The organism is Deltaproteobacteria bacterium HGW-Deltaproteobacteria-2, assembly GCA_002840505.1.
In the GTDB taxonomy this organism is placed as follows: Bacteria; Desulfobacterota; Syntrophia; order Syntrophales; family Smithellaceae; genus Smithella.
On record PHBC01000001.1, the window covers coordinates 606,585 to 721,927 of the forward strand.

113 protein-coding genes and 4 tRNA genes (2 of these 117 cut by a window edge) are annotated in these 115,343 nt (G+C 42.5%); 35 read left to right on the forward strand and 82 right to left on the reverse strand.

Annotated elements, in window-relative coordinates:
- On the reverse strand, nt 1-6 hold the beginning of the coding sequence (acs, locus tag CVU62_02760) for an acetate--CoA ligase (protein PKN39138.1). Its footprint begins 1,968 nt before the window's first position; the window shows 6 of its 1,974 coding nt (coding positions 1-6); the start codon lies at nt 4-6; the stop codon falls past the left edge of the window.
- A gap of 503 nt (nt 7-509) precedes the next feature.
- Here acs and CVU62_02765 point away from each other — a divergent pair.
- The 3 genes from CVU62_02765 (at nt 510) to CVU62_02775 (ending at nt 6,125) form a co-directional block, all read left to right on the forward strand.
- Nucleotides 510-1,904 (forward strand): hypothetical protein, encoded by a 1,395-nt coding sequence (locus tag CVU62_02765; GenBank protein PKN39139.1) that lies wholly within the window; start codon nt 510-512, stop codon nt 1,902-1,904.
- A 556-nt stretch (nt 1,905-2,460) separates the two neighbouring features.
- On the forward strand, nt 2,461-3,852 hold the full coding sequence (locus tag CVU62_02770) for a hypothetical protein (GenBank protein ID PKN39140.1): 1,392 nt from the start codon (nt 2,461-2,463) through the stop codon (nt 3,850-3,852).
- A gap of 698 nt (nt 3,853-4,550) precedes the next feature.
- Nucleotides 4,551-6,125, forward strand: a complete 1,575-nt coding sequence (locus tag CVU62_02775; protein ID PKN39141.1) for a hypothetical protein — start codon at nt 4,551-4,553, stop codon at nt 6,123-6,125.
- Between the two features lie 322 nt (nt 6,126-6,447).
- On the opposite strand, the gene CVU62_02780 is transcribed toward CVU62_02775, so the two are convergent.
- Entirely contained in the window at nt 6,448-6,672 is a 225-nt protein-coding gene (locus CVU62_02780) for a hypothetical protein (protein PKN39142.1), read from the reverse strand.
- A gap of 135 nt (nt 6,673-6,807) precedes the next feature.
- On the opposite strand from CVU62_02780, the gene CVU62_02785 reads away from it, so the two are divergent.
- The 8 genes from CVU62_02785 (at nt 6,808) to CVU62_02820 (ending at nt 16,222) form a co-directional block, all read left to right on the forward strand.
- On the forward strand, nt 6,808-8,181 hold the full coding sequence (locus CVU62_02785; GenBank protein PKN39143.1) for a hypothetical protein: 1,374 nt from the start codon (nt 6,808-6,810) through the stop codon (nt 8,179-8,181).
- A gap of 146 nt (nt 8,182-8,327) precedes the next feature.
- Complete coding sequence (locus tag CVU62_02790; protein ID PKN39144.1) at nt 8,328-9,671, forward strand: hypothetical protein; 1,344 nt, start codon at nt 8,328-8,330, stop codon at nt 9,669-9,671.
- Nucleotides 9,672-9,805: 134 nt separating this feature from the next.
- On the forward strand, nt 9,806-11,176 hold the full coding sequence (locus CVU62_02795; protein ID PKN39145.1) for a hypothetical protein: 1,371 nt from the start codon (nt 9,806-9,808) through the stop codon (nt 11,174-11,176).
- 164 nt (nt 11,177-11,340) lie between these two features.
- The gene (gene hflX / locus CVU62_02800) at nt 11,341-12,984 is read left to right on the forward strand and encodes a GTPase HflX (GenBank protein ID PKN39146.1); all 1,644 of its coding nucleotides are present in this window, start codon (nt 11,341-11,343) and stop codon (nt 12,982-12,984) included.
- Nucleotides 12,985-13,026: 42 nt separating this feature from the next.
- Nucleotides 13,027-13,587, forward strand: coding sequence for a ketoisovalerate oxidoreductase (locus CVU62_02805; GenBank protein PKN39147.1), 561 nt, complete (start codon nt 13,027-13,029; stop codon nt 13,585-13,587).
- Nucleotides 13,588-13,589: 2 nt separating this feature from the next.
- Entirely contained in the window at nt 13,590-13,898 is a 309-nt protein-coding gene (locus CVU62_02810) for a pyruvate ferredoxin oxidoreductase (GenBank protein PKN39148.1), read from the forward strand.
- Nucleotides 13,899-13,903: 5 nt separating this feature from the next.
- Nucleotides 13,904-15,103 carry a pyruvate ferredoxin oxidoreductase gene (locus CVU62_02815; protein PKN39149.1) on the forward strand — a complete coding sequence of 400 codons (1,200 nt, stop codon included), beginning with the start codon at nt 13,904-13,906 and terminating at the stop codon, nt 15,101-15,103.
- Between the two features lie 216 nt (nt 15,104-15,319).
- Nucleotides 15,320-16,222 (forward strand): 2-ketoisovalerate ferredoxin oxidoreductase, encoded by a 903-nt coding sequence (locus CVU62_02820; protein ID PKN39450.1) that lies wholly within the window; start codon nt 15,320-15,322, stop codon nt 16,220-16,222.
- Nucleotides 16,223-16,403: 181 nt separating this feature from the next.
- Here the strand turns inward: CVU62_02820 and CVU62_02825 are convergent, their stop codons facing one another.
- From CVU62_02825 to CVU62_02840, 4 genes are all read right to left on the reverse strand, one after another.
- On the reverse strand, nt 16,404-17,399 hold the full coding sequence (locus CVU62_02825; GenBank protein PKN39150.1) for a 3-dehydroquinate synthase II: 996 nt from the start codon (nt 17,397-17,399) through the stop codon (nt 16,404-16,406).
- On the reverse strand, nt 17,399-18,202 hold the full coding sequence (locus tag CVU62_02830; GenBank protein ID PKN39151.1) for a fructose-bisphosphate aldolase: 804 nt from the start codon (nt 18,200-18,202) through the stop codon (nt 17,399-17,401). Before CVU62_02830 ends, CVU62_02825 begins: the two co-directional genes overlap by 1 nt.
- Before the next feature lie 146 nt (nt 18,203-18,348).
- Nucleotides 18,349-19,305 carry a threonine ammonia-lyase gene (locus CVU62_02835; GenBank protein ID PKN39451.1) on the reverse strand — a complete coding sequence of 319 codons (957 nt, stop codon included), beginning with the start codon at nt 19,303-19,305 and terminating at the stop codon, nt 18,349-18,351.
- Nucleotides 19,306-19,399: 94 nt separating this feature from the next.
- Nucleotides 19,400-20,863 carry a hypothetical protein gene (locus CVU62_02840; protein PKN39152.1) on the reverse strand — a complete coding sequence of 488 codons (1,464 nt, stop codon included), beginning with the start codon at nt 20,861-20,863 and terminating at the stop codon, nt 19,400-19,402.
- 177 nt (nt 20,864-21,040) lie between these two features.
- Between CVU62_02840 and CVU62_02845 the strand changes: the two genes are divergently transcribed.
- A complete protein-coding gene (locus CVU62_02845) occupies nt 21,041-21,709 on the forward strand; it encodes a ribulose-phosphate 3-epimerase (protein PKN39153.1) in 669 nt (222 codons plus the stop codon).
- Between the two features lie 427 nt (nt 21,710-22,136).
- Nucleotides 22,137-22,328, forward strand: coding sequence for a hypothetical protein (locus CVU62_02850; GenBank protein PKN39452.1), 192 nt, complete (start codon nt 22,137-22,139; stop codon nt 22,326-22,328).
- 212 nt (nt 22,329-22,540) lie between these two features.
- Here the strand turns inward: CVU62_02850 and CVU62_02855 are convergent, their stop codons facing one another.
- Genes CVU62_02855 through CVU62_02865 form a run of 3 tightly spaced genes read right to left on the reverse strand, consistent with a single transcriptional unit; the run spans nt 22,541 to nt 25,227 of the window.
- The gene (locus CVU62_02855) at nt 22,541-23,293 is read right to left on the reverse strand and encodes a glycosyl transferase family 2 (protein ID PKN39154.1); all 753 of its coding nucleotides are present in this window, start codon (nt 23,291-23,293) and stop codon (nt 22,541-22,543) included.
- Between the two features lie 21 nt (nt 23,294-23,314).
- Nucleotides 23,315-24,352, reverse strand: coding sequence for an enoyl-ACP reductase (locus CVU62_02860; GenBank protein PKN39155.1), 1,038 nt, complete (start codon nt 24,350-24,352; stop codon nt 23,315-23,317).
- A 17-nt stretch (nt 24,353-24,369) separates the two neighbouring features.
- The gene (locus tag CVU62_02865; GenBank protein ID PKN39156.1) at nt 24,370-25,227 is read right to left on the reverse strand and encodes a 3-hydroxybutyryl-CoA dehydrogenase; all 858 of its coding nucleotides are present in this window, start codon (nt 25,225-25,227) and stop codon (nt 24,370-24,372) included.
- Between the two features lie 366 nt (nt 25,228-25,593).
- Between CVU62_02865 and CVU62_02870 the strand changes: the two genes are divergently transcribed.
- Both CVU62_02870 and CVU62_02875 read left to right on the forward strand, forming a co-directional pair.
- Entirely contained in the window at nt 25,594-26,112 is a 519-nt protein-coding gene (locus CVU62_02870; GenBank protein PKN39157.1) for a hypothetical protein, read from the forward strand.
- Between the two features lie 132 nt (nt 26,113-26,244).
- The gene (locus tag CVU62_02875; protein PKN39158.1) at nt 26,245-28,182 is read left to right on the forward strand and encodes a hypothetical protein; all 1,938 of its coding nucleotides are present in this window, start codon (nt 26,245-26,247) and stop codon (nt 28,180-28,182) included.
- A gap of 205 nt (nt 28,183-28,387) precedes the next feature.
- Here the strand turns inward: CVU62_02875 and holA are convergent, their stop codons facing one another.
- From holA to CVU62_03025, 30 genes are all read right to left on the reverse strand, one after another.
- Nucleotides 28,388-29,731: a DNA polymerase III subunit delta gene (holA, locus tag CVU62_02880; GenBank protein PKN39159.1), complete on the reverse strand. Its 1,344-nt coding sequence runs from the start codon at nt 29,729-29,731 to the stop codon at nt 28,388-28,390.
- 27 nt (nt 29,732-29,758) lie between these two features.
- Nucleotides 29,759-30,412, reverse strand: a complete 654-nt coding sequence (locus tag CVU62_02885) for a TIGR00730 family Rossman fold protein (protein PKN39160.1) — start codon at nt 30,410-30,412, stop codon at nt 29,759-29,761.
- Nucleotides 30,413-30,479: 67 nt separating this feature from the next.
- Nucleotides 30,480-30,671: a 30S ribosomal protein S21 gene (gene rpsU / locus CVU62_02890; protein PKN39161.1), complete on the reverse strand. Its 192-nt coding sequence runs from the start codon at nt 30,669-30,671 to the stop codon at nt 30,480-30,482.
- A 220-nt stretch (nt 30,672-30,891) separates the two neighbouring features.
- A complete protein-coding gene (gene hisC / locus CVU62_02895; GenBank protein PKN39162.1) occupies nt 30,892-31,971 on the reverse strand; it encodes a histidinol-phosphate transaminase in 1,080 nt (359 codons plus the stop codon).
- A gap of 6 nt (nt 31,972-31,977) precedes the next feature.
- Nucleotides 31,978-32,796, reverse strand: a complete 819-nt coding sequence (locus tag CVU62_02900; protein PKN39163.1) for a hypothetical protein — start codon at nt 32,794-32,796, stop codon at nt 31,978-31,980.
- Nucleotides 32,797-32,805: 9 nt separating this feature from the next.
- Nucleotides 32,806-33,201 (reverse strand): glycine cleavage system protein H, encoded by a 396-nt coding sequence (gcvH, locus tag CVU62_02905; protein ID PKN39164.1) that lies wholly within the window; start codon nt 33,199-33,201, stop codon nt 32,806-32,808.
- Nucleotides 33,202-33,220: 19 nt separating this feature from the next.
- Entirely contained in the window at nt 33,221-34,306 is a 1,086-nt protein-coding gene (locus CVU62_02910; protein ID PKN39165.1) for an integrase, read from the reverse strand.
- Nucleotides 34,290-34,976 (reverse strand): hypothetical protein, encoded by a 687-nt coding sequence (locus tag CVU62_02915; protein ID PKN39166.1) that lies wholly within the window; start codon nt 34,974-34,976, stop codon nt 34,290-34,292. Before CVU62_02915 ends, CVU62_02910 begins: the two co-directional genes overlap by 17 nt.
- Nucleotides 34,977-35,076: 100 nt before the next feature.
- Nucleotides 35,077-35,859, reverse strand: coding sequence for a hypothetical protein (locus tag CVU62_02920; protein ID PKN39167.1), 783 nt, complete (start codon nt 35,857-35,859; stop codon nt 35,077-35,079).
- Between the two features lie 75 nt (nt 35,860-35,934).
- Complete coding sequence (locus CVU62_02925) at nt 35,935-37,719, reverse strand: hypothetical protein (protein ID PKN39168.1); 1,785 nt, start codon at nt 37,717-37,719, stop codon at nt 35,935-35,937.
- A gap of 14 nt (nt 37,720-37,733) precedes the next feature.
- Complete coding sequence (locus CVU62_02930; protein PKN39169.1) at nt 37,734-38,318, reverse strand: hypothetical protein; 585 nt, start codon at nt 38,316-38,318, stop codon at nt 37,734-37,736.
- A complete protein-coding gene (locus CVU62_02935; protein PKN39170.1) occupies nt 38,315-39,049 on the reverse strand; it encodes a hypothetical protein in 735 nt (244 codons plus the stop codon). Before CVU62_02935 ends, CVU62_02930 begins: the two co-directional genes overlap by 4 nt.
- 3 nt (nt 39,050-39,052) lie before the next feature.
- The gene (locus CVU62_02940; protein PKN39171.1) at nt 39,053-39,598 is read right to left on the reverse strand and encodes a hypothetical protein; all 546 of its coding nucleotides are present in this window, start codon (nt 39,596-39,598) and stop codon (nt 39,053-39,055) included.
- Nucleotides 39,595-40,677: a pilus assembly protein PilM gene (locus CVU62_02945; GenBank protein ID PKN39172.1), complete on the reverse strand. Its 1,083-nt coding sequence runs from the start codon at nt 40,675-40,677 to the stop codon at nt 39,595-39,597. The genes CVU62_02940 and CVU62_02945 overlap by 4 nt, the downstream gene beginning before the upstream one ends.
- 43 nt (nt 40,678-40,720) lie before the next feature.
- A complete protein-coding gene (locus CVU62_02950) occupies nt 40,721-40,987 on the reverse strand; it encodes a cell division protein FtsB (protein ID PKN39173.1) in 267 nt (88 codons plus the stop codon).
- Between the two features lie 61 nt (nt 40,988-41,048).
- Nucleotides 41,049-41,246, reverse strand: coding sequence for an XRE family transcriptional regulator (locus CVU62_02955; GenBank protein PKN39174.1), 198 nt, complete (start codon nt 41,244-41,246; stop codon nt 41,049-41,051).
- Nucleotides 41,247-41,462: 216 nt separating this feature from the next.
- A complete protein-coding gene (locus CVU62_02960) occupies nt 41,463-42,632 on the reverse strand; it encodes a hypothetical protein (GenBank protein ID PKN39175.1) in 1,170 nt (389 codons plus the stop codon).
- 331 nt (nt 42,633-42,963) lie between these two features.
- A complete protein-coding gene (locus CVU62_02965; GenBank protein ID PKN39176.1) occupies nt 42,964-43,407 on the reverse strand; it encodes a dUTP diphosphatase in 444 nt (147 codons plus the stop codon).
- Nucleotides 43,395-43,652 carry a hypothetical protein gene (locus tag CVU62_02970; protein PKN39177.1) on the reverse strand — a complete coding sequence of 86 codons (258 nt, stop codon included), beginning with the start codon at nt 43,650-43,652 and terminating at the stop codon, nt 43,395-43,397. The genes CVU62_02965 and CVU62_02970 overlap by 13 nt, the downstream gene beginning before the upstream one ends.
- Nucleotides 43,653-43,656: 4 nt before the next feature.
- Nucleotides 43,657-45,777, reverse strand: coding sequence for a polyribonucleotide nucleotidyltransferase (locus tag CVU62_02975; GenBank protein PKN39178.1), 2,121 nt, complete (start codon nt 45,775-45,777; stop codon nt 43,657-43,659).
- A gap of 135 nt (nt 45,778-45,912) precedes the next feature.
- Nucleotides 45,913-46,179 (reverse strand): 30S ribosomal protein S15, encoded by a 267-nt coding sequence (locus tag CVU62_02980; protein ID PKN39453.1) that lies wholly within the window; start codon nt 46,177-46,179, stop codon nt 45,913-45,915.
- Nucleotides 46,180-46,228: 49 nt separating this feature from the next.
- A complete protein-coding gene (gene truB, locus CVU62_02985; GenBank protein ID PKN39179.1) occupies nt 46,229-47,176 on the reverse strand; it encodes a tRNA pseudouridine(55) synthase TruB in 948 nt (315 codons plus the stop codon).
- Nucleotides 47,177-47,181: 5 nt separating this feature from the next.
- Nucleotides 47,182-48,132, reverse strand: coding sequence for a hypothetical protein (locus CVU62_02990; GenBank protein ID PKN39180.1), 951 nt, complete (start codon nt 48,130-48,132; stop codon nt 47,182-47,184).
- Nucleotides 48,125-48,484, reverse strand: a complete 360-nt coding sequence (locus CVU62_02995) for a ribosome-binding factor A (GenBank protein PKN39181.1) — start codon at nt 48,482-48,484, stop codon at nt 48,125-48,127. The genes CVU62_02990 and CVU62_02995 overlap by 8 nt, the downstream gene beginning before the upstream one ends.
- On the reverse strand, nt 48,474-48,812 hold the full coding sequence (locus tag CVU62_03000; GenBank protein PKN39182.1) for a DUF503 domain-containing protein: 339 nt from the start codon (nt 48,810-48,812) through the stop codon (nt 48,474-48,476). Before CVU62_03000 ends, CVU62_02995 begins: the two co-directional genes overlap by 11 nt.
- 82 nt (nt 48,813-48,894) lie before the next feature.
- Nucleotides 48,895-51,558: a translation initiation factor IF-2 gene (locus tag CVU62_03005; protein PKN39183.1), complete on the reverse strand. Its 2,664-nt coding sequence runs from the start codon at nt 51,556-51,558 to the stop codon at nt 48,895-48,897.
- 36 nt (nt 51,559-51,594) lie between these two features.
- The gene (locus CVU62_03010; GenBank protein ID PKN39184.1) at nt 51,595-52,872 is read right to left on the reverse strand and encodes a transcription termination/antitermination protein NusA; all 1,278 of its coding nucleotides are present in this window, start codon (nt 52,870-52,872) and stop codon (nt 51,595-51,597) included.
- A gap of 75 nt (nt 52,873-52,947) precedes the next feature.
- On the reverse strand, nt 52,948-53,424 hold the full coding sequence (locus CVU62_03015) for a ribosome maturation factor RimP (protein ID PKN39185.1): 477 nt from the start codon (nt 53,422-53,424) through the stop codon (nt 52,948-52,950).
- 265 nt (nt 53,425-53,689) lie between these two features.
- Nucleotides 53,690-53,764 (reverse strand) — tRNA-Gly (locus tag CVU62_03020).
- Nucleotides 53,765-54,144: 380 nt separating this feature from the next.
- Entirely contained in the window at nt 54,145-55,740 is a 1,596-nt protein-coding gene (locus CVU62_03025; GenBank protein PKN39186.1) for an AAA family ATPase, read from the reverse strand.
- Nucleotides 55,741-55,917: 177 nt separating this feature from the next.
- Here CVU62_03025 and CVU62_03030 point away from each other — a divergent pair, with 177 nt between their 5' ends.
- The 7 genes from CVU62_03030 (at nt 55,918) to CVU62_03060 (ending at nt 60,317) form a co-directional block, all read left to right on the forward strand.
- Nucleotides 55,918-56,532: a hypothetical protein gene (locus tag CVU62_03030; GenBank protein PKN39187.1), complete on the forward strand. Its 615-nt coding sequence runs from the start codon at nt 55,918-55,920 to the stop codon at nt 56,530-56,532.
- A 69-nt stretch (nt 56,533-56,601) separates the two neighbouring features.
- Nucleotides 56,602-57,144: a flavin reductase gene (locus CVU62_03035; GenBank protein ID PKN39188.1), complete on the forward strand. Its 543-nt coding sequence runs from the start codon at nt 56,602-56,604 to the stop codon at nt 57,142-57,144.
- Between the two features lie 148 nt (nt 57,145-57,292).
- Nucleotides 57,293-57,709 (forward strand): hypothetical protein, encoded by a 417-nt coding sequence (locus CVU62_03040; protein PKN39189.1) that lies wholly within the window; start codon nt 57,293-57,295, stop codon nt 57,707-57,709.
- 95 nt (nt 57,710-57,804) lie between these two features.
- On the forward strand, nt 57,805-58,692 hold the full coding sequence (locus CVU62_03045; GenBank protein ID PKN39190.1) for an alpha/beta hydrolase: 888 nt from the start codon (nt 57,805-57,807) through the stop codon (nt 58,690-58,692).
- Between the two features lie 29 nt (nt 58,693-58,721).
- Nucleotides 58,722-59,171, forward strand: a complete 450-nt coding sequence (locus CVU62_03050; GenBank protein ID PKN39191.1) for a YhcH/YjgK/YiaL family protein — start codon at nt 58,722-58,724, stop codon at nt 59,169-59,171.
- A gap of 3 nt (nt 59,172-59,174) precedes the next feature.
- A complete protein-coding gene (locus CVU62_03055; protein ID PKN39192.1) occupies nt 59,175-59,666 on the forward strand; it encodes a GNAT family N-acetyltransferase in 492 nt (163 codons plus the stop codon).
- 204 nt (nt 59,667-59,870) lie between these two features.
- Nucleotides 59,871-60,317 carry a hypothetical protein gene (locus CVU62_03060; GenBank protein ID PKN39193.1) on the forward strand — a complete coding sequence of 149 codons (447 nt, stop codon included), beginning with the start codon at nt 59,871-59,873 and terminating at the stop codon, nt 60,315-60,317.
- Between the two features lie 35 nt (nt 60,318-60,352).
- On the opposite strand, the gene CVU62_03065 is transcribed toward CVU62_03060, so the two are convergent.
- The 4 genes from CVU62_03065 to prmC form a co-directional block, all read right to left on the reverse strand.
- Nucleotides 60,353-61,126 (reverse strand): hypothetical protein, encoded by a 774-nt coding sequence (locus tag CVU62_03065; GenBank protein PKN39194.1) that lies wholly within the window; start codon nt 61,124-61,126, stop codon nt 60,353-60,355.
- An 81-nt stretch (nt 61,127-61,207) separates the two neighbouring features.
- Nucleotides 61,208-62,494 (reverse strand): histidinol dehydrogenase, encoded by a 1,287-nt coding sequence (gene hisD / locus CVU62_03070; GenBank protein ID PKN39195.1) that lies wholly within the window; start codon nt 62,492-62,494, stop codon nt 61,208-61,210.
- On the reverse strand, nt 62,495-63,742 hold the full coding sequence (gene murA, locus CVU62_03075; GenBank protein ID PKN39196.1) for a UDP-N-acetylglucosamine 1-carboxyvinyltransferase: 1,248 nt from the start codon (nt 63,740-63,742) through the stop codon (nt 62,495-62,497).
- Complete coding sequence (gene prmC / locus CVU62_03080) at nt 63,743-64,594, reverse strand: peptide chain release factor N(5)-glutamine methyltransferase (GenBank protein PKN39197.1); 852 nt, start codon at nt 64,592-64,594, stop codon at nt 63,743-63,745. It lies immediately after the preceding gene.
- Between the two features lie 163 nt (nt 64,595-64,757).
- Here prmC and CVU62_03085 point away from each other — a divergent pair, with 163 nt between their 5' ends.
- Nucleotides 64,758-65,276 (forward strand): hypothetical protein, encoded by a 519-nt coding sequence (locus tag CVU62_03085; protein ID PKN39198.1) that lies wholly within the window; start codon nt 64,758-64,760, stop codon nt 65,274-65,276.
- 163 nt (nt 65,277-65,439) lie between these two features.
- Here CVU62_03085 and CVU62_03090 read toward each other — a convergent pair whose 3' ends face one another.
- The 19 genes from CVU62_03090 to lysS form a co-directional block, all read right to left on the reverse strand.
- A complete protein-coding gene (locus tag CVU62_03090) occupies nt 65,440-66,495 on the reverse strand; it encodes a peptide chain release factor 1 (GenBank protein ID PKN39454.1) in 1,056 nt (351 codons plus the stop codon).
- Between the two features lie 156 nt (nt 66,496-66,651).
- Nucleotides 66,652-66,927 carry a 50S ribosomal protein L31 gene (locus CVU62_03095; protein PKN39199.1) on the reverse strand — a complete coding sequence of 92 codons (276 nt, stop codon included), beginning with the start codon at nt 66,925-66,927 and terminating at the stop codon, nt 66,652-66,654.
- A 317-nt stretch (nt 66,928-67,244) separates the two neighbouring features.
- Nucleotides 67,245-68,492, reverse strand: coding sequence for a transcription termination factor Rho (rho, locus tag CVU62_03100; GenBank protein PKN39200.1), 1,248 nt, complete (start codon nt 68,490-68,492; stop codon nt 67,245-67,247).
- Nucleotides 68,493-68,809: 317 nt separating this feature from the next.
- The gene (locus CVU62_03105) at nt 68,810-68,980 is read right to left on the reverse strand and encodes a hypothetical protein (protein ID PKN39201.1); all 171 of its coding nucleotides are present in this window, start codon (nt 68,978-68,980) and stop codon (nt 68,810-68,812) included.
- A gap of 3 nt (nt 68,981-68,983) precedes the next feature.
- Nucleotides 68,984-70,012 carry a lipopolysaccharide heptosyltransferase II gene (gene waaF, locus CVU62_03110; GenBank protein ID PKN39455.1) on the reverse strand — a complete coding sequence of 343 codons (1,029 nt, stop codon included), beginning with the start codon at nt 70,010-70,012 and terminating at the stop codon, nt 68,984-68,986.
- Between the two features lie 134 nt (nt 70,013-70,146).
- Entirely contained in the window at nt 70,147-70,743 is a 597-nt protein-coding gene (locus CVU62_03115) for a D,D-heptose 1,7-bisphosphate phosphatase (protein PKN39202.1), read from the reverse strand.
- Entirely contained in the window at nt 70,740-71,810 is a 1,071-nt protein-coding gene (waaF, locus tag CVU62_03120) for a lipopolysaccharide heptosyltransferase II (GenBank protein PKN39203.1), read from the reverse strand. Before waaF (CVU62_03120) ends, CVU62_03115 begins: the two co-directional genes overlap by 4 nt.
- A gap of 10 nt (nt 71,811-71,820) precedes the next feature.
- Nucleotides 71,821-72,945 (reverse strand): tetraacyldisaccharide 4'-kinase, encoded by a 1,125-nt coding sequence (gene lpxK, locus CVU62_03125; GenBank protein ID PKN39204.1) that lies wholly within the window; start codon nt 72,943-72,945, stop codon nt 71,821-71,823.
- Nucleotides 72,896-74,659 carry a lipid A export permease/ATP-binding protein MsbA gene (gene msbA / locus CVU62_03130; protein PKN39205.1) on the reverse strand — a complete coding sequence of 588 codons (1,764 nt, stop codon included), beginning with the start codon at nt 74,657-74,659 and terminating at the stop codon, nt 72,896-72,898. The genes lpxK and msbA overlap by 50 nt, the downstream gene beginning before the upstream one ends.
- Before the next feature lie 8 nt (nt 74,660-74,667).
- The gene (locus tag CVU62_03135; GenBank protein PKN39456.1) at nt 74,668-75,816 is read right to left on the reverse strand and encodes a lipid-A-disaccharide synthase; all 1,149 of its coding nucleotides are present in this window, start codon (nt 75,814-75,816) and stop codon (nt 74,668-74,670) included.
- A 22-nt stretch (nt 75,817-75,838) separates the two neighbouring features.
- Nucleotides 75,839-76,933 carry a hypothetical protein gene (locus tag CVU62_03140; protein ID PKN39206.1) on the reverse strand — a complete coding sequence of 365 codons (1,095 nt, stop codon included), beginning with the start codon at nt 76,931-76,933 and terminating at the stop codon, nt 75,839-75,841.
- Complete coding sequence (locus CVU62_03145; GenBank protein PKN39207.1) at nt 76,930-77,886, reverse strand: UDP-N-acetyl-D-glucosamine dehydrogenase; 957 nt, start codon at nt 77,884-77,886, stop codon at nt 76,930-76,932. The genes CVU62_03140 and CVU62_03145 overlap by 4 nt, the downstream gene beginning before the upstream one ends.
- Before the next feature lie 9 nt (nt 77,887-77,895).
- Entirely contained in the window at nt 77,896-78,669 is a 774-nt protein-coding gene (locus tag CVU62_03150) for an acyl-[acyl-carrier-protein]--UDP-N-acetylglucosamine O-acyltransferase (GenBank protein ID PKN39208.1), read from the reverse strand.
- A 24-nt stretch (nt 78,670-78,693) separates the two neighbouring features.
- Complete coding sequence (gene lpxD / locus CVU62_03155) at nt 78,694-79,716, reverse strand: UDP-3-O-(3-hydroxymyristoyl)glucosamine N-acyltransferase (GenBank protein PKN39209.1); 1,023 nt, start codon at nt 79,714-79,716, stop codon at nt 78,694-78,696.
- A gap of 18 nt (nt 79,717-79,734) precedes the next feature.
- Entirely contained in the window at nt 79,735-80,253 is a 519-nt protein-coding gene (locus CVU62_03160) for a hypothetical protein (protein ID PKN39210.1), read from the reverse strand.
- 88 nt (nt 80,254-80,341) lie between these two features.
- On the reverse strand, nt 80,342-83,002 hold the full coding sequence (bamA, locus tag CVU62_03165) for an outer membrane protein assembly factor BamA (GenBank protein ID PKN39211.1): 2,661 nt from the start codon (nt 83,000-83,002) through the stop codon (nt 80,342-80,344).
- Nucleotides 82,977-83,648 carry a lipoprotein-releasing system ATP-binding protein LolD gene (locus CVU62_03170; protein ID PKN39212.1) on the reverse strand — a complete coding sequence of 224 codons (672 nt, stop codon included), beginning with the start codon at nt 83,646-83,648 and terminating at the stop codon, nt 82,977-82,979. The genes bamA and CVU62_03170 overlap by 26 nt, the downstream gene beginning before the upstream one ends.
- 23 nt (nt 83,649-83,671) lie before the next feature.
- Complete coding sequence (locus CVU62_03175) at nt 83,672-84,955, reverse strand: lipoprotein-releasing system transmembrane subunit LolC (GenBank protein ID PKN39457.1); 1,284 nt, start codon at nt 84,953-84,955, stop codon at nt 83,672-83,674.
- A 66-nt stretch (nt 84,956-85,021) separates the two neighbouring features.
- Nucleotides 85,022-86,503, reverse strand: a complete 1,482-nt coding sequence (gene lysS / locus CVU62_03180) for a lysine--tRNA ligase (protein ID PKN39213.1) — start codon at nt 86,501-86,503, stop codon at nt 85,022-85,024.
- A gap of 182 nt (nt 86,504-86,685) precedes the next feature.
- On the opposite strand from lysS, the gene CVU62_03185 reads away from it, so the two are divergent.
- Nucleotides 86,686-87,099: a single-stranded DNA-binding protein gene (locus CVU62_03185; GenBank protein ID PKN39214.1), complete on the forward strand. Its 414-nt coding sequence runs from the start codon at nt 86,686-86,688 to the stop codon at nt 87,097-87,099.
- Nucleotides 87,100-87,238: 139 nt separating this feature from the next.
- On the opposite strand, the gene CVU62_03190 is transcribed toward CVU62_03185, so the two are convergent.
- Together CVU62_03190 and CVU62_03195 are read right to left on the reverse strand one after the other, a co-directional pair.
- The gene (locus tag CVU62_03190) at nt 87,239-87,424 is read right to left on the reverse strand and encodes a twin-arginine translocase TatA/TatE family subunit (GenBank protein ID PKN39215.1); all 186 of its coding nucleotides are present in this window, start codon (nt 87,422-87,424) and stop codon (nt 87,239-87,241) included.
- A 33-nt stretch (nt 87,425-87,457) separates the two neighbouring features.
- Nucleotides 87,458-88,360: a hypothetical protein gene (locus tag CVU62_03195; protein ID PKN39216.1), complete on the reverse strand. Its 903-nt coding sequence runs from the start codon at nt 88,358-88,360 to the stop codon at nt 87,458-87,460.
- A gap of 160 nt (nt 88,361-88,520) precedes the next feature.
- Here CVU62_03195 and CVU62_03200 point away from each other — a divergent pair, with 160 nt between their 5' ends.
- Nucleotides 88,521-89,297, forward strand: a complete 777-nt coding sequence (locus CVU62_03200) for an inositol monophosphatase (protein PKN39217.1) — start codon at nt 88,521-88,523, stop codon at nt 89,295-89,297.
- 75 nt (nt 89,298-89,372) lie between these two features.
- Here CVU62_03200 and CVU62_03205 read toward each other — a convergent pair whose 3' ends face one another.
- Genes CVU62_03205 through CVU62_03225 form a run of 5 tightly spaced genes read right to left on the reverse strand, consistent with a single transcriptional unit; the run spans nt 89,373 to nt 93,481 of the window.
- Nucleotides 89,373-89,768 carry a hypothetical protein gene (locus CVU62_03205; GenBank protein ID PKN39218.1) on the reverse strand — a complete coding sequence of 132 codons (396 nt, stop codon included), beginning with the start codon at nt 89,766-89,768 and terminating at the stop codon, nt 89,373-89,375.
- Complete coding sequence (locus CVU62_03210) at nt 89,765-90,448, reverse strand: hypothetical protein (protein ID PKN39219.1); 684 nt, start codon at nt 90,446-90,448, stop codon at nt 89,765-89,767. The genes CVU62_03205 and CVU62_03210 overlap by 4 nt, the downstream gene beginning before the upstream one ends.
- A gap of 15 nt (nt 90,449-90,463) precedes the next feature.
- Entirely contained in the window at nt 90,464-91,411 is a 948-nt protein-coding gene (locus CVU62_03215; protein ID PKN39220.1) for a hypothetical protein, read from the reverse strand.
- Nucleotides 91,386-92,174, reverse strand: a complete 789-nt coding sequence (locus tag CVU62_03220; protein ID PKN39458.1) for a polyamine ABC transporter ATP-binding protein — start codon at nt 92,172-92,174, stop codon at nt 91,386-91,388. The genes CVU62_03215 and CVU62_03220 overlap by 26 nt, the downstream gene beginning before the upstream one ends.
- 29 nt (nt 92,175-92,203) lie before the next feature.
- Nucleotides 92,204-93,481, reverse strand: a complete 1,278-nt coding sequence (locus tag CVU62_03225) for a hypothetical protein (protein ID PKN39221.1) — start codon at nt 93,479-93,481, stop codon at nt 92,204-92,206.
- Nucleotides 93,482-93,818: 337 nt separating this feature from the next.
- Between CVU62_03225 and CVU62_03230 the strand changes: the two genes are divergently transcribed.
- Nucleotides 93,819-94,094, forward strand: coding sequence for a hypothetical protein (locus CVU62_03230; protein PKN39222.1), 276 nt, complete (start codon nt 93,819-93,821; stop codon nt 94,092-94,094).
- Between the two features lie 41 nt (nt 94,095-94,135).
- Nucleotides 94,136-94,375, forward strand: a complete 240-nt coding sequence (locus CVU62_03235; protein PKN39223.1) for a hypothetical protein — start codon at nt 94,136-94,138, stop codon at nt 94,373-94,375.
- 15 nt (nt 94,376-94,390) lie between these two features.
- On the opposite strand, the gene CVU62_03240 is transcribed toward CVU62_03235, so the two are convergent.
- A complete protein-coding gene (locus CVU62_03240; GenBank protein ID PKN39224.1) occupies nt 94,391-94,624 on the reverse strand; it encodes a hypothetical protein in 234 nt (77 codons plus the stop codon).
- Between the two features lie 152 nt (nt 94,625-94,776).
- Between CVU62_03240 and CVU62_03245 the strand changes: the two genes are divergently transcribed.
- Nucleotides 94,777-95,127, forward strand: coding sequence for a hypothetical protein (locus CVU62_03245; protein ID PKN39225.1), 351 nt, complete (start codon nt 94,777-94,779; stop codon nt 95,125-95,127).
- 218 nt (nt 95,128-95,345) lie between these two features.
- Here CVU62_03245 and CVU62_03250 read toward each other — a convergent pair.
- The 8 genes from CVU62_03250 to CVU62_03285 all read right to left on the reverse strand — a co-directional run bounded on the left by CVU62_03250 (nt 95,346) and on the right by CVU62_03285 (nt 100,210).
- Nucleotides 95,346-95,422 (reverse strand) — tRNA-Arg (locus CVU62_03250).
- A 70-nt stretch (nt 95,423-95,492) separates the two neighbouring features.
- Nucleotides 95,493-95,587, reverse strand: a tRNA-Ser gene (locus tag CVU62_03255).
- A 21-nt stretch (nt 95,588-95,608) separates the two neighbouring features.
- Nucleotides 95,609-95,694 (reverse strand) — tRNA-Ser (locus tag CVU62_03260).
- A 23-nt stretch (nt 95,695-95,717) separates the two neighbouring features.
- A complete protein-coding gene (locus tag CVU62_03265) occupies nt 95,718-96,992 on the reverse strand; it encodes a serine--tRNA ligase (GenBank protein ID PKN39459.1) in 1,275 nt (424 codons plus the stop codon).
- Between the two features lie 100 nt (nt 96,993-97,092).
- On the reverse strand, nt 97,093-98,676 hold the full coding sequence (gene mviN / locus CVU62_03270) for a murein biosynthesis integral membrane protein MurJ (GenBank protein ID PKN39226.1): 1,584 nt from the start codon (nt 98,674-98,676) through the stop codon (nt 97,093-97,095).
- A 67-nt stretch (nt 98,677-98,743) separates the two neighbouring features.
- Nucleotides 98,744-99,061 (reverse strand): YggU family protein, encoded by a 318-nt coding sequence (locus tag CVU62_03275; GenBank protein ID PKN39227.1) that lies wholly within the window; start codon nt 99,059-99,061, stop codon nt 98,744-98,746.
- A 17-nt stretch (nt 99,062-99,078) separates the two neighbouring features.
- On the reverse strand, nt 99,079-99,375 hold the full coding sequence (locus CVU62_03280) for a hypothetical protein (protein ID PKN39228.1): 297 nt from the start codon (nt 99,373-99,375) through the stop codon (nt 99,079-99,081).
- Nucleotides 99,376-99,400: 25 nt separating this feature from the next.
- Entirely contained in the window at nt 99,401-100,210 is an 810-nt protein-coding gene (locus CVU62_03285; GenBank protein PKN39229.1) for a hypothetical protein, read from the reverse strand.
- Between the two features lie 518 nt (nt 100,211-100,728).
- Between CVU62_03285 and CVU62_03290 the strand changes: the two genes are divergently transcribed.
- Both CVU62_03290 and proC read left to right on the forward strand, forming a co-directional pair.
- Nucleotides 100,729-102,246, forward strand: coding sequence for a hypothetical protein (locus CVU62_03290; GenBank protein PKN39230.1), 1,518 nt, complete (start codon nt 100,729-100,731; stop codon nt 102,244-102,246).
- 276 nt (nt 102,247-102,522) lie between these two features.
- Entirely contained in the window at nt 102,523-103,341 is an 819-nt protein-coding gene (gene proC, locus CVU62_03295; GenBank protein ID PKN39231.1) for a pyrroline-5-carboxylate reductase, read from the forward strand.
- Between the two features lie 15 nt (nt 103,342-103,356).
- On the opposite strand, the gene CVU62_03300 is transcribed toward proC, so the two are convergent.
- The 3 genes from CVU62_03300 to CVU62_03310 all read right to left on the reverse strand — a co-directional run bounded on the left by CVU62_03300 (nt 103,357) and on the right by CVU62_03310 (nt 107,767).
- A complete protein-coding gene (locus tag CVU62_03300; GenBank protein ID PKN39232.1) occupies nt 103,357-105,204 on the reverse strand; it encodes a ribonuclease in 1,848 nt (615 codons plus the stop codon).
- Nucleotides 105,205-105,301: 97 nt separating this feature from the next.
- Nucleotides 105,302-105,910, reverse strand: coding sequence for a threonylcarbamoyl-AMP synthase (locus CVU62_03305; protein ID PKN39233.1), 609 nt, complete (start codon nt 105,908-105,910; stop codon nt 105,302-105,304).
- Nucleotides 105,911-106,183: 273 nt separating this feature from the next.
- Nucleotides 106,184-107,767, reverse strand: a complete 1,584-nt coding sequence (locus tag CVU62_03310) for a citramalate synthase (GenBank protein PKN39234.1) — start codon at nt 107,765-107,767, stop codon at nt 106,184-106,186.
- A 541-nt stretch (nt 107,768-108,308) separates the two neighbouring features.
- Here CVU62_03310 and CVU62_03315 point away from each other — a divergent pair.
- From CVU62_03315 to CVU62_03335, 5 genes are all read left to right on the forward strand, one after another.
- On the forward strand, nt 108,309-109,985 hold the full coding sequence (locus CVU62_03315) for a hypothetical protein (protein ID PKN39235.1): 1,677 nt from the start codon (nt 108,309-108,311) through the stop codon (nt 109,983-109,985).
- A gap of 100 nt (nt 109,986-110,085) precedes the next feature.
- A complete protein-coding gene (locus CVU62_03320) occupies nt 110,086-111,018 on the forward strand; it encodes a cation transporter (GenBank protein ID PKN39236.1) in 933 nt (310 codons plus the stop codon).
- A 241-nt stretch (nt 111,019-111,259) separates the two neighbouring features.
- Nucleotides 111,260-111,727 (forward strand): hypothetical protein, encoded by a 468-nt coding sequence (locus tag CVU62_03325; protein PKN39237.1) that lies wholly within the window; start codon nt 111,260-111,262, stop codon nt 111,725-111,727.
- Nucleotides 111,728-111,783: 56 nt separating this feature from the next.
- Nucleotides 111,784-112,386, forward strand: a complete 603-nt coding sequence (locus tag CVU62_03330; GenBank protein ID PKN39238.1) for an OmpA family protein — start codon at nt 111,784-111,786, stop codon at nt 112,384-112,386.
- Between the two features lie 28 nt (nt 112,387-112,414).
- The gene (locus CVU62_03335; GenBank protein ID PKN39239.1) at nt 112,415-114,523 is read left to right on the forward strand and encodes a hypothetical protein; all 2,109 of its coding nucleotides are present in this window, start codon (nt 112,415-112,417) and stop codon (nt 114,521-114,523) included.
- 48 nt (nt 114,524-114,571) lie between these two features.
- Here the strand turns inward: CVU62_03335 and CVU62_03340 are convergent, their stop codons facing one another.
- Nucleotides 114,572-115,343, reverse strand: partial view of a hypothetical protein gene (locus CVU62_03340; protein PKN39240.1) — the 3' portion only. It continues 221 nt past the right edge of the window; 772 of the gene's 993 nt are visible here — the last part of the coding sequence; its start codon lies beyond the right edge, outside the window; it ends in the stop codon at nt 114,572-114,574.

Here is a 115,343-nt window from a genome sequence, read left to right on the forward strand (position 1 = left end):
AGCCATGATATTTCTTCCTCCCTATTTTTTTATGATTTTAACGTCTTTAGTAACGCCTTGATACCGGCAACGCAATTACTCTAACTACTTATATTGTATGACATTTTATGAACAGAGGTCATAATTTGACTGCAAGTCATGTCTGCCTTGGGATTTTCCCTACCTTAAGATCGCTTTGATGTCAAGAAATATTTAAGAGCACGATGCGCTATTTAAAAGCACAACATGAGGCCATCTATCTCGGGAAGTCTCATGATGAGTATTACAATTAGTGAGAGAGACAGATATTACTGAAATTTCTAGTCATTACGGCGAAAAACCAGTCTAAATATTTCTTGACAACTTTTATTATTTTGTGTTACGCACAACAAATTTATCTTGCGCTTGGCGTTGAGAAACAATCTCTATATTCAGTAAAAGCGCAGGATATCAGAGAAGTTGGAGTCGCTTCGGGAAATGCCCGTTTCCGGGAGCGGTAAATTTGATCTTTTCCAATTAAGGAGGAAAGAATGAAGAAATTTTGGTTAGTTTTGTTGTCACTGGGGTTGATCATGGCCTTCAGTGTGTCAGCCTTCGCGGTTGACGTTAAAGTCAGCGGCGAATATTATGCCGCTGGTTTGTATTTAAATAGAATTAATACAACTGGTGGTCACGGAGATGGAACTGACATAGCTGATTATAATGTTGGGAGCACAGCCTTTTATTTTCAGAGACTGCGCGTGGGCACGGACTTTATCGTATCTCCCTGCCTGAAACTGGTCACCCGTTTTGACGCTATGGAAAGAATCTGGGGCGGCGCAAGATCATATCCTGGATATGGTGGAGCCTCACCACATGAGAATTCCGGCCTTGATTCTACATCCGCAGGTACCAGAGCAGAAAACGAAAATATCGCTTTCGACCTGGTTTACATTGATTATACAGCACCCGTTGGCCAGTTCCGCGTTGGTTATCAGAAAGAATCTACATGGGGAACAATTTTCGGCAATAACGGCGAAGCAACTCCCACCGGTCAGATCAGATATGATGGAACCTTCGGAGCATTTTCTGTTGTAGCCATGATCGCTAAAATGACTGATTTCAGTTATAGCGCTGTTACCTATGAAGATCAGACCGACCATGATTACGACTCTTACAGAGTTGGCGGTATTTACAAATTCAAGAATGACAAAGTCAACGGCGAAGCCGGCGTTCTCTTGATTTACGGCCGCGATGCAACACACAAGCATGAAGGGTCTTCTTCCTATATGACCAGAGCTTACACCGTGAACCCCTATTTTAAAACCGCGATTGGACCGGTAGCTCTGCAGGGTGAAGGTTTTTATACCTTTGGTGATTCTAAGGATTATGATGCCGAAGGCAATACTTATACTGACGTAAAAATTGATGCATGGAGACTTTTCCTCGATGGCGCTGTTAAGGTTGGCATTGTCAACGCGGGACTCTCTGTTGCATGGCTTTCCGGTGACGATACAAGTACCAGCGATAGAGCTGAAGGTTACAGCAACGCTGGTATAGATTGGAATCCCTGCTTGATTATGTTCAACAACGATATTATTAACTACTGGGTAGGCGGCCTTGCTAGCGGTCATGACGGCAACATCGGCGGTCCTATGAGCAATGCCTGGTTCTTCCAGGGCAGAGTTGGTGTCAACCCGACACCTCAGTTGAATGTTCTGCTGTCAGTTTCTCACGCTTTTGCAGACAAGAAACCATCCGGATTCGCCAACGGTACCTATGGTACGGAAATTGATCTTACCGGTACCTACAAAATCACCAATAACCTGTCCTATATGCTGGGCGCAGGCTATCTCTTCACTGGTAATTACTATGGTGATACTTGCATAGATCCAATTGTTGATAATGATTTCATCCTTATTAACAAACTTACTCTTACTTTCTAAGAGTAAAAGCTTTATCGTTTAATCTCTGAACTAGACCCCGGGAGGGCGGGTAACCTCCCGGGGTTTTTTAATGAGCCTTGATTTTTCGAAACGTAGTGCACGAAAAATCTTAGAGCGAATTATCCCAGGAGCGAAGCGACGCGGGAAGTGAAACGCACTGGAACTTGATGGTCGAACTATCCCAGGAGTCCACGACATGTCGGGAAGACGCGGGATAATGATTTCCTATCTTCAGTAACGAAGCGCACCAGAACTTGCTGGATAAACTATCCCGCCTATACAAGACAGCAAGAAAAATCAGAAGTAAATACTCAGGATGAATTCATAATAATAAAATTTATAAAAAAACAAAATAATGTCTTTCTTTCAATGACTTAAAATCATCTTGACTATCATTTTGTTTTATGCTAGCGAATAAACAATAATATTTTGCACATAACTTGAAAAGTACTTCCGTTAAGGTGCATCATATTAATGATGTTGGAGTTGCTTTAGGGGGAATACCCGTTTCCCCAAAAGCGTTAATTCTACTCTTTTCTATTTTAAGGAGGAAAGAATGAAGAAATTATGGTTAGTTTTGTTGTCACTGGGGCTTATCATGGCCTTCAGTGTGTCAGCCTTCGCGGTTGACGTTAAAGTCAGCGCCGAATATTTCGCCGGCGGATTGTATTTAAACAAGACTCAAGTATTTACAAACCCTGATGGTGCAGATGCTGATACCAGCACAGCCTTCTTTTATCAGAGACTGCGCATGGGTACAGACTTTATCGTATCTCCCTGCCTGAAACTGGTCACTCGTTTTGACGCCATGGAAAGAATCTGGGGCGGCGCAAGATCAAATCCGGGATCTGGTGGAGATTATTACGGCTATTCCTATGGAGGTGGAACGCGGGCGGAAGGTGAAAATATTTCCATCGATCTCGTCTACATTGACTATACATCACCCATTGGACAGTTCAAAGTCGGTTATCAGCAGGATTGGGTTTGGGGAACAGTTTTTGATAACTGGGGCGAAGGAGCCACTGTAGGCCAAATCCAGTATTGGAAAAATTTTGGCCCGCTCACTCTTTTAGGCATATATGCCAAGGAAACAGACAACAGCTTTAGCGCTATTACAAGTTCCTCAACAACCGATCTGGATTACGATTCCTACCGTATGGGCGCCATTTATAACTTCAAGGGCAATAACGTAGCAGGCGAAACCGGTATTCTCCTTTCCTATGATCGCGATGCAACTAATAGAGCAAATTTCAAGCCTACTCATAAGTCCAACATTTACATGATAGCACCGTATGTTAAAACCAAGATTGGACCAGTCACCCTTCAGGCGGAATTAGAGTATGCATGGGGCGACGCGATGAAACTGGAAGATGGAAACACTGACCCCAATGTTAGCTTAAGCGAATTGGGTGTCTTTCTTGATGCCTCTGCCAATTTCGGTATTTTTAACGTAGGCGGTTCCGCTGCTTACATCTCCGGCGATGATCCCGGCACACAGGATAAAGTAGAAGGTGGCTATTATGTTACTGGTGGTTTGGATTGGAATCCCTGCTTAATTCTGTTCAATAATGATTTAAGATTCTGGGCAGGTTGGATCCCCGGTCACGTAGACTCATACGTCAACGACATAATGTACAATGCCTGGTTCTTCCAAGGCAGAGTCGGCGTGAAACCCACTCCCCAGTTGGATGTACTGCTTTCAGCATCTTACGCATTTGCCGATAAGAAACCAGATACTCTTAATACTGGTTACAGCTTTGCTAACGGAACTTACGGAACGGAAATTGACCTTGTCGGAAACTACAAGATTACCAATAACCTGTCCTATATGCTGGGCGTAGGTTATTTGTTCACTGGCGATCTGTTCAAGGGATATGACGATTTACCGTGGGAAATGAGTATCCAGGATAATTTCATTCTCATCAATAAACTGACACTCACGTTCTAAAGAGTGGCTCGCCCCGGCGGATGCTGGGTTTAAACTTTTGACTAAACCCCGGAAGGATGTAAATCCTCCCGGGGTTTAAATTTTGAAGTGCTGGTATCGTGTCCCGTAAATAAATTGTCATATCGACCGAGAGCGAAAATGTCGTTCCATATCCTCCGCTGGCGGAGGTATCCCGATGCGAAATCGGGACGGCGGTGGATAAAGAACTTATTTGTAAATTGAACGAAGATTCTGGCTATATTAACACATCAACACCCTTAATCCCCCGCCAGCGGGGGACACACAAGTACATTATGACAGAAAAGTTAATTGTGAAACAGTCTCTTTGGCCGTTACGACAAGGTCTTATTGAAACGTCACACTAGACGAATTATCTCAGGAGTCCACGACATGTCGGGACGACGTGGGATAATGATTCCCCATCTTAAGAAGCGTAGCGTACTGAAGCTTGCTGGACAAATTCCTAATTCAAGAAATTTCTTGACCGGACATCCGGGCATATTGATACATATTACAATAGTTTAAATCACCTTGACTTTCCTATTATCTTATGTTAGTTTCAACATCAACAATGTTTTGCACTTTTTACGAAAAGTACGTCTCGTAAAAATGCAGAATATTGAAGATGCAGTGGCTTGGAGAAATACCCGTTTCCCCAAAGCAGGTTTTATCCACTCTTTAATTATAAGGAGGAAAGAATGAAGAAATTTTGGTTAGTTTTGTTGTCGCTGGGGCTAGTCATGGCCTTCAGTGTGTCAGCCTTCGCGGTTGACGTCAAGGTCAGCGGCGAATATTATGCCGCTGGAATGTATCTGGACAATACAACATTAAGAAAAACAGCAGAAAATTATTATTATTATGTGCCATCTGGACAAAGCTTAGCACTTGTTGACGGCGGCGGTCCTGCCGGCTACTCCACTGCCTTCTTTTATCAGAGGCTGCGCGTGGGTATGGACTTTATCGTATCCCCCTGCCTGAAACTGGTCACCCGTTTTGATGCCATGGAAAGAATCTGGGGCGGGGCAAGATCAACCCCCGGTTCTTCTGGCAACTTGGGAGGTTTGAGTCAACTCGGGACGTACTCGGATTATGACATGGGCTCAGCAGGAACCACAGCGGAAAATCAAAACATCGCCTTTGACTATGCCTATATTGATTACACTTCTCCCATCGGTCTTTTCAGGGTCGGATATCAGGAGGATGAAGTTTGGGGAACCGTGTTTGCGAATAGCTCGAAACCACTCGGCCGAATTACATACGCTGTGAAAGTCGGTCCATGGACAGGGGTGGCTTATATCGGAAAATTTAAAGACATTAGCTATTCAGCAGTAAACACCAGCGGCATGGGCTCCAACAGAACCGACTCTGATGTGGATCAGTATGTCGTAGCCGGCAACTATTCTTTTAAGGATGGTGCGGTTGGTCTGTTGATAAAACACGTCCGTTCCGCATATGGCAGAGACCTAAGCTCAGTTAGCCCATATGCACCCGGGGTTAAACAACAAATCACTATATTAGACCCCTACGTTAAAGCACAATTCGGTCCGGTCAAAATTCAGGCTGAGGTTCTTTATGGCTTCGGTGATTATATTAAATGGGAAGAAAATCCTGCTGGATCTCCTTTCCCCGATTTTTTATACGAAAATGTGAGACTGGACAATTGGGCCGGCTGGGTTGATGCGACGGCTGATTTAGGTAAGGTTTATGTTGGCGGTAGCGTTGCTTTTGTTTCCGGTGATGACGGGGCAACCAAAGGTGCAAAAGAAGGTGGTATAATAACAGGAGGAACCGATTGGAATCCCTGTTTGATTCTGTTTAACTTTGATCGTTATTACTGGGCTGGATCGCTGCCTGGTTACACAGGAACCCAAAATCCAAACCTGAAAGATTTTACTTTAAAAACAGATGACTCAGGAATGACCAATGCCTGGTTACTCCAGGGCAGAATTGGTGTGAAACCGACACCACAGTGGGATATTGTGGCTTCACTTTCTCACGCGTTCGTTGATAAGAAACCTGTTTTCAACAACGGTTATTACCCTCCTGCAAGCGTGCCTCCTACTACTGTAGGTTTAGGTGGTAATCCTACCCAAGCTACCAACGGCACTTACGGTACGGAAATTGATATTACCGCTACTTACAAAATCACCAATAACCTGACCTACATGCTGGGCGCAGGTTATCTCTTCACCGGTGATTATTTTAAAGGTACCACAAACAACGATGTTACAGATGACTACATGCTACTCAACAAACTTACTCTTAGCTTCTAAGAGAGCTTTAGTTTAACCTTTAAACCAACCCCCGGAAGGATGCAAATCCTCCCGGGGGTTTTTTAATGAGCCTTGATTTTTCGAAACGTAGTGAACGAAAAATCTTAGAGCGAATTATCCCAGGAGCGTAGCGACGCGGGATAATGAAATCCCCAAGCATCAGAAGCGCAGCGCACTGAGGCTTGCTGGACGAATTATTCCAGGAGTCCACGACATGTCGGAACGACGTGGGGAGTGAAACTCTAATTCAGAAAGTGAAACATATCGGAATTGGATAGTCGAGCTATCCCCGAAGCGCGGCGTAGCGGGATAAAGAGAATCTTCAGAAACGAAGTGCGCTGAAGATTGATGATCGAACTATCCCAGGAGCAAAGCGTATTGAATTTTTTTGTACGAACTGTCCATTGTGCAAAGCAAAGAGATATACTCCCCACGGATAGACTGTACTATCCTGCGTAAGCAAAGATAGTAACCTTTCCTTCTCGTTGATATCATACTGTGTCATGTTTGATACAATATTTCCTTGACACGCAGAATTGTTTTTCATATACTCCCCCCGCAAAAGAATTTGTTATTAATCTTTTCATAGAAATAAGATATTTAGAAGTCAGAGTCGCTTTTAGAAAATACCCGTTTTTTAAAAGCATAAATTGTTAACTCTTTTTTTATTAAGGAGAAAAGAATGAAGAAATTTTGGTTGGTTTTGTTGTCACTGGGGCTGGTCATGGCCTTCAGTGTGTCAGCCTTAGCGGTTGACGTCAAGGTTAGCGGTGAATATTATGCCGCCGGATTGTATTTAAATAAAACTAGTGTAATGGATGAATGGGTTAATTCTAGCGGTGTGACAATCTATAACTACTCTCCCAGCACAGCTTTCTTTTACCAGAGATTGCGCGTGGGTACGGATTTTGTCGTATCTCCCTGCCTGAAATTGGTCACCCGTTTTGATGCTATGGAAAGAATCTGGGGCGGTGCCAGAAGCAGTACAGGAACAACTCTGGCTGTGGATTCAGCGGGAACCCGTGCAGAAAATGAAAACATCGCGGTTGACTGGACCTATATTAATTACGTAGCGCCTGTCGGTACTTTTGACGTCGGTTATATGAATTCCGGAGCCACGGGAACAATATTCGGCAACAGTGCTGTCCCCGCAGGAAGAATAAAATATTATTCTCCCCTTATCAAAGATGCCATAAACATTAATGCCGATATTACAAAAACAACTGACAAGAGCGCCTCGGCCGTTACTTCTGCAAGCGCCACGGATTTAGATAAAGATGCGTATGCAATTGAAGGTGTTTACAACTTCAAAAACGATAAGGCATCGGGCAAGGCGGCCTTTAAAATCGTTTACACTCGTGATGCTACAAAAAGAGTTTCAGACGAATATAAACAAACTTATTTCACGTTTACACCATGGGCCATTGCCAAAATCGGACCTGTGGCTTTACAGGCGGAAATCAACTGGGCAACGGGCAACTACAGCGAATTTGATACTACCGCATCGGATGTTAAACTGGATAATTTGAGCGCTTTCGTTGACGCCACAGCCACTTTCGCTCCCATCTATGTTGGCGGCACGTTTGCTTATGTATCCGGCGACGATCCGGGAACTACGGATAAAAAAGAAGGCGGCTCCCTTAAAGGCGGCTACGACTGGAATCCCTGTTTGATCATGTTTAATTACTACGATACGGCCAACTGGGTTGGCACTATTTACGGCTACGAAAGCTCCGCAGTCAATGGCGGGATGAACAATGCCTGGTTCTTCCAGGGCAGAGTTGGTGTAAAACCCACTCCTCAGTTGGATGCCATGCTTTCAATTTCTTACGCAACAGCCGACAAGAAACCGTCAGGTTACGCCCATAGCACTTACGGTACGGAAGTTGACCTTACCGGCACTTACAAGATCACCAATAACCTGTCCTATATGCTGGGAATCGGTTATCTCTTTACCGGTGATTATTTCAAAGGTTTCGATACAAATGCAAACATTGCTTCAACATCAATTAGCAATGATTTCATTCTCATCAACAAACTTACTCTTACTTTCTAGGAGAGTAGTTGTTTAATTTTCATATTGCCCCCGGGGGAAAAGACGTTCTCCCGGGGGTAATTTTTTCATTACCCCTCCAAAAATGTAATTGACAAAACATTCTCCGTCATATTATCGATTCTGAAAGAAGTATAAAGGAGGAAAGAATGAAGAAATCTTGGTTAGTTTTGTTGTCACTGGGGCTGATCATGGCCTTCAGCGTGTCGGCTTTCGCGGTTGACGTCAAGGTTAGCGGTGAATATTATGCCGCTGGGATGTATTTGAATAAAACCAGTTTAAATGATACCATTAATCAGGATGATGGTTATCCGGGATTGAGCACAGCCTTCTATTTTCAGAGACTGCGCGTCGGAACAGATTTCGTAGTATCTCCCTGTCTGAAACTGGTCACTCGTTTTGACGCTTTGGAAAGAATCTGGGGCGGAGCGAGAAGTTCAACCGACACAACTGCGGATATAGATTCGGCAGGCACCCGTGCGGAAAATGAAAACATCGCCGCTGACTGGGCTTATATTAACTATGTATCGGCCATTGGCGCTTTTGATGTTGGTTATATGAATTATGGAACCACGGGAACAATCTTCGGCAACAGTTCTGTACCCGCTGCGCGGATAAAATATTATTCCAACCCCATTATGAATTCCATAAAAGTTAACGCTGATTTTACAAAAGTAGGCGATAAGAGCTATTCGGCCGTTAATTCATCAGCAACATGGACGGATGCGGATAAAGATGCGTATGCCATTGAAGGAGTTTATTCATGGAAAGACGGCAAGGCGGCTGTGAAAATTATTTACTACCGTTATGCCGATACAAAACCAAGTACTAACTATATAAAAAATTATTTTCTTTTCACGCCTTATGTCATTGCTAAAGTCGGTCCTGTAAATATACAGGCGGAACTTAACTACGCCACCGGCGATGACAGTAACTATGACAACATAGCTGCTGGCGATGATGTTAAACTCGAACAAATCAGCGGATGGGTTGATGCGACCGCTAATTTCGGTATGTTCAATGCTGGCGGCACCGTTGCTTATGTATCCGGCGATGATCCCAATACAACAGATAAGAAAGAAGGTGGTACTCTCACCGGCGGTGTTGATTGGAATCCCTGTCTGATTCTATTCAACAATGACATTAACTACTGGGTAGGCAGACTCTCCGGTTATGATGGTTCAGTTGCTAGCGGCAAAATGACCAATGCCTGGTTCTTTCAGGGCAGAGTTGGTGTAAAACCAACCCCTCAGTTGAGTGCTATGCTTTCAGTTGCTCATGCAATGGCCGATAAGAAACTGGCGAGTTACGCTAATGGCACCTACGGTACGGAAATTGATCTTGCCGGCACTTATAAAATCACTGACAACCTGTCCTATATGCTGGGCATTGGTTATTTATTTACCGGTGATTACTTCAAGGGTTCTGATAACCCGAGCTACGAACTTGTTGATGATTACATTCTTGTCAACAAACTTACTCTTACTTTCTAGGAGAGTAGTTGTTTAATTTTCATATTACCCCCGGGAAAAAAGACGTTCTCCCGGGGGTAATTTTTTCATTACCCCTCCAAAAATGTAATTGACAAAACATTCTCCGTCATATTATCAAAACAAAGGAGGAAAGAATGAAGAAACTTTGGTTAGTTTTGTTGTCGCTGGGGTTGATCATGGCCTTCGGTGTGTCAGCCTTCGCGGTTGACGTTAAGGTTAGCGGTGAATATTATGCCGCCGGAATGTATTTAAACAAAGTCGGGGTTGACGAGCATCCCGGTGACGAGCAAATAAGCACAGCGTTCTTTTTTCAGAGACTGCGCGTCGGAACCGATTTTGTCGTATCTCCCTCACTAAAGCTGGTTACCCGTTTTGATGCCATGGAAAGAATCTGGGGCGGCGCCAGATCAAATCCTCAAGATTATGATATGTGGCAATCTGCAGGGACTTATGCGGAAAACGAAAACATTGCTTTCGACATTGTTTATATTGATTACAATTCTCTCATAGGCCGATTTCAGATTGGTTATATGCCGGATTATGTCTGGGGAACCGTTTTCAACAATTGGTCCACTCATCCCACCGGACAAATTAAATACTCAGTACCAGTCGGGCCATTTACTCTTATCGCCATTTACGCAAAAGAATGGGATAACAGCTACAGCGCTCTGAATTCTTCATACACTGAGGATACTGATGTGGATGCGGATTCCTACCGGATTGGCGGAATATACAAATTCAACACCGATAAGGTCAAGGGTGAAACCGGTATTCTTTTCGGATACGACCGCGACGCGACAGACAAAACCGACGGCTATCCCGACGCCTATCTGAGACGCGGATATTATATTCAGCCTTATTTCAAGGTCAAGGTCGGACCGGTTGATCTTCAGGGTGAAGTCGGTTATGAATTCGGAGATTACAAATGGGAAGATAACTCACCTAATACCAATGTGAACATCAGTGCACTTAGTGTCTTTCTTGATGCCACCGCCAATTTAGGCATGTTTTATGCGGGAGGATCCTTTGCTTATGTCTCCGGTGATGATCCCGGCACAGCAGATAAACTGGAAGGTACTTATGGAGCCGGTTTGGATTGGAATCCCTGCCTGATTCTTTTTAACAATGATGTTCTTGGTTACTGGTTAGGCGGTGTTTACGGACACACCAGTACACAAGTCAGCGGCCCGATGAACAATGCCTGGTTCTTCCAGGGCAGAATCGGTATGAAGCCCACTCCGCAGTGGGATCTCATGCTGGCAGTATCCTATGCGACAGCTGATAAAAAAGTGTCTGGCTTCGGAATTGATATTAACGAAGTTGCCAACGGCACCTACGGTACGGAAATTGACCTTGTCGGTACTTATAAAATTACCAATAACCTGTCCTATATGCTGGGCGTGGGTTATCTCTTTACCGGTGATTACTATAAAGGTGTGGACCGGCCAGTTGACAACATTGTTGACGACTACATGCTCATCAATAAGCTTGTCCTTAGTTTCTAAGAGAAAAGTTTCTTAAATTTCAAATTACCCTCGGGAGGACGAACCTTCCGGGGGTAATTTTTTTGACTAATCCTCATAAAATGTGATAAACAAATCACCACAGTGATTTATATAATACATTGTTGGAAGTACTAAGATAAAGATTTAATAAAGGAAGTCCCCCCATCAACAAGATTTACGGAAATACAACAGGTTTACGCGCCGCGCAAATAAAACAGATTGAACGCCTCGGCCACAAAGGCATCCCGCCGGAAAATATCATAACTAACGATCTGGCCCGGCAATTATCTTCTATCTCCCGTGAAATCAACCGGCAAATCGGCTTGCTCATCAGCCGCAAGGGCGAAATCAGTTCCGTTATCGTCGGCGATCATAAAAGTATTTTAATTCCTAATCTGGACGGATTTCGTTCTTCCTCTCTGCGCTTTAAAGGATTGCGGCTGATTCACACGCATTTAAACGGCGAAGAACTTTCGGACGAGGATTTAACAGACTTGTCCCATCTGCGGCTGGATCTTATCGGCGCGCTGGAAGTCAAGCAGGAAGGCTCTCCCGGCGTGATACACTGGGCGCATCTCATCGCAGAAAATCCAGATGGAGACTACTGGCTGATTATGAAGCCCGAAGAACCGCACCGGCTGCAGATAAATTTTCTTTCCTTCATTCAGGCACTGGAAGATGAGTTTGCAAGGAAACAGAAAGCACGGAAAATTGACGCGGTGGAAAAAGCCATTCTTCTGCGTGTGGAGAAGAATCCGCTCGCCGGAGCTGAAACATCGCTTGCGGAACTGGCCCAACTGGCGCGCACATGCGGCGTCGAAGTTTTTGATTCCATCGTGCAGTATCGTCCTCAACCCGACCCTAAATTCATGGTCGGACGGGGAAAGCTATCCGCCATCGATCTGAGGGCTTCGCAAATCGGCGCCAACATGCTCATCTTCGACCACGAGCTGACGCCGGCACAGGCGCGTTCCATCAGCAATTTTACCGGCTTGAAAATAATTGACCGTACTCAGGTCATTCTGGATATCTTCGCGCGGCGCGCGCACAGCCGCGAAGGAAAAATTCAGGTGGAACTGGCGCAGCTCAGATACCGCCTGCCGCGCCTGACTCATGTGGATACTTCCCTTTCCCGTCTGGCCGGCGGCATCGGTGGCATTGGTCCGGGCGAAACAAAACTGGAAATTGACCGCCGCCGCATCCGCGAGCGTATTCACCGCCTGGAAAAGGATTTAAAAGCGATAACAAAATCGCGGCGGCAACGCTCCAGCAGAAGAGAAAAAACAGGACTGCCCATTATTTCCATCGTCGGCTACACCAACGCCGGCAAGTCCACACTGCTCAACACCCTGACCCAAAGCTCGGTTTTAGTTGAAGATAAACTCTTCGCTACGCTGGACACAAAAAGCGCCCGCCTGCGTTTTCCTCAGGACACGGAAGCGATTATCACCGACACGGTCGGTTTTATCCGCAGTCTGCCGGAGGAATTATTCACCGCTTTCCGGGCAACGCTGGACGAGCTGCTCGATGCCGACATTCTCCTGCATGTTATCGATGCAAGCAGCAGCCAGTTTGAAGAGCAAATCGCCGCCGTGGAAAAAATTCTGGAAGATCTGGAAATTAACGGCAAGCCAACTATCCGGGTGCTCAATAAATCCGATCGCGTTGCCGACAAAGAAATGCTTCAAAATCTCTGTCGTCGTCTGGATGCTGTCGCTGTTTCGGCGCTGGATAAACGAACTCTTTTCGTATTGATGGAAAAAATAGAATCGCAGTTATCCGTTAACCACCCCTTTTCAGCCCGCTAATTTTATGCTAAGGAGAAGATATAAAGATATGGTTAGTTATTCATGAACAAGGAATTTGTTGAAATCCGCTGGCATGGCCGCGGCGGCCAGGGCGCCATAACGGCGGCAAAGATTGTTGCCGGAGCTGCCTTTATTTCCGGTTATTCAGGAGTTGTTATGGCCCCAACTTTCGGCACGGAGCGCCGTGGAGCGCCGGTTACGACATCTCTGAAAATATCCAAAGAAAAAATTTACGATTTATCACCCATCGAAGAGCCGGATATTGTTGTTGTTCTTGACCACCTGCTGCTTTCCGAAGGGGATGTAACCTGCGGCCTCAAACCCGGTGGAATCATCGTTTTGAACACACCAAAAGCTTTTGAAACATACAGTTTCAAAAATTACAGGCTGGCAACAGCAGATATAACGGCTATATCGGTAGAGGCTGGCCTTCCTCATGGTATAATCAATACGGGAATTATCGGTTCATTTGCGAAAGCCACAAATCTCCTGAATTTTGATACTCTGACTAAAGGCATTGAAGAGGAATTCAGGACAAGAAATCCCCAAAAGAACTCATTAGCCGCCAAAATAGCCTTTGAAAAAACTGTGACGCGAGATTGAAAATGGGTACCAGAAACTACAGAAGAAAAACGTCCCACAGCGAACCCGGGCCGGGTGACGGCGGAAGAACCGGTTCATGGAGGGTGGAGCGGCCGGTATTAAATACGAGCCTCTGTATCCCCTGCAAGAGGAAAACAGAGGCCTGTTTTATGTGCTGGCTTTTCTGCCCGGAGATTGTCATCTCCCGGACTATACCGCCGAAAATCGATCTGGAATACTGCAAAGGATGTGGTATCTGCGCTGAAGAATGCCCGACCAAAGCCATCACGATGGTTGACGAAGCGGCATTCTCAAAAGAGGAAAAGGATTAGGTGCAATGCATATTATAGAAAACGGAAATGTTGCCGCAGCGTTGGGCGTCCTGCTTTGCCGTGCCAATGTTATTGCCGCCTATCCCATTACTCCTCAGACTCCCCTGACAGAAAAACTCTCCGAGTATGTGGAATCAGGTAAAATGAAAGCCGAATACATTCCGGTTGAAAGCGAACATTCGGCTCTGGCCGTGTGCATTGCCGCATCATCAGCCGGAGGAAGATCCTTTACCGCCACCAGCGCCAACGGGCTGCTCTATATGCACGAACAGGTTCAGTGGGCGGCAGGCGCCAGACTTCCCATTGTAATGTGCGTTGTTAACCGCGCGGTAGGCGCTCCATGGAATGTCTGGAATGATCAGCAGGACTCGATTTCACAGCGAGACACCGGTTGGATGCAGATATATTGCGCTGACCATCAACAAATTATTGACTCGGTTATCAAAGCCTATTGGCTCGCGGAGAAGGTAAGCATCCCGATTATGGTCTGCTATGACGGCTATATTCTATCTCATACATACATGCCCTTTGATGTGCCGGATCAGGAAAAGGTTGATGCCTTTCTGCCGCCGTTTAAACCGGATTACGCTCTGAATCCCGATGAGCCTGCCAATCTCAATACAGTAACTCTTCCTGACGTCCGGCTTGATGTCCGTGGTGAGCTCGCTCACGGATATATGGAAATCAGATATCTGCTTCATGAAGAAATGCGAAAAGCACTTACCGTGGCCGCGGAAGCGGAAAAAAGATTTGCCGGTATATTTGGCCGGGGCGGCAACCCTTATATAGAACCTTATCTTTGTGATGACGCAGAATATATTGCTGTGGGATTGGGTTCTCTGACCTATCAGTTGCGTGTTTGCGTGGATGCCTTGAGAAAAGAAGGCATCAAAGTCGGCGTTATGGGCGTTCGTTTTTACCGGCCATTCCCGGATGTTGCTCTGGCCAACGCTCTGAAAGGAAAAAAAGGCGTAATCGTTTTTGAAAAGGCGTTGAGCTATGGTTATGAAGGAGCACTTTTCTCAGATTTAAAATCTGCACTTTATGAACATCTCTCGGGCACAGACGCATTGCCGGTTGTTCAGAATTTTATTTTGGGAATAGGCAACCGCGAAATTCGGACAGAAGATTTAACACAACACCTTCGGGCAGCGACAAAAGGCAGGGTTGCTCAGGAACCCGTTTGGATAGGGCTCAAACTTTAGGAGAATTTCACCAGTTTTCAAACTGGTTATTCATGAAAGAAACTGAACAAAATTGGCACAGTTTCTTCTTCCCCCTTTTTAAAAGGGGGATTGAGGGGGATTTTTAATCGGTGCAATCCCGTAAAAATCTCCCCTAACCCCTCTTTACAAAAGAGGAGAATTCAATACATGCCACCAACGAAACCCTTGCTGGCATTAAAGTTTCTTGGAGAATCAATGCAGGCGAAGACTACAATTTTAAGTTTACCGACAGAAGAATTTGTCCATCCGGGAACAAGAGCATGTACCGGCTGCGCCCTGGCCATCGCCTACAGGATAGGCCTCAAGGCTCTGGGGAAAGACACGATCCTTGTTGTGCCGCCGAGTTGTCTTACGGTCCTTCAGGGGCTCTTTCCGATTGCCTCGACAAAGCTTCCCTGCCTGAATGTAACCTTTGCCTCCACAGCCGCTGCAGCCACAGGAGTTTTGGCCACACTGAAGGTACAGGGCAAGGATAAGATTAAGGTAGCCGCATGGGCAGGCGATGGCGGAACGAGCGACATCGGTTTGCAGGCTTTATCGGGCGCGGCAGAACGTGGCGATAACTTTATCTACCTTTGCTACGATAATGAAGGGTATATGAACACCGGTGTTCAACGTTCAGGCACAACCCCTATCGGCGCCATAACCGCAAACACGCCTTTTCAGGGGAAGCTGCAACAGAAAAAGGATGTACCGGCAATCATGGCAGCACATAACTTAAGCTATGTTGCCACTTGCTCTGCCGCCTACCCCCTGGACCTTTTCGACAAGATAAGAAAATGCGTTGATATGCCGGGCACCAAATACATTCACATCCATATTCCCTGCCCGCCGGGATGGGGATATGACCCTCGATATGGAGTCAAGATCGGCCGGCTTGCCGTGGAAACCGGATATTATGATCTCTATGAAATAGTCCATGGTGAGTTCAAACTGACTGCAGCGTCCGAAAAGCTGGTGGAAAAACGCAAGCTGATACCGGTGCGTGAATATTTCCGCACACAATCACGTTTTAAAATTATTACAGATGCACAAATCGCCGACATCCAGAAGCAGATCGAAGCGAAATGGGCTAATTACTATAAACAAGACGAGTGATGCCATCTCTAAATCAAAGCGCTATCTTTGTTGACTGCATCGCCGGCGTCCTCAACGTATGATACAATACGCCTCGTCGCCTCCTCCTTGTTGCCTCGATATCATCTTTGATTTGGCGGTGACACAATTACTTCTGGCAATTGAATTTGATTGACTATCCTATATTAAAATTATTCGAACTTTATTTCTCGTTGATGGATTCCTTAATCTTGAAACCGAAATGCCGTCCGCCTTCTTCGGTATAACCTAAAACTTTATCTCCCTTGGCTAATTTCACAACCGACACCGGTTCTCCGGAAGGTTGCGTCAACCTGATTGTTTCCGCGTTTTGAAGAATAATAGAAACTTCTTTGTCGCCTGCTTTCGCCACAATATTGAGCATGGGTCTTTTTTCTATTTTAAGCCTGCCTACGGTGGAAACAATGCTTTCACCTTTTTGGTTGACGATCAGGATTTCATCTCCTGTTTTGAGTTCATCAAGATACTTAGTTTTTCCGTTGGGCATCATGACATAGGCATGAACAGCACCGGCGTTGACGCGAAAAGGTCTTGGCTCGACATAGGGATTTTCGACACTTTCCGAGTGTACCAGAAAAAAAGCGTTGCTGTAATTTCCAATCAGCATACCTTCGCCCAACTTCATATCCGTAATTGTATCGATACAGACCCTGTCGCCCATGGAAACCTTTTGCACCTCCCTGATGATAAACTCTTGCAGCACAAGTTGCGAACCAATGCCCTTGGCGAAGGCTACAATCTCTTTGATCACCGCCGGATTATCCGTACGAATGAGAACACCCCAAACACCTTTTTCGAGGATAGTTAAGGCAACTTTTGCATCCGCCATAGACGTTACAGGGAAAACGACTTTGGCACCCTGTGCAATGATATTCTCCAACGGAATAATGGTCCAGTCCTGACTCTCTACAATAGCCGTCTGGTCTTTCAAAGAAGCTATTCTCTCTTCATCTTTTTTATTTTTGATGGTGATTTCAAGGACATCTTTTCCCAATCGCAAATCGCTTTTTTGATCATCGGCGATTACACAAATCAGTCCCAGGGCTTTTACTTTTTCGACATCATCGCTATTCACCAAAACGGCATCGACACCGCTTTCAATGGCTGTCGTCACGAGATCTTTTTTCCAGTTGCGGCAATCGAGCCATACCTTTTTCATTATTTACCCTTTCCCTCAAGAATCGCCGTTGCGGCTTTCACGCTGGCATCCTCGTGAAGAATCGCCTTGATGGCTTTGATCATACGGGAAGGATCTTTATGCTGAAAAACATTCCGGCCAATAGAAACTCCTCCACCGCTGGCAAGGATGGCATTTTTGATATTATTTAAAACATCTATATCGCTTTTCGCCTTTTCGCCGCCTGCTATCAAAACCGGAACGCCGCAACCTTCTACAACAGAACGGAAGCTGTCGACATCACCCGTGTAACTTACCTTGACTAAATCTGCACCAAGCTCTGCCGCAACCCGGGCTGAATGTTTAACAACAGCGACATCGCTTTCCGTCTTTATCTTCTTGCCCCGAGTATACATCATCGCCAGAAGCGGCATACCCCAGGCCTGGCATTGTTTGGAAACTTCACCAAAATCTCTAAGCATTTCCTTTTCATCGTCGGCACCGATATTGACGTGAATGGAAACGCCATCCGCACCCAATTTGATGGCTTCTTCCACGGAACAAACCAGAACTTTCGAATTGGGATCGGGACTCAGCGACGTGCTGGCGGAAAGGTGAACTATCAGGCCGACATCGTGGCCGTGCCCGCGATGACCTGACCGAACTACACCTTTGTGAATCACGATAGCGTTGGCACCACCATCAACCACCTTGCCAATAGTAGTCTTCATATCTACAAGACCGGATATGGGACCTGCCGTTACGCCATGATCCATAGGAACAATCAGCGTCCGGCCATTTTCACGGTTCATGATACGTTCCATCCTAATCTGTTTGCCGATCATATGTTGCCTCCTGTGATTTTTATAATTAAGAAAATAAGATTTGATACTGCGTTTATTGTCAAAGACAAAACACAATGTCAAGATTATTTTAAACAATCGCGGAATAAACCAAGTAAATTCTTCTAATTAGACCCTTTCAGATATTGTTAGCATCGAAGTGCTGTCTTCATGATTTCCATATTCAGATTGCCACCGGACATGATCATAACCACTTTTTTTCCTGCAAGACTTTCCCTGATTTTGTAAGCCGCTATCAGGGAGACGGCGCCCGCGGCCTCTGCCAGATTATGCGTAGTTGTCAGCGCCATTCTAATTCCTTCAAGTATCTCGTCTTCGGTCAGAAGTACGACATCACTGATGTTGTCCTTGAGGATGGTATAGGGCAGATGGAATACAGCTCTTGCGGCCAGTCCATCGGCAACCGTATGGGCTTCATCAAGAGTTACAATTTCTCCCTTCTTCCATGAATTATAAAAGGATGCGGCATTCTGAGCTTCTACGCCAATTATCTCAATTGCCGGTTTGAGTGCACGCATTGTTTTTAAAAGCGACGCGCAACCGGCACCGCCGCCGATAGGACAAATAATAGTATCTACTCCCGGCAGGTCTTCCATGATCTCCAGTCCAATAGTGGCAAGGCCATTTAAAATTTCCGGCTCGTTGCCCTGCTGAACATAGTAATAACCGGCGCTGTCCACAAGTTCTTCGCAGTATGATTGCGCGTCGTAGAAATCATCTCCGTGGACAATAAGTTCCGCGCCGTAACTTTCTATTGTTCTGTTAATTTCAGGATTGTTGTGCTCCGGCACTACAACCGTGCAGGGCACATTAAACCATTGTCCCGCCCAAGCCATGGCCAATCCATGATTGCCTCTGGTCGCGACAAGTATTCCGGCCTCCAGTTCCTCACGGGACATATGATGGAAGAAATTGAGCGCCCCTCTTATTTTGAATGATCCGGTCGGATTGTGGTTTTCGTGCTTGACGAACGCCTCGCAACCGATAAGTCTGGAAAGTTCCGGATAATGAGTCAGGTTTGTTCTATTGAGGTACTTGTAAATAACGGATCTGGCCATGAAAGCCTTCGGCAGATTAACCTGCATACTCAACATTTCATATTTCTTCAGCATAAATCCCTCCTTTATAATTAAGGATCATATATGTTGGCTCGAATGCTATTTATAACAAATTCTCCATCTAAATATGCTTGCTTATCAGGTCGGCGTATCTGGCAGAGGCACCAATATTGGCCAGCACAGCCTCTCTTCCTTTTTCGCCACGGCTGATGATTTCTTCAGGATGAGTAAGCAGTTGAATAATTCCCCGCAGCAATTCTTCCTCGTTTTTTACCGTGATGCCGCAGCCTTCATCTTCCAGCAAAGCTCTTTCCTGGCTGAAATCTTCCATTGAAGGACCGTAAAAAATTACTTTCCCCCAGGCCGCCGCCTCTAAAATATTTTGTCCACCTTTGGGAACAAGACTGCCGCCACAATAAACAATAGTGGCCAGCGAATAAACCTTAAATAGTTCTCCGATAACATCAACGACAATGATTCGCTCGTCGTTTCTGGGACGTCCATTGTTCATATCCGAGAGTGTTATGAAATCGTTTAAATTTGCCTGCCGTAAAAGATTTATAACATCATTAGTCCTTTCAATGTGACGCGGTACAATAATGAGTTTAAAATCATGATAACGTTTTAAAATATCCTGATAAACGCTAATGACAATTTTTTCTTCACCTTCATGCGTGCTGCCGGCAACAAAAAATCTTTCGTTTCCCCGCGCGTTGAAACGCAAACATATTTCCTTTTGCAAAGCCGGTGAAACCATTGCCGCCAATCCGTCGTACTTGGCATTTCCCAGCACTTTAACTTTTGTGGAATCCAAACCGATAGCCCTGATCCTTTCCGCGTCAATCACGGAAATCATTCCGGCGGCATCCAGATTATCCAGAATTTTTCTCCAGAAAAATGCCGTCTTAAGGTAACGGCGATAAGAGCGGGGAGAAATCCTTCCATTGACCATCAATGTTTTTATCCGAAACTCTTTGCAAACACGAAGGAAATTAGGCCAAAGCTCCGTTTCCACGAGTACAAAAACATCGGCTTTAGCTAATTTGATAATTTTACGCACAACAAATGAAATATCCAGAGGGAAATAAATAAATGCGTCCGCTCCCTTGATAAATCTGCGCGCCATTTCCTGGCCTGTTTCCGTGGAAGTAGAAAAAATGACCTTTATTTCCGGCCTTTTCATTTTCAGGCACGCAACTATCGGTGCGGCGGCGGTAACCTCACCAACTGAAACCGCGTGAATCCAGACTCGCGGCCCATCCTTCAGATTAGTCAGTATTCTTAACTGTTGTCCACCTAGTTTCGGGATTATGCTTTTGCGGTATTTACCGGTAAAAATTATTTTCAATAAAAAATAGGGCGCAATAAATATCGCGGCAGCAGATAAAATAATATTGTAGAGAATATACATGGCGCTATTTTTAGATTTTTCCGCCGTAGTGTCAAGGGAATTAATGAGTCCCAAGTAATGTCCTCCGCTGGCGGAGGTGTCACGTAGTGACGGAGGTGGATAAAATTCATGTAATTCGCAACTGACCAATACTACGTATGCTTCGAAAATTTCCACCCCTTTGCCCCCGGACATTACTCACTACACACAATCAATATTTGCAATTGCGATACAGTCTTTTCGTAAAGGAATGACAAAAATGGCCAAAATTGATTTTTTATTAGATCATCAAAGATAACAACCCCGTGGTTGACAACGGCTGCTCTTTAGTATAATTTACATCTACAAAAGAAACGGGAAAATAAAAATTAAATGAAAAAAATAATAGCACCTTCGATCCTTTCCGCCGACAGCAGTAGACTGAGTGAGGAAATTGCTGCTATAGAAAAAGCCGGCGCGGACTGGATTCATATTGATGTAATGGACGGTCATTTTGTTCCCAACATTACCCTGGGTCCGGCCATAATATCAACTTTAAGAAAAACAACAAAACTCCCTTTCGATGTACACCTGATGATTGAAAATCCCGAAAGGTACATCGAATCTTTTTCTCAAGCCGGCGCGGACATTATTACAGTACATGTGGAAGCGGCTAATCATCTTCACCGGACAATCGATATCATCAAAAAGGCCGGGAAAAAAGCAGGCGTTTCATTAAATCCGGCAACATCTTTGACGCAAATCGAAGAAATTATTCACGATATCGATCTGCTGTTGATTATGAGCGTTAATCCTGGATTCGGCGGCCAGCAATTTATCAAAACCTCTTTACCAAAAATTGTCAGGGCAAAAACAATGCTGGAAGCTTCGCCATATAAAGTGCTGCTGGAAGTTGATGGAGGAGTAAATCTAAAAAACATTGGCGATATAGCTCAGGCGGGAGCCGATGTTATCGTTGCCGGTGCCGCGGTTTTCGGCAGTGACGACTATAAGAAAACGATTGCTTCATTAAAAACTGTCGCTAATAGTCAGACAACTTAGATTTCCAGAGAATAAAATAACATCTTCCATTTTCATGCTTGTTGTATGTCGGGAAGAAAATCTCCTCTGAAGAAGGGTAAAAACAAAAAACCCGCACCAAAAGGCAGCGGGCTTATTTGTTGAAGATTATGCGTTTTTACTTTGCTATTTTTGCCATTACACTTAATTACGATTGCTTATACTTTATCAAACCAAAAACAAAAATCAAGCAATATTTTTAAAAAATTGGCCGTCTACTTAAATCAACAAAGATAACAATTACTTATTGATCGCAAACAAGTATTTTAGTCAAAACCGTTGGGTGCAACTGGAAATTATAAATTTTGTGCTTGACAAGGCAAAAAAAAAGCGTATTTTTGCAAGCAATGTAAGGACTTGTTATATTAATACAACCTTTATTAAATCTTTGAAAGGAGGTTTGCGGATAATGAAAAAAATATTTGCTATTTTTGTTGCTATGCTGTTCGTTGCATCTTTATCTATTTCAGTTGTAGGATGCAAAAAAGCTGAAGAACCTGCACCGGCTCCTGCTGTTGAAACACCTGCTCCGGCTCCCGATGCTGCACCTGCAGGCACTGCAGTTCCTGCTCCTGAAGCTGCGCCTGCACCTGCAAAATAATTGCTTAATAACAATTTGCAGACAAATTAATCGGGTGTTCACTTTTTAAGTGAATGCCCGATTTTTTTATAAAGAAACAAATCTGCACCAGCGAAAACAGCCGGTATTCATTTTTTTTATTTTCTGGATTTTTGCGACATTTGTCGAAGCTTGCGCTGTTTATTCCGGCACACGCCGGATTTGCGTACGACGACAGTCGTGCGTTTGTGTTTTTATTCCTGAACAGGGAAGAGACTGTTTTTAATCAATTTCATTTTTGCCAGACGAAAAGTCAGCGCAGTCATCAGACAGCCGAAACCGTATTTCATGCTTCGGTTAAAATTTATGGATGAAGCTTCGGCAAAATAACTTGTCGGACAACTCACCTCCGCTATCGTGTAACCAAGCCAGACAATCTGGGCAAGCATCTGATTATCGAAAACAAAATCATCGGAATTATTTTTCAGCGGCAGTTTCAGCAAAAGTTCGCGGGAAAAAGCGCGATAGCCGGTGTGATATTCGGAAAGTTTTGCTCCGATTAAAATATTTTCCGTAAGGGTCAGAAAGCGATTGGCGATATATTTCCACAGCGGCATGCCGCCTTTTAAGGCATAGCCGCCTAAGATGCGGGAACCAAGGACACAATGATAAAGGCCGTTGCAGATCATTGAAGTCATCGCCGGAATCAGCTTGGGCGTGTACTGATAATCAGGATGCACCATAATGATGATGTCCGCACCCTCTTCCAGCGCCAGCCGGTAACAGGTTTTTTGATTACCTCCGTAGCCGAGATTGCGTTCATGCACAAAAACTTTCGTCAGAGGAAGATTATCTGCGACTTTCACGGTATTGTCCGGGCTGGCGTCGTCGACAAGAATAACCTTGTCCACGACGCCCTGCGCCATGACTTCATGATATGTTTTCATGATGGTTTTCTCGGCGTTGTATGCCGGCATGACCACCACTACTTTTTTATTCTGAAACATGCCTCATCCCAGCCGCTCTTTTTAAGCAAAATGAGCGTCAAGTTTCTGCTGCTGCTGCTTTGCCTCCACTGTCATTCTTTCCATCAGTTCGGCCACGGTCGGCTCATCGTGAAGCAGGCCCATTACCTGCCCTACGGGAAGCACACCTTCCTTCGTGTCGCCGTCTTCCGTGGCAACTCTGATCGCATGGAAACCGTTCGCCATGAAAGCCAGTTGTTTGGCGGTTTTCCAGCCTGCCAACATAACACCCACAAACAGTTTGAAGAAAGGCAATTTTAACTGCTTGGCAATCTCCTGCGCATGTATGAAAGCCGCCGGCAGATTTAACCCTTTCTTGACGGCTCTTTCGGCGGCATCGGTCTTCATGATACGGCAGAGTAGTCCGTCAAATCGATCCGAATACAAAGTATCCTCGACGCCTTTTTCCATGGACAGTTTTTTATAAACATCATGAAGAGGACTTTCTTTAGTTGTCATAAAGCGGGTGCCCATAGCGATTCCTTCCGCGCCCAGAGCCAGCGCCGCCGCCAGACCGCGTCCGTCACCGAAACCGCCGGTGGCGATGACGGGAATCTTCACCGCGTCGACCAGCGACGGAACCAGCACCAGAGAAGTAACATGCTCGCCATGCGCCGCCGCCTCGTGGCCGGTGGAGATAACGCCATCGCAGCCGTAATCTTCCGCACGTTTTGCATGTCGTGCGTTAACCACAGTCGCAATAACTTTACCTCCGTAAGTATGCGCTTCCTTTACTATCCAGTCACCTTTACCCAGAGAGAAATTAATAACAGGCACTTTTTCTTCCAGCAATACTTTGGCGTTTTCTGCAGCACCCGGAAATAAAAGAGTAGCATTGGCACCGAAAGGTTTGTCCGTAAGGGAACGAATCTCTTTAATCGCTTTTCGTGTCAAATCGGCATTCAGGGGACCTGTTGCCAGAATTCCCAAGCCTCCGGCATTGGAAACGGCGGCAACCATTTTGGGCGTACTTATCCAACTCATTCCGGATAAAATAATGGGATATTTGATTCCAAAAAGCTCTGTAATCCTGGTTTTCATAAAAATATTCTCCTAATTTATTTTTTGCTGTAATCGTACACGCCGCGACCGGTCTTTCGCCCGAAGCGACCCGCGCGGACAAGTTTTCTTAACATAAGAGCCGGACGGTATTTGTCGCCCAGTTCTTTGTACAAATCTTCCATAATGTGCAGCAGCGTATCAAGACCGACCAGATCAGCCAGCGCCAATGGTCCAATGGGATGATTACATCCCAGCATCATGCCCTTATCGATATCCTCGGCGGAAGCGAGTCCTTCATCCAGAACGTAGAAAGCTTCATTGAGCATCAGGCACAGTATGCGGTTTACGACAAACGCCGGAGCTTCTTTTACTACAATAACTTCTTTGCCGATTTTTTTGCCCCATGCTTTGGCGACTTCCAGCGTTTCAGCGGAAGTCTGATAACAGCAGATTATTTCCAGAAGTTTCATAACGGGAACCGGATTGAAAAAATGAGTGCCGATTACCTTATCCGGACGTTTGGTTACGGATGCCATTTCCGTGATACTTAGTCCTGAAGTATTCGTGAAAAACAGACAATGCGGAGGAACTACTCCTTCGAGTTCTTCATAAACTTTCTTTTTAACAGCCATAACTTCTATGACAACTTCCACTACAATATCCGCTCCTGTTGCCGCTTCTTTGATATCCAAAGTAGGCTTGATGCGGCCAAGAATCGCGTCCATCTGCTCTTTGGTAATTTTGCCTTTTTCCGTATCGCGGCTGAGGTTCTTTTTAATCGTGTTCATCCCGCCATCAATAAAGCGCTGTTCAATATCGCGCATGGTTACTTCATACCCCGCTTGCGCGCATATCTGCGCTATTCCACTGCCCATCAATCCGGCGCCCAACACACAAACTTTTTTAATTTCCATTTCTATTTCCCCTTTAACATGTATTTTAATGAGTCCCCGGTTTCAGAAGCAAAGCGCGCTGAAACTTGCGGCTCGAATTAATGAAACTCAAATATTACAAACGCAGTGCGGTAATATTTGTAAGTTGTAATGAGGCCCAAACTTCAAAAGCAAATAACCTAAAGGTCACGATAGGATCACTATAGGCGTATTGACTTTTTTCAGCCGGTGTGCAGGCTAACAAACTATGCGAGCCAAAGTCAAGGAAAAACCCCGGATGGGGAAACATCAGAATTTCATTGAACAAAAAACTTTGATATGCAATCATACAACCCTGATTTTAAAGGATAAGTCAAAGCAATAATTGTCATTCTGGGTATAAGGTACATGCTTATTTTAATTGACGGCTATAATTTAATCAGACAATCCGACAATCTGCGGCGATATGAAAGAAAAACTTTGGAGGCGGGACGAAACGCTTTAATCGCCAAGCTGGTTGAATATGAAAATAAAAGGGCGCATCAGATCATCGTGGTTTTTGACGGCATTCAGAACGGCTGGGCGGAAGAAGGAAGAGACAGAGAAGGAAAAATCAATATTATATATTCGCGCCATGGCGAAAGAGCTGATGACGTCATTAAGAGAATAGCGGCGCAAACCGCGGGAGAAGTTATTGTAGTTTCTTCCGATCGGGAGATATCATCTTTTGCAACTCAGTCAGGCAAAACGCCTCTGTCGTCTTTAGAATTTGAAGCCATTATGAACAACGTTATTTACGCGCCTTTCGAAACAAAACCCGCAAAGAAGAAAAATGATACGACTGAGCGGCGTTCCCAGAAGAAGGGACCGGCAAAAAGACTGCCACGCGCGAAAAGACAAGCGCAGACAAAAATCAAAAAGCTATGATAAAAAAATTTACTCTACTTCATGTATGAAAAATGCCGATGATATAAAATAAGGATTGAAAAACAATAACTTTTCTGGTAAATTTTTCTCATTAAGCATTATCTATTCCCGATATAAAAAAGGAGAGTAATAATGATCAAAGCGACGAGAGTAAAATTTTTCCAGCCATTATGGCTGCTCTTTTCTTTAATTCTACTTTGTTGTCTTATCGCCTGCGGCGGCAGTGCAGACACCGCAGATACCGGAGGTGGGACAACGACAACTAACGCCGCCAGTCTTGATTTACTGGTCAGCAGTCCTACTCTCAATTCTGGCGTAACAACGCAAACAGTAACATTAACGGCTCTGGCAAAAGACTCTAATAATAATACTTTATCAGACCAAACAGTATCGTTTTCCGCAACATCGGGTGCCGTAACCGTTGTCAGTAACACTACAGATGCTTCGGGACAGGCAACGGCAACTCTCGGTACAGGCGGTGATAAAACAAACCGCACTATTACCATCACAGCAACATGCGGATCAATAACAACAACAACCACTGTCAATGTAATCGGAACTACTATTGAGATCTCGGGACAGGATACGGTTGGTTCCGGCGCTCAGGCTACTTATACAATCACGCTGAAAGACTCCGCCGGTGTCGGCATACCTTCAAAGACCGTCACCGTCGCCAGCAGTCACGGCAACAATCTCAGCGCATCGTCATTTATCACCAACGACAGTGGAGTCGGCACTATCACACTGACGGGCACGATCAGCGGTGCGGATACCTTGACGGCAACAGGCCTTGGCACAGTGGGACAAAAAGAGCTTACGGTCAGCAGCGCCACACAAAATCTGGCATTTACAACGCCCGCGATAAATGCAGAAATACCTATCAGCACAACAACTTCAGTCAGTGTGCTTTATACTAACGGAGGCGCACCAGTCCCCAGCCAGGTCGTATCTTTTATCACATCGCGCGGCACGATCGGCGGAACGGCTACAACAAACGGGTCCGGTATCGCAACGGTCAACATCAGTTCCACAAATGTTGGAGTAACAACAATTACCGCTTCCGTATCCGGTGGTCCGTCCGCGTCTCTGAATGTAGAATTCGTCGCCACAACACCCAGCACCATGACACTGCAGGCCGACCCTTCTGTCATCTCTACCAATAACGGAACATCAACAACTCAGCGCAGCACATTGATCGCTATTGTACGCGACGCGAATAATAATCTGGTTAAAAACCAGACGGTTAATTTTACCTTGACTGAAGATCCGAGTGGAGGCCGTCTTGAGCCCTCCACGGCTAAAACGGACAGCAACGGAAAAGCAACTATTGCCTATATCGCCGGCACTACGGCAAGCTCCACCAATGGCGTCAAGGTTCAGGCGAAAATCGGAACTACTATAACGGCAAATACAACTCTTACCGTTAGCGATATCGCTCTTTTCATTTCGATCGGTGCCGGACCTACAGTTACGAAATTAACTGACCAAACTTATAAAAAGAATTTCGATGTCCATGTGACGAATGCGGCAGGCAATAACGTGGCAGGAGCCACCGTCACGGCAACCGCAACCAGTATCGCCTACAAGAAAGGCTACTGGGTAGGAGATACGGTTCTTGGCGCGTGGGTTCAGGTATTGACGCTGACATCACCCCATAATGAATCTGAATTTTCAGACCCTGCATTGCCGACAAACTATTGTCTGAATGAAGACATGCATTACTGGGGTGACGCAGACCATACGTCTTATTTACAAAACGGCATTCTGGATGCAGGTTCAGATGAAGATTATAACGAGAGCACAGCGCTGGAACCGGGAAGTGTTGCCGGTGTGGATGCCAGTGTCACAACAGACAGCAACGGAATCGGCACACTGGGTGTCACTTATCTCAAAATATACGCGACATGGGTGATTGTCCGTCTGGATGTCACAGTAACCGTCGGCGGTACGGAGGGCAAGGCGCATAGGACATTTGTTCTGACTTACGCCGTAGATGACTATCCCTATCCCGAAAAGGCGCCACCCGACAGCCCGTTTGGCGTTTCGGAAACGTGCTTGGATCTGGAATAGTTTTCTAAATTTTATAATACATGTTAACCGGCCATTCGCTTTACAGCGTGTGGCCGATTTTTTAATGAGACCCCATCTTCAAAAACAAAGTGAACTGAAACTTGCCGGACGGAATAAGGCCAGAACTTCAAAAGTGAATAACCTGAAGATCACACATGCGAAATTCCGGAACGAAAGTGGCATTTCTTGAACTTAGAACTGTTTTTTATGTGCAGGCTTTAATGAGAAACATCTCCAGCAATAATTGCGGGCTGGAGGCGGAAGATTTGAAGGCGCGGTCAAGCTCCAGCAAATCATCAAGAAATTTGATCAGGCGGGAATTGTTAAAACGAATACAATTGCGCAACGCGTTATACACAACAAAAGGATGCTGGCTGAAAATAAGGCCTTCCCGCTTTACCCCGGAGGCGTTCAATTCGCCGATAGCGGGATAAATAATTTTTTGGAACCAGCCGTACTCCATGCCGGGAGTGAATTTCGGCAGTTTCCCCGAATCCACCAGAATTCTGGCCTGCAGCAAAAGCCGGATTTCCCGCACCAGCATACTCAGAATTATCAGATGATGAGTCCCCTGATCCAGAATGTTTTTCAGGGCATCGAGCGCCGCCAGTTGATTTTTTTCACTCAGGGCAGTCGTTAAAGCAAAGATTTCTTCTTCTTTTGTTTTGCCCACGGCGTCTTCAACATCATCTTTATCGATGATCGTCTTGCCCCCGACATAAGAAATAAGCTTCTCCAGTTCCAGCATTGAGCGCCTTAAATCGAATCCTGTTTTCCGGCCTAAAGCAATCCAGGCCGCGGGCGATAATTTTTTGCCGCAACCATCCAACAATTGCTGTGCCTGCTTCTGGAGCGTTTCTTTTCTGACTGTTTCGTTTTTGACCTCACCGAAATAATGGACAACACCAGCCTCGGAAATAATTTTGTAGAGCTTTTTCCTTTTATCCACATCTTCAGCCGTAAGAATCAGACAGTTTCCCGCGGGTAATCCATCCTTAAAAATTTCTTCGAGACGCTCGGCATTGTCGGCGCCTGTTGCTGCGATGAGTCCTGAATCGGAACAGATTTCCAAAATGCGGGGCAACCATTTTTCGCGCTCTTCTCCCGCATCTCCTTTCACAATTTTACTCCATTCGTCATCGGTTATTTTTCGCCAACCGGCATTGAGCAAATCTTCCAGAGAAAAACCGGCTATTTTTAAAAAAGTCAGAAAATATTTCGCCGCCTTCGCCGGCTGTTCATCAATGCTGCCGCGTATTTTTTGAATCAGTTTAGCAAGATTTTCGCGGGATTGAAAAATTGTGGTGTTCTGCACCACAACCACTTTCCTGTCGCCTAAAAGAGACGGTGTCAGAATATGTTCCATCAGGCTGTCAATATCGGTATTTTCGCCGTCAAGATAAAACAGGCTGAAATCCCGGGAACCATCCGGTAATATTATATCTAAAATTTTATTGAGGTTTTCGTTGATTAGATATTCTTCTTCCCCGTAAAGAAGGTAACAAGGCGCAATAATACCTTTTTTCAAATTGGCGAAGATTTTTTCCATGATTATAAAGAACTACTTTTTTGAGGATTATACTATAACATATTTCTTGATGAGCTTGACGACTTCTTCCGGCTCATCAACGACCTGAATCAAATCCAAATCGGCAGCAAGAATTTTCCCATTTTTGATCATGGTATTTTTCAGCCAGTCTATCAATCCCTGCCAGTATTCGCCGCCCATTAAAATCAAGGGAAAGGCTTTGATTTTCCTGGTCTGAATCAAAGTAAGCGCTTCAAAAAGTTCATCCATTGTTCCGAAACCGCCCGGCATGATAACATACGCGACGGCGTATTTGACAAACATAACCTTGCGGACAAAGAAATACTTGTAATCAAGATGAATATTCGCGTAGGGATTGGGCTTTTGTTCATAAGGCAGTTTTATGTTCAAACCTACCGATTTCCCGCCGGCTTCAGCAGCGCCTTTATTGGCCGCCTCCATAACCCCGGGACCGCCGCCGGTGATTATACTAAACTTTTCCTGAACCAGAAGCCTCGCCAATTTTTCGGTATTTTGATAACAAATGTCATCGGGCTTGACTCTGGCGGAGCCGAAAATGGTGACGGCATTATGAACATTAGAGAGAGTCTCAATGCCATCGACAATTTCCGCCATAATACGAAACACTCGCCACGATTCATTGATTGACATTGAATCAATTACATATTGCTTTTCATCCATAAGGATTACTCCCCTAAGGCCACAATTGAAGCGCCCATCAAAAATTACTGCACTAATTAATATCAGCTTAAAACTTGCGGCGTCTTTGAACTTTGGCCAGTCTTCGCTGCGCCTCAATTTTTTTTCTCTTTTGCTTTACTGAAGGCTTTTCATAAGCACGGCGGACTTTTAATTCCTTAAACAAGCCGCTTTTCGAAAGTTTGTTTTTCAAAAGTTTTAGAGCCTTTTCTACGTCATTGTCAATTACCCTTACTTCCAAGTTAATTCCTCCTTGTTTTTGTTATTTTACTGAAAATATTAAAAAAATAACTTTATGGGTCTCATTTCCAATCCCGATACATCGGGATTAATTCGACTAACCAATCTGACTTCGCTTCGCTTGTCATATTGGAGTATCAATAATAAAAAAAGGGCAGTACGGCAAAAACAGATTTATTCTGTGCCGTAAACTACCCAACAATTTCCAATTAATTTAAAAATCACGCTCCTTGTTTGGGAATAACGCTTTTTAATACCCTTAGGAAGCTATCGTTTTCTTTACGATTTCCTACTGTAACCCTCATGCAGTTGGGTATCAGTGGCGGTATATTCAAATTTTTTACTACAATACCCTCTGCGACGAGTGACTTATATATGCGATCTGAATCAAAAGCGCAACTAAAAAATATAAAATTTGCCTGGGAAGGAAAGGGTTTAATTCCGGCAATTTCTTTCAAACCCAGGTAAAGTTCTTCGCGTCTTTTGATTATTTCTTCAACTTGCCTGGAAAATTCGTCCTGATAGTCCAGAAAAAAACTGGCGGCTATTTGTGATAACGAATTAATATTATAAGGTAATCTTACTTTGTCTAAGTGAGCAACGATGCCCGGATTAGCGATTAAAAATCCCAGACGCATTGAAGCTAACCCCAATTTGGACAGCGTTTTCAGGAAAATAAGATTATCGTATTTTTTTAGCAGAGGAAGCAGGGTCTGGCCGGAAAAGCTGGCATAAGCTTCATCAATAACAACCATGCCGGGAGATTTTTTGATGATAGTTTCTATTTTAGCCCGATTGAAAAGATTACCGGTGGGAGCATTCGGATAACTTAAGAACACCAGAGCAGGAAAATTTTTCTTTATCTGGTCAATAATGGCGTCGCAATCGAGATCAAAATTCTTATTCAGGGGCACTTCCACCACTTTATTGCCGGTGTTAGCCGCTATAATCTTGTACATGGAAAAAGCGGGAACGGGAATCAACACACCATTTATTTTGCCTTTCAGCGCCAAACAAAGGATTTGAATCAGTTCGTCAGAACCGTTGCCTGGCATAATCATATCTTTATCCACGCCGTAATATTGAGCAAATCCTTCGCGTAATTCCGGAGCACCGGCCACGGGATAACGGTTTAAATCAATCCTGGCCATTTTTTCGAAAAGTTTTCTCTTCAGAGGTTCCTGAATGGTAAAAGGATTTTCATTGGCGTCCATCTTTATCGCGCCCGTAACATCCGGCGCCATATAACCGCTTTGCTTAAATATTTCTTTATTTACGATGTCTTTCAAAATCATGGCCATAAGAACCTAATTAAAAATATTTTCACCTTGTATATTCCAACGGGTATTATTGTATTTTCCCATTAATTCATTTTTTAAAGTTTCTTCCGCGGATGTTAAAGTTTCTTCCACCAGATCTATCCCTAACTCCTCGATAAAACCTTTCTTCAATTGAAAACAAATGTCCTGCGCATCAACCGGTGAAGCAATTTCTTCGTTGACCGATGTCACTGTTTCTCTTAGTTGTTCTACTTGCCGAGATGTGCGCGAAGGCAATAAAAAATCCGCTGTCTTCACCGGATCAAAAGCTAAAAGCAATGAACCATGCTGTAAAAAGCCACCTCGTCTTCTCACCTGAGCACTGCCGCAAATTTTACGCCCTTTAACTAAAAGCTCATTTTTAGAAGGAACCGAAAAGCAGTAAGTTTCAGCTTTTTGTACCGGCAAAACCCGGCCACTTTCGACTAAATCCGCCTTTATTCCCAAATAATCCAAGCCGCAAGCGATACATTTGCTGATCACTTTATATGTTCCCAGAATATCGGGCGGGAATGATTTTTCCTGATCCGGGGCTACAACAGAATAAGTAATTTCATTAAAATGGAAAACGGCTTTTCCCCCTGTTATTCTTCTGGCGACATCAATTCCGGCACTGTAACATTTTTCGATATTTACTTCCTTTCTTGCGTCTTGAAAATAACCAATGGAAATTGCCACCGGCCGCGAATTATAAAATCTAATCGTGGGGGATTTTTTGTTTTTTATGGTTTCATTGAAAATCGCCTCATCTATAGCCATGTTTTCGAATATATTATGATATTGAAAATTTAATAGTCTCCATGACATAGATAATGATCAGTCTATTTCTTTTTGTGTTATAAAATCATGGTAACTGGAAGCAACCATAAGATCATCTATTTGATCCAAATTATCCATTTCAATGATAATCAGCCATCCGGTATCATAAGGATCTCTGTTTATTATATCGCTGTCGTCGATAATATCTTCATTAACAACAACTATAGTGCCACTGACGGGAGCAATCAAATCCACTACTTCTTTGACGGATTCGATGGAACCAAATGTTTCGTCGCGTTCCACATAAGTATCGGCTTCAAGAAATTCAACGGAGAGAATGTCTCCCAGTCTTTCCTGGACATAATCGGTAATTCCTATCGTGGCCATAGATCCATCAACCCGGACCCATACGTGTTCGGAACTATAAAGCACATCTTCTGGAAACACTTTCATAACAGCACAACCTCTGCTTTTATTCTATAATGATAAGTTCTTTATCCATTTTTGTAATCTTTTCGCAACTATTTTTTTTCACCAGCACTGTATCTTCGATTCGTATGCCCCAAAGCCCCGGGATATACAAACCAGGTTCAATAGTTACAACCATATTTGGCTTTAAAATATCAGTGGAATTGGAGGCCAGGCGTGGCGCTTCATGAACTTCTAAACCCACACCATGCCCTGTACCATGAACAAAGTACCGGACGTATTTTTCTCCAAAAACGCTTCGGACACACCGATCAATATCGGCCGCTAAAACGTTTGCTTTAAGACAAGATAGCGCCCGATCATGAGCGTTTTTCACCATTTGATAAGCATTTTTTTGCCTGTCTGTCAATTTCCCAAAAGCAATTGTACAGGTTTCATCCGAGCAATAGCCCTTATACTTAACGCCAAAATCGATAACAACAAAATCTCCTTTTTTTATTTTTCTATCCGTTGGTTTAGCATGGGGAAATGCGGCGTTTTCCCCCGCGGCAACAATCGCTCCAAACGCGAGTTCATCAGCGCCGGCTCTTCGCGCTTGAAGTTCCAATTCCAGCGCCACTTCCTTTTCCGTAAAACCTGGTTTTATTTTACCTATCAGTGAGCGAATGGAAGAAGAGGAAATTTCCGCGGCTTTTTTCATCAGCGCTATTTCTGTTTTGTCTTTGTATGCTCGAAGCAATTTCAATTCATCATTTAAAGCAACAAATACTCCATGATGCACATGGTTCGTCAATTGATTGTACATTCCAAGGGTTATCGAATTCTCTTCAAAACCAATGCGTTTTAGTTTAAGTTTCTTTATCGCCTGAATGATTCCTTCAATTTTATCCTTGTGTTCTATAACCCGCAGACCTTTCGTTTCCATGCCGGCCTGAGTAATATAACGGCCATCAACAAGCAAATTTGTTTCATCGGAACTAATCAAAAGGACACCTTCACTGCCTGTAAAACCGGAGAGGTAACGGATATTGTTCATATTGAAAAATATTAGACTATCTATTTTGCAGGAAGAAAATTTTCTCCGAAGGCGGGATATTCTATCCGGTAATTCTTTATTGGTTTGTGGCATGTATTTTCAACCTATCGACATTTTTAAGCCAGGAGGACAATGTCTTAATCAGTTTATCCGGATCAAAGTTTTCAGCAACGATTGACGAGGTATCAAGTGATTTTTTAAGCATATCAAGTTTTGCAGCGGCCTGAATGTTTTGCGGTTCTTTTTTTATTATTTCTTCGAGGATTTTTCGTGCTACCTGCAAGTGACCTTGCCTGAAATAAAGCTCCGCAAGAGTCACTGTAAACAATTCCGGTTCAGGGATGTTTTCATCTATTATATCAATTTCATTTACAGGATGATCTTCCTGATCAAGAAGAGTCATTTTTTCAATAACCATTCTTGCGTCTTCAGCACCTGGATGCAAAGAAAGAAATTTCTCGTAACAAAACGCGGCATCCTGATGAAAACCATTTTTCCGGTAAACATCACCTGCCCGGTCATAGACAAAAGACAATTCCGAAATAATATTGCCAACATTACGCAAAATATCACGCGCCTCATCAATTCTTCCCATGCCGATTAGAGCGCTGCCGGCAACTACGTAGGCATCGGCGTCGGCAGGAAAAAACTTAATACGCTCCCGTGCGAGATTCAAAGCGCCTGGAAACTTATTTAGCTCCAGCAGTTCTTCCGCTTCATTAAGAAAATTTTTCTGGTCTTTCTCAGAAGTATTGTTTTCCATATTTTTCGGCTAATCGATTAAATAAAAAAGGATTTTTCGCGCTAAGTAACACAGCCGGTATATCGTGTCAAGGCTGGAAAGAAGCAATGTTATGTTTAGATTATTTCAAGGACTGCAAATAATTTTTAGCAAGCCGGCCGAAAGAAGAGTCCGGCGATAATCTAACAACGGTCTGAAACGCTTTTTTAGCATTTTTATTATCTTCAGTCCTGAAATAACACTGACCCAATAAAAATTGAGCATCCACAAGAGAAGGATCTAATTCCACGGATTTCTTAAAATGCCGAATAGCTTCCAGAGGGTTATCCTGATCGAAGTAAATTAGTCCCATATTTTTTTCAATTTGCGGCCGTAACGTGGTTCGGGGATCGGCATTAAGCGCTTCCTGATATTTCGCTGTAGCCTTATTATAATCTTTTTTAGAATAGTAAGCCCAAGCCATATTATAAAGGGCCATTGCAGGCGTATCGTATAAATGATTACTGAGAGCTTTTTCAAACTCCTCAATTGCCTGATCCCAAAGTCCGCTGTCTAAATACAACGTGCCCAAAAAATTATGCGCTTCAGAATAATTTTCATCCAGAGAGATTGCTTCTTTAAATTCCTCTATGGCTTTATCCTTCATGCCTTTTCCATGGTAAGATATGCCTAAATAATAATGAACTTTGGGATTTCCGGAATAGTATTTTTCAGATTCCAACAACTCTTTGAAGGCGTTATTATATTGACCAACGCCGATATAAGAAATGCCTTTGTTCAAAAAAAGTTCTGATTGTTCTCTGTGCCAGGGGGTATAAGTACAGGAGGAACAAAGGAGTATTGTCAGACAAACGAGAGACAAGGAAGTTTTATTTATAATAAACTTATTTTTGTGAACAACCATTTTTAACCTAAATAATATAGCAACGGTCAGCTTAAAACCGATATAGAATGATTAATTTATAATTTTCCCCGCACTTTATTTAATATTGTCACCTTTTAATATCTTGGGTGTCACAAAAATTAACAGCTGTTTTTTGTTACGATTTACATTCTCGGTTTTAAATAACCAACCCAGAACGGGAATCTTCTGCAGCCAGGGCCATCCACTTACCGATGTAGATTCATCAATCGACATAACTCCGCCAACAACAACTGTGTCTCCATCACTAATAACAACCTTTGATTCTATCTCACTTTTCTTGATGGGAGGATTACCCTGCACTTCCTTTGCCCAATCGGGACTATCATTACTTGCCTTGATGTCCATGGAAATTTTTCCTTCATCAGTTATTTTGGGTGTTACTTCCAATTTCAATAAGGCTTCTTTAAAAGAAACAGTTGCCGGTGAAGTCCCGGATGCCGGAGTTGTATACGGAACCTCCGTGCCCTGCTTAATAATAGCTTTAATGCCCTCCATAGTCACAACTTTAGGCGCAGAAATCAATTTTCCTGTACCGTTCTCTTCCAAAGCGGCCAATTGAGTTTCGAGAAAGCCCGTTGCGCCGCCAAATACCAGACCGATAACCGGCCCTGTTACAGCAGCAGGGAAATTTACCGCTGCCATGGCTAAACTTTTACCGGAAATGCTATCAACAATGCCAACTTGAGAAGGATAAGATTGTCTATATTGAGTCGGCGTTAAAGATGTACTACTGCCACCGGATGTACCCAGACCGTAAGTGCCGCCACTGACTTTTTGCTGATTTCCAAAACCCCACTCAACTCCAATCTTTCTGACAAAATCTTCGGTCGCCTCGACAATCTTTGCTTCAATTAATACTTGTTTTAACAACCCTTTTTCCGCCATCATTTTTTGTTCTCTGGCTCTCCGTTCGTCGTCAGCCTTATTTTGATCATCCGCGGCCCTCGCTTTGTCAGCTTCATCTTTTTTCTTTCTATCCAAAGTTGTTATGGTAATGATATGACCTGTTTGCCTTTTAGTTAGACTATTCAAGTCCAATATCGTATCCAGAGCCTGCTTCCATGGAACATTTTTCATAGATAAAGTTATAGAACCCTTCACATCTTCGCTGGAAACAATACTGACATTACCGGATTCAGCCATCAGACGTAAGACACTCTTTATATCTGCATCTTGAAAATCAAGGTCTATTATTCGATCCGTACCCTTGACTGCTTCATACTGGACAGGTTTTACTTCTGTCTCTTCACCTTTCTTAACATCGCTGCCGGTTACAGTTTCCGCACTGACTTTTGCTGTCGCTTTTCTTCCTGTGGTTACAGGAGTTTTTCCTTTAATTCTCTGAGAATCATTATCCTTCTTTTCCAATAAACTGGCGATATTAAAATCAATAAACAAATTCTGTCCTTCTTGTTTTATTGCGAAAGGAACAACCTTTTTAATATCAACAGTTAAATAAACCCATCGCTTACCTTTGATCAATTGTTGCGAAGGTGTTACGCTTATAATATTATTTAATTCACCTTCTCCCAAGGGTCGGCACAGGCGTTCAGGGACAGTCATATTTTCCAATTTTATCAGATAACTGCCGTTATTCTTACTTCTCATATCAATAACCGGCTTTTGGGACACAACAAGATGTATTCTTTCTTTCCCGGACAATTTCTCCAATAAAACATTTTCCAGATTACCTACATTGGCAACAACAGCCGCTGACTTGTCTTCAGATGCTTTGTTTTTATCTGTTGTTTCAGCAGCGAAAGAAACGCCTGCAATATATGTAAAAATCCAAATAGTAATTGTAAAAACAAGAAATGTTTTGGATAAATATTTTTTCATGATCTAACCTCTTTTTAATTTTTGCGCAGTTTTAAAATTACCCTTCTTGGTTTTTTTGTTTCATATTCTTCTATGATGACACGATCAGCCATAATTTCGATTACTTTACCATTATATAAACCAATGCGAGTCCCTTTATATAAAGTATAGAACTTTTTAGCCGTATCTTCACAAATAGCCACTCGATGATCTTTATCACCGGCAATTCCTACTATCCGGTATTTTTCAGCATCGGCTCTTTGCAATGGGAACATAGAAACCTCTGCTTTTTTGAGAACTTGCTTTTTTGCAACAGCAACATCTACTGTTACGAAAGGCCGGAAGGGATCAGGTTTGCCTAATGGATTATAGCTGTAATTGTCTATGGGAGATGTTGTAATAGGCGTCTGAATTTGCGTTGTCATTGCGGCCGGAGTTGCATTTGCCGCAGAGCCGGTCAATGGTTGTTTAACTTGCGCTGTCGTTGCCGCAGGCATAATATTTACAGGAGTCTGCGGAGGAGAAGGCAAGGTATTTTTTACTTCAGCAGCAAAAGCAAAACTTGCTGTAATATAAATAATTATAAAAGTGCTGGCAATGACAAATTTTATTTTTCTCATTTTGTTTTTTCACTTACTTTTTCTTTTTTATCAATAAACATGTACGTCTTAATCGTACAGGTTGTAGCAACAACATGTCCCTTTCCTTTTACTTCTTTTCTGTCTCCGATGGAGATATCGGAAACATTGATAATTCTCGGCAATTGAGCCACTTTGTTAAAAAAGTAAAGGATGTTTTGAAAAGTACCGATTACCGAAACTCCCACCGGTATTTCTTCGTAAAACGGTTCCGCTGCCGGTGCGGCGCCTTTCTTATCTCCGGCACCCACAGGATTAGCATTAGAGGCTTCTCCTTGCCGTTGATCCGAAGGCTTAAGTAATCCCGCTGTTTTTTGTACCCCGGTAGGTTGTTTCTCCAACGTTTTGGGCACTGCCGGTTTAGGTTCAAATAACAGAAATTCAACACCAGCATCCTTCCCTGCTAACGCAACAGAATGAAAAAGTGCTGGTATTTCCTTTTGGTTGGGAAGTTTGAGCAGGGCTACTTTATAATTTTCTGTTAATTTCGCGACGTCAGCCTTGTATTGATCAATCTGCTTGGCAACTTTTTCTTTTTCTTTAATTTTCGACGCTATCTCTGTATATTTATTATTAAGCGAAGATCTCTTTTCTATTGCCGAAGATAAAAAGTAAAACCAATCCAGATAACCGATAATGAAAACAAGCAAACATACAACCAACACTTTGGCTTTAGTAGACATTTTCTTTATATCATTCAATGTGATGGCCATATATTAGAACCCTTTTTTCAGAATACAGGAAAAATTAAACTGTTGTAAAGTAACACCGGCAATCTCCGTCTTTTTTGATGAAATCAAATCCACTGATTTTATCGGATCAAATTTCTCAACATCTTTCATAAAATCGGCAACAATTATATTGTCTCTGCCAATACCTTCAATGTTAATGCGATCCTCTTTCTGGGTTATCTTGACGAGCCAGATATCTTTAGGAACAAGCATAGCCAAATTGTCTAAAGTTTTTACCGGCGCTAAACGGTTTTCTTCTAAAGTTGCAATTACGCCCAGCTTTTGTTCCAACTCCTTTTTATCATTTTTATACTTTTCCAGATCACCTATTTTTTTATCTAATGCCACCAGGGTAGTTTCAGCAGTTTTTACCTTACTTTCTAAATTACTAATTGAAGAATTTATCCAAACCTGCAACCACACAAGCAAAAGAATCAATACGACAAATGAACCTACAGCAATGAATATTTGCTGGCTAAGATTTTCTTTTTTTTCTTTTTCGCGATAGGGTAAAAGGTTTATTTTTATCATTTGTCGCCTATCTTCCTTAAGCCTAAACCTATAACTGCTGCTGCAATTGGTTTAATGCTTTCTATATTCTTTGCGTCAATGTTTCTTTTATTATAGCCAATTTTTAAAAACGGATTGATTAATTCAATTCTCACATTAAGCTTTTCTGATAAACTTGTAACCAAATTGGAAATTTTAGCCGATCCACCGGAAAGCAATACGCGCTTAATGTATTCGCCGCCAAAAGTTGAATGAAAATAATCTATGGACCTTTCGATTTCCAAGCAAATAGGCTTGGTAAACTCCAGAATGCTGTTTTTTAAATCCAGGTTATCTTCTTCACTGCCGTTGGGCAAACCTTCTATTTTGATTTTTTCTGCTTCCTCAAAAGTCAACTTATATTTTTCCTGCAAACTTTCAGTAATAGCGTTTCCGGCCAAAGCAAAATCTCTCGTAAATATTGACATGCCGCCCTTAATAACATTGATGCCGGTAGTACTCGCTCCGATATTTATAATTACAGCAGTTTCATCGTTATCAAATTCATAATTAGCTTCATACACAGTTTCCAAAACAAAAGGAGCGACATCCATAATCATAACATTAAGGCCGGCGGCTGTGATTGCCTCAAGATAACTACTAACCACATCTTTTTTTGCAGCCACAATCATAATATCCATTTGATTAGGGTTATAGTTATTATCGCCCAAAATCTGGAAGTCATAATTAACCTCTTCCATATTATCAAAAGGCAAATATTTGCCTGCTTCATCATGGATCAAATCACGCAATTCTGCTTCATTCATTTGATCCAATGTTACTTTTTTTATAATGACTGAGCTTCCAGCAAGAGAGGTTACTATTCCTTTGTGTTTGCAACCAGAATTTTTGAAGAGTTCTTTAATTTTTAAAGATAATGCACTGGAATCAGCCAAAACACCATCGATAATTATACCCTTGGTTAAGGGAACCTGAAGGAAGCGGTTAAGAACAGGCCCATGAGAGCTACTGACGACTTCACCCAGTTTTAAAGAACTTGAACCGATATCTAAACCAACCAGGCTCTTTTTACGTGAAAAAATTTCTTTTAAGTTTAGCATTAAAGCACCGTCATATAGTTTTTAACGAAACACTTTTATCTCATCATTTTGCCCACCGGTAAACAACATCTCCTTTTTTAACCATACCTAATTCATTTCGGGCCATTGCTTCTATGTAACTGGAATCGTTACGTAATAAAAGTATCTTCTTTTTTAATTCATCGTTCTCCATAGTTATTTCATTGTTTTGCAACTTCAATTGAGCCAATCGTTTACTCATTAGATAGTTATCAACAAATCCCCTGTTGCCAAACGTTATCAAAAGCGCCATGAGCAGCAAAAAACCAACAAGATATCTTCCTATCTTCATTTGAAATCAATTCCCACCAGTTCAATACGATGAAAAAATGATGCACCCTTATTACTTTGTTTCAAGGGAACACTTCTTCATACGGTTTCTGCAATGCTTTGGCTACTTTCAATTCAGAATTCTTTCTAGTAGACAAACCTTTCTCCATTTTAGCGATTGTTTGCGGGGTCAATCCCGCCTTTCTCGCCAATTCAGATATACTCAGAGGAATTGTTTCTCGAAATTTTTTTACGTGATTTTTATTGATATTATCTACCATAAATTAAAGCTTTCCCTTATTATGGTTATTAAGAAACATTAATTTCAGCAAAAAGTCAAGCAAATTGATCAATATTAATTAATATTAATGAATATTGATTAATATTCATAATTGTTTTAATGAAAAATATGGCTTCAATAGGCAAATTGCGTCATAATTCATTACTAAAAAATGAAAATGTTTTAATGAATGGTTTTTATAATTAAAATTATAGATTTACACGGAAGGTAAAACCTGCTGCGGTTCTCCGAGGATAAACTTACCGCTTTCAATCCACTCTTTTAATATATTGGAAATTTGTCTTGCTTTGTAATAACTGGACAAAGGCGCGGTGATCACTTTTTTCCCATCGATAGTAATCGTTCCGCTGCGTAAATCTTTATAACTAACCTCTGCCAGAGGCTTGGGATTGCCTTTAGGATAATCCATACTGTAATCATAAATCTGGGTATAAATATTTTCGTCTTTTACCGCTGTGAAAAGCGCCATGTCTTCATCCAAAATGGGAATAGGAATTCCTATTCCTACAAACAGGGAAACTCCATAACCTAAAATACTCGCCCCTGCCAGCCATTCCGGACCCATTTCTTTCAAATTACCAACAACGGCGATTGTGCCGGCTCCTTGTTTGGGAACGCCGTTTGTTCCACGGGGCACATTAGGATTATGCTGCGTACCAGGCCAAGCCACAAACCCCTGCGCTCCACCTAAAAATATCCGGGTACCAATACCTATTGTCCGGTAATACGGATCGTTGAACAATGGACTTAATTGTCCCGATGTTGCATAAGCCGCATTGGCCATTTGCGGACGAAGCATACCCATGTATGTATATATTGTTCTATCGGATAAATTAACAGCGCAATTATAATTTTGATAAGCATTACGCGGATTAAACAAAATTGCATTTTGTAAATCATTGATCGTAATGTTTCTTTCATATTTTCTGGCGGGATAACAATCGGTCCCGTAACCTTCAGCGCGGAGTTTGACAACATTTCCGGCCACAAGATCTTCTATTACGTGACCGCCGCCGTAGTTAAACTCACCGGGATAAACGCTGTTGAGCGGATCATTTTCCACTACTTCTGTCGCACCAATATAACAATCCACTGCCGCTATTCCGCCATAAGCCGGTACATCATTTAACCAAACTTTGGATGCTCGAATCCGGGGAGAGGTATGACCGAAATTAAGGAACGCTCCCGAAGAGCACATAGCTCCAAAAGTTCCGGTAGTAACGACATCAATTTTGCGGGCGGCTTCAACTGCGCCATGCCGATCCACGACATCAATCATCTCTTCCGCCGTGACAACAACAGCCCGCCCTTCTTTTATCTTTGCGTTTATTTCTTCAAATGTTTTTTTAACTTTAAATTTTTTCATACATAAATTTTGGAATCTGAAATAATTTTGTACCTTTCATACCATTGTTTAGCGCCAATTGCAAAAGCTAAGAAGGATTGTACGCATGCGGTTTGTTTACCACTTTTAAATTAAAGATGATATCGAGGCGGCTAGGAGGATGCAACGAGGCGTATTTTTACACGTGTGACCTTCAGGTTATACGTTGAGGAAGCCGATCCCGATAAATCGGGACCAACAAAGATAGCGCTTTGATCGGAAGCGCATTTCCGTCAGGAGAGCGCATAATAAAAAAAATCTTTCCTTGCCGATAATTTTCGCTAACATGGCGGGAATTCCTTTAGAAGTGGTATCAGGTGTGACCGAATCCGCCATTGCCTCTGGATGTATTTTCCAGTTCCGAAGTTTCGATCCAATCCACCTGAAAAACTTTCTGCACAACCATTTGCGCCAAACGCATACCTCTTTTAACAACGAATGGTTCTTTTCCGTGATTAATAACAATCAATGCAATTTCTCCGCGATAATCAGCATCAATCGTACCCGGTGAATTAAGCAAGGTTATTCCATTTTTTAAGGCCAGACCGCTGCGCGGTCTTATCTGCGCTTCGTAACCTTCGGGCAAAGCTATGGCAATTCCCGTTGGAATTTTCTTACGTTGACCGGGCAAAATAATCTCTTCTTCAAATACGGCGGCAAATATGTCCATTCCGGCGGCCTGATCTGTCATATATTGAGGCAAGGGAAGGTTTTCATTACCCGATATTTTTTGGATATTTACTTTTATTTTTTCCATTTTATCCAACCGGAAAATATATTTCCGCCTGTTTTAATCGGTGAAAAAAATCTTTGCATAATTATCAATTTGTCACTTCGACCACAGGGAGAAATCTTATAAGGTAATAATATAAAATAAAGATTTCTCGTCGCTTTGCTCCTCGGAATGACACAAAAATCTGTTTCGAAAAATAAAAAGAGCCGTTCTGTATCCGTTATTTTACGAATACAGAACGGTTTGCTTTGAATAATTACCGCCAGCAAAGAACTATTTAACTTCGGCGTCCAGAGCTTCTTTGCGGCTAAGACGAATCTTGCCGGATTTGTCAATTTCCAGCACTTTAACCATGACTTCATCGCCTTCCTGCAACACATCAGTCACCTTGGCGATTCTTTCTTTGGCAATCTGCGAGATATGCAGAAGTCCTTCGGTGCCGGGCAGAATTTCGACAAACGCGCCGAAATCGACGATCTTCTTGACCGTGCCACGGTAAATCTTACCAACTTCCGCTTCTTCCGTCAGCCATTTCACCATCGCCACGGCGCGGGCGGCCGCTTCGGCATCGGCGGAAGCAATCGTTACGGTGCCGTCATCTTCGACATCAATGGTAACTCCTGTCTCGCTGATAATTTGACGGATATTCTTGCCACCGGAACCGATAACGTTTCTGACCTGATCTTCTTTTACTTTCACTGTTGTAATACGGGGAGCGTATTTTGATGTATCCGCTCTCGGCGCGGTCATCGTTTCGCGTATTTTCCCTATGATATGAATACGACCTTCACGCGCCTGTGCCAGAGCCTTGCGCAGAATGTCTTCCGTAAGCCCGTCAATTTTAATATCCATCTGCATGGCGGTCACGCCTTTTTCCGTACCGCAAACCTTGAAATCCATATCGCCGGCATGATCTTCATCGCCCAGAATGTCGGACAGAATCACGACTTCATCGCCTTCCTTGAGAAGCCCCATGGCAATTCCCGCGACGATATCCTTCACCGGAACTCCGCCGTCCATCAAACATAAAATGCCGCCGCAAACGGTGGCCATAGAAGACGATCCGTTGGATGATAAAATTTCCGAAACAATCCGGATGGTATAAGGGAATGTTTCAGGATCGGGCAGCACGGGAACCAAGGCCTTGCGGGCCAAAGCACCATGGCCGATTTCTCTTCTGCCGGGACTGCGCTGACCTTTTGCCTCGCCCACACTGAAGGGAGGGAAATTGTAGTGCAGTAAAAACGTTCTTGTCTCCTCACCACCCACATAGTCCATGCGCTGTTCATCAGAGGATGTGCCCAACGTGAGAGCGGCCAATGCCTGCGTTTCACCACGATTGAACAGGGCCGAACCGTGAGCGCGCGGCAGCACGCCGACTTCCGAACTTATTGGACGAATGTCGGTTGAAGACCGACCGTCGATTCTTTTCTTTTCCTGAATAATCATATCGCGCAGAATGCGTGATTCGAGGTGCTCGATAATCGCCGCAACTTTTTTGCCAAGAGCCGCGTCATCTCCACCGATATTTTTTATAACAGCCGCACGGACGTCACCCAGTTTACTGTAACGTTCCAGTTTGCGCGGCAGACTGTATCCTTCTTTCAAACCCGGCAGGGCTTCGGTACGCACTCGCGCAATAAGCTCTTCATCCGGCGCGACTTCTTCCACCGGTCTTTTGACTTTGCCGATAGCCGCCTGCATCTGATCCTGTAAATCAATGACCGGACGGACAGCCTCCAGTCCGAATTTAATGGCATCAACAATGATATCTTCCGGAATCTCTTTGGCTTCGCCTTCCATCATGACCAGTTCCACATCATAGGGATGGCCTGACTTTCCGGGCGTGACTTTGCGTCCCACCAGGAAAAGGTTCATCTCGCTTTCCTTCATTTTTTCCGGCGAAGCATTGGCAACCAATTCGCCATTGATCCTGCCGACACGCACGCCGGCAATCGGTCCTTTAAAAGGAATATCCGATATTCCCAGAGCGGCGGACGCGCCGATCATTGACGCGACATCCGGGTCGTTTTCTTTATCCACGGACAAAAGAGTGGCCACTAATTGCGTTTCCGAATAGTATCCTTTGGAGAACAAAGGACGAATCGCGCGATCAATAACGCGCGACGTCAGAATTTCTCTTTCGTTAGGACGCCCTTCACGCTTAAAAAATCCTCCGGGAATTTTACCAGCGGCAAAAGTCATTTCCTGATAATCAACAGTCAAGGGCAGAAAGTCCACCCCTTCCCGTATACTTTTTAACGAAACCGCCGTAACTAAAACGACTGTGTCGCCGTAGTAAACCAGTATCGACCCATCAGCTTGCGCGGCCACATAATTCGCTTTCAGGGAAATATTCCGCCCGGCGAAATCCGCACTAAATACATTACTCATTAATTTTCCTCCCTTTTATTTTAGTTCTAGCCATAGAATTCAAGGGCGAAACGCATAAGTCAACAGCCGCAGGCATTTAAAATGCCGCGCCTGGCGATCAGGTTGCCTTATGCCTTCCGCCCTTGAATGATTCTTTTACTTCCTGAGGCCTAGACGCTTAATAACATTTCTGTATCTTTCTATATCATTCTCTTTAATGTAATTGAGAAGCCTTCTTCTCTGACCAACCAGTTTGAGCAGACCGCGACGAGAATGATGATCTTTTTTATGCTCTTTAAAATGCTCCGTTAAATATTCTATTCTGGCGCTTAAAAGAGCAATCTGGACTTCAGGGGATCCCGTATCCTTTTCATGAAGTCGATAATCTGAAATTACTGTTTTCCTTTTCTCCGTATTTAACACGCTTTTTCCTCCTTTGTAATTAAATCCTTGTTTATCTTTAATATTATGTTTACTTGCTAATATTGTTAAACACACGGACAATTCTGGCCGCCTGTCTTTTCCCATCGAATTCGGAAAATTTATTTACCGGTGCCACCATTTCGGCAACAGCCAAAAGATATCCGCTATTATTAATAAATTTTATCATATCTCCAGCTTTCAGAAAAGGAAGATCATATTCCTTCATCATTTCCACAGAAGGCTGCCAACCATTACGCAGTTTTGCCGCAGAATTATCCTCCAGTTCAATTGTGGTCAGCAAAGGCAACAATTCTGCCATTGGCAATATTTTTCCGGAAAGCTCATTTTTTTTATCATCACCTTCATAATTGTTCAAGGAAACAGCCATTTCTTCGGAAAAAACACCGCTCTTCAAACGGCGAAGGTTACACAAACATGCTCCACATCCGAGCAAATCACCAACATCGGAACAAAGGGTCCTGATGTATGTCCCTTTTGAGCAGACAACCCGAAAAGTTATACAGGGCAAAGAAATATCTTCGATAACAATACTATGAATGGTTACCTCTCGCGGTTCCACCTTGAAAAAAACACCACTTCTTGCCCATTTATACAAAGGCTTACCAGAATGTTTAACTGCGGAATAGGCAGGGGGGACCTGTTTAATGGTTCCTACCATCTGCATCATTATCTTTCTTATTTTTTCCTCGGTTACGGCAATATTATCGCATTGGTCGATAATTTTACCTTCGGTATCTAAAGTGTCCGTCTTCACACCCAATAGCATTGTTGCCCGGTATTCCTTGTTGTCTTCAGTTAGAAAACTTGCCAGCTTAGTAGCCTCATTCAAGCATACCGGAAGCACCCCTGTAGCCATCGGATCAAGCGTTCCAGTATGGCCGGCTTTCTTGACACCCAGGATTTTCTTCACTGCACTGACAACATCATGTGAAGTTTTACCTGCCGGCTTATCAATGATTATCACACCATCCATCATGATCACTAAACTTCCCTTACCGCTTCAATAACCCGCGCTTTGATTGATTCAATGTCGCCTTTAATCCAGCAAGCTGCAGCATGAATATGACCGCCACCGCCAAACTTTTTTGCTACTTTTTCTACATTGACATCAGCTTTAGAGCGCAAGCTTAGTTTGTAATTGTTATCACCACGTTGAGTATAAAGCACAGATACTTCAATGCCCCTTACTGTACGGGGAATGTCAACGAATCCTTCAGTGAGTTCCCAGGATGCTCCTGTTTCCTGTAAAGCTTTTTGCGTAACAACCAGAGAGCCCACTTTATTTTTCAGATCCAGAGATAAGGTTTCCAATGCTTTGGCCAGCAATTTTAATCTTGCCGGAGAATCGCTCTCATAAATATTTTCTGAAATCCATTGCGGATTGGCACCGTTGGCCACCAGGTTTTCTGCAGCCCAGAATGTTTCCTTTGTAGTGCTTGAATAACGGAAATTGCCCGTATCCGTTATAATCGCCGCATATAAATTAGTGCAAATGTCTTTCGACATTTTAAATTTCATTTCATGCATCAGACGGAACAGCAATTCGCCTGTGGAACTGGCCCCGGCATCCAACATTTTCACAGAGCAAAAACCGTTATTGGAAACATGGTGGTCAATATTTATCATTTTTTTAATCTTTCCAATTTTTTCCGCTTCATCTCCACACCGCGTCAAATCACTGCAATCAAGAATAATGCCGGTATCATACTGTTCAACATTGTTTATATAATGAACTATATTGTTTGCCGCCGGCAAAAACCGGTAACGTTCCGGCGTATGATCTTGATTATAAACGACTACATTTTTCCCCAACTCTTTCAGCATGAGGTAAAGAGCCAGTTCCGATCCTACCGCGTCACCATCCAATCTTACATGAGCTGTAATTAAAAAATTTTGACCTTCTTTGATGGCCGCAATAATTTCCTTAATCATTTTTTTCTTCCTGTTTCGCTATCTGAGCCAGTAAATTTTCAATGCGATTACCGTATCCAAAAGACTGGTCATGAACAAAAGAAAGCTCCGGCACGTAACGCAGCCGCATTCTTTTTCCCAACTCACGGCGGATAAAACCAGCTGCCTGAGTCAAACCGGCCTTGATCTCGGGTGAGCATTCGTCCTTTCCCATTTCGACAAAATAAATCTTGGCGTTACGCAGATCATCGGCTACTTTCACGTCTGTTATGGTAACTGAATGCAAACGGGGGTCCTTTACCTCCCTTATAATAATGTCCGACATCTCCGCCCTGATCAATTCGGCTACTCTGTCAGCTCTTTTAAATTTCATCGTACTTGCTTGTTCTTTCATCGGCCGCTTCCAGAAAACTGGAAACAACCATAATTTCTATTTTGCTTTCTAACATTTCTGCCGCTCGCAAATCATTGATAAACCTTAGTATATGATCAACCTTTCCGTTAATATATCTGGAATCATTGCCGACAACCGCAAAGCCTATTTCGGCCATCTTATAATTATCAAGCTTGCCTGTTTCCGCGATTGATATATTAAACTCATTTTGCGTTCGTTTTAAAATCTTGTTCAAAACGCTTCTTTTTTCTTTTAACGAGCCGCTTTCGTGGATTCGTAGATTTATGATTCCGTAGCCAATAACCATAAAGCTTTTCCCCGAAATCATACAGTCATGTGAAAATCAGAATAGTCAAATGTTGATAAGCAAACTAACGTATCTAAACATTTTACTCCAACTTCTTTTCCAGTGTTTCTGTTATATAAGATTCAATTACATCACCCAGGTGAATATCGTTAAATCCTTCAATGCTGATGCCGCATTCAGTACCAGCCTGCACTTCTCTGGCATCATCCTTGAATCTCTTCAATGACATAATTTTACCATCGAAAACCACCACACTGTCACGGACAAGTTTCAGGTTTCCTGAACGCGTAATCTTTCCGTCGGTTACCAGGCATCCGGCAATAGTGCCGACTTTAGGCACTTTGAAAAGCTCACGTACTTCCGCCCGTCCCTGAACGATTTCTTTATATTCCGGTTCCAGCAGACCTTCCATCGCTGCCCGTACATCGGAAATAACATTGTAAATAATATCATAGAGCTTGATTTCTACGCCTTCCTGCTGGGCAATTTCCACTACCCGCGCGTCGGGTCTCACATTAAATCCGATAATAATTGCCCCGGAAGCGGAGGCCAGCATGACATCCGTTTCGCTGATAGCGCCGGTGGAACTATGGATAATTTTTAGTTTTATATCATCCGTCGAAAGTTTATTCAAAGCATCGGAAATCGCCTCTATTGACCCTTGCACGTCGGCCTTGATAATTACATTGCAGTCTTTTACACCTTCTTTTATTCTTTGATAGAGCTGATCTAAAGTAACTTTAGAAAAACTGGATATTTCTTTTTCTCTTATTTTTCTCAACCAATAATCGGAAATGCCACGCGCTTTCTTCTCATCTTCAACGCAGAAAAATTCCGCCCCGGTTTGAGGGACACTGGAAAACCCGATTACTTCCACCGGCATGGAAGGTCCGGCTTCTTTGATGCGTCGTCCCTGATCATTAATCATCGCCCGCACACGGCCAAATTCAGTTTTAGAAACAAAGGAATCGCCTTCTCTGAGCGTTCCTTCCTGAATTAAAACCGTCGCTACAGGACCGCGGCCGCGATCCAATTTAGCCTCAATAATAATACCGCGCGCCGGAAGATCCGGATCGGCTTTTAACTCCATAACATCGGCTTGCAGTAAGATCATCTCCAGCAATTCTTCAATATTAATTTTCTTTTTAGCGGAAACCTCGCAGAAAATTGTCTCACCTCCCAATTGTTCGGATAAAAGACCGTGTTCCATGAGAGATTGTTTTATTTTTTCGGGGTCAGCGCCGGGCTTATCAATTTTGTTTATCGCCACAATAATCGGCACCCCGGCAACCTTGGAGTGATTAATGGCTTCAATGGTTTGTCCCATTACGCCATCATCGGCGGCCACAACCAAAACAACTATATCGGTTACCTGTGCTCCACGCGCCCGCATTGCTGTAAATGCTTCATGGCCAGGCGTGTCCAGAAAAACTATGTCGCGTCCATTGATGTGAACGTGATAAGCACCAATAGCCTGTGTAATTCCACCAGCTTCGCCATCAATTACATTTGACTGCCTTATTACATCTAAAAGGGAAGTTTTCCCATGATCAACGTGCCCCATAATAGTCACGACCGGAGCCCGCGGTTTGAGGTTTGCCGGAACGTCTGAAGTTTTTAACATGGATTCGTTAAATTCCAAGTTCGCCTGTTCAACCTGGAAACCGAATTCATTTGCTATAATTGTGGCAATGTCATAATCTATAGCTTGATTAATGGTGGCCATAACATCCATAGCCATCAATTTGTTGATTACTTCGCTTACCTTAACTCCCATTCTTTTAGCTAAATCACCAACTGCAATTGTTTCTCCAACCTTGATACGCCTTTTAATTGCCTTCGGAACGGTAATTTCTGTCTTTTTCATTTTGGTAGGAACAACTTTTTTGCTGTCCCGCCATTTGACAAAACTTACTTCATCTTCTTCATTATGCTTTTGTAATCTCTTTTCTATTTTTTTCTCTAAAATCTTGCGGAGAGGTACTACTTTTTCCTCTTCAATAAACACCTCGACCGTGGCTTTGCCTTTCTTCTTCGGTTTTTCCGGCAGAGGAATGGCTATTTTTTCGCCGGGTTTTAGAGGGGCTTTTGGTGGAAATGCCTTGCTTGTTTCCGACTGGATTATTTTATGTTTAGTAACTACCGCCGGCTTTGCAGGAACGAGTGGCGGATGTTTAATTTTCTCCGCCACAGTTTTATCTGGTACTGCCGGTGCTGCTGGCGCCGCGGCCGTTGGCGGGACGTTAATTGGCGCTGTTGTTTCAACTTTCGGTATTTGTTCTTTAGGATGAGTTTGCTCTTTGTGCTGAGTTGTTTTTTCACCTTTTGGCGCTTGTTCTTTGGGTTGAGCGGAAACTGCCTCGATTTCAGAAACAGGAGTTTCAGGCGGCTCTTCTTTTTTAACTTTATCAGTTTTTTCCGTCGGTTGTTTTGAAGGTACTTCCTCCGGTTTTTCTGCCAAAACCGTCTCCGGTTGTTCTTCTTTTTTCTCAGGAACTTCTTCGACTGGCGCCTCAATGAAAGTGCGGACGGTACGACGCCTAATTACCGTTGATTTTATTCTCTCTTCCACGGTTTCGCGATGTTCAGTAGCCAACAACGCTTTTTTTATTCTTTCCACTTCGCTCTCGTCCAAAGAAGAGGAAGCGGTTTTAACAGCAATGCCAATTTTTTCCAGATGAGCAATCAGCACTTTATTTTCCAAGCCCAGCTCTTTGGCTACTTCATGAACTCGCTTTTTCGGCATGCGCGAAACTCCATATTAAATTTCTTGGTTCTAAGATTATAAATTATTTTGTTTATTATTGACGGCTTCTTCAATTAATATTTGCCCTGCCGTTTCAATCCATTGTTGAGCAGCCTTTTCGCTAATACCGGGGATTGAAGACAGTATCTCGGGTTCTGCTACTGCAAGCATGGCAATACTCTTGATACCTTTACTGAAGAGCTTCTCCGCCATAGCCGGCCCAATTCCCGTGATTTTTGTCAGCTCACTTTGTCCTTCTTGTTCTTCCTGTTTAGCAACGGCCATCGTTTCACTCTTCATGTCAATGTTCCAACCCGTGAGCTTAACCGCCAGCCGGACATTTTGCCCGTTCTTACCGATGGCCAGAGAGAGTTGGTCATCGGGGACAATAACCGTCATCGTTCGGTTGTCATCATCAATAAACACCCTGCTAACTTTGGCGGGCGATAAGGAACTGCTTACATATTTAGCCGCATCCTCGCTGTAAGGAATAATATCTATTTTCTCGCCGCGCAATTCCTGCACGACACTCTGCACTCGTGAACCTCTCATACCAACGCATGCGCCCACAGGATCGATATCCTTGTCTTTGGATCTGACGGAAATTTTCCCTCTTTTACCCGGCTCCCGGGCTACATTGACAATGTCGATAAGCCCTTCCGAAATTTCCGGAACTTCCACTTCGAAAAGCGCCTTTAAAAATGCCGGATGCGTGCGGGACATTATGATTTGCGGCCCCTTGGAATTCTTCTTTACATCAATAATATACGAGCGGATTCTTTCTCCGCGTTTATAAGTTTCCCGATGAATTTGTTCCGTCGGAGGCACAACACCTTCCGCGCGTCCTAAATTGACAATGATATTGCCGCCTTCAAATCTTTGGACAAAGCCATTTACCAATTCGCCTTTTCTGTCTTTATATTCTTCATAAATATTGTCGCATTCCGCGTCTTTAACTCTCTGAATAATTATTTGTTTGGCCATTTGCACGGCAATGCGCCCAAAGGAACTGGTTTCGATTTTCATTCCCAGACTGTCACCGGGCTCAGCTCCTTCATCGAGTTTTTCTCTCGCTTCTTCTTTAGAAATTTGTGTTTCATGATCAACGACTTTATCGACAACGGTTTTGAATTGGAAAACTTCAATTTCTCCGGTTTCATCGTTGTAATGAGCTTCTATATCAACGTTTTGTCCAAGCTTTTTACTTGCAGCCGTAAGCATTGCCGCTTCGAGCGCACCGGTAATAATATCTTTATTTATACCCTTGTCCTTACCCATCTGTTCAATCAGACGTTTAAGTTCTGGTAGTAACATTTACAAAATCCTCCCTTTCTTTAACTTATACATCGCAGAATTTCTGCCTGCCGGCATTAATTCATTACTTAATATTTATAATTTATCAGGCATTGCCAGATTGGCTTTACTGACATCATTTTGAGGAATCCGGTAAATTTTCCCGGAAATATCAATTAAAACCATTTTTCGGCCATTCTCTTCTACATAATCCGAAAGAATGCCGTGAAAATTCTTCATCCCTTCAACTTTTACGTTTGTTTTAATATTTACTCTGGAACCCTTGTATTTTACAAAATCCTGATCGCGCGATATCGGCCTGTCAATACCGGGGGAAGAAACTTCTAGTGTGTAAGCACCGTTAATTACTTCACGAATATCGAAAATATCGCCTAACTGATTGCTGACATTCGCACAATCATCAATATTAATGCCGCCTTCCTTATCCAGAAAAAGCCGGATAATCCAACGCGTATGCATTTTTATGCATTCCACGTGAATCAATTCCATTCCTTCTGAAATAACAACCGGCTCGGCTAACTGCCGGATTTTTTCTTTTACATCATAATCCATAATTGCTCAGAAAATAAAAAAGTGGGCATGGGCCCACTCATCAATTCATATCGATGGTTTGAAAAATAGCTACCACACTATAATTGGCAATGCAAGTATTATTTCTACGGTCTAAAAGCTGCTAAGTGGTTAATCACGGGGACAAATATCCCCCTCCGCTAACTAACGATTCATATAGTCAGTGAGTTTTATTTACCCTGCTATGCTGGATAATTCGTCCAGCAAGTTTCAACACGCTACGCTTCTGAAACTTGGGACTCATTAATGGAGCGGGCGACCGGGCTCGAACCGGCGACGTCCAGCTTGGGAAGCTGACATTCTACCACTGAATTACGCCCGCTCTTTAATGACACTCCAATTCCGAAAGCGAAGCGCAGCGGAATTGGAGTGTGGAATTATCCCTGAGCGAAGCGAATGGGATTTGAGACTCGCTGATAGTGAGATTAAGCTGGAGCAATCATGTTGATTGCTCCAAAACATTTCGGTTCAAGCTACAAGCTTGAACCAGCAAAATATTGCCATTTAATATCCTCCGCTGGCGGAGGTGTCCCGATGAATCATCGGGACGGAGGTGGATAAAATTCACGTAATGCGTAACTGACCAATGCTAGGTATGTCTCAAAAATTTCCACCCCCTGCCCCCGCCAGCGGGGGACATTACTCATTACGTACAATTAATATTTGCAATTGCGACACAGTCTCGAAGGCGTGAATTACATCTCAGTGATTTTTTACGGATTCATCATCCGGTGCTATACAGATTTCCAGAATCCGATCCACGTTAAAGACGCGTTTTTGATTGCGCTCCAGGCAATAGGCTCCCAATCCCAAAAACGAATGTCCGTTGTATTCCATATCTTCTATCACCACCGGCCGGATTATCCGTTTTGATTTTTCATCTTTTGCTTTAAGATAAACAATCTCGACGGTTTGTTTTTCTTTAATCGCCGCGGCCAGCATCTTAAGTTTATCCTCGCGGCTGCAGGTAAGCGCGGCTTTGGCGTACTGCATGCCGGTTAAAAATTTGACCACCTGCCAATCCATCATAATATGATTTTTCTTTAAGGGTTGTTTCAGGACGATACCTTCCAGAGTTGTGCAGCGGGAGAGAGCCACATACATCTGCCCATGAGCGAAAGTGCCGCGTCCCACGTCAATGACAACCTTTTCAAATGTTTTACCCTGGCTTTTGTGAATGGTCACGGCAAAAGCCAGCCGCACCGGATACTGGCGGAAAGACCCGACCTCTTCCGAGCGCAGTTCCTCATTTTTGAGAAAGAATTTATAGATTTTCCAAGTGTACGGAGAAATTTGCACCGTTTCACCATTATCCAGTTCGGCCACGATTACATCTTCTCCGTCATCGTCCTTTTCAAATTTTTTCACCTTGCCGATTGTTCCGTTAATCCACTGCCCGTAGGAATCGTTATTTAGCATCATAATCTGCGCGCCTTTTTTAAGTTTCAAATCGACCGCTGTCGGCATGGATTCTTTGCCGAACTCTCCGTCAACCAGACCTTGCGCTTTCCATATTTTGCCGGGCAACTGAGCCAGCCGGTTTTCATTTATCAGATCAGACATATCGTTTGTGCTGGTCAGCGAAATATAAAATTCATCGGCAGAAACTTCAAAAGAAGGATTACAGCGCTGATTGAACAGAGCAATATCCTCATCCGTGATGGAGTTATTGCGGATAGTGTTGAGCAGGCGGACAAATTCCTCATCCTTCTGGCGATAAACTTTTCCCAATTCGATAAATTCCAGTTCCAACTGCGGGAATACTTTGGCGCTAAAGAAAAACGGACTGGCATAATGCGAACGGAATATTTCCCGCTCCGCACTGGAAACCACCGGCGGCAACTGATAAAAATCGCCGATAAAAATCATCTGCACGCCGCCGAAAGGGCGTTTGGAATCGGGGCCGTTCAGCCGCAGAAATTTATCAACACAGTCCAGCAGATCAGCCCGCACCATGGAGACTTCATCAATAATAATGGTTTTTAACTTTTTGTAGATAGATGTCTTTTCTTTGCCGGTTGCCTTTTTTCTCTTAATGGCGGCCACAGTAACATTGGGTTTGAAATGGAAAAAAGAATGAATTGTCTGCCCGCCCACATTAACGGCGGCAACGCCCGTCGGCGCCAGAATAACGGCGTTTTTTTCCGTGTTGTCGCGGAAGTAATTCAGCAGAGTTGATTTGCCGGTGCCGGCCCGACCCGTGATGAAGATATTTTTATCCGTCTCTTCCATTATATGCAGTGCGCTCTGGAACTCAGGATTGAAATCTATTTCGACGGGTTTGGATTTTTTTGTCATTGTTTTTCCCGCTATTTAATGTGCCAGACAATAAGCACTTATTACGCAATACTTCAATAATAATTCTTTGATTTTAAATAAATATTCGTGTAAAAAATATATCGTTCAAAAAAAAGAGTTTGTTTCAAGACGGTATATAAAGTAACACGTATATTAATTGTTAGGGTAAAATAACCTATGAACGATGACATGATTAAATATTGTAAATGTATGGAAGAAATTAAAAAAAGAACTCATGCAATTACTACTATACTTAATAAAAAATACTCCACGGCATATCAAGCCACAAATAGAGAATTTTGCTGCCTTCAAATTCGCAAAATACTAGAATTAATTGCATTGGCCTCTATAGCCGCTAATAAAACAGAATACGCAAAACAATATAATAAATTTTTTAGTCATTGGAAAGCGAAGAAAATTCTTGAAGATATTGAAAAAATTAACCCACAGTTTTACCCAGTTCCTAGTAAGCAAGTTATTGATAATACTACTGGCAAAGTATCAGAACTTATATTAATCGAAAGTGGTTTCCTGACAAAGGAAGAATTTCCTTATGTTTACGATAAATGTAGTGAAGTTATTCATTCTTCAAATCCATATGGTTCATTAGTTAACTTAGACGAGTTTGATAATTTAGTTCCTGAATGGAATGCAAAAATAATTAAGCTGCTCAATCATCATCAAATTCAGCTAATAGATAGTCATTTACAACTATGGGTATTAATGAAGTCAAAAGATGATGGTAAAGTTCATGTTTCTTTAATGCATAATTTAACAAAAAACGAACCATAACAAGATCAATACACCCGATCGCTACGCTCCGGCTGATTTTTTCGTAAATAAGGTTAAGGTCTTGTCCGTATGAAAAAACTGAACCTAAATAAAGCTTTTACATTGATAGAGTCGGGGCCTGTTGTCCTTATCACAACAAATGATGGGAAGAAAAATAACATCATGACGATCTCGTGGACAATGGTTTTGGATTTCACGCCAGTATTTGCCATAACCACCGGAGAGTGGAATTATTCCTTCGCTGCCCTTCGGAAAACAAAGGAGTGTGTTATTGCAATTCCTACGGTGGACATGCTTGATAAAGTCGTTGGAATAGGAACATGCTCCGGTGCCGATACGGATAAATTTGCCAAATTCAGGCTGACACCCGTGAAGGGTAAAAAAGTCAAAGCGCCATTGATAAAAGAATGTCTGGCGAATATCGAGTGTAAGGTCATCGACATAGTCAAAAAACACAATATTGTCGTTCTGGAGGCCGTTGCAGCATACTTTGACTCCTCACGCAAAGAGAAACGAACTATTCACGCAGTTGGTGATGGCACATTTATCGTAGATGGGCGCAAGCTAAACCGAAAAAAAATGATGGCATCCAAAATTCCAAATGTTCTCTAAACATAAACTACATGCAATGGCTTACGTTGTCGCTGAATCTTATTCGTCAGGATTGCGCTGCCTGCACAGCACGCCTAACAAGTCGCTCAAGCGGAACGCACTACGCGCGACCGCTTAACTCCGGTGTTAGCATAAAGAGGAACTTCCGATGAAATGGTCAAGGGCTTTCGCAACATGGTTCTTTATTGCGGTTGCAGAATCAATCCATGGAATTTTCCGAAGGATCTTTATATTACCAATGATAGGCGACTTACGAGCGCACCAAGTTGGCATGCTGGTCGGATGTCTCATCATTTTTGCCATTGCATGGGCTTGTATACGTTGGATAGGTGCGAAAACGTTTTCTGAACAGTTAAAGGTTGGTGCGTTCTGGATGGTGCTCATGGCCATTTTTGAGGTGAGCCTCGGTTTGGCGTTTGGCTATTCGCAGGAGCGCATTTTCTCCGACTATAACGTAGTAGAGGGCCGGCTCATGATCTTTGGAATGATGTTCATGCTATTCGCCCCTGCGCTTGCGGCAAAGACGCGTGGCTTCAGCGCGCATTCCGTTAACAATTCACTGTAAGCGCGCCGGCCCTGACGGGCCGCGGCCTGAGCTCAAACGTTGTGGGTCGAGATAAATATAGTAATGCATGATATGAGCAGGAAAAGGAGTAAGCCATGCCTAATGTGACAGCTAATGGAATCCAAATTGAATATGATACTTTCGGTGACAGTTCATTTCCTGCATTATTATTAATTGCAGGTAATGGTGCTCAACTGTTATTTTGGGAGGTCGAATTCTGCGAGTTGTTAGTAAAAAAAGGTTACTATGTGATTCGGTTTGACAACCGGGATGCCGGTCTTTCGACAAAATTTGAAGAAGCAGGAATTCCTGACTTTCCGGCTGCAATCAAAGCTTTAATGGCAGGTAAGCCTGTGGAATCAGCATATACTCTTGACGATATGGCAGATGACGCCGTTGGTTTGCTTAATGCTTTAGGCATCGAGAAGGTGCATATATGCGGCGCCTCCATGGGCGGTATGATAGCTCAGGTTATCGCCTATCGACATCCAAAACATGTTCTGAGTCTGACTTCAATAATGTCGACTACAGGAAATCCTGATCTTCCACAGGCGAAACCGGAAACAATAGCTGCTCTTCTAGCGCCTGCACCTGCGGAACGCAAAGCTTTTGTTGAACATATGATGAATATATGGCGGAAGATTTGGAGTCCCGGATTTCCATTTGAGGAAACCAGAGCTCGAACGTTTATGGAAAAAAGCTATGATCGTTCATACTACCCGCAGGGAATGGCACGTCAAAACATAGCCCTTCTTGCCAATGGCGATAGAAGACCATCGCTTTCAACAATTGCTGTTCCAACACTTGTAATTCATGGGGCTGACGATCCGCTGATACCGGTCGAGGGAGGAAAAGATACAGCTTACGTAATACCGGGAGCAAAATTATTGATAATTAATGGAATGGGGCATGACATGCCAAAAGGGGTTTGGGCCCAAATGGTAGACGCCATTTCTAAGAATGCTGTGCAAGCCAACCTTTGAAATAAATAGAAATAAAGGAGGGAAACGATATGATTTTAGACACACTTGAGAATGCACACCGATATCTTAGCTTGCACAAGGGGTTTGCAAAAGCATTTGATTTTCTTCTGCGCCCGGATCTGAAGGAACTGCCGGTAGAGAAATATGAGATAGACGCAGAGAGCATCTATGCGATGGTATCTAAGGATCATGGCCGCAGGAAAGAGGATGCCCTGCTCGAAACACATGAAAAATACATTGATATACAATTGGTCCTGACAGGGATCGATGAGATGGGATGGAAGCCCAAGTCATTGTGTAAACATCCATTCGGGAAATACGATCAAAAAAATGATGAGCAGATTTTTACGGACGAACCGGATGCCTGGATATCAACTAAAAGTGGAACGTTTGTGATTTTCTTCCCGGAAGATGCGCACATGCCACTGATCTCTTCAGGCCAGATCCACAAAGTCGTTGTAAAGATCGCCGTTAAATGAAAGATGCCGAATTTTAAAATACGCACCTGCACACAAGAAGATACAGGAATATTAACAGAGACCATCCGGAAAGCATTTCGGGATGTGGCCGAGCGTTTCGGCCTGACACCGGATAACGCCCCTCGCCATCCATCCAACTGCACGAATAACTGGATCAGGTACGACATTGAACGAGGCGTCATATATTTCGTTCTGGAAATAGAAAACAAAGTTATCGGTTGTGTAGCTTGCGAAAAGGCAAGCTCAAATGTATGCTATCTGGAGAGGCTGGCCGTTCTTCCCGAGCACAGACAGAAAGGCATAGGCAAAGCTCTGGTTAATCACGTGTTGTCAAAAGCCGGAGAACTCGGGGCCAATGGCGTCAGCATTGGAATAATTGCCGAGCATATTGAACTGAAGAAATGGTACAAAAAAATTGGATTCACCGAGGGAGGAAGCAGGAAATTTCTCAATCTACCTTTTCTCGTTACCTTCATGTCTTATAAGTTGCCGTAAAAACAGGAATATTATACGAAACGAAGGTTAAAAGAATTGTATTAATATCAATGATTTTATGATAATAATTAAGCATGATTAAAAAAATAGTCCATAAAAAAAATCTTAACAACAAACAATCTGCGCAGGATGATCTCTCGTACTGGTTGAGCCGTCCGGCAGAAGAACGTGTTGCCACCGTGGATTATCTAAGAAAGCAATATTATGGAAGCACAGAAAGACTTCAAAGAATTGCTCGAGTTATTCAACGGGCATAAAGTTGAATACATGATTGTCGGCGCTTATGCCCTCGCATTTTATGGAGTGCCGCGTTTTACCGCTGATATTGATATCTTTGTACATTCTTCACCCGAGAACGCCAGAAAAATCCTTTCTGCCCTCGCTGATTTTGGTTTCAGCTCTCTGAACCTGACAATTGAAGATTTTCAGAATCCTAACGCGGTTGTTCAACTCGGCGTTCCTCCTGTTCGTATTGATATAATAACTTCAATAACCGGAGTCACATGGGAAGATGCGGACAAAGGAAAGCAGGAAGGTTTATACGGAGATGTTCCTGTGCATTTCCTTGGCAAGGAACAATACATAACCAACAAACGGGCAACCGGCCGTAAAAAAGACCTTGCCGACCTCGAATCTCTTGGCGAAGAATAATTTAAAGTAAATCCTAACAAAAAGAAGGCTTTGCTTCACTCCGTAATGGCAAAATCAGTTTCCTGTTTTTTTCCGACATACAGACAGGCAATGCCGAAAGTGTGGGGGAATATTTCAACTTCGGATATGCCGGTTCCCCTCATAAAGGCGGCGAATTCTTCAGGCGTTGGAAAGTTCATGATGGAATCGGCAAGGTAATAATAGGCGGCGGCGTTTTTGGAAAATACCCTGGCCATCAATGGGAGCAGGAAATTTAAATAAATATAGTAAGCTAATTTAAAAAAGCGGTTTTGAATAAACGTCATCTCCAGAATCATTATCTGTCCACCCGGTGTCGTTACTCGCAGCATCTCCTTGAGGGCTTCCGCTTTTTGAGGAATGTTCCTGATCCCGAAAGCCATTGCCGTAACGTCAAAGGAATTTTCGCTAAAAGGAAGTTCTAGGGCATTTCCCTGCATAAAATTTATCCTGCCGGAAAGATTTTTATTCTTCGCCTTTTCGTTTGCCGCCTTCACCATCGGATAGACAAAATCAATTCCGTCGACCAATATATCGCGGTGTTGAAGGCAGGCGTTGACGGATAAATCTCCCGTCCCGCAGGCAATATCAAGAAATCTTTTGGTCTTGAAGAAGACCATCTTTTTAATGGCGAAACGGCGCCAGGCGACGTCACGGCGCAAGCTCAGAAAATGGTTTAAAAAATCATACCGACCGGTAATGGTCGAAAAAATTTCTTTGACCATGCCGATACGTTTTTCGTCGCTTACTTTTTTTACAGAGGGGTATTTATCGATTTTTGACTTTTGCATTTATAAATATTTCTTCACGTCTATATCCGATTAAATACTGGATGCCCGCCTGCGCGGGCATGACAGACAATATTCAGACCTTTATTTGCCGCGGACAAGAACAGATTTGGCGTGGGCATCCAGTCCTTCCATTTGGGCGAAATGAGCAGTGGGCACACTCATTTTATCAAAGGCTTCTTTAGAAAAGGAAAGAACGCTCATTCGTCTATAGAAATCATAGACTCCCAGGGGAGATGAAAAACGGGCTGTGCCTCCAGTAGGCAAAATATGATTAGTACCTGCCAGGTAATCGCCCAATGCCTCCGGCGTGAAAGAACCCAGAAAAACTGATCCGGCATTTCTTACTCTATTCAGAATTTTCTTCGGGTTTTTAACCATTAATTCCAAATGTTCCGGCGCAAAGGAATTGGCGATATCGACAGCTTCTTCTATGCTCTGTGTAATAATAATCGCGCCGAATTTAGTCAGTGATTTTTCCGCTGTTACTTTCCGTGATAAGGTTCTCATTTGCCGGTAAATTTCCAGAGAGACCTCCCGTGCCAGGTCTTCAGAAGTTGTCAAAAGAACCGCTGCCGCCATTTCATCGTGCTCGACCTGCGCCAGCATATCCGCCGCTGCAAAAGAAGCATTCGCAGTTTTATCAGCAATGACGATCACCTCGCTGGGACCAGCGATCATGTCAATATCCACCTGGCCAAAAACCAATTTCTTCGCCGCGGCAACATAGGCATTACCCGGCCCCACAATTTTGTCGACCTGCGGAACAGTTTTTGTACCGTAAGCCAGCGCGGCAATCGCCTGCGCGCCGCCGATTTTAAATATGCGTTTCACTCCGCTTACCTCGGCTGCTGCAGCAATCAGTGGATTAAGAAGGCCTCCCCTCGCCGGAGTGACCAGAATAATCTCTTCCACGCCGGCAATGCGTGCCGGAATCGCCGCCATCAGAATTGTTGAAGGATAAGATGCCTTACCGCCCGGAGCGTAAATTCCGATTCGTCTTAGAGGTAGTATACGCTGCCCCAACTCAGCACCGTTTTCCTTCTTAACCATATAGCCTTGTGCTATCTGATGGCGATGATAATCTTCAATACGCTTTGCCGCTAATTTGATAACTTTTAAATCTTCCGTTTTTACCTGTGCCAGCGCTTTCTTTTTTTCCGCAGGTGTTACTTCCACCGTAGCATCGCTTAATTTATATCCGTCAAACTTCGCCGTGTATTTAAATAAAGCTTTATCTCCCCGGGCTGCGACAGCGCTAACAATCTTTGCCACTGATGATAAGAGTTCCTGTGAATGAACGCCACCTCTCTGGCGCAATTGACTAAAGAATTTTTTAAACTCGGCAGCGTTGGATTTGATTATCTTCATTTATTTTATCCTTTTTATATCCGCTCCCAACGCGGAAAATTTCTTTTCTATTGTCTGATAACCACGGTCAATATGGTAAACGCGGGAAATTTCTGTTGTACCTTCGGCAACCAGCGCCGCCAGAACCAGCGAAGCAGAAGCCCGTAAATCCGTGGCCATTGTCTGCGCTCCGTGCAGCTTGGGAACGCCCCGGACAATCGCGTTGCCGCCCTGAATGACAATATCAGCGCCCATGCGCACCAATTCGCTGACATGCATAAACCGGTTCTCAAAAACGGTTTCGGAAATCACGCTCAAACCACTGCCGATACTCATATAAGCCATCATCTGTGCCTGCAAATCAGTTGGAAATCCCGGATAAGGAACAGTTTTCACATCAACACTGTTTATTTTTTCTCCGGCGGATACTTTCAGTCCATTCTTAATTGCCGAAATTTTCATGCCGGTATCTTTTAATTTATTGATTAACGCTTCCAGATGATGAGGATTGCAGCCCATAACATTTATTTCGCCTCGCGTCATTCCTGCGGCAATCATAAAAGTCCCCGCTTCAATCCGGTCGGGAATAATTGCAGATTCAGTCGGTTTCAGAGAGGTAACGCCTTTAATCGTTATTACGTCGGTCCCCGCCCCGCTGATTTTAGCCCCCATGCTTTTTAAAACATCTGCAAGGTTAACAACTTCCGGTTCACGAGCGGCATTGTTCAGCACCGTAGTGCCTTGAGCCAGGGTCGCCGCCATCATTATATTTTCGGTGCCGGTTACAGTGGTCAGATCAAAATAAATTTCTGCGCCTTTTAATTTTTTAGCCTTTGCTTCAATATAGCCGCTTTTTAATTCGACATGAGCGCCCATATCTTCCAATGCTTTGAGATGAAGATTGACCGGCCGCGCGCCGATGGCACAGCCTCCCGGAAGAGATACTCGCGCCACTCCCGCACGGGCAACAAGTGGTCCCAAAACTAAAATTGACGCTCTCATTGTTTTTACAAGATCATAAGAAGCGGTATGGTTGATGATTTTATCAACATTAATTTTAACAGTTTCTTCACCTTCAATCTGAGCTCCCATACTGCATAAAAGTTTTTTTATCGTTTTAATATCCATCAAATCGGGAATATTATGAAACGTATTAGTTCCTGCCGTCAGCAATGCCGAGGCCAAAACCGGCAGCGCCGCGTTTTTAGCACCGCTTATCTGAACATTGCCATGGAGTGATTTACCTCCATTAATAACTATCTTATCCACTTATTTTCTCCTTGTTCTTATTACGCGCGGCAATCCGGCATAATCCTTACGCATTTCGGTGCTGTCATAAAATCCGGATTCCTCGATAATCTCTCGAACTGTTTTTTCCTGTTTAGCTCCAATTTCCATCAAAAGCCAACCATTTTTTTGCAAGAATTCTGCCGCCTGATATATCAACTTTTCGTAAAATTCAGTTCCCTTTTTACCGGCCAAAAGAGCAATTGCCGGTTCGTAATCTTTTACCCCTGCGGGAAGCTCCTCATAATCCTGGGCCGAAATATAGGGCGGATTGCAAACAATTATATCAAAAATACCTTCCACCGGTTCAAACAAATTGCCCTGGAGAAAATCAATTTTATTATCCAGTTTCAAAGCGCGGGCATTTTTTTTGGCCAGCGCTAAAGCGGCGGCGGAAATATCTGTGGCAACAATTCTGGCATTGGAAATTTCTGTGGCCAGAGCCAGAGCAATGGCGCTGCTGCCCGTGCCGATATCCAGAATATTTATATCTGCAGAATCTATTTTGCGGCAAATTTCCAAAGCTTCTTCAACAATAATCTCCGTATCCGGACGGGGAATCAAAACATCTTTGTTTACTTCCAGCGTGAATGTCCAGAATTCCTTGCGCCCGGTGATATATGCCACCGGTTCCCATCGCACCCGGCGAGCGACGAGATTTCTAAAAGAGGAAAGCTGCACTTCGCTGATACTCATTTCCGGATTTTTTAAAAATTCCAGGCGGTCACAGCCAAGAACAAAAGAAAGCAATACTTCAGCATCCAATCTCGCCGACGGTATTCCCGCGGCTTCAAAAGCGTGAACGGCATCATTAATAATTTTGTGAATGACCATGGCTTTTCCTGAAGAACTTAATGGAACCATATAAGGATACCTGAAAATAAATTGTTGCAAAATAAATGTCAAGTGTTTATAAATCCAAACTATTAATATTTTAATGGAATTGACTTTTTAAGCTTACAAACAAGCTTTGGAACAATTTGCCGGGAGGACAATTATGAAACCGGGCGCTACTCTTATGGAACGATTCGATGGCTGGTTTGTCAAGCCGATTGAAAAACTCAAAGAACTTCCGGAAGGCGACGGAGGTTTTCTGGCCCTGTCCGCCGCGCTTTTCCTTTGCGAAAGATATTATCGTGCCTCAACAGACACTCTTTCCGGCAAAAGAGACGATGAAAAATTTAAAGTTGAAGCAGCAAAAGATTTAGGTCTTAGTTTGGAAGATTTTAATTGCTTCTGGATTATTTACAGAAACGGAGTTCAGCACCAGGGAACACCAAAAAAATTCATCGACAAGAAAAATCAAATAAAATATTTCTTTCATATTTCCGACGAGTTTAACGGAATTCCGGAAGTATACAAAATAAACGCTTATAAACGTGAAATAAGATTAAACGTCTGGAAATTTGCCGACCTGATCATCAATAAGTTCAAGACTAATGAATCAGTATTTAGAAAAGCCATTTCTCATACATTTCCTGAAGTCAAGGGAATCAAGAAAGATAAAGAAAAGTAACATTTAAATCTATTCACAATCTTATTTTTTATACTTTTTTATTTAGATAAATCATTTTTGCGCCGCGGCGAATTGTCCGGAAATAATCAAATGTTTTGTAAAGTCGCTTTTATCTTTCCTGCGTAAAGCAACGGTCTCTCTTTTTGTCATCTGCAAAAAAATCCTATTTTAAAGATTCAGCCTGATAATGCGACGATAAAGCGTCAATCATGGCGCCGATATTGCCGTTGATGAAATTATCCAGGTCGTAACGGGTCAAATTGATGCGATGATCGGTTATTCTCCCCTGCGGGAAGTTATAGGTGCGGATGCGCTCGGAGCGGTCGCCGCTGCCCACCTGGCTTTTGCGCGCCTGAGCCTGCTCGGCATCTTGCCTTTGAATCTCAGCGTCCAGAAGCCTGGCCCGCAATACCTTCATTGCCTTGTTCTTGTTCTTGAGCTGTGATTTTTCATCCTGACAGGTCACGACAAGCCCTGTCGGCAAATGAGTTATGCGAACAGCGGAATCCGTAGTGTTGACGCTCTGACCACCGTGACCGGTGGAACGATAAACGTCAACACGAAGTTCATTGGGATCTATATTGATTTCCACATCTTCCGCTTCCGGCATAATGGCGACGGTAACCGCCGAAGTGTGAATGCGTCCCTGTGCCTCCGTAACCGGAACACGCTGGACACGATGAACACCGCTTTCATATTTCAGACGACTGTAAGCGCCTTTCCCGTCTATTTGCGCGATAATTTCCTTGAAACCGCCCATACCACCGGCAGGCGAACTGCTGACCACTTCCACTTTCCAGCCCTGAGCTTCCGCGTACTTCGCGTACATGCGAAACAAATCTCCGGCGAAAAGACCTGCTTCATCTCCACCGGTGCCCGCTCTGATTTCCAGAAAAACGTTTTTGTCGTCATTTGGATCTTTGGGCACAAGCAAAACATTCAACTTCTCTTCCAAATCGCTTTTCTTCTGTTTTAATTGAGGCATTTCCTCTTTAACAATCGCCTTTAGGTCATCATCGCCTTCCGCCAAAACTTCATATTCTTCTATCTGCCCTCTTACGTTATTATATTCACGTATAGTCTCTACCAACTCTCTTAAGTCAGCATGTTCTTTGGCGTATTTTTGATAAAGTCCCTGCTTGGAAACGATTTTAGGGTCGCTAAGTTGTCCCTCCAGTTCCCTGTAACGTAGTTCGATATCGTTAAGTTTATCCAGTATGATTTCCATGTTATTTCTTTAAGTAAATTTGTACAATTAAGGGTCGGTTTAGAAAAAACTTTACAAGTTCATCCCTGCCGGAAAAACACCTGCAAAAAAAGGCCGGTCAGAATTCAAAAGAATATCAGACCGGCAACATAAATTGAAATTACGTAACTATTTTTTTGTTGTTTTTTTGGGTGTTTCCTTAATATTTTCCGTAGTTGTTGTCTTTTTGACCTGCGGCTTTTCTACTTTGGCTTCGTATTTCTTCTTGAATCTTTCGACGCGACCAGCCGTATCTACAAGCCTCTGCTTACCTGTGATAAAAGGATGGCAGTTAGAACAAATTTCTGTCTTGATATCTTTTTTGGTCGATCTCGTTTCAATGACGTTACCACAAACACAAGTGATCGTCGTTTCTTTATATTCTGGATGAATTCCTTCTTTCATGTCTCTTATCCTTTCCTCCCTGGCATTTATCTACAATTAATTATTAATGTTTTTTACTTTATTTTAAAAGTGCTCGATTGCCTTACAATATATGCGGCAAAAATTCAAGAAAATTATACCAATTCGCTTTCTTTGGCTAACTTTGTTGGCTGCGTCGTCGGCTTCCTCAACGTATTTCCATATACGCCTGCGGAGCCTCCTCCTTGCCGCCGCGTTATCCTTTGAAATCGAAATGGTATTAGTCTATTACAAATTTGTCCGGTTTTATTAGCTTATAATTTCCGGCTGATTATCATAAGCATCTAATATGCAACTGGTTAAGCGTTCATTGAATCTAAAAATTCCTGATTATTTTCCGTTTTTTTGATTTTGCCAATGATAAATTCCATGGCATCAACAGGATTCATTTCCTGCAACAACCGGCGCAGGATCCAGACTCGATTGAGATTGTTTTTGGGAATGAGCAATTCTTCCTTTCTGGTTCCGGAACGTATTAAATCAAAAGCGGGGAATATCCTGCGGTCAGCAATACGACGATCCAGATGCAGTTCCATGTTGCCTGTTCCCTTGAATTCTTCAAAAATGACTTCATCCATCCTGCTTCCGGTATCAATCAAAGCTGTGGAAATAATCGTCAAACTGCCGCCGTTTTCGATATTTCTGGCTGCACCGAAGAAACGTTTAGGCTTGTGTAAAGCATTGGAATCAACACCACCGGAAAGAACTTTCCCACTGGGCGGTACAACAGTGTTATATGCTCGCGCCAAGCGGGTGATACTGTCGAGTAAAATTACTACATCTTTTTTATGCTCCACAAGGCGTTTGGCTTTTTCAATAACCATTTCGGCTACCTGCACATGGAAAGAAGCCGGTTCATCAAACGTGGAGGCGATTACCTCACCGGAAACGCTACGCTGCATATCCGTGACCTCTTCCGGCCGTTCGTCAATTAGCAGCACCATTAAAACCACTTCCGGATGATTTGCGGCAATGCTGTGAGCAATGTCCTGTAAAAGAACTGTTTTACCGGCTCTGGGGGGAGAAACAATCAGCGCGCGCTGCCCCTTGCCGATTGGCGCGAATAAATCTAGAGTTCTGGTAGAGTAGTTTTTCGGATCGAATTCCAGATTTAATTTTTCCAAAGGATAGAGAGGAGTAAGGTTGTCAAAAAGAATCTTATCCCGGGCTTGTTCGGGACTTTCCATATTTACGGTGTCAACTTTTAAAAGGGCGAAATATTTTTCACCTTCTTTGGGAGGACGGACTTCGCCGGAAATTGTATCGCCGGTTTTCAAATTAAATCTTCTGATCTGCGAAGGCGAAATGTAAATATCGTCCGGACTGGGTAAATAGTTGTAATCCACGGCACGTAAAAAACCAAACCCATCAGGGAGAATTTCCAACACTCCCGAGCCGGAAATCACACCGTTCTGTTCCGCCTGCGTCTGCAAGATAGCGAAAATCAAATCCTGACGGCGCATTCCGCTGGCACCCGGAACTTCCAATTTTTTTGCTAAATCGTTAAGCTCGCTGATAGGCAATCGCTTAATGTCTTCAATGTTCATAAATATTTCCTTACTTTAAAGTCTAACCAGGTAACGTAAAACATTATCCTGACATTATATTTATCGTCGCTTTACCGCATTATTTTTAAAGAAACTCAAAAAGATGTCACGATTTTTAGTTGTTACGGATTAAATCTCGATTTGTCTTATTGAATACGTGAAACGCTCCAAAGGATAGGGCTTTAAAAGCCTTTTACTAGTTGTGTTAAACTTTTTATATTAATCTATAGCGACTGTCAAGCAATTTTATTTTTTTTGATAAAAGCTTATAATATGAAGTGCTTACGCACTATAATTTCAGTTGCCCCATCTTCAAATTATGAAATTTTTTTCGCTTCTTCTACAAGCAAAACAGGAATGTCATCTTTTACTTCATATAATAATTTACACTGATCACAAATGATGCCGTTTTGCTTTTCGTCGTAGTGAACTTTCCCATGACATTTAGGACAGATTATAATTTCCAAAAGTTTTTTATTTAAAGGCATTTATTACTCCTTTATTAATTTTTTTTCCAAGGCGGCAAAAATCTGCCGGGGTGAAATATCCTTCATACACTGTTTTGTCGAGCATTTTTTTAAAAAACAGGGACTGCAGGGCAATTCTGTCCTGATTATTGTATGTCCGGCACCGTAAGGTCCTGTTCTTGCCGGATCGGTCGGCCCGAAAAGAGCGATAACGGGAGTTTCCACTGCGACGGCCAGGTGCATGGGACCTGAATCCGTAGTTATCACCATTCGCGCTTTTTTATACAAATAAGCAAGATCAAGCAAGGTTGTTTTGCCACCTAAATTTACACATTCGGTATTCATTAGTGAAGTTATTTTTTCGATTGGCTCCTTTTCGCTTCCCGTAAAGACAACTTTCATTTGTAACTTATTATTAATTAAATCGGCTAAGTAAGCAAAATTTTCATTGCTCCATAATTTCGTTTCCCATAAAGCTATGGGGTTAATTGCAACAAATTTTTTATCTTCAAGATTATGTTCGCCCAGTAAACGTAATACTTTCCCCTTTGCTTCCTTATTCGAAGGAAGAGCAAATTCAGCTCTGTCGATCTTCGCTCCCAGATAACGTGGAAAATCCAGATAGCGGTCAACCGCATGCTTGTTCATGTCTTCAGGAATTTTTTCATTAAGAAATAAGCCGCTTAATTCCTGCCAGGAATCATAACCTATTTTTCTTTTCCCCCGGCTCAAGAAAACAATTATCGAACTTTTAAACAGACCGTGAAAATCAATAATCAGATCATAATCCCGTTGCCGCAAAGTTTTCGTAAACGTTAGAATTTCGTCCAAAGAACTTCTGAACTGGCCACGAAGCAAGTCTTTACTCCAGCTTTTGCGCCGCGAAATTAATACTGAGTCCAGATAAGGGTGATTTCTAACTAAATCAGCCGCCGCTTCTTCCACAACCCATGTTATGTGAGCTTCAGGATAAAGTCGGCGCAGAGCAGCAAGAGAAGGCAGGGTATGAATTACATCACCTATCGCGCTGAGTTTTACGATCAGTATATTCACGTTCCATCCTTTAATTCCGAGTTGCATCCAAAGGATAACGAGGCGGCAAAGAGGAGGCTCCGCAGACGTATTGTGTATACGTTGAGGAAGCCGACCCCGCCCGGCCTGCGCCGGGGCAAGCTATGCCAGCAAAGTTAGCCGCAGGATGCGACTTGGGATAATATCCATTTTACAGCTTCCAGTATATCTGCGGCAATATAAGCCGGCTTGCTCTCCGGCGTTGCCTTATCCGGACCATCGTCCTTCAGCAATTCACTGCCATATCCTGTTTTTACCAATACCCCTTTAACACCAACCTTTTTAGCAGCTTCCATGTCACGGAATCTATCACCCACCAGGTAAGATTTTGTCAAATCGATATTTAAGTCCTGAGCCGCTTTAAGTAACATGCCTGGAGCAGGTTTACGACAGTTGCAATTCTGCCGGTAAGGTTTTATTCCTTCAGTGGGATGATGAGGGCAGTAATAGAAACTATCTATGTATGCTTTTTTGTGACGCAGAGCAGTTTGCAAATGTTCATTTGTTATTTTTACAAAGTCTTCTGTAAAAAACCCTTTGGCCACACCGGCCTGATTGGAAATGACCACAGCCTTCATTCCGCTTTCATTTATCAGTTTGATAGCTTCATAAGCGCATGGAATTATTCTAAGCTTATCTAGATTGTCCAGATAGCCTACTTCTTCATTAATTACTCCATCTCTATCCAAAAAAATGGCCACATTTTTCTTCATGTTTTACAACCCTGATTATTTTGAATTAGATTTTCAGCAACCGGCAGAACATCTTCCACGGAAATCAACTTCATGCAACGGAAATCAGTGGGGCATTTTTTTTTCAGACAGGGACTGCAGGGTACCTCCCTCCGAACAATAACCGATTTATCTCCTGCCGGAGCGGTGGTTACAGGGTTTGTTGAACCAAAAATTGCTATAGTGGGAATATTCAGGGCCCCCGCTATGTGCATTAATCCCGAATCATTGCTGATAAACAGGGAACATTGCGAAATTAAATAAATCGCTTCCCGCAGAGTTGTCTTACCGGCAAGATTGATTAATCGGGCATGCGCTAAGTTCTGAACTTCCCGCGCCGTCTCTCCGTCTGACTTTCCTCCCATTATAATTATCTTTGCGGAAAATTTTTCACTGAGACTGTCCGCCACTAAAGCAAATTTATCGGGAAACCATTTTTTCGCCGGGCCGTAAGTGGCCCCGGGAGCAATGCCGATTATTGTTTTCCTGGTTTCTTCAGGTACAAATTTCCGTAAAATATCTTCGGCCTCAAGAATATTTATTTTCGTTTCCATATGAATTTCACGATTAACAGAAACGCAACCCAAGGCCTTGACCATTTCCAGATAATAATCAATCTGATGAACTTTCTTTATCTTTTCCGTGAGCCGTACCCGATGAGTCAGCAGAAGACCACGGGCATCGGAATCGAAACCTGCGCGTAGCGGAATTCGCGCCGCAAGAGCAATAATCGCGGCTTCGATGGCATTCTGTAAAAGTATCGCCAAATCGAATTTCCCCTCTTTGAGCTTTTGAGCAAGCTGAAACACTCCGGCCGGATTATCAAATTTTTTTTCATAAATGATAATTTCATCAAGGTCTGAAAAATGTTTATAAATATCAGCTACCCACGGTTTTACCAGCATGGCAATGTGCGCTTTCGGATAAGTGGCGCGGATGGAGGCCACCGCCGGCAAGGTCATGACCGCATCGCCAATCCAGTTGGTACCGCGAATTAAAATTTTATCTATGCCTTCACGTGGCAATTTTTTGGTATTTCCAGGTATCAATTATTTACCCTTATTGTTTAACCTGACAAAATTTTATTTGTTCCATTATATATTTTTCAAACAGCTGAGCGGAAGGTATCATTTCCATTTCCACGCGTAAAACGCTAAGCATTTTTAAAAATTCAGGATTATCCTTAAGGCGCACGGCGTCTTTTTGTGTGGTCACCAGATAATCGGCATGGCAACTGATAAATCCCGTTCTGATTTTTTCCAATTCGCTTTTGTCATAGCGGTAGTGATCCGGGAAAATATCAAATGACAAAATCTTTGTTTCCAGAACCAACAGAATTTTCTTAAACGAATCCGGATTGGCTATTCCGCAAAAAGCGTAAACTTTTTTCCCCTTGAGTTCGGAAACCGGTTTCTGCGCATTGTAATTTCCTCTTATAATATCCTTCGGCTTATGAATACTTTTAAAAACGGGGACATTTTTAGTTCTTATAATTTCCCCGATTTTTTTATCTGTTTGTTGAGCTTCATCGGTACGCGTAAGTATAATAGCATCGGCTCTGCCTAATTCCTTTATCGGTTCCCGTAATCTTCCCCGCGGAAGGACATGATCTTTCCCGCTTAAACTGCGGTTGTCTAATAAAACCAGATTAATATCTCTGAAAATTTGCCGGTGCTGCATTGCATCGTCGCAGATAAGTACGTTTACTCCGAATTGATTGATGGCTGTTTCTCCTGTAGCGATTCTTTTTGCTCCGGTAATTACGGGAACATTTTTTAATTCTTGAGCAATCAAATAGGGTTCATCGCCGGCAGTTTCGCTGTCCAGCAAAATTTTATCACCGTCTGATATAATATTCACAGGATTGATACTTCTGCTGCCGTAACCGCGGCTGATAACCGCCGGCTTAAAGCCATTTTTTTGAAGCATTCTAGCCAGCATGATTACGCAAGGAGTTTTGCCTGTACCACCGACGGTTATATTGCCGACACTGATTACCGGGCAGGGAAGCTTCATTTCTTTGAATATTTTGTGATCATAAAGCCAATTGCGAAAATTGATAACACCTAGATAAAAAAAAGACAGGATGGATGCAATTACTTTGACAGGGATGTAAACATTTTTATTTCCGTCATCATCCCATATCTTTTGCCAATTGATCATTTCTTTCATCACTTCCTTCATCTTTGAACTGCAAATTATACAGACGGAAATATTCGCCTTTTTTCTTCATCAATGTTTCGTGATCGCCTTCTTCCACGATCTTCCCGTTGACAAGGGCGATGATTCGGTCAGCGTTGCGGATGGTGGAAAGCCGATGCGCGATGACCAGAGTGGTGCGACCTTTCATAAGATTATCCAGAGCATCCTGCACTTCAATTTCCGCTTCCGTATCCAGCGATGAAGTAGCCTCATCGAGAATTAAAATGGGAGCGTTTTTCAAAAGAGCGCGGGCAATAGAAATTCGTTGTTTCTCGCCGCCGGACAGTTTAGTACCCAATTCTCCGATATTGCTTTCGTATCCTTTCGGCAGGCGCATGATAAAATCATGAGCATTTGCCGCTTTGGCGGCATTGATGATGTCTTCTTCCGTTCTTTGGATATCACCGTACGCAATATTGTTTCTAACGGTATCATTAAAAAGAATGGTCTGCTGAGTTACTATGGCGATCTGGCCACGCAAAGATTTCAGAGAGACATCCCTTATATCATGGCCGTCAATCAATACACGGCCTTTGCTGACATCATAAAATCTTGGTATCAGATTGACCAGCGATGTCTTGCCGCCACCGCTCATTCCAACAAAAGCGACAACTTCACCAGCCTTGATCGAGAGGTTGATATTTTTCAGCACAGGCTTTTCGTCATAACAAAATGTCACATTTTCAATATCGATGCTTTGCTCAACATGCGGCAGCATAACGGCATCGGGTTTATCTTCAATATCCGGCACACGGTCGATGACACTAAAAATGCGGTCGGCGCCGGCAATGCCCTGATTGATGGTGTTATTGATATTGGTGAGCCGTTTAACTGGCTCGTAAAGCATCAGCAGCGCGGCAATAAAAGAGAAGAACGTACCGGGTGTGGAATTGCCATGTACGACATTGTATCCGCCGTAAAAAATGACAGCGGCAATCCCCAATCCGCCCAGAAAATCCATAAGCGGGCTGGAAATGGCATTTACGGAAACGGACTTCATGTTATATTTAAACAGCTTCTCGTTTTCCGCGGCGAATCTTTTGCTTTCGTATTTCTCCATGCCGAAGGCCTTGACAATCCTGGTTCCGGAAATTGTTTCCTGCAAAAGGGAATTCAAGGTTCCCATGGTGATTTGCGTGGATGTTGTCACCTTGCGCATCTTTCTGCCAAACATGGCAATAGGATAGATGGTCAGGGGAAAGACGACCATCGCGATAAGTGCAAGTTTCCAGTCCGTGTAAAAGATCACGCCGACGAGACCGATCAGCATGAAACTGTCTTTAACTAATGCAGTTATTGCCTCCGCTGAAGCGGTTTGAACGGACTGAACATCATTGGTAATCCGGGACATCAGCAATCCGGTGGGATGGTCGGCAAAAAAAGACAGGGATTGTTTTTGAATTTGTTCGTAGAGTTGATTACGCAAATTCGTAACGATACGAAGGCCGATAGAACTCATTAAAATGGCCTGGCCATAGTTGCACAATCCTTTAAACAGGAAAATGGCAACCACCGCAAAGGGGATCCATTTCAGCGAGGCAATATCTTTATTAACGAATATTTCATCAATGGCCGGTTTGGCAATCAGCGGCAGAGCTGATTGCAAACCTCCGGCAATGATCATGCAAATCACGGCAAGAATAAAGCGCACATAATATTGCCTGGCCATTAATAACAATCTTTTAAAAGTTTCCATATATGTTCCTATATCATATCGCAGGCAATTTGCGCAGCTCTTCTTGCAGCGCCGGGCTCGCCCAGTCTGCCGCGTATTGCTTCCAGTTCTTTTATTATTTCCTGTTTTCTTTCTCCATTTTTTAGAATAGACAGGGCCTCTAAGGCAATGCGCTCACCGCTGGCATCTTTTTGAATCAGTTCAGGAACAATGGTTTTTCCGGCAATAATATTGACAAGACCGATGTTTTTTACGTCAACAATCAATCTGCCGATAACATAAGAAAGGAGAGAAATTTTATAAACAATAATCATAGGAACACCCAAGAGAGCCGTTTCCAGAGTCGCTGTTCCCGAAGCAACTAAAGCTAAGTCAGCACAGGAAATGACATCATATGTATGACCGGAAATCACTTTTACTTCTATATTAAATCCGGAAACGATTTCGGTTAGGCTTGCTTCCTCAAGCGTATCGGCCAGCGGCAGAACAAATTGTATGTCCGGTATTTCCTTTTTTAAAATTTCGGCTGCTTGCAACAACTCCGGCATTAATTTTTCCACTTCTGATGGCCGGCTACCGGGCAAAATCCCGATCGTAATTTTGTTTTCGGCTAGACCGAATTTCTTTCTCGATTCCTGTTTTGAATAATTCAGCTTTACCATGTCCAGTAAAGGGTGTCCGACATAATTTACCTTAAAATTTTCTTGAGCGTATGTGTCAACTTCAAAAGGCAGAATGACTGCCATTTTATCAACTGTTTTTTTAATTTGTCCGATCCGGCCCTTGCGCCAGGCCCAAACCTGCGGACTGATATAATAAAAAACCTTTATCCCTCTTTTCTTAGCAGCCTTAGCTAAAGGGATATTGAAATCTGGATAATCAATCAAAATTACAAGATCCGGCCGGCGTTCATCCAAGGATTTTTTCATCATTCTCATTATTTTAAAAATGTTTCCCAATTTGGAAATAACCTCGGTCAAACCAACAACAGCCATATCCGAAGCATTAGCAAGAAGATGGACCCCTTCTTCTTTCAATTTTTTCCCGCCGATTCCATAAAAATTTAATCCCGGATTTACTTTTAGCATTTCTCTTACGAGATTGGCGCCATGCATGTCACCGGAAGCTTCACCGGCAACGATCATGATCGTTTTATTTTTCTTTTGTATGGCATTCATTAATGGGTTTGATTTCTTTTCTTCAAGCGGCATGATTAATCACGTCGGCAATAAACCTGATTTCTTCATGGTTCAATTCCGGAAACATCGGCAGAGAAAGAACTTCCTGTGCACATTTTTCGCTCTGCGGCAGTTTTATTGAAAAATTATACAACTTTATAAAAACGTCCTGTTGATGCAGAGGCACGGGATAATAAACAGCTGAAGAGATATCCTTTTTTTGAAGAGCGCTGGCTAAAACATCACGATTTTTTACACGAATAGTAAATTGGTGATAAACGTGTTCACAACCCGAAGCTGTCATCGGCAAGATTATATCTTTAACGCTGATGGCATCACAATAAGCTGCGGCATTTTGACGGCGGGCCTCATTAAACTGATCTATCTTTTTGAGCTTAACACGAATGATCGCGGCCTGAATCTCATCAAGACGGCTATTGTAACCGATTTCCTGATGATAATAACGCTTAGAACTGCCATGGTTGCGCAACATTTTTACTTGCCTGGCGATGTCTTCGCTTTTCGTAATGACCATGCCGCCGTCACCGTAACCGGCTAAATTTTTACTGGGAAAGAAACTAAAACACCCGACATCGCCGATGGTGCCGACTTTCCTACCATTATACTTAGCCCCGAAAGCCTGCGCGCAATCTTCAATCACTTTGAGATTGTGCTTCCGGGCTATTTCCATAATGGGCGTCATGTCAGCAGGATGACCGAACAAATGTACCGGAATAATTGCTTTTGTTTTAGAGGTAATTTTATCGGCAATCTGATTGCAATCCAGATTATAAGTATCAGGACAAATGTCCACAAAAACAGGTCTGGCTTTCAAAAGCGCTATTACTTCCGCCGTGGCAATAAAGGTAAAAGGAGTCGTAATGACCTCATCACCGGCCTCCACACCGCAGGCCCGCAAAGCCAGAAGCAAAGCATCCGTACCGTTGGCAACTCCTATAGAATAAGGCAGATCATGATAGGCGGCAACTTCTTCTTCCAAAGCGCTTACATTGGGGCCGAGAATAAAACGCGTTTCTTCCAAAACATCGCCGATCGCGGCATCAATTTCTTTTTTTAGATTATGATATTGTCTTTTTAAATCCACCATTGGAATCATTTTAATAGTTCCTCGGCAACTTTCATCTTTTTTAATATATCAATGGCCAACACCAGAGACTTACGCGCATCTTCACCGGAAATAAGCGGTTGGGAACGATTAGTCACAGCGATAACGAAGGAACGAATTTCTTCTTCCAGAGGATCGTGGCTGCCAACTTCTATATTATTTTGTATTATTTGAAGTTGACCTGCCTCATTATTTTCTCCTTTTCCTAAAGATAAAATTTCCCGTTTTTGACAATCCACCGAATGATATCCTTCTATTCCGAAAAAACGTATCTTTTGCATCGTTTTGCCGCTGATACGGCTGGCCGTAACATTGGCAATACAGCCGCTGGCAAAAGAAATCCGCGCGTTGGCAATATCAATTTTATCGGAAAGAATAGCAACACCAACCGCTTCCACTCCGGTGACCGGAGAATTTACAAATTTTACCATAATGTCGAGATCGTGAATCATCAAATCCAAAATGACATCAACATCTATGCCACGCTCGAAGAAAGGGTGTAACCTGTGTGATTCAATGAAGAGAGGTTTTTTGATGACCTTTTCCAAAGCCATGATTGCGGGATTGAATCTTTCGACAAAGCCAACTTGCAGAATAAGTTTTTTTTTCTGCGCCAGTTCAATTAATTCATCGGCTTCTTCCAATGTTGTGCAAATAGGTTTTTCTATCAGAACATCCACGCCCGCCGCCAGAAAATCCCTGGCAACACTGTAATGATCACTTGTAGGAACTGCGATGCTCACGGCGTCAACTTTGCCGATCATATCTCGATAATCGGCAAACGCGGAGCATTGATAAAGCTCAGCCGCCTTCTGAGCGCGATCTGCAGACATATCAGCCACAGCCGTAATTTCACAATTTTCCAACTTCCGGTATTTCTGCAGATGATAATTGCCTAAATGGCCGATTCCGACAACACCGACTTTTATTTTCTTTTTTTTCATATTCTTGATTTAGCGGCAAACGCCTCTTGTTGATTCTTTGATGAACTTTATAAAATGATTTACTTCCGGAATATCTTCCACTTCAGTTTCCGCCTTTTTTATCGCGTCTGCCAGCAGCAGATGGGAACGAAAGATAATGCGATAAGCATTGCTGATAGCTTTAATAGTTTTTTCGGAAAAATTTCTTCTTTTTAAACCGATCGAATTCAAACCAAAAAGTTTGGCGTGATTTCCCTGAGCAATGGTATAAGGAGGAACGTCTTTAGTAACGGCGGAACATCCTCCTATCATGCAGTGTTCGCCGACACGGGAAAACTGGTGAATGCCAGTTAAACCACCAATAATTGCATAATCTTCCACATGAATATGCCCTGCCAATGTTGCCGCGTTAGCCATAACAATCCTGTCGCCCAGCTTGCAATTATGAGCAACATGGCAATAAGCCATAATAAGATTGTGATCGCCAATGATTGTAACGCCGATGTCCGCTGTTGTTGCGCGGTGAATTGTCACAAATTCCCTGATGGTATTGAAATTACCAATAACCACGCGGGTTTTTTCTCCACCAAACTTCAAGTCCTGAGGAGACGCGCCTATTGAACAAAATTGAAAAATATGACAGTTCTCACCAATATGAGTAAAATCTTCTATCACCGCATGAGGACCTATGATCGAGTTTTTTCCAATCTTAACATCGGAACCAATTACTGCATAAGGACCTATTTCTACTCCTTCTTCCAGGTGCGCGTCAGGAGAAATAATAGCTGTAGAATGAATTTTCATTTATTTTACCTTCTTTCAGAAAAACTATTTTTTCATTAGTTCATCAACTTTTTTTACAAGATCCTTAAGTGTTGCTCTCATTTCGGGAAGTTTTGCCCGGCATGCCTCGACCTGCAGCCATTGTTTATAAGGCATTTGCGGCGCTCCACCGACAATTTCTCCGGATTTGATATCTTTATGAATTTTTGCACCAGCCGCAATCATCACATTATCGCCGATATCAATATGTCCGACCATGCCAGTCTGTCCACCAACCATTACACCTTTACCCAGCTTAGTGCTTCCGGAAATGCCGACCTGAGCGGTAATGACGGAATTTTCACCAATAACAACATTATGGGCAATTTGAACAAGGTTATCAATTTTAACATTGCGCTGAATCCATGTTTTTCCAAGCGTGGCACGATCAACAGTGGTGTTGGCACCGATTTCTACATCATCATCAATTTGCACAAAACCTATCTGCGGAATCTTGATATTGCTTTTGCCCGGGGATGCAAAACCAAATCCATCGGCACCAATCACAACTCCGGAGTGCAAGATTACTCTTTTGCCAATGATGCAAGAGTGATAAATAACAACATTGGAATATATTATCGAATCTTCACCAATGAAAGAATTCCGACCGATAAAAACACCGGGATAAAGAACAGCTCCTTTAGCGATCGTTGCTCCTTTACCGATAAAAACCCGGGGAAAGACCACTGCTTCAGGAGAGACAATAGCACCTTCTTCAATATAAGCGTCCGGGCTTACACCGTTGCCACCATGCTCTAATGGATAAAAAATAGTTAATAATTTCCCCAAAGCTACATAAGGGTCGGCGACAACAATCAAATTCTTGCCATCCGCAGCTGTCTGCGGCGGAACAAGAACAGCCGACGCTTTAGTCAGCTTCAACTTTTTCAAATACTTCTTGTTGGCTATAAAGGTAATATCACCTTCATTTGCTTCTTCAATGGAACGGATATTTTCTATAACCGTATTATCCGCTCCAACGACAGTGCCGCCAAGAAACACTGCTATCTCTGCAAGCGTCATTTTCATTGAATGAAGATTATCCCGTTATTTAGCTTTATTGAATTCGTCAATAACCTTTTTGCTAAAGTCGTTTTCCTTCGCAAAATAGGGTATCGGTAGAGTCGCCACGTCAATAACCAGTGTATATTTTTCTTTTTCAGCGATAGTGCGAACAATTTTCATTATTCCCGGCATCAGTTTTTGAGTCATTTCCTGGTCACGCTTTTTAAGTTCTTCATTCGTATCATTGACCAGCAATTGATAATCACGCAATTTCTTTTGATAAGCAGATTCTTTTTCTTTCTGAGAACTTTGCGTCATGATTGAACCCTGTTTATCCAGTTCCTCTTTCATTTTCTTCAATTCTTTTTCAGCTGTTTTGATTTCCTGCGTTTCTTTATCATAATATTTTTTAAAATCATCTGCAGCCTTTTTGCCGGCATTGGAATTTTGCATTATTTCCTGCAGGTTAATAAATCCAATTTTATCAACAGCAAAAGAACTGGTACTACAGACAAAAAACACAAAAATAATTCCCGCCACCAGGTAAATATTCTTTTTCATTTAAAATCTCCTCTCTTAATTTATTTATACCAAACAATTTTAATTTTCTTTCTTTACTTTTTACCTTTCACCTTTCACTTTTTACTTTTTACATAGGCATACCAATTGTAAATTCCCAACGTCCGTCGGAATCATCATTTAGTCCTCTGCGGTCAATTATGCGACCATATTCAAGTCTTAAAGGACCGATCGGTGAATACCAGCGAAGACCTAAGCCCACGGATTGGCGTAAATCTCCAACATCATACTTGTCATTCCAGGAGTTACCGGCATCGTAAAAAATAACTCCTTTCATGCCCGCATCTTTAATAAAAGGAAAGACTATCTCGGCGTTAAATACTAACATCGTATTACCGCCAATTACATTACTTGTTCCCGCATCAGGCCCCGGGCCGACGTAGCGGAAACCGCGCAAAGAATTAATACCACCTAAAACATATTTATTGAAAATGGGAATCTCTATCCCATCATGACCCTGAATATATCCGACCCGGCCCTTTACTCCAAAAACAACATCCAAGGGCAGCGAATAGTAAAAACCCGTGCTTGCTCCATATTGTGTATAGCTGGTGTCGCCCTTCAATATTCCTCCTGCCTGCGTGACCGAAATACTGGTCTTTGTCCCTTTAGAGGGAAAGATATAATCATTAGTTGTGTCGCGAACTAGAGATAATGTCACAGCACTGGTAATTGTTTGACCTGCTTGAGCTATAATTTGATAGGGAGCTGTAGGCAAAACATCATCAATATTATCGGCGGTAAGTTTATAACCCAAGTAACCAACAATCTTCCCGAAAAGAGGATACCCCAAAGTAAGTCCAGCGCCTCGTGTATCGAGCGTATAAGAATCATATTCTTTTTTATATTTCCAGATATCGGCTTTACACCAAAGAGGTATATCAAAAAGCCATGGCTCTGTGAAAGATAAATCAATATTATTGGTAGTGGAACCTAAAGACGCTTTTAAACTTAAAATCTGGCCATAGCCTAGAAAATTTTGTTGGGTAATCTGCGCCATCACAACGGCCTGGTCAGCGGCGCTATAACCGGCACCGACCATGAACATACCGGTACCTTTTTCCTTGACCCGGATATTGACGTCCATTTTCTTTTTATCAGGACCCTTTTCTGTTTGAAAATCCACTTCTTCAAAATAACGCAACCGGTTTAGATTACTGTAACTACTTCTTAATTTACTGCTGGAATACAAATCACCTTCAACGACATCCAGCTGACGCCGGATAACTTTGTCACGCGTAATGCTGTTTCCGGCAATGTTGATATGATTAATATAAACCAGGTCACCTTTAATTATCTGAAAGTCCACATCCGCTAATTGCTCATTTTCTCTGGTATTAATTTTTGGATTAATATCGGCGTTGGCATAACCCTCATCATTACAGGCCTGGGTTAGAAAATCGATATCTCTCATGATTGCTTCGCGGTTATAATTATCGCCTTTCTTTATTTTAAGAGACCGCAATAATTCTTCTCTGGACTTTTCCAGTAAATCACCGGAAATTTGCACTTTGTCGATTTTAAACCTTTTGCCTTCTTTAACTTTAATTTTTATGTAAATTCCTTTTTTATCGATAGTTATTTCCGGCTCGCCGATCTGAGCATTGATAAATCCATTATTGAAATAATAAGTCGTCAATTTGCCGATGTCTTGTTTAAGTTGATCGCGTTTTAGCAGACCGGAATCAGTGATGAAGCGAAAAAGGCCGGCCTCTGAGGTACTCATCATGTTTTTGAGCTCTTTGGAAGAGTAGGCTTCGTTACCTTCAAAAGTTATCGTTTTGACGTATAGCCTGTCGTTTTCTTTAATATCTAAAATTACACGGAAGTCTTTCTCTCCATCCCGTTCTACTGTGTCTTTTATTTCGGCATTGTAATAACCTTTACTATCGTAAAGAGTTTTTATTTTTTCTATATCCTCTTTAATCTTTTCCTGATTCAAATTCTGTCTGGTCTTAATCGTCAGAACTTCCTGAATATCATCCTTACTCAAGGCTTTATTTCCGTTAATCCTAATTTCTGAAATCAATCCTTTCTCCAGCACAACAAAAGTAATTACTTTTCCTTCTGATGTTGAAGTCGACTCAGCGGTCACGTCCAGAAAAAAACCGGTTTTGAAAATTGTTTTTATGTCAGAGGCCACATCCGCTTCGGAAAAATTACTGCCGGCTTTACTTTTGATTTGTGCAATGATCGCGGAAGCGTCGATTTTCCGGTTACCTTGAATTTCAATTCTGGCTATTTTTTGAACCAGTCCCATGCGAACAAGAATTTCGGTTTTTAATTGCGCAACGATCATATCAAGATTGGTTAATCCTTTGCCTTGAGCGGAAGTTGTAGACAAAATATTAGCCATATTTACATCAACTATTTTGGCATCAATATTTAAAGTTTCACCTAGTTGGGTCAAACTGCCGATAATCACAAAATCAGCGCCAGCAGATTTCCCATATTTAATTGCTTGTTTTTCATCAATTTTGGCAGTGCTCTGAAGAAAGGCGTCTGCCGGAATTATCTGAATAAGTTTTTCTTTTTTCAATTCTTCGTTCAAACTTTTATATAACGATTCTTTGATCGCCGCGCTATTGCCACTGCTGTAAACTTCAAAAGGCAGTACGCTGACTTTCTTTAATTCCTCAGAATAAACCGAAGGAACAAAGAAAAGAATTAAAAGCAAATAAATCAAACATTTTTGAAAAACAATTTTATTTATAGTCATAAATTCTCCCATCACGAAGGAAAATCCTGTTGGACATCCTTTCTGCCAGCAAATTGTTATGAGTTACAGCGACAAGTGTAATTTTTTTTGTTGTATTTAAATTAACCAAAATGTCTTCTATCTTTTTTCCTGTTTCCGTGTCAAGATTTCCTGTAGGTTCATCAACAAGCAATATTTCCGGCTCCATTACTAATGCACGGGCGATAGCCACGCGCTGTTGTTCACCGCCGGACAATTCTCCAGGTTTGTGTTTTATTCTATGTTCTAATCCAACTTCACCGAGCAATTTGCAAGCTTTTTCTGATGCTTGTTTCCTGGACATTCCGCTGATTAAAGCCGGCATCATGGCGTTTTCCAAGGCATTGAATTCCGGAAGTAAATTATTAAATTGAAAAACAAACCCAATTGTCGAATTGCGAAAATGAGCCTTTTTCTTCTCTACCCATTCAAAAACATTTATGCCGTTAATGGAAAGGCAACCTTCTGTAGGATGATCCAATATGCCCAGAATATGAATTAGTGTACTTTTGCCGGCACCGGAAGCACCAAGAATCGCCAGGGAGTCACCTTTTTTAATTTCCAAATTAAGACCGCGTAAGACTTCAATTCTATTGCCGTCTTTAATAAATGTTTTTGACAAATTTTCCAGAATAATCATATTTTATATTCGATATCTTAATTTTATTCGTACCTTAATGCTTCAGCCGGATCTGATTTCGAAGCTCTTAAAGAAGGATAAATTGTTGACAAGAAACAAATGAGCAGCGTACCGGCAACAATTATAGCAACGTCGCCATAATTAACCTTAGATGGAAGCTCACTTAAGTAATAAACATCGCCGGGTAAAATTTTGAAGTGGAAAATTTTCTCCACAAAAAGTGACACTTTTTGGATATTTAAGGCTATGGCTACTCCGGCAATACATCCCAGAGTCGTACCGATAACACCAATAATCAGACCCTGATAAATAAATATTTTCATAATGCTGCGGGAAGTTGCCCCCATTGATTTCAAAATGGCGATATCTTTACTTTTTTCCATAACAATCATTATCAACGCACTGATTATATTAAAAGCGGCAACGAGAACTATCAGGCTCAGAATAATGAACATAACGCGTTTCTCCAGTTTTAAAGCGGAAAAAAAGTTCTTATTCATCTGCATCCAGTTTTGCGCCCAAAAGGGAAAACCCAATTTACTTTGAACATTCTTTGCAATACTATCGGCCTTGTAAATATCGTTGACTTTAATATCAATTCCCGTAACAGTATCGCCCATTTGCAAAAAATCCTGACAGCTTTTTAAAGATAAATAGGCCAGCGTGGAATCGTATTCATAGAATCCGGATTCAAAAATACCAACAACAATAAATTTTTTCATGCGCGGCACCATACCCATCGGAGTGGCAATACTTACCGGCGAAATAATGGTTATAGGATCATAAAGAAAAATCCCCATATTGCGGGCCATTTCTTTGCCTATTATAATTCCTTCAAGAGGCACATTTTCGTTTTTGTAGTTCGGGGAAATCTCTTGCGGGATTTTATTGAGATACTCAATATTACCTTCTTTTATTTTTCCAAGATTGATCACTTTAAAAGCACTTTGGGTATCCAAAGCACGGATAACCACACCGGTAACACCATTACCATTACGGATCATCGCCTGGCTGTAAATAAACGGAGTCGAAGCAACAACTCCTTCTACATTAGCAATCCGTTCCTGAACGTTTTGATAATCTTTCATGGGACCGGTCATATCGGTTGTTAATTCAATGTGAGATTTAATTCCCAGTATCTTTGTACGCAAGTCTTCTTCAAATCCATTCATAACAGCCAACACAATAATCAAGGCCGCTACACCTAAAAAAATACCAAAGATCGATATAAATGTAATAATCGAAACAAATATTTGTTTGCGCTTGGCGCTTAAATAACGCCTACTTATAAAAAGTTCATAAGGTATCAAAATATTATATCCTGTATTCGAAACCAATATTATTTTTAGAAAATATTAGTTAATATTCTTATTTTATTCCTGTTTAGTTCTCAGGAGCGGGAATAAAATGACTTCTCTGATAGAGGCTGAGTCGGTAAAAAGCATTGCAAGGCGGTCAATGCCGATACCTTCACCGGCTGTCGGCGGCATAGCATATTCCAATGTTCGAATATAATCTTCGTCCATTTCGTGAGCTTCGTCATCGCCAGCTTCCCTTTCATGTAATTGCTGCAGAAATCTTTCTCTCTGATCGGCAGGATCGTTTAACTCCGAAAAGGCATTGGCAATTTCCCGACCGGAAATGTAGAGTTCAAAGCGGTCAACAAGTTCCGGATCAGTGTTGGATCTGCGGGATAGGGGGGATACCGCAACAGGATAATCGGTCACAAATGTCGGCTGGATAAGCTTCTTTTCGACCACTTCGTCGAAAATGGCCATGTGAATTTTTCCGAGCGGGTCGGTTTCTTTGACATCGCAGCCGACCTTCCGGGCAAAATCAATAGCTCTGGTTGGATCGGTCAGGTCAGTTGGTTCCATTCCGGCCATTTGTAAAAGTGCATCCTTAACGGAGAGTCGCTTCCAGGGTGGTGTCAAGTCAATTTCCATACCCTGATAGGTGAACTTAAGCCCATCGAAAATATTTTTAGCGATAAAACTGAATAGCTCTTCCGTAAAGGACATCAAGTCTTCATAATTCGCATAACCCCAGTAAAACTCCATCATGGTAAATTCCGGGTTATGAAAGGAATCAATCCCCTCATTGCGGAAGCTGCGATTTATTTCATAAACTCTTTCCAGACCGCCGGTAACCAGACGTTTTAAATAAAGTTCGGGAGCAATCCGCAGATAAAAATCCATGTTGAGCGCATTATGATGGGTTTTAAAAGGCCGGGCCACAGCGCCACCGGCGCGCGGCTGCATCATCGGTGTTTCCACTTCCAGGAAATCATGCTTGTCCATATATTGACGAATAAGCTGAATAATACGGCTGCGCCGGTAAAAGATTTCTTTGACTTTGGGATTGGCAATTAAATCAAGATATCTCTGGCGATATCTTGTTTCGATATCAGTAAGACCATGCCACTTTTCCGGCAGGGGGCGTATGGACTTGGAAAGCAAGCGTAAATTCTGAGCTTCGATAGTTAATTCTCCGGTCTTTGTGCGAAAGAGTTTCCCGGAAATATAAATAATATCGCCGATATCCAGTTTCTTAAAAACGAAGTACTCCTCAGCGCTGAGAATGTTTTTGGCTACGTAACATTGAATTTGGCCCTTATAATCTTGAATTTTGACAAACGCAGCTTTTCCGAAATTACGCATGGCCATTAAACGCCCGGCAATAGAAAAACTGCCTGTTAATTTTGCCAGAACTTCGTTGTCGGAGACACCAAATTGAGCAAATATTTCCGCTGTTGTATTTTGTGGCTTGATATCGTTAGGATATAAATCAATCCCGGCGTCTTTTAAGTCAGATATTTTTTCCAAACGGATCTTTAAAAGATCACTATCTTCCATAATTTCTCCATTTTCATAAAGCTTGTTTAACTATATTTTTTTTACCAAATAGTCAAGTATGATCATTATTACATCATTTTAGAAGGTGAATAATATTTTTAGATTTTTTACTCAAAATTAGTTTGCTTCAAGTTGTAATGTTATGTATTATAAAAAAGATTTATCAACAGGGGGTGGGTAAAATGATAAACAAAGCGATATTGATCGGAAGACTGGGAAAAGATCCTGATGTACGTTATACACCGGATGGCACAATGGTAACTACCTTTAGGCTGGCCACCGATGAGCAGTGGAAAGATAAAAATGGCGAGAAAGTACAAAGAACAGAATGGCACCAGATTGTTACCTACAGAAAATTAGCAGAAATCTGCGGCAATTATCTGGTAAAAGGGAAATTGGTTTTTATTGAGGGCCGTATTCAAACCCGTTCATGGGAAGATAAGGAAGGCGTTAAACGTTACACAACGGAAATTATTGCCAACGATATGAAGATGCTTGATTCCAAAGGGCAAAATAAAACAGAAGATGCATCTTTCGATGCCACGTCCGGAAGCTCCAATGATGGCAACACACCGGTGGACGACGTTCCATTTTAATCATTTAAATGTACTTTGATTAGCATTAACCGCTTTAAAAATTAAATTACCCAGAGCAGCCTTAATCTATTTAAAAATAGACGGGTGCGGCTTGACGCAAAAATTGTTCAGTACCGAATCGCTTTGTACAGGATAAATTTTATTTTTTTTCTTCTTCTTTCTTTGGTGGTTGATTAGCAATTTCGTTATTATCGTTCATCGTTTTCTTGAAGTTTTTGATTCCTTTACCTAAGGCAGAACCAATTTCCGGCAATTTTCCTACACCAAAGATAATTAAAATAATTACTAATATTATTAGTAATTCCGGCATACCTATTCCAAACATAATATTACCTCATTAATTTTTATTTTTAAAAAGTTATGGTAATCGCAAGTGGACTACCTGCCCCGACTTGCCCAGATTTTCCATATTTTTACCTTTAAATTGTATCTTAATCCCACCGGCGTTGCCAATATCCATATCAAAGCTTACCGCTTTGCGTTCAAATTTTTCTCCAGCCTTTAACAGAACTTGAAATGAGGGATTTTGATCAGCTTTAATTCTTATCCATGTTTCTTCAATTGCGCTAATAACCAAGAGACTGGCTTCTTTGTCATTCACCGCAGTCCCTACATTTTTAGACGGTAACGAAAATTGTTCTTTTAAAGGTTTTACGGCATTATTTTCTATCCTGGCGGGAATTGATTGCGTCTTAATTTGTGATTGTTCATTAATTTCTTTTCGTGCAGGATCTAGAGCAGCTTTTGTCTGCTGACTTGAAGAGACATTTGTATTAAGCGGAGAAGTTACAGTTTGTTCTTTATTTTCCGAAACAGCAGAAGTTATTCCCCCTGTAGAACTAATTATATCAGAGGATGATTGGTACTGTTTGGAAATTAGCCAGGTTACAATACCGACAACTATCAAAACAGAGGCAATTCCCCAATAAATTTTAGGATTAGCGATTTTTGCAAAAATATTTTTTTTCTCCGGGGAATCTTTCAAAGGCAGTGTTTGTATTCTTTTCCTGGAGTTAAGATAACTTTCATAATTGATAAGTATCGGCTCACTGTCAACGCCTAAAGCAAGAGCATAAGTTTTGATAAAATTTTTTGTGTAAACAGAAACCGGCAGCAGATGAAAGTCGTTATTCTCTATAGCTTGCAAATATGAAACACTTATACGCGTACGCTGGAATAAATCCGCCAGAGAAAGACCTAATGCCTCTCTTTTTGCTTTCAATTCCTGAGAATAATTATTTGGGTTTTTTTCTACAAACATATATTAATCAATAAAAACGACATTTATTTGTATTTATTTAACACTAATTATATTGTAACACAACTTATTAAAACAAACATTATCTATTAAATTGTTGTTTTATATTTATATTTATTCTTATTATCATGATTAAAATTTATCAACACAGGAGTACTTTTTTATGACGCAATGGAAGTTATTTGCCATGGATATAGCACAAAAATCAGGTTTTCTATTGAAAGAAAAGTTCAACAACACACATAAAATTCAGTATAAAGGAGCTATTGACATTGTTACCGAAGCGGATAAAATGTCAGAAGATTTGATTATTGAAGCAATAAAACGTAAATTCCCTGATCATGGAATTTTATCGGAAGAATCTCCGGCGATCACTGGTGCCGGTAAATTGCGTTGGATAATCGATCCCCTGGATGGCACAACAAATTATTCTCACGGATATCCTGTCTTTTGCGTCTCTATCGCATTGGAAAAAGAAGGTACAATTGTGTTGGGTGTAATTTACGATCCGATGAGGGAAGATATGTTTGTCGCTGTACACGGTGAAGGAGCTTATTTAAATGAGAAGAAATTAAAAGTTTCTTCAGTCGGGAATATTTCACGCAGTCTTCTGGCTACCGGGTTTCCTTACGACATTCGTGAAAGTAAAGACAACAATCTTGATCATTTTAACGCTATGGCTATAAAAGTTCAGGCTATCAGACGTGCCGGATCGGCAGCTTTAGACCTTGCCTATCTTGCTGCCGGACGATTTGATGGTTTTTGGGAACTGAAATTAAAACCCTGGGACACAGCCGCAGGCTGTCTCATGGTTACAGAGGCTGGCGGCGTCATTTCCGACATCGCGGGGGGCAAGTGGCATTTGCAGTCGCCGAACCTTCTGGCAAGTAACGGTTTGATTCACGAGCAGATGATAGAAGTTTTAAGTTCAAAGTCTTAAGTTTTAAGATTTAAGGTTTAGAACGGAAGCGCTTTGCGCAACAATCAATTACAATTAAACCTTAAATCTTAAAACTTAATTACTTAAGACTTTGATGAAGACCTTGCGTGTGCGTGGACCATCGAATTCGCAGAAAAATATAGATTGCCATGTTCCCAAAACAATGCGGCCTTTCTCAATAATGACCAGTTCTGATGCACCAACTAACGACGATTTAACGTGTGCCGCTGAATTTCCTTCCATGTGCCGGTAATTCGCATTCAGTGGAACCGCTTTGTCCAACGCAGCAAGAATATCGCGGGACACGTCCGGGTCGGCGTTTTCGTTAATTGTCACCGCAGCTGTGGTGTGTGGTGTATAAATCAGGCAAATACCGGATTCAATTTTTTCTTCGCCGATTGCTTTTTGGACTTCCGCTGTAATGTCAATCATCTCAAAGCGGGAACGGGTCTGAAGAGATATTTCTTTCATGGATGACTCGTCGTTGATTGAGCAGTTGTTTTAATAACTGCATAAATATCGTTGACGATTTGTTGGGAGATCACCTGCATGGCTTTACTTGCAGCCTGGCAATATCCCCGGGGAGACGACTCTTGTAATGGTTCTTCCCGAACATATTTTTTTTGAAACATCATTACTTTGCCGGTTTCTTTTTCCCGGGTATCTTTCATAGAAATGGTGATACTGATCACCGCTGTTTTATTACTTTTGTCAATACGCAGATAAAATTCCTCGATACCACCCGAAATGACAAATCGGCCTTCATCTCCTTCGGAACGGGAAAATATTGCACCGAAAAGGCCACTCCCTCTCATGTCTCGCAAGAGACTATCGGCAATCATATCCGCCGGATTTACCGCCCAGCGGGAGTAATTAAAAGAATCAAGGCTGTAAGCATCACTGCGAAAAATCATATTAGTAGAGTTATAGGCAGTAGCAATGGAAAACCGGTTAAATTTGACGGATACCGCCAGCACGTCAAGATTTTTCCAAGCTGGCGCTTCATAACTCAACAGATAATTTTCCACATTATATTGAGGCCTGCCGGAACCTGCACATCCGGTTATCAGGAGTGACAAAACAACTAACATAAAACATAAGCTGTTTAAAGTTACTCGCAAACTTTGTGTCCTTGGCAATAAATATTTCATGGTTTTTTCCTCTCGTTATTCCATGACTTTTCTAGGCGGAGCCGGTTTTGAGAAAATAAGATCCGACGGGTTTTTTGTCAAACTCTCGGAAAGTTTTTGCAGATTTTCCGAAGTGACCCGCAAATGCTCTGAAGTGTCTTGCAGTTCATTGGTAATAACTTTTGCTTTTTTGTTGATATCTCCAAGTAAAATATCCGCTCGATCTGCTTTTTCCTGTAGCTTCAAAGCATCTATTTCTTTCTTGGCCTGACCGATCAATTTTCGGGCGTCATTTAAAGTAGCCATGGTTTCATTGGCAACCTGATCCACTTTACCCTCAGCAACCACCTTGTTAACTCTAGCCATCGTCTGATCCAGATTGCTGGAAGTCGATTCCAGATGATTCATTATATTGTTTATTCGCTTGCCTTTTACGAAGTCTTCTATCGCTCTGGACGTGTTTTTCAGCTGATCGGAAATACCTTTGATATCTATATTTTTTATGCTTTGCATAATTGCACCCGTGTCGTCCAGAAAACGACCAATTCCCGATTGGCGTGATGGAATAATTGGATAACTGGATTGAAAATTCATTTTCGGTGAGACTGACAAATCGCCGGGGTTAAGTTGGTCCAGCTCAATGAAAACAATCCCGGTAATGCCGGCTGTCTTAAGAGTGGCAACGGTTCGTTTTTGTAAATCGCCCTCCAGATCGATTTTCATAATTACTTCAATCAGGCGGTAGTCCGGCGCCACCTTAATACTCTGAACCTTGCCGATTTCCACACCCCGATATTTAATTGCCGAATCAGCCTGAAGCCCCTGAACGGACTCATCAAAATAAGTCGCATAGAGAGAGCCTTTCGTGAACATTCCAGACGCACCGATCCAGATGATAATCGCCGCACAAATCAGCGTGCCAATGATGACAAAAAGACCTATTGAAAATTTTGAACTTTTAGCTGACATAAAACCTCTGTTCATCAGAAGCTGCGGGCTTCTGGCGCAAAAAGAAACTTTTTACCCGTGGATCTGTCGCCTGTTCTTTTAATTCCAACGGTTTGCCTTCGGCAATAATACCTTTCGCTTCTTTATCCAACATTAACACTCTATGAGCTATTTTGTAAATAGATTCTAGTTCGTGGGTCACGATGACCATAGTTGTTCCCAAAGCTTCTTCGGTTTTGATGATCAAATCGTCCAGCTCCGCGGCAGTAACCGGGTCAAGTCCGGCGGACAATTCGTCAAAAAAAAGCACGCGAGGGTCCAAAGCCATGGCCCGGGCTATGCCGGCTCTTTTTTTCATGCCGCCCGAAAGTTCCGATGGATGATGATTTTCATAGCCTGTTAAATTGACCAGGCCTAATTTCATTCTAATAATAGCATCGATAGTGGCCGGATCAAGATCCGTATATTCCTGTAATGGCAGTTCGATGTTTTCTCTAATTGTCATAGAACCAAACAGCGCACTGGACTGAAACAGGACACCTATATTCTGTCTGTATTGGTTGAGTTCTTCTTCTTCGGCACTGGTAATATCCATTCCCTGATACAGAACCTGTCCGGAATAAGGTTTTTGCAAACCAATCATGATTTTGAGCAATGTCGATTTTCCGCAACCGCTGGCACCGACAATTACCAGAACTTCGCCTTCATAAACCTGAAAGTTTACGCCTTCAAACACCACATTATTACCAAAACGCGCGGCCAAATCTTTGACAACAATAATTGGATTTTTTTCTTCGATATCCAAAATATGCTCCTCCAATACTACGATTACTTTATATAATAAAACATAATGGCAAAAATTGAATCGGCCACCACAATCATAAAAATAGCCACAACAACGGCAGAGGTAGTAAATTTACCGACATCCTGGGCGCCTGAACGCACTTGAAATCCTCTTTGGCAGCCAATGGCGGAAATCAATCCGGCAAAAACGGCTGCCTTAATTAAACTGGTTACAATATCGAATACTTGAATTGTTTTCATTGACTGGGTTACATATGTTTTTATCGTCAGATCAAGGCTGGTGATGCCGATTATCATACCGCCGACAACACCAAAAAGATCCGCATAAACAGTCAAAATCGGCACGACAATTACAGTCGCAATAACTTTCGGCATGGCCAGAAAGCGAATCGGTTCAAAACCCATTGTATGAAGTGCGTCCACTTCTTCATTAACCATCATTGTGCCGATTTCTGCGGCATAAGCAGAACCGGAACGTCCCGCGACCAGAATCGCTGTCATAAGCGGTCCCAACTCTTTGATCATGGCAAAACTGACCAACGAGGGAACATAAATATTAGCGCCAACCATTTTGAATTGTAAAAAAGACATGAAGGCAATGATCAATCCAACCAGAAGGCCTATCATGGCGACAATAGGAAGACCGTCCACACCTGCCCGATGGATGTAAAAAAGAACGTCTTTCCCCCGAAGTTCTTTAGGATGTCGGATAGTATAAAAAAACGCAACCAGTAATTCTCCAATAAACGTAATAAAATTGACAAAATCAGTCGCAAACTGCATTGAGGATTGCCCGACCTGCCATATAAAATCTCTGTGAGATTTCTTTGATTGAGGAGGTAATCCACGCCGTTCGACCAAGCGAAATATAAAACCATCTTGCGATTTTTCCGACTCGGAAGGTAATTTTCGACGCTCTATCAGATTATACATAAAACCATCTTGCGACTTTTCAAACTTAAAAGGTAGACTTAGCAAAGCATCATCATGGATGACATTGAAAATCCCTTTAGATTTATTGTTTAAATTAATCAGTTGGCATTGGATGTTTTGGCTAGTCACTTCCTTCTCAATTTGAACAAAAGCCAAAGCCGCTGCACTGTCCAAATAACAGACTTCCGAGAAATCCATAGTTACAGATTTTAATTTTTGTTTGGAAATTTCACTGTTGATGTCGCTTCTGAAGACCATCAGGTTTTTCAGACTAAACTGACCGGAAAGATTAATGAAAAGATTCAAATCTTTCAGGGTGGAAGAAATGTTGTAATCCTCTGAACAATTTCTACGCATTTGTGTTGTCATTATTATTTATTGTCGCCTGGCAGCAGATATATTTATCAGTTAAATATTTAAATTCAGGAAATATTTAATCCCGTTGCCGGATACTTGTCAATGGAAATTCAAAAATATCATCTAAGTCAATTTTTATACTTCGTTCAACCGTCTTTAACATTACATCGAAAAATCGAGCTCAAAGAAGTTTTTTAAAGAATATCTAAAATCTAATCCTATTGCATAACTACTATATAATTCAAATAGTTACAATAGTATTTGTTTTATTTTAATAATTTGGCACGGTCTTTTCATTATTATAAAGGCAAATAAATAAAATTAATTACCCCTAAGGAGGTAACAGATCATGAAAAAAACATTAGGAACATTGATGACAGCAGTAGCGGTTATTCTTTTAACAGCCACTTTCGGCTTTGCTGAATACGCGGCGGCAGGAGCCACTAATTTTCCGTACTTCCAGCTAGGCTGCTTAATCATCGGCGGATTGATTCTGGTTTCTCTTAAACGCAAATACGAAAAAATGTATTTAGGCGAAGTCGTTACTATCTTTGCTCTGTACACAATTTTGATGGCGCTCTTCACCAATCCGGTAATTGAAACTGTAAAGACCATCGTCAGCTAAGAGTATTAGAACAGGCACTAATAAGGAAGGGAAAACGAACAATGTTAGCAACTCATAAATTTCACCAAGAGAAATTCAGCGGTTTTGGTTCGATCCTGATGTTGTCGGCTTGGGGATTCACGATGGTAATAGCATCTTTCCTGTTTCTTTATATTGGACATTTACTTGACGGTGTTTTCGGAACTGCTCCGAACTTCATGCTGGGATTATTCTTCTTAGGCATCTTTCTTTGTATAATGAGACTCTATCAGGAAGCTTACGGAAAAAGAAACGATGTTTAATTTATGCAAACAACATTATGATCTATAAAAGATAACGCCCCCTCGATGTTTGGAAAGATTGAGGGGGTTACTAATTTTACCCCCAATAATCACAGGTATGAACCCCAAAGCAAGCTTTGGAAACAGATTCGCGAGCTCGTTGCGGTGTATTAAGCCCCGTTTATACGGGATAATTCGTCCGACAAATTTCAGTTCGCTACGCTTTCGGAATTTGAGTTTCAACAATAAATCACACTGTAAAATCTCCATAGACAAACTAAATTTTTCCTTTATAATGTAATTGAATTTTTTATCGAAGTTAAGCAATCAAGCATTGTGCTCAGAAAATTGTTGCCTGTTATTGCAGGTTTTATGAGCATGGTTACAACAAAAATCAGCATTAAAACTTAGGAGAACAGTATATGATGAAGATAACTAGAAATGTCGGTATGTTAATTATTATACTTACCACTGTGTTTTTTGTTTTGGGATGCGCAGGGGGATCAAAAGAATTGCTCAACGAAGATTATAAAAAGATGAATAATGAAAACATCCTTCGCTATTATTACAGCCTCAACGACGAAATTGAACGTCAGGAAAAACAGTCCAGTCCTCAATTCGGTATCGGAATTGGCGGCTTTGGCGGCCATCACGGAGGAGTTGGAGGTGGCGCAGGCGTTACTACGGGCGGCTCGGGATACACCGCTGATGATTTAAGAGCACGTAGAATTGATGTATTAATGGAATTAAAAAGAAGAGGATTAAATCCATAAAACGATAAAAACATTGATTTGATTTCCACGCAGACGCGATACCAATTCTAAATCAAAGATGATATCGAGGCGGCTAGGCGGAGGCAACGAGGCGTATTGTGCACATACGTTGAGGAAGCCGACAATCCCGATGAATCGGGACCAACAAAGATAGCGCTTTGATTTAGAATTGGTGTAAAATTAAAAAAGGGCTTCCACAATGGAAGCCCTTTTTTTACTGGTGCGCCCAGCAAGATTCGAACTTGCGGCATCCAGATTCGTAGTCTGGCGCTCTATCCAGCTGAGCCATGGGCGCTAAATATGCTGATTAAATTTGCGGTGACTTCCATAGCACATCAATGAAATCAACACAATTTTTAAAAAACTGGCGGAGAGAGCGGGATTTGAACCCGCGGTACACCTTTAAAGGGCGTACAATCGCTTAGCAGGCGATCGCTTTCGGCCACTCAGCCATCTCTCCGTTTTTTCGGATTTCACAATTTGGCGGAGGGAGCAGGATTCGAACCCGCGAACCTTTCGGTCAACGGTTTTCAAGACCGCCGCCATAGACCACTCGGCCATCCCTCCATTAATAGAACTTTTTAAACTCCTTAAGGAGTAATTCGTTCCAGTCCTCTCATATAGGGACGCAAAGCTTCCGGTATGATAACACTGCCATCAGCCTGCTGATAATTTTCCAGTATCGCCACAACCGTTCTTCCCACAGCAAGACCGGATCCATTTAATGTATGTACAAACTCAACCTTACCGCTTTCTTTTCGACGAAACCGAATAGCTGCGCGACGCGCCTGAAAATCTTCAAAATTACTACATGAAGAAATTTCCCGATACGTATTTTGTCCCGGCATCCAGGCTTCCACATCATAAGTTTTAGCCGAAGAAAACCCCAGATCAGCCGTGCAAAGGCAAACAGTGCGATAAGCAATTCCTAGTTTTTTAAGAACTTCTTCCGCATTGGCAGTCAGTTTTTCCAACTCGTCATAAGAAGTTTCCGGCTGGGAAAACTTCACCATTTCCACTTTATTGAACTGATGCTGACGGATCAATCCCCGTGTATCTTTGCCGTAAGATCCGGCTTCCGAACGGAAACAGGGAGAATAAGCTACTAAATAAATAGGCAGCTTCTCTTCTTCCAGAATTTCTTCGCGGTAAATATTGGTTACCGGAACTTCCGCTGTCGGAATCAGATAATATTCCATACCTTCAATTTTAAAAAGATCTTCCTTAAATTTCGGCAACTGACCGGTACCGGTCATGCTTTCGGCATTGACCATAAAAGGTGTCAACACTTCAGTGTAACCGTGTTTTCCCGTATGCAAATCCAGCATAAAATTGAACAGTGCTCTCTCAAGCTGAGCCCCTGCACCTCTATAAACTGTAAAACGTGCTCCGGTTATTTTTGCACCACGCGCGAAATCCAGAATATTCAAGCTTTCGCCAAGTTCAAAATGCTGTTTGGGTTCAAAACTGAAAACCGGTTTTTCACCCCAGGTACGCACCACCGGATTATCTTCGGAGCTCTGGCCCTGCGGAACAGATTCATGCTGAATATTCGGCACAATCATGACAAAAGAATTAAGTTCTTCTTCCGTCACCTTGAGACTTTCGTCATATTCTTTTATCTTTGTCGAAACGTCTCCCATCTTCCCGATAAGAGCCGAAGCGTCCTCTTTCTTCTTCTTGAGTTCGCCAACTTGTTTAGAAACACTGTTGCGCTCATTGCGAAGCGTTTCCACCGCCTGCAAAATGTCACGTCTCTTAGCGTCCAAACCCAAGAATCGATCAAAATCTATATTCTGACCGCGTTCATCCATTTTTTTACGGACAAGATCGATGTTTTGTCTTAAATACTTAATATCTAACATACTTAACCTTTTGAATCTTTTGCTGGTTTTACCGGTCAAAGACTGGTTTTCCTATCATTTTGGAATCTTGAAGTCAATGATTTTGTCTGAGGAGCTTATATTATGAACTGGTTAATTTCCTTTTGACCATATCGACAACAGCATGCATTTCCGGACTTTTCATAAAAAAAGCACAGATAAAGAAAACGCCAGCCCCTATAATAATGGAAGTCGTAAGATACAGTAATCTTATTCTAAATGCGGCATAAGTATTCCAGGGATTTAGTAAATCAAAAAGATAGATCGCCACCAGCATAACAAGAGCGGATATTATAATTTTAAAAATTGATACAAAAAAAGAGCGGTCGAGATATGTCCCAATTTTTCTTTTTAAGACAAAAGCCAGAACAAGGACATTGACCGAAGCTGCAATTGAACCAGCCAGAGCAATACCATTATGTTTTAAAGGATACATCAAGGCAAGGGCAGCCAGTACATTCACTATCAATGTAACAATGGCAGCTTTAAGTGGCCATTTGGAATCCTGAAGGGAATAGAAAGAAGAAACAAATACGCGGATGGTTGCAAAAGCCCAAAGACCAAGCGCGTAACATAATAAAGCCTGACTTGTATAAACGGCGGCTCTAGTATCAAAAGCGCCCCGTTGAAACAATACGGAAATAATCGGCAGGTTCAGAGCCATTAAAGCAACCATGGCCGGAATGGTTAAAAAAAGCATCAGGCGCAGGGAAAAAGAAATGCTCGATTTTAATTCATCAATTTTACCGGCAGCAACATGATTGGAAAAACTGGGCAAAGCCGCCGTTCCGATGGCAATGGCAAATACTCCCAGTGGTAATTCCATAATTCTGTCGGCATAAAAAAGATAGGTTACCGAACCGCCCGGAAGCAGTGAAGCCAAAACAGTCCCAACAACAACATTGATAGTAGTCACACCGGCACCCAAGATGGCCGGAATCATTAACAGGCCTATCTGTTTAATTCCAGGATGGTGCAGGTTCACTATAAGTTTCAGTTTGAAACCGAAATTCTTCAAAAAAGGCCACTGCAAGGCCAGTTGCAGAAGACCTCCAATCAGGACTCCAACTGCCAGAGCTGTAATAGGTTCGGCAAAAAATGGACGCAAAGTAAATGCCGCCGCAATCATGGCAATGTTTAACATTACCGGAGAGAGCGCAGGTGCTGCAAAATGTCTGAATGAATTTAAAATACCCATGCATAAAGCGACAAGCGCAACAAAAAATATATAAGGAAACATCAGACGGTTCAAAAAAACAGCCAGTGAAAACTTCTGAGGATCGGAAATGAAACCGGGAGCGATTATTCCGACAATCAGAGGAGAGAAGAGAATGCCCAACATCGATACAACGACTAAAATTATGGAAAGGATGGTAAAAGTGTTATTAGCCAGTTCGAAGGCTTCTTCTTTTGTTTTTTTCTGGAGGTATTCGGTAAAAACAGGAACAAAGGAAATGGTTAGAGATCCTTCACCCAGCAGACGTCTGAGCATGTTCGGAATTCGAAAAGCCACCCAGAACGCGTCAGTCATCCAATTAGCGCCAAAAAAAGCGGCGATAACAATATCTCTCAGCATTCCAGAAATACGGCTGACCATCGTTGCCGCACCCACAACTCCGGCAGCTTTGGCGACTTTTGCGTTTTCCGAATTTTTTGTTTTTTCCATAATGAGTTAGCTTAATATAACATGTTGCCCTTATAGCACTATAAGGAATGAATTACGACGTGATAATCTAATTGGTTTTGCAGAAATTATTTATTTTCGTTTCCAATTCCACCTTGCTTATATCTTTAACCATAATTGTTTTTTTTCGTGATTTCGCGCCGGAAGCTATTTCCATCTGACTTCTCTTTAGTCCCAGTTCTTTGGCTAATAATTTTATGCAAGCCTCGTTGGCCGCTCCTTCTACAGGTGGCACGGTAACCTTGACTTTTAAAGCACCTTCCTGCACGCCCACTATTTCTACACGGGAAGCGTGAGGGATTACGTGAATATCAAAAGTCAGGCCTTTTTTTGACTCTCTCAAAAAAACCATATCAGTCAAAGGCATTTTCCTTTCTCAAAGAATTAGAGATGACTGGCCAGCTGAATAATAGTTTCCACAAGAAAATATTTTAAAAAGACAATCGCCAGGATAACTATAATAGGTGAAATATCGATCCCTACATTGCGCATAGGCAATTTTCTGCGAATAGGTTGCAGAACCGGTTCGGTAACACGATACAAAAAGACCACGATCTGATTATAGGGATCAGGATTAACCCATGATATCACGGCACGGAAAATAATAATCCACATGTAAAGGGTTAGAACAATATCAACGACTTTCGCCAGCGCAATAATTAAATTACTTAAAGCAAACATTAAAACCTCTCTAATCGATTGGTGTTCAGTCTTTTCTGTTAACTGACGCTGAAATTGATGCAGCGAATTTATCCAGAGACATATTAAAATCGTCCGGTCTTTCCAACATGACCATGTGACCGGCGCCATCAACTATTGCCAGCCTTGCTCCATTAATGTTTGCGGCAAGTTGACGGGAAAAATCCGGAGGTGTCATTTTATCTTCTGCTCCACAGATGATAAAAGCAGGTACGTTGATTTTACATATTTCTTCAGTCAAGTCCAAGTTATTGCACGCCACAAGATCTCCATATAAAATATCAACTTTTGATTGGGCAATGCTTCTTCGCAGCGGATCGGATAATTTGGCGCGGTTTTCCTTAGCCAGTGAAAATTTGCACATTAAGTCTATTATTTCTGTCGGCATTTCTGCCGGATTTGTTTTTAAAAATTCTAACATAAAAGGATTAACCGGCATTTTTATGCCGCCGCCGAGGCAGACAATGCCCGCGATTTTTTCCGGATAATCGACGGCAAATTGAAGGGCGATGGCCGCGCCCAGAGAATGCCCCACAAGGATCGGCTCATTTAGTGCGAGAGTATCCAGCAGTTTATTGACCCAGACGCAATAGTCTTTCACATGGCTTTCGCCCTTCCCTTCCGAGCGGCCGTGGCCGGGAAGATCGATCATCGCCACATTATATTTTTCTTTGAGCTGCGCGTACTGATTCAACCAGCCGGTGTGGTCGCCGCCGGAACCGTGGATGAAAACCAGACTTTTTTTAGACGTGTCGGATTCATTTTTGCCCATCAGGCAGGCAATTTTCACGGAATCAATCTCAAAATATTTCAACATTATTTTCTCCCGAAAGTTAATCCCGACAATCCATCCAACATTAAGAAATTGATTGATTCGGAATAATACCAAGTCAGTTTTTCATTATTCATATGCTAATGTTCGAAAGCAACTTACTGTAACTATCACAAAAGCAAAATCTAATGCAATGAAAGAAAAGAACCCCGAAAATTGTACAAGAACCATCCATTCGGAAGTAAATAAAATTTAATTGAACTCTAACAAAATATGTAGTAGTCGCTATCAAAATAGTGACAGCTGTATGCCGATCGCTACTTTAACAAATATCCAAAACATTTTTTTGATGAAGCAATGGCTTCATATCAATGACCTGCGCCCAATTAAAGTGCCGGCTTCATTTGGGACAGCCAGTTCAATTTGATCCCTCTTGAAAGAGAGGAGCGTCCAAAAGATAGGCGAAAACCTGTGCAAAACACTGATGCTGATAAGTTTTATAAACATAAATTATCATACCAATTAAATTGATTAACTTTACAAAGAAATAGCATACAAAGATCATGGAAATAAAAAAAGGGGCATTTAATAATCGTCCCAACATTACAACGGCCGGCCTGCTCATCTTGATTGTTGGATTAAGCATATTTCTTCGTTTTTATGAGATCGGAAAACTTTCGTTTTGGTTGGACGAAATTCTGACGGCTTCCTGCGCGAGGGGAAGCATTTCCAATCTTATCCAGACAGTAAAAAATGATGCCAACATGAGTTTATATTTTTTATTAGTTTTTCTGGAAAACCAGATATTCCCGAATGTGTCAGATGGAATGCAAAGATCACTTTCCGCTGTTTTTTCCGTCGCCAGCATTCCTGTTGTCTTTTTATTAGGGAAAAATTTAGAGGCAGACGCAAAAAAAGGTTCTGTAATTGGTTTGGTTGCTGCTTTTCTGATAGCCGTTAACGCTTACCACATCGAGTACGCTCAGGAATTTCGTTCTTACAGCCTGACTTTTTTATTAACCGCATCGTCTACTCTCCTGCTGATTAAAATTCTCGAAAATGAAGATACTAAAACCATCTGGTTGATTCTTTATACGGTTATTTCCGCCGCGTCCTTTTACAGTCATTTACACGCCTTGTTTATTATTGTCGCCCAGGCAGTAACACTTCCCCTGTTATTAGTTGATAAAAAAAAATACGGCCTCAAATTAAAGCAAATTCTGTACTGCTTAATCGGCATTATATTGTTGATTTTGCCCATTGCTTTGATCGCCATAAATAAAGGGCCGGGACCTATTAACTGGATTTGGAAGCCGGCATTTGTCGATGTCTTATATTTATATCTCAACATATCAGGTTATCATGGCCTTTCCCTTCTAATCCTTTATATTGCTTTTGGCTGTTTCGGTATTTTAGCCGGCACAAGATATCCGTCCCGGCGGGACCTGTTGACCAGATGGAAGTATTCTCTTTTAGTTAGCTGTCTTTTATTGCCTGTCATATTGACATTCATTATTTCAAATATTATTGTCCCTATCTTTATAGATCGGTATTTACTTTATACTATGCCCTATCTCGTATTGTTGGCGGTTTCCGGTATCATAGCTTTGGCGAATTTAGCCGGCAAAGACGGGAAACATTCTTTTTCATTTATTTCAATTGTAATGATTACGGTGGCTCTTTTTTCTGTCTTTGCAGGTCTGGGTGTTAAGAACTATTATAAAAATCATCAGAAGGAAGATTGGAGAAATGCAACTGAATTTCTTTCAACAAAATGTTCCAAAAGCCTTCGTGTTTATTATCCTAACTTCATAAAAAAATGCGTCCTATATTACAACCCAACGCTCATGCCTGTGGAAAATAAAAAATTGACAAACTATCTGCAGCAGGAATCTGTCCCCGGAAAATCCATCTTTTCTGTATCAAACGGATATGATCAGGCATGTTTAGTTTTAAGCCATGCCGAAATCGGGGAAAGGGCCGTAGAAGCGGATAATATCAGGGCTGCCCTTCAGAGTAAATATCCTAATTTTTCTCTTGAAGAGTTTGCCGGCGTAATAATTGAAATTTATCAAAAGTAGGTCAATAATCCTGAAGGTTTCACTCTGAACCTTTTGCAAACAATCCGCAGTTTCCCCATTTTTAATTTTATGGTATTTTACAATGTGAAAGCTTCAAGTCATTTTTGCCGCTGCGGCGGCAAAACTCACCGATAGTTTGCTGATTAAGAAAACAATATGAACGACAAACTGCTTCTAGTGTTTTAATAAAGAATCCTCATGTTTTAATATTGACAGCAGGCATCAACCTGTGATTTTCTTACAACGATGCGATCACAACGACAGGGAGGTTTGTTCATGCTTAAAGATAAAAAGATAGCCGTTATTGGCGGCGGGAAAATGGGAAGTATCATTGCCGAAGGTTTAATTGCGCATAAAATTGTTCCTGCTAAAAACATCATCGTTACAGACATTGACGCCGCAAGGCTTAAAATACTTCGTTCTTCTTTAAAATTAAAAGTTTCTCATGATAATGAAAAATCCGTCAAAGATGCGGATATAATAATACTTGCCGTTAAACCGCAAAATATGGCCGCAACACTCCAGGGAATAAGCCCCGCTGTTAATAAATCAAAAATAGTGATTTCCATTGCTGCAGGAATCACGACAAATTTTATTGAAAAATTCTTCACCAAAGGAGTTCGAGTTATAAGAGTAATGCCTAATACACCGGCGCTTATCGGCGAGGGAGCGGCAGCAGTAGCCAAAGGAAGCTGTGCTAAGAAAAGCGATGTCAAATTGGCGCATACTATTTTCAATGCCGTCGGTATCAGCGTTGAAGTCGAGGAAGCTCTTATAGATGCGGTAACCGGCCTGAGCGGCAGTGGTCCAGCTTATTGTTTTTTGATAATTGAAGCGCTTATCGACGCCGGAGAACAAATGGGTCTGCCGCGGGATTTAGCGACAAAACTTACCATGCAAACCATGCTGGGAGCCGCCCGCCTCTGTATCCACAGCGATAAACAACCGGCGCAATTAAGGGAGATGGTTACATCGCCCGGAGGTACTACAGTTGCCGGCCTCAAAGCGCTGGAAGAAGGGAACATCCGGTCAACAATTATTTCCGCCGTCAAAGCAGCGACAAAAAGATCTAAAGAATTAGCCGGCGGCAAATAATGGTGATTTTATCTCCTACTCTTCATCTTTTCTGTTTGTTTCTGTTTCACTAATATGATCTTCCTGCTCATCCTCTTTTGAAGTAACAATAATTTCTTCAGGCTTAGCCGGTTCAATAATAAAAGGACTGGATTTCGCCGGAATATTGTCCGCTGCCGGTAATGTATCTTCCTCGTGAACTTCCCGAACAATCGCAGATGCGCCATTCATTACCGGAGAGGTTCCCGTTGACGCTTCCGTCGGTTTTCTCTTCTTATGCCGTGGTCTCCGGCGGTTTTTCTTTTTAGTATGTTTCTCGCCGTTTGCCGAAGCTTTTTCCTCAACGTTCGATCTCGAAACTTCTTGAACTTCGGCATCCTTTGTTTCTTCCGGAAGGTCCTGATCATCAACATGCTCTCTGGCTATTTGCCTTATTTCCACCTTATCCCAGGGTATTTCCGCACTACCGGCAATATTCAAAGCAATATCGAACTCCGATTCCAAATCCAGCAGTTCGCTTCTTTTACGGTTGAGAATGTAATCGGCAATTTCGTGGGGCAAGATTATTTTCAATTCGGAACAAATTCCCTTGACGGCTTCCGATTCAATCTTACGAAACGCCCCCAACGCAGCGGCTTCCAGAGATTGACGTAAACCGCTGCCTTTACAGAAAGGACATTTCGTGTAACTGATTTCCTGAATTGTCGACTGCTTCTTTTGCCTTGATAATTCGAGTATCCCGAATTTAGATATACGTGAGAGCTGGATTCTCGCTTTATCTATACTAAGTGCTGTTTTAAAAGATTTTTCCACCTCGGCAATATGTTTTTTGTCCATCATGTCAATAAAATCGATAACAATCAATCCGCCTAAGTCCCGTAACCGCAGTTGCCTGGCAATCTCCTCGCTGGCTTCAATGTTTGTTTTAAAGGCTGTCTCTTCAATATTTTTCTTATTGGAAGCGCGCCCGGAATTAACATCTATCGTAATCATAGCTTCTGTAGGATTGATAACAATGTGTCCACCGGATTTAAGGTCTACGCGTTCCTGATAAATAACGCGTATTTGATCTTCCAAATGATAATTGTCAAAAAGAGGTGTTTTTTCTTTGTAATGTTTGAGTATTCTTATATAACGTGGAGAAATAGCCCTCAAATAAGCTCGCATTTTGCGGAAAGTTTCCAGATCATCAACAAGAATTTCATCAATTTCCGACGTAAGGTAATCGCGCAAACTGCGTACGCCGAAATCTGTTTCCTGGTAAATCATGGAAGTTTTACTAAGACTGCTTGCTTTTTTATTGATTTCTTTCCAGAGACGCACGAGATGTTGATAGTCACGGGCAATCTCCTGCTTTGTCCGGTTGAATCCCGCCGTTCTGACAATAAATCCCATGCTCTCAGGGATTTTAATTTGTTTCATTATATTTTTTATTTTCTGCCGGTCTTCTTCATCTTCAACTTTGCGGGAAATTCCACTGCCGGGTTTGTTGGGAAGTAAAACCAGATATCTGCCGGGAAGAGAAACATAAGAGGTAAGAAGAGCTCCTTTGTTGCCAATCGCTTCTCTAACAGCCTGTACTATTATTTCCTGCCCAGCCTTCAGAACAGGCCGACTATGGTCCTGGCCGTTTTCCTGTTCGGTTAAATTCTCGGGGCTGACATCTTTTAGAGGAAGGAACCCATCTTTAGAGCCTCCGTAATCAACGAAAGCCGCCTGAAGGCCGCGTTCAACTTTAAGAACTATACCTTTATAAATGTTGCCGGTAATCGGTTCTCTCGTCGGCATTTCAATGTTGAAATCAACTAAAATGCCTTTTTCGTTAACCGTAGCCATCCGCATCTGTTCTTTGTGAACAGCGTTAACTAGCATAATGTGCTTCATAAATGTCCTTTTTGGCCGGCTGATATTTCTGCATGTGTACACGCTCCAATAGACTTTTTAAGTGTCTATTTATAAAATACCGCTCAACCTGTTATATTTATAGAAAGGCGCTTATATCGCCTTTTCCTATTCTTATAATTTCTATGTTGTCATCAACCAAACTGATGACGCTTGATGGTTGCGGCATAATAATACCACCATCAATAATTAAGTCAACCACACGGCCGAAGTATTCTTTGATCACAGAGGGATCGCCAAGTGTTTCGCCCTGTTCTGTTTTTACACTGGTGCTGATTATCGGCTGACCGAGTTCTTTGACCAGCGAAAGACAAATCTGATTGTCCGGAACCCTTATACCCGTTGTTGACCGTTTCGGCAAAATAATTTTTGGCACCAGACGCGATGCTTCCAGAATAAAAGTATAAGCCCCCGGTAAAAGTCTTTTCATGGTTTTATAGGCGTAATCGGTAACTTTGGCGTATTCGCTTATGTGTTTCAGATCGGAGCAGACAAAACTCAGGGGTTGTTTCCTGTTTCTTTTTTTTAATTCGTATATTTTTTCAATACCTTTTTTATTCGATAAATCACAGCCCAGCCCATAGACCGTATCGGTAGGATAGATTATTATCCCTCCGTCACGCAGAATATCCACGGCTTTTTTAATAAGCCGCATTTGCGGATTCTGACTGTTAATAGAAAACAGCATATTCTAACTTTCCGTGAATTTCTCAACTTTTACGAAGGACATATATCAAGAAACAGACACTTTCGCAACGAAGCTTTGAAATGAAAAGGATTTAACCATCACAGCCAATGAGTCTGTGTAGCAATTACTTTTCCTGTCATTAGGTGCGTGTCCCCCGCTGGCGGGGGATTAAGGGGGTGGATGTGTTAATGTGTCGTTTTTTTACAAGTTATATGTCCACCTCTGTCCCGATTCCTCATCGGGACACCTCCGCCAACGGAGGATACTGTGGTATTATTTAATGTTGAGATTTTTCTCCTTACTCAGTTTATACTCAATACTGTCTACAAGAGCCTGCCAGCTGGCCTCAATAATATTTTCAGAAACACCGATGGTGCTCCAAAACTCTTCGCCGTCGGTCGAATCCAGAAGCACCCTGACTCCCGCGGCTGTTCCTTCCGAACCTTCCAGTGTGCGGACTTTGAAATCTACCAGATGCATATCCTTGATTTGCGGATAAAATTTAGTAAGCGCTTTACGCAGGGCATGATCCAGAGCATTCACCGGACCGTTTCCTTCGGCAGCGGTTAATTCTTCTTCGCCTGCAACAGATATTTTAATTGTTGCCTGAGAAAGGCACGGATTGTTCTCCGTGCGTGAAGTAATAACACTGAAACATTCCAGATTAAAGGGTTCGATAAATTCACCAATAGTTTTTTTGATCAGCAAAGAAAGCGACCCGTCGGCGGCATCAAACTGAAATCCGCGGTCTTCCATAAGTTTTACTTCATGCACTATCTTTTTGCTAAGGGCGTCATCTTTAGAAATGTCAATGCCCAATTCCTTGGCTTTATATTCAACATTGCTTTTGCCCGCCAGATCGGAAACTAAAACGCGCCGGTGATTGCCGACAAGTTCCGGTTCAATATGCTCATAGGCGATGGAGTTTTTGACTACAGCACTGACATGGACTCCCCCCTTATGCGCGAACGCGCTTCGTCCGACAAACGGCCGCGAATTAAGCGGCGGAACGTTGGCAACATCACTTACATAATGAGAAAGGCTGGTGAGCTGTTTGATTGATTCAGGCGGCAGACAATTTTTACCCAATTTCAATTGTAAATTGGCAATTAGCGTTATCAAATCGGCGTTGCCACATCTTTCACCATAACCGTTGATCGTTCCCTGAACCATGGCTACCCCTTCCTGCACTGCGGCAATGGAATTCGCCACAGCAAGTCCGCCGTCATTGTGCGTGTGGATTGCGGCAGAAGTTAAGGGGAGGGAAGAAGAAATTTTTTTCACGATGGTACAAATTTCATGAGGGAGAGAACCACCGTTGGTATCGCAAAGAACAATAAAATCCGCTCCGGCGGCCAGTGCCGTTTTCACAACTTTGGTTGTGTAGCGGGGATTATTTTTATAACCGTCGAAAAAATGTTCGGCATCAAAAAAAACTTCCTTACCCATTGATTTCAGATACTCAATAGAATCGGCAATCATCGCCAGGTTTTCATTCAGGTCGGTTTTAAGAATTTCAGTAACGTGCAAATCCCACGATTTCCCGACAATAGCAGCGGCAGGAGTGCCTGCTTTCACCAAAGCTTTTAAATTCGGACACGACTCCGTTTTGGTATGCGCACGGCGCGTACTGCCGAACGCGGTCAGACGCGAATTTTTAAAATTAACGGCTTTGGCCATTTCGAAAAAACGCATATCTTTGGGATTGGAACCGGGCCAACCGCCTTCAATGTAGTGAAAATGAACATCATCAAGGCGCTGGGCAATGCGTAATTTTTCCTCTGCCGAAAAATTTGTCTGCTCTCCCTGTGTACCATCTCGTAAAGTTGTGTCATAAATCAGTACTTTGTTTTTCATTTTCCTCTCTCCTTCAAAACCACCGCTTTGCGGAATTGTTCCCAATAGCCTATGACTATTTGGATAATTCGACTAACGCTTAAAACTTCACTAAGTTCGTTTTAAGCTTGTCTCATTATGATTAGCCAATTTCAGTGCTCTACGCTTCTGAAATTGGGATCTCATAAAAAATCCGCTGCCGGGCTTGCCTGGCAGCGGATTAAATTTTTGTTTATTTAGAGTTGATACTATTCCGCGACCCGGCCTCCTGTAAAGAAGCTAATTATAATGTTGCTAATTATTATTTCTTGAATTTTGATCATGTTCATAGCGCCAACCATCTTTTTTTACATAATAATTTTTTAGGTAAATTTTGTCAATAGAAATAATTAATTGAATTTATGTTGACGAAGTTTTATATTATTACTACAAATTATTTTTTCACAGATCGAAAAAAATATTTCCACAAATTGCCGTATGGAATTTCACATATAATATATTATGACTTGTATCAGACCATATGTCTTAAATACTATTAAAAATTAATCAGCGGAGTAACCAAATGAAACGAGTTATTTCAGGATTTCTCATTGTAACGATAGGAATAATCATGTTTGGGTGTTCGAAGATAGATAGTCCTCCAAACAACGCCAAAGCCATCACTGAATTTAAGTTTATAAGTCAGGATGCAACCGGAATCATCACAGAGACAACGCACACTATAGCCATAACCGTGCCGTATGGAACGGACGTAACATCTCTGATTCCGACGATTACTCATACGGGCACAAGCATCAGTCCGGCTTCGGGAGAGACACAAAACTTTACGAACCCTGTAACTTACACCGTGACAGCCGCGGATGGTTCAACCCAAACCTACCAAGTTACAGTGACGCCCGCAATAAACCCTGCTAAAGCCATTACAGCCTTTAATTTTATAAGCCCGGTAACGGCAACTGGAGTCATTACGGAAGCAGATCATACAATAACAATCACCGTACCGTATGGAACGGATGTAAAATCTCTAACTCCAACAATTATTCATACAGGCGTCAGCGTCAGTCCCGCTTCGGGAGTGGCGCACGACTTTACCAATCCTGCAACTTATACCGTTACAGCCGCAAATTCCTCCACGCAGGCATACACGGTGACAGTCACTCAGTCGATTACAGCTAAAGCCATTACAGCCTTTAATTTCACTAACCCTTCGGCAACAGGTATTATTACAGAATTATCACATACAATTGCTGTAACAGTGCCAGCTGGAACGGACGTAAAAACTCTAACTCCAACAATTACGCATACAGGCGTCAGTGTCAATCCCGCTTCGGGAGTGGCACACGACTTTACCGATCCCGCGACTTATACTGTAACAGCCGGAGATTCTTCAACCCAGGATTATATAGTAACTGTAACAATATGGACTCCTATCTCAGGAATGATCCCGGTTCCCTCCGGAATCTTCAGTCGAGATGGTGTGTCTGGCAATGATAGTACCGTCTCAGCTTTCCAGATGAGTGACAAGGAGATTACCAGGAGCCTGTTTACCACGGTAACTGCACTGCCCGATCCCAGTGACACACGCTATACAAATGATACCAACGACCCTGTACAAATGGTTAAATGGTATCATGCCCTGGTATTCTGCAACAAACTCAGTGCGTTGGAAGGTCGAACTCCCGTGTACTCCATCAAAGGCAGTACGGATCCTACCGTGTGGATCGCCGCCAACGGAGGAGTCGTACCGACCGCTACCAATGCCGATTGGGACGCGGTTACTGCAAACTGGTTAGCTGATGGCTACCGCCTGCCAACGGAAATGGAATGGATGTGGGCGGCTATGGGAGCAGATACAGTTAACCCTGGAAACCCAAATACAACGGGCTATGCCAAGACCTTTGCCGGAAGCACAGGAAGCAATGCCATTGGAAATTATGCCTGGACAAGTGAAAACAGCAGCGGAACAACCCACCCCACAGGAACCAAGCTGCCCAACGAACTTGGCTTATACGATATGAGTGGAAATGTGTTTGAATGGTGCTGGGATTGGTGGACAAATACTTATCCATCGGGAGTATTGACGGACTACAGGGGAGCAGTTTCCGGCACTACCCGAGTCGCACACGGCGGCACTTTTCTATTTGGGGCCAGCCCTTTTGCATCGATTGCCTATCGTAACTTCGGTGGCCCGTCTGTCGGATACAGCATTGCTGGCTTCCGGGTTGTTCGCCAACCTTGAGTTCTACGGCATGTAACAGAACTTTTGACGAATCAGCCGGTTTCGCTTTCGAGAAAGAAATAAATTTATTTCCGCACCCAACTAAAATGGTGGAGGAATCTTGTCAACTCATCAGCATCAACATCACAACCACGAAAAAGCATCATGGGGTAAACGCTTAGCCGTTTCCATGATTATGAATCTGATTATTCCAGCGGTGCAGATTTACGGCGGCATTATTTCCGGAAGCATGGCGCTGATCAGTGACGCTTTGCATAATTTAAGCGACTTTGTTTCTCTGGTTATAAACTACGCGGCCCTGCTGCTGGGCAAACGCGGACCAACTCATAAACATACTTTCGGTTTCAAGCGTGTGGAAATATTCGCTACGTTAATTAGCGTAGCTCTGTTGTATGGCGCAGGCATTTATATTGCCATAGAGGCCTGGCAAAGATTCCGGAATCCCCAGCCGATAGCGGGACAACTTGTTATCTGGATTGCTCTTCTGGGGTTCGCTGGAAATTTCATTTCCGCTTTAATGCTGCGCGCGGGATCAAAAGTAAATTTGAACATGAAAAGCGCCTTTCTGCACATGCTCAGCGATGCCGCTACTTCTCTCGTAGTTGCAATATTGGGATTTGTCTGGCTTTACAAACCATGGTTTTGGCTTGATCCGGTTTTTTCCTGGCTGATCGTAGCTATGATATTATTCAGCGGTTGGGGTCTGATAAAAGACAGCATTCTCATTCTAATGAACGCAACTCCGGAGGGAATAAACCTGTCAGATATTCAAAAATCTCTGGAATCAATTGATGGAATCAAAGAAATTCACGACCTGCACGTCTGGAATCCGTCGGCTGAAAATATCGCCTTGGCCGTGCACATTACCGTGCCGGATCAAATGCTCAGCACAGTCGATGACCTGGCTGAAAAAATAAGGCATATGCTTTACGAAAAGTTCAGAATTGATCATCCGATTTTACAGTTCGAGTCTAATTCCTGCGACGAAGCAGAACTTCTGTGCAGCACGGTAAAACATCATGTTCACGATTAAAACAATTGCCCCATTTAAGAATTAAATATACAAATAAAAAAACGGCACCGTCTGCGCCATCGTGGGAAAGATGCTTCACTGTAAAAAAAGAATGACTAATTATTGTATTTCTATAAATAGAATATGCTATAATTACACATAATCTACGCCTGACTTTCAAGTTATCGGAAAAAGTGAAATTGTATATTAATTGTCCATGCGGGATGCGGACACTCCACAACTTTAAGAAGGGAGGCTATCTATGAAAAGACTAATTATCCTCTGTCTCATGATCGCGATTCTGCTGCCATGTTTCGCAATGGGTGAAGAGTCGCCAATAGGAAAAACAAAAACAGGCAAGGGTGACGTTGTTGTTATCCGCGGCGGCAAAGAAATCCCCATTAATATTGGTGACAGACTTTACCAAAAGGACATCATCCGGACCGGGGCAAACAGCTCGGTGGGTATTATTTTCGAGGATAACACGATTTTGTCCCTGGGACCGAAAAGCGAAATAGTAATTGATGAGTATGTTTTCGCCCCCGAAAAAGGCATATTGTCCATGATCACCCGTATGGTAAGAGGCACTGCTTCTTACCTATCAGGAATTATAGGACGACAGTCTCCGGAATCGGTGAAGTTTCAGACACCTGATGCGACAATCAGCATTCGTGGAACTCAATTTCTTGTCAAGGTAAAAGAAGACAATCCATGCCCTTGCTGCCTGTAATAAGGCTTTTTCACTAATTGATAATTTGTCAGACAATCCTGACGAAGGAGGCGGACATGAAAACAATAATCAACACGCTTGTCAGCTTAGGTCTTGTTTTGGTTTTAGCGGGCTGCGGAGCAAGGAGCATGGTCGTACTAATCCCGGATCCTGACGGTAATGTCGGGCAACTGTTAGTGGCGAACGATGGTGGACAACAAGTCTTGAACGAGAATAATCAATCGGTGCAGCTGACGGACAAAAAGACAGCGCCTGGTAAAGTAACAACGCTCAGCGCCGAAGAAATCCGCGCCACTTTTTCCGATGCGTTGGCCGCACAACCTTTGCCGCCGGCAACATTCATCCTCTATTTCCTGCAGGATTCAAATGAACTAACCGACGAATCCAAAGCCGTTCTCCCGCAAATTTTTCAGACCATCCAGAAGAGGGGTTCCACCGATATCGTCATTTCGGGGCATACCGACACGGTTGGTGCAAAGGAATATAACTACAAGCTGGCCCTTGAACGGGCACAGGTAACATCTGAAATACTGGTGGCCAACGGCGCAATCCCCGCCAATATCACCGTAACCTCACATGGGGAAGGAAATCCTCTCATTAAAACCGCTGATGAAGTTGCAGAACCAAGAAACCGTAGGGTAGAGGTCGTGATAAAGTAACTCAACCTTCGGCACGGCAAGATTATTCATGAAAAAAGAATCGAGCAAACTTCCAATTCGCGACTCCGACAATTTAATCGTAACCGGCAAGTCGGGAAACCGCCGTATTTTTTTCTGGGGGGTTCTGTCCACTCTATTTTTTGTGGTTCTCTTTGCACTTAAGCCAACACTGCTACAACGACTTGATTTTATAAACTATGACCTGCTTCTGAGAAATTTCCCGAACAATCATGCCAGCAGCAGGCTGGTAATTGTTGACCTTGATGAAAAAAGCCTGAATCAATATGGGCAGTGGCCTTGGCCTCGCTACCGGGTCGCCGAGTTATTCAACAAAATCGCCGCTATGAATCCGGATGTCATAGGTATCGACATGTTTTTTGCCGAACATGACCGGACATCTGCGGGACAACTAATCAAAGACCTCAGAAATGCTTATAAAATTAATATAGATATCGACTTACTTCCCCATGAGCTGAGCGATAATGATCGGATCCTTGCTGAAACACTGGCCAAGGGGCCCTTTGTCCTGGGCAATAAATTCCAATTCAACAGGCTTGAAAAAAATTCGGCACAATGCCTTTTGCATCCTGTTAAGGTTTCATTTATTCAGAATATGGCAGAATTGGAAGAAAAAACAAGGCTTCCGGAAAGCACTGGTGTTCTGTGCAATCTAAACATGCTCTCCGAAAAGGCCGGCGCATCAGGCTTTCTTAATTTTAGTCCCGACAAAGATGGTATGCTTAGGCGCATGCCAATGCTCATTCAATACAAGGGAGAAGTTTACCCCAGCTTGGGCCTTGCCACTGTATTGAAACTTAAGAAAACCAACAATATTATTTTGCAAAAAAACGGGCCCTCCCTGCAATCAATCCGTTACAAGGGAGCCTCAGTTCCTGTTGACCTGCACGGTCAGTTGTTAATCAAGTTCCGGGGCGCTAAGAAAAGCTATGACTATATATCGGCAACAGATATCATGAATGGCAACGTTTCCTCAGAACGTTTGCAGGGACGAATAGCTTTTGTCGGTACCTCATCGGCAGGATTGAGTGACTTTCTAACCACGCCTTTTGATCCAATATTTCCGGGCGTAGAGGTGCATGCCACTGTTGTTGATAATCTGCTGACTGGTGATTTCATCACCAGTCCAAGTTGGTCCAACGGCCTGGTCCTGCTCCTTATTCTCGGTTTTGGTGTGTCATTGAGCTTGCTTATTACCTTTAGAAGTGCCGCCTCCGGTTTCATTGTTATGTTGCTCTTCATTGTCGGGTTATGGCTGACAACGCAAGAGGCTTTTTTTCGCATGGGATTGTTTGTCGGGACGGCATTTCCGATTGCAGCTGTTGTTTGCAATTACATATTTCTGACCGTCCTAAAATACCGTTTGAAAGAAAAGCAAATGCTCTCCGGTATGCGTGAACTTATCCTCACTCAGGACATAACCATCGAGAGCATGGCCAATCTGGCCGAGTATCGGGATCAGGAAACCGGTGGCCATATAAAGCGCACCAGGATGTATGTCAGACTGTTGGCCGAACACATCAAGCATCACGAAAAATACAAACATTTCCTCAGTGATGAAAACATTGATATGCTTTATAAATCCGCTCCGCTGCACGATATCGGCAAAGTCGGCATTCCCGATAATATCCTGCTTAAGCCGGGCGAGTTGACCAGGGAAGAGTTCGAAGTCATGAAGACCCACACGACAATCGGCCATGACGTGATCGAGACCTCCGTTCGCAGACTTGGCAAAAATTCATTTCTGACCATTGCCGCGGAAATGGCCCTCTCCCATCAGGAGAAATGGGACGGCTCCGGATTCCCGCAGGGCCTCAAAGGGGATGCAATCCCCATCAGCGGCAGACTGATGGCACTAGCCGATGTCTATGACGCCTTGATCAGCAAAAGGGTCTACAAGGCAGCCTCTCCGCATGACGCAGCCGTGGACATTATCAAAAAAGGTAGAGGGACTCACTTTGACCCTGACATGGTGGATGCGTTTCTTGAAATTCATGAACAGTTCAGAAATATCGCCCGTGAATTTGCCGATTTCGAAGAGAAAAGGGAAGTCCTGGATAAGAATATCCCCTTAGAAGATTTAACGCATGATTCACAAATATTTTCCGCACGGGAATAGAATTAAATTATATTTATATGAAACCTTCCGTGCCTATTGGCGGAAATTTCACTCAAATCGAATTTTCTCCAGACCTGAAAAAACAGCTTTCTCTTCCTGCCAGTGAAAACCGATAACGAATATATTTATTCTTCTTAATTCCGGTTCGTAATGATTTTTTTTATCTTCCGGCAGAATTAGAATAGGCAAAGGATTTACAGCGGCCGCTGATGTCTGCAAAATTAATTTGCCGGTGGCCGCCAGCACGCTTTTTTCTTTTGTATCGGTTACAATTTCAAAAATATGAGAAATTCTGTTTTCAGCCGTATCAACCGCAAAAAGTTCGCTTTCCGTATCGTTGCCTATTTTTATTCTCTGCTGCAGAAGCAGCGTGGCTAGTTCGCTGACAATCAGGTCATGATCACACGCAGAGATTATTTCATCTTCAGGCAGGGGTACTTCGCTTCCGATTAAGTCTTCCCGGAAAGTTATTTCTGAAAAATCCATTTCCGTCTGCGTTGACTCAGCGGCTGATAATTTCATTATTTCTATTTTTTTCACAAACTGTGCCGCCTGCAGAGCAAAACGGCTGGAGGCAAGATTGCCTATCACCGCCACCTGGCTTATGGAATCCCCATCTTCCATAAATGACCAGACGCCTCGATAATTTTGTTCAAAAAGAGATTTCCCGACTCCTTTTCTTCCACCACCGATTTTACCCCGATGAACCACAAAAACATTACCCCACGAATCATGAGCAAATGCACCACCGGTTTTTCGATCTATTTGAGCCCAGGGGAAATTGATTTCAGAGGCAATAGACAAAACGTTGGACGTTCCC

Bases quoted from the DNA above. Each gene is read 5' to 3' on its own strand.
- bamA (PKN39211.1), bottom strand. From the start codon at position 83,002: ATGGGAGAATTTATGACTATAAATAAAATTGTTTTTCAAAAATGTTTG.
- CVU62_02765 (PKN39139.1), top strand. From the start codon at position 510: ATGAAGAAATTTTGGTTAGTTTTGTTGTCACTGGGGTTGATCATGGCC.
- mviN (PKN39226.1), bottom strand. From the start codon at position 98,676: ATGGAAAAAACAAAAAATTCGGAAAACGCAAAAGTCGCCAAAGCTGCC.
- CVU62_03290 (PKN39230.1), top strand. From the start codon at position 100,729: ATGGAAATAAAAAAAGGGGCATTTAATAATCGTCCCAACATTACAACG.
- CVU62_03015 (PKN39185.1), bottom strand. From the start codon at position 53,424: ATGGATTATGATGTAAAAGAAAAAATCCGGCAGTTAGCCGAGCCGGTT.
- CVU62_02775 (PKN39141.1), top strand. From the start codon at position 4,551: ATGAAGAAATTTTGGTTAGTTTTGTTGTCGCTGGGGCTAGTCATGGCC.
- CVU62_02820 (PKN39450.1), top strand. From the start codon at position 15,320: ATGCAGGCGAAGACTACAATTTTAAGTTTACCGACAGAAGAATTTGTC.
- CVU62_02825 (PKN39150.1), bottom strand. From the start codon at position 17,399: ATGAAAAAGGTATGGCTCGATTGCCGCAACTGGAAAAAAGATCTCGTG.
- CVU62_03210 (PKN39219.1), bottom strand. From the start codon at position 90,448: ATGAAATATTTATTGCCAAGGACACAAAGTTTGCGAGTAACTTTAAAC.
- CVU62_03025 (PKN39186.1), bottom strand. From the start codon at position 55,740: ATGACAAAAAAATCCAAACCCGTCGAAATAGATTTCAATCCTGAGTTC.
- hisD (PKN39195.1), bottom strand. From the start codon at position 62,494: ATGAAGATAATCAAATCCAACGCTGCCGAGTTTAAAAAATTCTTTAGT.
- truB (PKN39179.1), bottom strand. From the start codon at position 47,176: ATGATGGATGGTGTGATAATCATTGATAAGCCGGCAGGTAAAACTTCA.
- CVU62_02975 (PKN39178.1), bottom strand. From the start codon at position 45,777: ATGAGTAATGTATTTAGTGCGGATTTCGCCGGGCGGAATATTTCCCTG.
- proC (PKN39231.1), top strand. From the start codon at position 102,523: ATGCTTAAAGATAAAAAGATAGCCGTTATTGGCGGCGGGAAAATGGGA.
- hisC (PKN39162.1), bottom strand. From the start codon at position 31,971: ATGGCCATGATTTTGAAAGACATCGTAAATAAAGAAATATTTAAGCAA.
- CVU62_02865 (PKN39156.1), bottom strand. From the start codon at position 25,227: ATGGAAATTAAAAAAGTTTGTGTGTTGGGCGCCGGATTGATGGGCAGT.
- CVU62_03240 (PKN39224.1), bottom strand. From the start codon at position 94,624: ATGGAGATTTTACAGTGTGATTTATTGTTGAAACTCAAATTCCGAAAG.
- CVU62_03045 (PKN39190.1), top strand. From the start codon at position 57,805: ATGCCTAATGTGACAGCTAATGGAATCCAAATTGAATATGATACTTTC.
- CVU62_02935 (PKN39170.1), bottom strand. From the start codon at position 39,049: ATGGCCATCACATTGAATGATATAAAGAAAATGTCTACTAAAGCCAAA.
- CVU62_03145 (PKN39207.1), bottom strand. From the start codon at position 77,886: ATGAAAAAAAAGAAAATAAAAGTCGGTGTTGTCGGAATCGGCCATTTA.
- CVU62_03190 (PKN39215.1), bottom strand. From the start codon at position 87,424: ATGTTTGGAATAGGTATGCCGGAATTACTAATAATATTAGTAATTATT.
- CVU62_03135 (PKN39456.1), bottom strand. From the start codon at position 75,816: ATGAATGCCATACAAAAGAAAAATAAAACGATCATGATCGTTGCCGGT.
- CVU62_03185 (PKN39214.1), top strand. From the start codon at position 86,686: ATGATAAACAAAGCGATATTGATCGGAAGACTGGGAAAAGATCCTGAT.
- prmC (PKN39197.1), bottom strand. From the start codon at position 64,594: ATGGTCATTCACAAAATTATTAATGATGCCGTTCACGCTTTTGAAGCC.
- holA (PKN39159.1), bottom strand. From the start codon at position 29,731: ATGGAAAAAATCTTCGCCAATTTGAAAAAAGGTATTATTGCGCCTTGT.
- CVU62_02965 (PKN39176.1), bottom strand. From the start codon at position 43,407: ATGGAAAAAATAAAAGTAAATATCCAAAAAATATCGGGTAATGAAAAC.
- CVU62_02945 (PKN39172.1), bottom strand. From the start codon at position 40,677: ATGCTAAACTTAAAAGAAATTTTTTCACGTAAAAAGAGCCTGGTTGGT.
- CVU62_03335 (PKN39239.1), top strand. From the start codon at position 112,415: ATGAAAAAAGAATCGAGCAAACTTCCAATTCGCGACTCCGACAATTTA.
- CVU62_03105 (PKN39201.1), bottom strand. From the start codon at position 68,980: ATGCCTTTAAATAAAAAACTTTTGGAAATTATAATCTGTCCTAAATGT.
- CVU62_02885 (PKN39160.1), bottom strand. From the start codon at position 30,412: ATGGATGAAAAGCAATATGTAATTGATTCAATGTCAATCAATGAATCG.
- CVU62_02770 (PKN39140.1), top strand. From the start codon at position 2,461: ATGAAGAAATTATGGTTAGTTTTGTTGTCACTGGGGCTTATCATGGCC.
- CVU62_02950 (PKN39173.1), bottom strand. From the start codon at position 40,987: ATGAAGATAGGAAGATATCTTGTTGGTTTTTTGCTGCTCATGGCGCTT.
- CVU62_02835 (PKN39451.1), bottom strand. From the start codon at position 19,305: ATGCAGGTTAATCTGCCGAAGGCTTTCATGGCCAGATCCGTTATTTAC.
- CVU62_03275 (PKN39227.1), bottom strand. From the start codon at position 99,061: ATGCCTTTGACTGATATGGTTTTTTTGAGAGAGTCAAAAAAAGGCCTG.
- CVU62_03055 (PKN39192.1), top strand. From the start codon at position 59,175: ATGCCGAATTTTAAAATACGCACCTGCACACAAGAAGATACAGGAATA.
- CVU62_03065 (PKN39194.1), bottom strand. From the start codon at position 61,126: ATGCAAAAGTCAAAAATCGATAAATACCCCTCTGTAAAAAAAGTAAGC.
- CVU62_03000 (PKN39182.1), bottom strand. From the start codon at position 48,812: ATGGTTATTGGCTACGGAATCATAAATCTACGAATCCACGAAAGCGGC.
- CVU62_03030 (PKN39187.1), top strand. From the start codon at position 55,918: ATGAACGATGACATGATTAAATATTGTAAATGTATGGAAGAAATTAAA.
- CVU62_03050 (PKN39191.1), top strand. From the start codon at position 58,722: ATGATTTTAGACACACTTGAGAATGCACACCGATATCTTAGCTTGCAC.
- CVU62_02955 (PKN39174.1), bottom strand. From the start codon at position 41,246: ATGGTAGATAATATCAATAAAAATCACGTAAAAAAATTTCGAGAAACA.
- CVU62_03040 (PKN39189.1), top strand. From the start codon at position 57,293: ATGAAATGGTCAAGGGCTTTCGCAACATGGTTCTTTATTGCGGTTGCA.
- CVU62_03310 (PKN39234.1), bottom strand. From the start codon at position 107,767: ATGAAAAACAAAGTACTGATTTATGACACAACTTTACGAGATGGTACA.
- CVU62_03245 (PKN39225.1), top strand. From the start codon at position 94,777: ATGATGAAGATAACTAGAAATGTCGGTATGTTAATTATTATACTTACC.
- CVU62_02845 (PKN39153.1), top strand. From the start codon at position 21,041: ATGAAAAAAATAATAGCACCTTCGATCCTTTCCGCCGACAGCAGTAGA.
- CVU62_02830 (PKN39151.1), bottom strand. From the start codon at position 18,202: ATGATCGGCAAACAGATTAGGATGGAACGTATCATGAACCGTGAAAAT.
- CVU62_03325 (PKN39237.1), top strand. From the start codon at position 111,260: ATGAAAAGACTAATTATCCTCTGTCTCATGATCGCGATTCTGCTGCCA.
- CVU62_03095 (PKN39199.1), bottom strand. From the start codon at position 66,927: ATGAAAGAAGGAATTCATCCAGAATATAAAGAAACGACGATCACTTGT.
- CVU62_02785 (PKN39143.1), top strand. From the start codon at position 6,808: ATGAAGAAATTTTGGTTGGTTTTGTTGTCACTGGGGCTGGTCATGGCC.
- CVU62_02860 (PKN39155.1), bottom strand. From the start codon at position 24,352: ATGAAAACCAGGATTACAGAGCTTTTTGGAATCAAATATCCCATTATT.
- CVU62_03225 (PKN39221.1), bottom strand. From the start codon at position 93,481: ATGACAACACAAATGCGTAGAAATTGTTCAGAGGATTACAACATTTCT.
- CVU62_03200 (PKN39217.1), top strand. From the start codon at position 88,521: ATGACGCAATGGAAGTTATTTGCCATGGATATAGCACAAAAATCAGGT.
- CVU62_03170 (PKN39212.1), bottom strand. From the start codon at position 83,648: ATGATTATTCTGGAAAATTTGTCAAAAACATTTATTAAAGACGGCAAT.
- msbA (PKN39205.1), bottom strand. From the start codon at position 74,659: ATGGAAACTTTTAAAAGATTGTTATTAATGGCCAGGCAATATTATGTG.
- CVU62_03230 (PKN39222.1), top strand. From the start codon at position 93,819: ATGAAAAAAACATTAGGAACATTGATGACAGCAGTAGCGGTTATTCTT.
- CVU62_03205 (PKN39218.1), bottom strand. From the start codon at position 89,768: ATGAAAGAAATATCTCTTCAGACCCGTTCCCGCTTTGAGATGATTGAC.
- CVU62_02875 (PKN39158.1), top strand. From the start codon at position 26,245: ATGATCAAAGCGACGAGAGTAAAATTTTTCCAGCCATTATGGCTGCTC.
- CVU62_03235 (PKN39223.1), top strand. From the start codon at position 94,136: ATGTTAGCAACTCATAAATTTCACCAAGAGAAATTCAGCGGTTTTGGT.
- CVU62_02995 (PKN39181.1), bottom strand. From the start codon at position 48,484: ATGAAATTTAAAAGAGCTGACAGAGTAGCCGAATTGATCAGGGCGGAG.
- CVU62_02810 (PKN39148.1), top strand. From the start codon at position 13,590: ATGGGTACCAGAAACTACAGAAGAAAAACGTCCCACAGCGAACCCGGG.
- CVU62_03215 (PKN39220.1), bottom strand. From the start codon at position 91,411: ATGAACAGAGGTTTTATGTCAGCTAAAAGTTCAAAATTTTCAATAGGT.
- CVU62_03280 (PKN39228.1), bottom strand. From the start codon at position 99,375: ATGTTTGCTTTAAGTAATTTAATTATTGCGCTGGCGAAAGTCGTTGAT.
- lpxD (PKN39209.1), bottom strand. From the start codon at position 79,716: ATGAAAATGACGCTTGCAGAGATAGCAGTGTTTCTTGGCGGCACTGTC.
- gcvH (PKN39164.1), bottom strand. From the start codon at position 33,201: ATGAAAGTGTTTCCAGAAGATGTGCTTTATAGTTCCGAACACGTATGG.
- CVU62_03005 (PKN39183.1), bottom strand. From the start codon at position 51,558: ATGCCGAAAAAGCGAGTTCATGAAGTAGCCAAAGAGCTGGGCTTGGAA.
- CVU62_02780 (PKN39142.1), bottom strand. From the start codon at position 6,672: ATGAAAAACAATTCTGCGTGTCAAGGAAATATTGTATCAAACATGACA.
- CVU62_03265 (PKN39459.1), bottom strand. From the start codon at position 96,992: ATGTTAGATATTAAGTATTTAAGACAAAACATCGATCTTGTCCGTAAA.
- CVU62_02940 (PKN39171.1), bottom strand. From the start codon at position 39,598: ATGATAAAAATAAACCTTTTACCCTATCGCGAAAAAGAAAAAAAAGAA.
- CVU62_03315 (PKN39235.1), top strand. From the start codon at position 108,309: ATGAAACGAGTTATTTCAGGATTTCTCATTGTAACGATAGGAATAATC.
- CVU62_03060 (PKN39193.1), top strand. From the start codon at position 59,871: ATGGAAGCACAGAAAGACTTCAAAGAATTGCTCGAGTTATTCAACGGG.
- CVU62_03150 (PKN39208.1), bottom strand. From the start codon at position 78,669: ATGAAAATTCATTCTACAGCTATTATTTCTCCTGACGCGCACCTGGAA.
- CVU62_03085 (PKN39198.1), top strand. From the start codon at position 64,758: ATGAAACCGGGCGCTACTCTTATGGAACGATTCGATGGCTGGTTTGTC.
- CVU62_03010 (PKN39184.1), bottom strand. From the start codon at position 52,872: ATGTTACTACCAGAACTTAAACGTCTGATTGAACAGATGGGTAAGGAC.
- CVU62_02805 (PKN39147.1), top strand. From the start codon at position 13,027: ATGAACAAGGAATTTGTTGAAATCCGCTGGCATGGCCGCGGCGGCCAG.
- CVU62_03035 (PKN39188.1), top strand. From the start codon at position 56,602: ATGAAAAAACTGAACCTAAATAAAGCTTTTACATTGATAGAGTCGGGG.
- CVU62_03285 (PKN39229.1), bottom strand. From the start codon at position 100,210: ATGTTGAAATATTTTGAGATTGATTCCGTGAAAATTGCCTGCCTGATG.
- CVU62_02925 (PKN39168.1), bottom strand. From the start codon at position 37,719: ATGAAAAAATATTTATCCAAAACATTTCTTGTTTTTACAATTACTATT.
- CVU62_02930 (PKN39169.1), bottom strand. From the start codon at position 38,318: ATGAGAAAAATAAAATTTGTCATTGCCAGCACTTTTATAATTATTTAT.
- CVU62_03330 (PKN39238.1), top strand. From the start codon at position 111,784: ATGAAAACAATAATCAACACGCTTGTCAGCTTAGGTCTTGTTTTGGTT.
- CVU62_03305 (PKN39233.1), bottom strand. From the start codon at position 105,910: ATGCTGTTTTCTATTAACAGTCAGAATCCGCAAATGCGGCTTATTAAA.
- CVU62_02960 (PKN39175.1), bottom strand. From the start codon at position 42,632: ATGAAAAAATTTAAAGTTAAAAAAACATTTGAAGAAATAAACGCAAAG.
- CVU62_03300 (PKN39232.1), bottom strand. From the start codon at position 105,204: ATGAAGCACATTATGCTAGTTAACGCTGTTCACAAAGAACAGATGCGG.
- CVU62_03160 (PKN39210.1), bottom strand. From the start codon at position 80,253: ATGAAAAAGAATATTTACCTGGTGGCGGGAATTATTTTTGTGTTTTTT.
- CVU62_03115 (PKN39202.1), bottom strand. From the start codon at position 70,743: ATGAAGAAAAATGTGGCCATTTTTTTGGATAGAGATGGAGTAATTAAT.
- CVU62_02850 (PKN39452.1), top strand. From the start codon at position 22,137: ATGAAAAAAATATTTGCTATTTTTGTTGCTATGCTGTTCGTTGCATCT.
- lysS (PKN39213.1), bottom strand. From the start codon at position 86,503: ATGGAAGATAGTGATCTTTTAAAGATCCGTTTGGAAAAAATATCTGAC.
- CVU62_02790 (PKN39144.1), top strand. From the start codon at position 8,328: ATGAAGAAATCTTGGTTAGTTTTGTTGTCACTGGGGCTGATCATGGCC.
- CVU62_02855 (PKN39154.1), bottom strand. From the start codon at position 23,293: ATGTTTCAGAATAAAAAAGTAGTGGTGGTCATGCCGGCATACAACGCC.
- CVU62_02840 (PKN39152.1), bottom strand. From the start codon at position 20,863: ATGTCCGGGGGCAAAGGGGTGGAAATTTTCGAAGCATACGTAGTATTG.
- CVU62_02915 (PKN39166.1), bottom strand. From the start codon at position 34,976: ATGGAAAACAATACTTCTGAGAAAGACCAGAAAAATTTTCTTAATGAA.
- CVU62_02870 (PKN39157.1), top strand. From the start codon at position 25,594: ATGCTTATTTTAATTGACGGCTATAATTTAATCAGACAATCCGACAAT.
- CVU62_02900 (PKN39163.1), bottom strand. From the start codon at position 32,796: ATGTCATGGAGACTATTAAATTTTCAATATCATAATATATTCGAAAAC.
- CVU62_02795 (PKN39145.1), top strand. From the start codon at position 9,806: ATGAAGAAACTTTGGTTAGTTTTGTTGTCGCTGGGGTTGATCATGGCC.
- CVU62_03140 (PKN39206.1), bottom strand. From the start codon at position 76,933: ATGATTCCAATGGTGGATTTAAAAAGACAATATCATAATCTAAAAAAA.
- CVU62_03195 (PKN39216.1), bottom strand. From the start codon at position 88,360: ATGTTTGTAGAAAAAAACCCAAATAATTATTCTCAGGAATTGAAAGCA.
- CVU62_02990 (PKN39180.1), bottom strand. From the start codon at position 48,132: ATGATTAAGGAAATTATTGCGGCCATCAAAGAAGGTCAAAATTTTTTA.
- CVU62_02920 (PKN39167.1), bottom strand. From the start codon at position 35,859: ATGGTTGTTCACAAAAATAAGTTTATTATAAATAAAACTTCCTTGTCT.
- lpxK (PKN39204.1), bottom strand. From the start codon at position 72,945: ATGAAGGAAGTGATGAAAGAAATGATCAATTGGCAAAAGATATGGGAT.
- CVU62_02910 (PKN39165.1), bottom strand. From the start codon at position 34,306: ATGCCACAAACCAATAAAGAATTACCGGATAGAATATCCCGCCTTCGG.
- CVU62_02815 (PKN39149.1), top strand. From the start codon at position 13,904: ATGCATATTATAGAAAACGGAAATGTTGCCGCAGCGTTGGGCGTCCTG.
- rho (PKN39200.1), bottom strand. From the start codon at position 68,492: ATGAACATTGAAGACATTAAGCGATTGCCTATCAGCGAGCTTAACGAT.